The organism is Pseudomonas inefficax, assembly GCF_032164165.1.
In the GTDB taxonomy this organism is placed as follows: domain Bacteria; phylum Pseudomonadota; class Gammaproteobacteria; order Pseudomonadales; family Pseudomonadaceae; genus Aquipseudomonas; species Aquipseudomonas inefficax.
The window spans coordinates 4,519,704-4,635,046 of the sequence record NZ_CP134401.1 but is presented as its reverse complement, the minus strand read 5'-3'; the positions used below and the strand labels follow the sequence as shown (position 1 = coordinate 4,635,046).

Here is a 115,343-nt window from a genome sequence, read left to right as displayed (position 1 = left end):
GCCTTGGCGAACTGTACACCGAGCAGGATTTCGCCAAGGGCGTCACCCCGGCCGAAATCAGCCGCAGCTGCCAGCACATGCTCGATGACCTGCTGCAAGGCCGCGACGGCCAGCTGTTGGCCAATCCGCACTATCGCCTGAACATCCTGGTGGTGAAGAGCCATGGCCAGCTCGCCCACGACCATCGCGGCCGCCTGGGCCTCGGCCTGGGCGCGGTGATAGCCAGCAACCTGCTCGGCCGTTCGCGCCTGGCTCGGCACTTCGAGCGCATCATCCTGCACGACGGCCGCGCCACGCCGCCGCTCGATGCACTGACCGACTTCCCCTCGCGCTGCCTGCCGCTGGACCTGGCCAACCTCCGCCATGCCCTGCTCGCCTCGGGTTCCATCCCAATGGTCATGGCAGGTGTGAAAGACATCCCCGGCGCAGGTACGGGTACCTACCGCGACGGCGGCCTGCTCGACTACCACCTCGACCTGCCCTACCGCGGCGACGACCTGGTGCTGTACCCGCATTTCACCGACAAGGTCGTGCCAGGCTGGTTCGACAAGGCCCTGCCCTGGCGCAGGGGCGATGCCACACGCCTGCAGAATGTGCTGTTGATGACGCCTTCGCCGCAGTACCTGGCGGCCCTGCCCTACGGCAAGCTACCCGATCGCAACGATTTCAAGCGCTTCATGGGCGATGCGCCTGGCCGCAAGCGCTACTGGTACAAGGCCATTGCCGAGAGCCAGCGGCTGGGTGACGAGCTGTTGGAGCTGATCGCCACCGGGCGGTTGCACGAACGCCTGCAAGCCTTGTAGCGGCCATGCTGGTAGACTGCGCGCATTATCGATTCACACAGAGTCATGCCAGCGTGGAAATTTTCAAAGAGTTCACATTCGAATCGGCGCACCGCCTGCCCAACGTCCCTGCCGGGCACAAATGCGGCCGCCTGCACGGCCACTCGTTCAAGGTCGGCTTGCACCTGACCGGCCCGCTCGACCCGCATACCGGCTGGATCCGCGATTTCGCCGAGGTCAAGGCGATCTTCAAGCCAATCTACGAGCAGCTGGACCACAACTACCTGAACGATATCCCGGGCCTGGAAAACCCCACCAGCGAAGTGATCGCCAAGTGGATCTGGGACCAGGTCAAGCCGCTGATGCCGGAGCTGTCGAAGGTGCGCATCCACGAGACCTGCACCAGTGGCTGCGAGTACACTGGCGACTGACTGCGAACCAAGGGCGCTGCACGAGCGCCCTTTTCAGGCGCTAGCACCTGGCTGACACCTCTAGCACTTCCAGCTCGAGAGTACCTTCCCCTCCCAGCCATACCGTGTCCAGAGTGCGCTGACCCTGCGGGTAGACCATCTTCAGGTCCGGGCCACTGATATGTTTCAACTTCACCCCTTTGATGCGAGCTCCCCGTTGCAGTGATGCCGGGCTTACCCCGTCCAGGCGCCAGAGGAATGCCGGCTCGGCGCGATCTTTTTCCCATCGCCGAGCGAGGCTCAGGCTCCAGCCCCGCTCGTGCTTCAAGGTAAAGTTCAACCGTCGCCCCCGCGCATCGAGTGGCCAGATTTCATAAGCGTAAGCGCCATTCTCCTCATAGACGGCAAACCAGAAGCGCTGGCAGGCCGGGCGAGCCTCATCGCTGCGCCAATGGTCCTGCAGTACATCACCGAGCTCGACCTCCAGCGCTGCTCTGGGGTTCCACTCGTGGCCTTGATCGAATCGCGCCACCACCAGTCCGGCCTGCTCATCGCTGGCGGTGTCCGCTGCGCCAGACAACGCCTCGGGGCGCCACCAGGCGCGTGCGATAAAGCCGTACTCGGGCTTGAATTCATACTTGCTTGCGATTCGGCGCAAGCCCGAACCCCAGGCTACATCCCGGGCCTCATGCGCGAAGTCGAGGATTTCCAGTGCCATCAGGCCAAGCTGGCCATTCCGGGTATTGATCAGCCAGGCCTCCCGGTTCTCCAGGCGCCTGGCTTGCCGGCCATCAGCATCGAGCAGCAGCACATTGCAGATACGCGCGCCACGCTGGAGAGCCTTGGTACTCATGCCTTCGAGCGTCCACAGATGCGTCGGTGAGCTCAACCGGGCGCTGCCCGCTGCTGGTTCAACCTGATCCTTTATTCCTGCATAGCCCGACAACGGGCTGGGGTTGCTACGCACGATTCGGTTGAGTGGCTTCCAGGCCCTGTCATACGGCCTGATTTCGTAACCGAGCGTTGAAGTGTGCCGGTCAGAACCTTTCACGTAGGCACCAAACCAGAACAGCTCGCCGTAGACGTGCGCCGGGGTGGTAAAGTCCTCGGCTCCCAGTTGCAAAGGCCCCTGGCCAGCGGGCTCGGCCCGCAGGTAATTGTACCAGTGGTCGTTATGAATCGCGGCGCCGCCGGTGTGCAGCCACAGAGGGGCAAGCTTGTCGAGCGAATCATCCCATCGCGCCGGGTTGAGCAGATAGTCGGACAACTGCCACCAGCAACGTGCCAGGAAGGAAAACTCGGGATAATGAATGTAGTCGCTCATGATCGCTCACTTGTATGGAGGAAGTGAGCCGAACGCTATCGGTCGCAGCCGATGGAAGGCAGAAGGAAGGCCTTACAGCAGAGCCTGACCAAGAAACGCCGGAGCGATGTAGCGCTGGTAATGCGCCTCGGACAGCAGGAAAAACTCGCGGTCGATGGCATCGCGCAGCTGTGGCAAATCCCAATCGCGAAACTCCGGCAGCAGCACCATGCCATAGGCCTCCAGGTCGCGGATCATCCGCGCCCCGCGGGCAATCAGCTGGTACGCCCAGCAATACTCCGACTGCTGCTCGACAAAGCGGATGGAGCGCTGCTCCAGTTGCTGGCGCAGCAAGCCTTTGTCGAACACTTCCAGCTTGGCCATCATCACCTGCACCAGCAACTGCTCCAGGCGCAGCCACACCGCGCGCTTCTGCGCATCGTCGTAGCCGTTCCAGTTGATCACTTCGTGGTGGAAACGCTTGCAGCCACGGCACACCGTGTCTCCGTAAACCGTGGAGCACAGGCCGACGCAAGGGGTCTTGATGGACTTGTTGGACATGAAAAACAACAGCTTGGCGGTGGAACACGGGCTCATGTTAGCCCTTTGTCTAACCAGGGTCACTCGTTAAAGTCATCATCGCCGCCTTACTTTCGGGCTTTTTTTGCCGTAGAATCATCCGGCCTTTTCAAAGGCAACAATGTCCGTTGGAAGCTGTTTTCAAAGCGTCACGAGCACAGTTCATCCGGTAGAACGGCGTTGGCCCGGGCCATGCAACCCTCGCATGCCCGTGCCAGCCCTCATCAGCTCCCCGTTCTGCTGGCGTAAAACTTTGAAAGCAGCTTCTGTAAGGATTCTTTGCGACTCTGGCTGGGCGGCCCACAAAGCCGTGGCAGCGCATGGGTGCATCGAATGCTGGATGAGCGTCCCGGACCCCCTTTAGGGACCACTGATGAGGGAAATAACTGTGCTTGAAGCCTACCGCAAACACATCGAAGAGCGTGCCGCCCTGGGCATCGTGCCCCAGCCGCTGAACGCCGAACAAACTGCAGGCCTGGTCGAGCTGCTGAAAAACCCGCCGGCCGGCGAAGAAGCCTTCCTCGTAGACCTGATCACCAACCGCGTACCGCCAGGGGTCGACGAAGCTGCCTACGTCAAGGCCGCTTTCCTCTCCGCCGTCGCCAAGGGCGAAGCCAAGTCGCCTCTGATCGACCGCAAGCACGCCACCGAACTGCTGGGCACCATGCAGGGCGGCTACAACATCGAAACGCTGGTCGCGCTGCTGGATGACGCCGAACTGGGCGCCGTCGCGGCCGAACAGCTCAAGCACACCCTGCTGATGTTCGATGCCTTCCACGATGTGGCCGAAAAAGCCAAGGCCGGCAACGTTCACGCCAAGGCCGTGCTGGAGTCCTGGGCTGCCGGCGAGTGGTTCACCTCGCGTCCGGCCATCGCCGACAAGTACACCCTCACCGTGTTCAAGGTGCCTGGCGAAACCAACACCGACGACCTGTCCCCTGCCCCGGACGCCTGGTCGCGCCCTGACATCCCGCTGCACGCCCTGGCCATGCTGAAAATGGCCCGTGACGGCATCGAGCCGCAGCAGCCTGGTTCGGTCGGCCCGCTGGCCCAGATCGAAGCCGTCAAGGCCAAGGGCTTCCCGGTTGCCTACGTCGGTGACGTGGTCGGTACCGGTTCCTCGCGCAAATCCGCCACCAACTCGGTGCTGTGGTTCTTCGGCGACGACATCCCGTACGTACCGAACAAGCGCGCCGGTGGCTTCTGCTTCGGCACCAAGATCGCCCCGATCTTCTACAACACCATGGAAGACGCCGGCGCCCTGCCGATCGAATTCGACTGCACCAACCTGGCGATGGGCGACGTCATCGACGTTTACCCATACAAAGGTGAAGTACGCCGTCACGGCAGCGACGAACTGGTTACCAGCTTCACCCTGAAGACCGAAGTTCTGCTGGATGAAGTCCGCGCTGGCGGCCGTATCCCGCTGATCGTCGGCCGTGGCCTGACCGAAAAAGCCCGCGCCGAGCTGGGCCAGGGCCCATCGGACCTGTTCAAGAAACCAGAGCAGCCTGCCGACACCGGCAAGGGCTTCACCCTGGCGCAAAAAATGGTTGGTCGCGCTTGCGGCCTGCCTGAAGGCCAGGGCGTACGCCCAGGTGCCTACTGCGAGCCGAAGATGACCACTGTCGGTTCCCAGGACACCACTGGCCCGATGACCCGCGACGAGCTGAAGGACCTGGCATGCCTGGGCTTCTCCGCTGACCTGGTAATGCAGTCGTTCTGCCACACCGCGGCGTATCCGAAGCCGATCGACGTCACCACCCACCACACCCTGCCAGACTTCATACGCACCCGTGGCGGCGTGTCGCTGCGCCCGGGCGACGGCATCATCCACAGCTGGCTGAACCGCATGCTGATGCCTGACACCGTGGGCACCGGTGGCGACTCGCACACCCGCTTCCCGATCGGCATCTCGTTCCCGGCCGGTTCTGGCCTGGTAGCGTTCGCCGCTGCCACCGGCGTCATGCCGCTGGACATGCCAGAGTCGATCCTGGTGCGCTTCAAGGGCAAACTGCAACCAGGCATCACCCTGCGTGACCTGGTCCACGCCATCCCTTACTACGCCATCAAGCAAGGCCTGCTGACCGTCGAGAAGAAGGGCAAGAAAAACGCCTTCTCCGGCCGCATCCTGGAAATCGAAGGCCTGGACGAACTGACTGTCGAGCAAGCCTTCGAGCTGTCCGACGCCTCGGCCGAACGTTCCGCTGCCGGTTGCACCATCAAGCTGCCAGAGAAGGCCATCGCCGAGTACCTGCAGTCCAACATCACCCTGCTGCGCTGGATGATCGGCGAAGGCTACGGCGATGCCCGCACCCTGGAGCGCCGCGCCCAGGCCATGGAAGCCTGGCTGGCCAAGCCTGAGCTGCTGTCGGCCGACGCCGATGCCGAATACGCCGAAATCATCGAGATCGACCTGGCCGACGTCAAGGAGCCTGTGCTCTGCGCGCCGAACGACCCGGACGATGCCCGCCTGCTGTCTTCGGTACAGGGCGAGAAGATCGACGAAGTGTTCATCGGTTCGTGCATGACCAACATCGGCCACTTCCGCGCCGCCGGCAAGCTGCTGGACAAGGTCAAGGGCGGTATCCCGACCCGTCTGTGGCTGGCTCCGCCAACCAAGATGGACGCTCACCAGCTGACCGAAGAAGGCTACTACGGCATCTACGGCAAGGCCGGCGCGCGCATGGAAATGCCAGGCTGCTCGCTGTGCATGGGTAACCAGGCACGTGTGCAGACCGGTTCGACCGTGGTCTCCACCTCGACCCGTAACTTCCCGAACCGTCTGGGCGACGCCACCAACGTGTACCTGGCATCGGCCGAACTGGCTGCTGTCGCTTCGATCATCGGCAAGCTGCCGACCGTCGAAGAGTACATGCAGTACGCGAAGGACATCGACAGCATGGCTGCCGACGTTTACCGCTACCTGAGCTTCGACCAGATCGCCGAGTTCCGCGAAGCGGCAGCCAACGCCAAGATCCCGGTGGTTCAGGCGTAAGCTGAGTTGTAGGATGTAACAGGAAGCCCCGGCAGAGATGCCGGGGCTTTCTTGTTTGAACCTGTACCGGCCTCTTCGCGGCTAAAGCCGCTCCCACAGGGACCCCACAGTTTTCAAGGGCTGCGCAAGACCTTGTGGGAGCGGCTTTAGCCGCGAAGAAGCCAGCACTGGCAATCTCAGATCACGAACAGGTCGACGAACCTGTGCACCGCCATCCCCTCAAGCCTCTGCTGGTCCTTGCACACATCCACTATCTCCCTGCACCGCTGCCGCGCAAAGCGCGTCGCCAGGTTGTCCCTGAACTTCGCCTCCAGCAACGGTATGCCCTCCCCTCGCCGCCGGCGATGCCCGATCGGGTATTCCACCACCACCTGCTCGGTACTGCTGCCATCCTTGAAAAACACCTGCAATGCGTTGGCGATTGACCGCTTGTCCGGCTCCAGGTACTCACGGCTGAAGCGCGGGTCTTCCACCACCTCCATCTTCTCGCGCAGGCGGTCGATGCTTGGGTGGTTGGCATGGAAGGCGTCTTCGTAATGCTCGGCCACCAGATGACCGAAAATCAGCGGTACCGCCACCATGTATTGCAGACAATGATCGCGGTCGGCGGCGTTGGCCAGCGCGCCGCTTTTGGAAATGATACGGATCGCCGATTCCTGGGTGGTGATGACGATACGGTCAACCTCATGCAGGCGGTTACGCACCAGTGGATGCAAGGTTATCGCGGCCTCGCAGGCGGTCTGGGCGTGGAACTCGGCAGGGAAACTGACCTTGAACAGCACGTTTTCCATCACGTAGCTACCCAGGGCTTGCGGCAGGCGCAGCTCTTGCTGCTCGGATGGCTTGAGCGCAAGGTCCTTGTTGGTGTGGCTGAACAGCACATCGTAGAAGCCCCACTGCGGCGCAGTAAGCACGCCCGGCACGCCCATCTCGCCACGCAAGGCAATATCCGCCAGGCGCACGCCACGGCTGGAGGCATCACCGGCGGCCCACGATTTGCGCGAACCGGCGTTGGGCGCATGGCGGTAGGTACGCAGCGCCTGGCCATCGACGAAGGCGTGGGACAAGGCGCTCAGCATCTGCTCACGGTTGGCCCCCATCAGCCTGGCGCACACTGCAGTGGAGGCCACCTTGACCAGTATCACGTGGTCGAGGCCAACGCGGTTGAAGGCGTTTTCCAGCGCCAGCACGCCCTGGATCTCATGAGCCATGACCATGGCTTCGAGCACATCGCGCATCAGCAGTGGTGCTTCACCTGCGGCCACGCGCTTCTGCGACAGGTGATCGGCAACGGCCAGGATGCCGCCGAGGTTGTCCGAGGGGTGGGCCCATTCGGCGGCCAGCCAGGTATCGTTGTAGTCCAGCCAACGCACCGTGCAGCCGATGTCCCAGGCGGCCTTGACCGGGTCGAGGCGGTAGGCGGTGCCGGGCACGCGGGCGCCATTGGGCACGACGGTGCCTTCTACCTGGGGGCCGAGGAGTTTGGTGCATTCGGGGAAGCGCAGGGCCAGCAGGCCACAGCCAAGAGTGTCCATCAGGCAGTTGCGCGCGGTATCCAGGGCTTCGGCGGAGTCGACCCGGTACGTGAGGGCGTATTCGGCGAGGGTTTGCAGCACCCGGTCGTAGTCCGGGCGGGCATTGAGGTCTACGTTGGCGCTCATATCCAGCTCCCTTCAGAATTGCCGGGGCTGCTGTGCAGCCCTTCGCGGGCTCGCCCGCTCCCACAAGTACACCACAGCCTTCGGAATCTGTGATTACCTGTGGGAGCGGGCAAGCCAGCGAAGGGGCGCAAAGCGGCCCCAACGAACTAAAGCCGAGCGCCAGTGGTGCGTTAGAAGCTATCGCCAGGCACGCGAACCCAGCCCTCCATCAGCACGCGAGCACTGCGGCTCATGATTGCCTTGGTCACTGTCCATTCACCATTCACCTGACGCGCCTCGGCCCCAACCCGCAGGGTGCCCGAGGGGTGGCCGAAACGCACGGCGCTGCGCTCGCCCCCGCCTGCGGCGAGGTTGACCAGCGTGCCCGGAATGGCCGCCGCGGTACCGATGGCCACCGCGGCCGTACCCATCATTGCATGGTGCAGCTTGCCCATCGACAAGGCCCGTACCAGCAGGTCGATATCACCTGCCTGCACCACTTTGCCACTGGACGCAGTGTAGGTGCTCGGCGGCGCGACGAAAGCCACTTTCGGCGTGTGCTGACGCCCGGCAGCCTGGTCGACGTTGTCGATCAGGCCCATGCGTACGGCGCCATAAGCGCGAATCGTCTCGAAGCGCAGCAGCGCCTGCGGGTCGCCGTTGATGGCATCCTGCAGTTCGGTGCCGGTGTAGCCGATATCCGCCGCAATGACGAAGATGGTCGGAATACCGGCATTGATCAGGGTCGCCTTGAACGTACCGACACCCGGCACCTCGAGGTTATCGACCAGGTTACCGGTGGGGAACATCGCCCCGCCGTCGCCATCTTCGTCGGCCGCCGGGTCGAGAAACTCCAACTGCACCTCGGCGGCCGGGAAGGTCACCCCGTCCAGCTCGAAGTCGCCGGTTTCCTGCACTTCACCTTCAGTGATCGGCACATGGGCAATGATGGTCTTGCCGATGTTGGCCTGCCAGATGCGCACGGTGGCAATTCCGTTGCGCGGAATGCGCGCGGGGTCGACCAGGCCGCTGCTGATGGCGAACGAACCGACCGCGGCGGAGAGGTTGCCGCAATTACCGCTCCAGTCGACGAAGGCCTTGTCGATGCTGACCTGGCCGAACAGGTAGTCGACATCGTGATCGGGCTTGATGCTTTGCGACAGGATCACGGTCTTGCTAGTGCTCGAAGTGGCGCCGCCCATGCCGTCGATCTGCTTGCCATACGGGTCGGGGCTGCCGATCACCCGCAGCAGCAGTGCGTCACGGGCCGGGCCAGGGACTTGCGCCCGCTCGGGCAGGTCTTGCAGGCGGAAGAACACGCCTTTGCTGGTACCGCCACGGATGTAGGTGGCGGGGATTTTTATTTGCGGTACATGTGCCATGTTCAATTCCTGTCTTGCACAGCCCCTGTGGGAGCGCGCTGCTCTTGATTAGGCGCTCGCTTCGAGGAAGTCCTGGGCAAAGCGCTGCAGCACCCCACCAGCCTCGTAGATGGACACTTCCTCGGCGGTGTCCAGGCGGCAGGTCACCGGTACCTCCAGGCGCTCGCCGTTGGCGCGGGTCACCACCAGGGTCAGCGTCGCCCGTGGCGTACGCGCGCCCAGTACGTCATAGGTCTCGCTGCCATCCAGGCCGAGGGTCTTGCGGTCGGTGCCCGGCTTGAACTCCAGCGGCAGCACACCCATGCCCACCAGGTTGGTGCGGTGAATGCGCTCGAAGCCTTCAGCGACGATCGCCTCGACACCGGCCAGGCGCACCCCCTTGGCCGCCCAGTCGCGGGACGAGCCCTGGCCGTAGTCGGCGCCGGCGACGATGATCAGCGGCTGCTTGCGCTCCATGTAGGTCTCGATCGCCTCCCACATGCGGGTGACCTTGCCTTCCGGCTCGATACGCGCCAGCGAGCCCTGCTTCACGCTGCCGTCTTCCTTGCGCACCATTTCGTTGAACAGCTTGGGGTTGGCGAAGGTGGCGCGCTGGGCCGTCAGGTGGTCGCCACGGTGGGTAGCGTAGGAGTTGAAGTCCTCCTCCGGCAGGCCCATCTTGGCCAGGTATTCGCCGGCAGCACTGTCCAGCATGATGGCGTTGGACGGTGACAGGTGGTCGGTGGTGATGTTGTCCGGCAGCACTGCCAGCGGGCGCATGCCGCGCAGGGTACGTTCACCGGCCAAGGCGCCCTCCCAGTACGGCGGGCGGCGGATGTAGGTGCTCATCGGGCGCCAGTCGTACAACGGCGCCACCTTCGGCCCACGGTCTTCCTCGATGGCGAACATCGGGATGTACACCTTGCGGAACTGCTCCGGCTTGACCGCGGCACGCACCACGGCGTCGATCTCTTCGTCGCTGGGCCAGATGTCCTTGAGGCGGATTTCCTTGCCATCGACCACGCCCAGCACATCCTTCTCGATATCGAAGCGGATGGTACCGGCGATGGCGTAGGCCACCACCAGTGGCGGCGAAGCGAGGAAGGCCTGCTTGGCATACGGGTGGATACGCCCGTCGAAGTTGCGGTTGCCCGACAGCACGGCAGTGGCGTACAGGTCACGGTCGATGATCTCCTGCTGGATCACCGGGTCCAGGGCGCCGGACATACCGTTGCAGGTGGTGCAGGCAAAGGCGACGATGCCGAAGCCGAGCTGCTCCAGTTCCTTCTCCAGCCCCGCCTCTTCCAGGTACAGTTGCACGGCCTTGGAGCCAGGCGCCAGCGACGACTTGACCCACGGCTTGCGGGCCAGGCCCAGTTTGTTGGCATTGCGCGCCAGCAGGCCCGCGGCAATCACGTTGCGCGGGTTGCTGGTGTTGGTGCAGCTGGTGATGGCGGCAATGATCACCGCACCATCGGGCATCTGCCCCGGCACTTCTTCCCAGCTGCCGGCGATGCCTTTGGCCGCCAGGTCGCTGGTGGCGACGCGGGCATGCGGGTTGGACGGGCCGGCCATGTTGCGCACCACACTCGACAGATCGAAGCTCAAGGTGCGCTCGTAGACCGCGCCGCCCAGGCTGTCGGCCCACAGGCCGGTGGCTTTGGCATAGGTCTCCACCAGCTTGACCTGCTGCTCTTCGCGGCCGGTCAGGCGCAGGTAGTCGATGGTCTGCTGGTCGATGGCGAACATCGCCGCAGTGGCGCCATATTCCGGGGCCATGTTGGAGATGGTGGCGCGGTCGCCCAGGGTCAGGGCACGGGCACCTTCGCCGTGGAACTCCAGGTAGGCGCCGACGACTTTCTGCTTGCGCAGGAACTCGGTCAGGGCCAGCACCAGGTCAGTGGCAGTGATGTTCGGTGCCAGCTTGCCGGTCAGCTCGACACCGACGATTTCCGGCAGGCGCATCCACGATGCACGGCCAAGCATCACGTTCTCGGCTTCCAGGCCACCCACGCCAATGGCAATCACGCCCAGGGCGTCGACATGCGGGGTGTGGCTGTCGGTGCCGACGCAGGTGTCCGGGTAGGCCACGCCACGATCGTTGTGAATCACCGGCGACATCTTCTCCAGGTTGATCTGGTGCATGATGCCGTTGCCCGGCTGGATCACGTCGACGTTCTTGAACGCCTTCTTGGTCCAGTTGATGAAGTGGAAGCGGTCTTCGTTGCGGCGGTCTTCGATGGCGCGGTTCTTTTCGAAGGCCTGCGGGTCGAAGCCACCGCACTCGACGGCCAGCGAGTGGTCGACGATCAGCTGCACCGGCACCACAGGGTTGACCTGGGCCGGGTCGCCGCCCTTGTCGGCGATGGCGTCACGCAGGCCGGCAAGGTCGACCAGCGCGGTCTGGCCGAGAATGTCGTGGCACACCACGCGGGCCGGGAACCACGGGAAGTCGAGGTCGCGCTTGCGCTCGATCAGCTGGCCCAGCGACGCGTCGAGGGTAGCCGGATCGCAGCGGCGCACCAGGTTTTCGGCGAGTACCCGAGAGGTGTAAGGCAGGCCATCGTAGGCGCCGGGCTTGATGGCCTCGACCGCCGCGCGGGCATCGAAGTAGTCCAGGTCGGTGCCAGGCAGGTGCTTGCGGAATGCAGTGTTCATCATGGAATCAGGCTCGGTCACAGGATTCGGAAGGTTTCACCGCCCCCTGTGGGAGCGGGCGTGCCCGCGAATGCGTCAGCAGGTGCAAAGCGGTTGCCCCTACGGGCGCATTCGCGGGCACGCCCACTCCCACAGGGGAAACGGGTTGCCTCTCTATATCTATTCAGCGCTGTTCGATCGGCACGAACTGGCGCTGCTCGACGCCGACGTACTCGGCGCTCGGGCGGATGATGCGGTTGTTGGCGCGCTGTTCGAAGACGTGCGCCGCCCAGCCGGTCAGACGCGAGCAGACGAAGATCGGGGTGAACAGCTTGGTCGGGATGCCCATGAAGTGGTACGCCGAGGCATGGTAGAAGTCGGCGTTGGGGAACAGGCGTTTCTGCTCCCACATGGTCTTGTCGATGGCTTCGGAAACCGGGTACAGCACCTTGTCACCCACTTCGTCGGCGAGCTGTTTCGACCAGCCCTTGATCACCTCGTTGCGCGGGTCGGACTCTTTGTAGATGGCATGGCCAAAGCCCATGATCTTGTCCTTGCGTTCGAGCATGCACAGCAGCTCGGCAGTGGCTTCCTGCGGGCTCTGGAAGCGCTCGATCAGTTCCATCGCCGCTTCGTTGGCACCGCCGTGCAGCGGGCCGCGCAGCGAACCGATGGCAGCGGTAACGCAGGAATACAGGTCGGACAGGGTCGAGGCACAGACACGCGCGGTGAAGGTCGAGGCGTTGAATTCGTGCTCGGCGTAGAGGATCAGCGACACGTTCATGACCTTGACATGCAGCTCGCTCGGCTTCTTGCCGTGCAGCAGGTGCAGGAAGTGGCCACCGAGGGTGTCTTCGTCGCTGGTACAGTCGATACGCACGCCGTCGTGGGTGAAGCGGTACCAGTAGCACATCACCGCCGGGAACAGCGCCAGCAGGCGGTCGGTCTTGTCGCGCTGCTCATCGAAGGTCAGTTCGGGTTCGAGGGTACCAAGCACCGAGCAACCCGTGCGCATCACGTCCATCGGGTGGGCGTCACGCGGGATGCGCTCGAGCACTTCCTTCAGGGCTTGCGGCAGGTCACGCAGGCCCTTGAGCTTGCGCTTGTAGTCGGCCAGATCGGCTTTGCTCGGCAGCTCGCCGTACAGCAGCAGGTAGGCGACTTCTTCAAACTCGGCACCGGCGGCCAGGTCACGCACATCGTAACCCCGGTAGGTCAGCCCGGCACCGGCCTGGCCCACGGTCGACAACGCGGTCTGGCCGGCCACCTGGCCGCGCAGGCCTGCGCCACTGAGTACTTTTGCTTCGGCCATGGTGTTTCTCCTTTCTTGAACTTGTTATGGAAATCTTGCTGGCTAATCGGGTTTTCCTGTGCCGGCCTCTTCGCGGGTAAACCCGCTCCCACAGGTATGTGGGATCCCTGTGGGAGCGGGTTTACCCGCGAAGAGGCCGGCAGCGCCAACGAACGCCTTTAATCTTCAGCCTTTCTTCTGGGCAAACAGCGCATCGAGGCTCTGCTCGAAGGCGTGGTAACCAATGGCATCGTAGAGCTCCATGCGGGTCTGCATGGTGTCGATCACGTTCTTCTGCGTACCGTCACGGCGCAGCGCGGTGTACACGTTCTCGGCCGCCTTGTTCATGGCGCGGAACGCCGACAGCGGGTACAGCACCAGCGACACATCGACCGAGGCCAGCTCCTCGGTGGTGTACAGCGGCGTGGCGCCGAACTCGGTGATGTTGGCCAGGATCGGTGCCTTCACCCGGTCGGCGAAGGTCTTGTACATCTGCAGTTCGGTGATGGCTTCCGGGAAGATCATGTCGGCACCGGCCTCGACGCAGGCGGCGGCGCGGTCCAGGGCGGCGTTCAGGCCCTCGACGGCCAGGGCGTCGGTACGTGCCATGATCACGAAGCTGTCATCGGTACGGGCGTCGACTGCGGCCTTGATGCGGTCGATCATTTCCTGCTGGCTGACGATTTCCTTGTTCGGGCGGTGGCCGCAGCGCTTGGCGCCAACCTGGTCCTCGATATGGATGGCGGCAGCGCCGAACTTGCTCATCGAGCGCACGGTACGGGCAACGTTGAAGGCAGAAGCACCGAAACCGGTGTCGACATCCACCAGCAGCGGCAAGTCGCACACATCGGTGATGCGACGCACATCGGTGAGTACATCGTCCAGGCCGCTGATGCCCAGGTCCGGCAGGCCCAGCGAACCAGCGGCGACGCCGCCACCGGACAGGTAGATGGCCTTGAAGCCGGCGCGCTTGGCCAGCAGGGCATGGTTGGCGTTGATGGCGCCAACCACCTGCAGCGGATGTTCAGCGGCAACGGCGTCGCGGAAACGCTGACCGGGGGTGCTCTTCACAGTCATTTCTCACCTCGTGGGCTATTGTTGTAGGCGTCCAGATAGTGACGCTCGATATTGCGCTTGGACGCGCCGATGTGGCGGCGCATCAGGAGTTCGGCCAGCTCGCCGTCTCGGTCGGCGATGGCATCTAGAATGCGGTGGTGTTCGGCAAAGGCCTGACGCGGCCGGTTGGGCGTGGCCGAGAACTGGATGCGGTACATGCGCACCAGCTGGTACAGCTCGCCACACAGCATCTTGACCAAGGTCTGGTTACCGCTGCCCTGAATGATCCTGTAATGGAAGTCGTAGTCGCCTTCCTGCTGGTAATAGCCCAGGCCGGCCTGGAAAGCGGCATCGCGCTCGTGGGTGTCGAGCACCCGGCGCAGTTCGTCGATGTCGGCCTGGCTCATGCGTTCGGCGGCCAGGCGGCAGGCCATGCCTTCCAGCGATTCGCGAATTTCGTACAGCTCGATCAGTTCGGCGTGATTGAGCGAAACCACCCGCGCCCCCACATGCGGCACGCGCACCAGCAGACGCTGGCCTTCGAGGCGGTGGATGGCCTCGCGCAGCGGCCCGCGGCTGATGCCGTAGGTGCGCGCCAGCTCCGGCTCGGAAATCTTGCTGCCGGGGGCGATATCGCCCTTGACGATGGCCGCCTGGATGCGCCGGAAGACGTTTTCGGACAAGGTTTCCGTTTCGTCTGCCAGCCCCGGGCTGGGGGTGGATAGGTCTTGCATATTGTCGACACCTTGCAAATCTCTTTGCCAGAAATTAGCTAATTCGACCGTTGCAGTCAAAGACAAAATGAATATTGTCGACAATCGTCTAAGAACGAACTAACGCCTGCCCGATGCTGTCTGAACGCGCACCGCTGGCGTCAAGGCGCCGGCGTGATAGAATGCCGCGCCTCCGTTGGAGTATGGATAGCCTGTCTGTCATCCATTCATGCTGTTGACAGATGAACGAGGAAGCTTGCGCAGTCGCTGCCAGTCGCCTTGCCCTGAACACGGCCCTGAACATGGCTTTGAAAACAGCCCCGAACCTTGCACTGCACCGCGCCAGGAATATGAGACTTACACCCGCATTATTGCTGCTCTGCCTCACCCTGCTGCCGGCCCTTGGCCAGGCCGCAGGCAAGACCGTGTACGGTCTCAACGAATATGCACGCCTGGGCGACCTGGATCTTGAAGTGGCCGCCAAGCTCGACACCGGCGCCAAGACCGCCTCGCTCAGCGCCCGCGACATCAAGCGTTTCAAGCGCAACGGTGAAAGCTGGGTGCGCTTCTACCTGGCCATCGACGCCGCCCATTCGCACCCTATCGAACGCCCGCTGGCACGCGTAAGCAAGATCAAGCGCCGGGCCGGCGACTATGATGCTGAATCGGGCAAGGCCTACACCGCACGCCCGGTCATCGAACTTGAAATCTGCATGGGCCAGGCCGTGCGCACCATCGAAGTCAACCTCACCGACCGCAGCGCCTTCCAGTTCCCGCTGCTGATCGGCTCCGAGGCGCTCAAGCACTTCGACGCGCTGGTCGACCCAAGCCTTAAATACGCGGCCGGCAAACCTGCCTGTGCCACCGACGCTCCCAAAGCAGAGTAATCCCGATGCGCTCTCTTACCCTCCATCTGAAAGTCCTGATCACCGTGCTGGTGCTGTTGGGCGTGGCGGTCACGGCTTATCAGATCTTCGTACTCGGCATCCCGGTAACCGAGGATGAAACCGACGACCTGTGGAACATCGACGCCAAGGTCGAGTTCGTGGCCAGCACCAAGGACCCGGTCAAGGTGCAGATGTTCGTGCCACCGCTGAACCGCGACTACGTCAGCCTCAACGAGAGCTTCATCTCCAACAACTACGGGGTGAGCGTCAACCGTGCCGACGGCAACCGCAAGGTCACCTGGTCGGCCCGCCGCGCCAGCGGCAACCAGACCCTCTACTACCGCCTGGTACTGACCAAGCGCTACAGCAACGAGAAGACCACGGTCAAAGGCCCGACCTTCCGTGACAGCCTGGCAGTGGAAGGCCCCGAGAAGATCGCCGCCGAGGCCCTGATGGCGCCGATCCGCCAGCATTCGGCCGACGTCGAGACCTTCGTCAGCGAGACCATCAAGCGGGTCAACAACCTCAACGACGACAACGTCAAGCTGCTGCTGGCCGGCGACACCACGGCCATGAAGAAAGCCCAGGTCATCGACCTGCTGCTGTCGATCGCCCACGTACCGATGGAAAAGGTGCACACCATCCGCCTGGTCGCCGACACCCCGCAAACCCCGGAACTGTGGCTGCGCAGCTTCAACGGCAACGACTGGCTGTACTTCAACCCGGACACTGGCGAGCAGGGCCTGCCCAGCGATCGCTTGCTGTGGTGGACCGGTGACGACAACCTGATCACCGTCGATGGCGGCAAGAAGGCCAACGTTACCTTCAGCATGAACAACAGCGAGATGAACGCCATCCGCCTGGCCAAGCTGACCGACGAGAATACCGACGCCGACTTCCTCGAATATTCGCTGTACGGCCTGCCGCTGCAGACCCAGCAAACCTTCATGATCATGGTGATGATCCCGATCGGCGTGCTGGTGATCCTGGTGCTGCGCAACCTGATCGGCCTGCAGACCCTGGGTACCTTCACCCCGGTACTGATCGCCCTGGCCTTCCGCGAGACCCAGCTGGGCTTCGGCATCGTGCTGTTCACGGTCATCACCGCCCTGGGCCTGTCGCTGCGCTCGTACCTGGAACACCTGAAACTGCAGATGCTGCCACGCCTGTCGGTGGTACTGACCTTCGTCGTGGTACTGATTGCCGCCATCAGCCTGTTCAGCCACAAGCTGGGCCTGGAGCGCGGGCTGTCGGTAGCGCTGTTCCCGATGGTGATCCTGACCATGACCATCGAGCGCCTGTCCATTACCTGGGAAGAGCGTGGCGGCGGCCATGCCATGAAAGTGGCCATCGGCACCCTGTTCGCCGCTTCCCTGGCGCACCTGTTGATGATGGTGCCGGAGCTGGTGTACTTCGTGTTCACCTTCCCGGCCGTGCTGCTGATCCTGGTGGGCTTCATGCTGGCGATGGGTCGCTACCGCGGCTACCGCCTGACCGAGCTCGTGCGCTTCAAGGCATTCCTGAAGAAGGCTGACGCCTGATGTTTGGCCTGATCAAGACGTGGAAAGCCCTGGAGGCCCGGGGCATCATGGGTATCAACCGGCGCAACGCGGACTACGTGTTGAAGTACAACAAGCGCCACCTGTACCCGATCGTCGACGACAAGATCATCACCAAGGAGCGCGCCCTGGCGGCCGGTATCCATGTGCCGGAAATGTACGGCATCATCGAGACCGAGAAAGAGATCGACAAGCTCGACCAGATCATCGGCGGGCGCAGCGATTTCGTCATCAAGCCGGCGCAAGGCGCCGGCGGTGACGGCATCCTGGTGATCGCCGACCGCTTCGAGGACCGCTACCGCACGGTGTCGGGCAAGATCATCAGCCACGAGGAAATCGAGCACCAGATCTCGAGCATCCTCACCGGCCTGTACTCGCTGGGCGGCCATCGCGACCGTGCGCTGATCGAGTACCGGGTCACCCCCGACCAGATCTTCAAGAGCATCAGCTACGAAGGCGTGCCGGACATCCGCATCATCGTGCTGATGGGCTACCCGGTAATGGCCATGCTGCGCCTGCCGACCCGCCAGTCCGGCGGCAAGGCCAACCTGCACCAGGGCGCCATCGGCGTGGGTGTCGACCTGGCCACCGGCGTGACCCTGCGCGGCACCTGGCTGAATAACATCATCAGCAAGCACCCGGACACCACCAACGCGGTGGATGGCGTGCAACTGCCGAACTGGGACGGCTTCATGAAGCTGGCCGCCGGTTGCTACGAGCTGTGTGGCCTGGGTTACATCGGTGTCGACATGGTGCTGGATCAGGACAAGGGGCCGCTGATTCTCGAACTCAATGCCCGCCCTGGCCTGAACATCCAGATCGCCAACGACTGCGGCCTGACCCAGCGTACCCACGCCATCGAGGCGCACCTGGAAGCGCTGGCCAAGGATGGCATCAGCGAAGATGCCGAACAGCGCGTGCGTGTATCGCAAGGTTTGTTCGGGCACGTGCATCCGCGCTAGCAACCCGGGGGCCGCTTTGCGGCCCATTCGCGACACAAGGCCGCTCCCACAGGAGATCGCGCAATCCTGTGGGAGCGGCCTTGTGTCGCGATTGGGCTGCAGAGCAGCCCCAGATGCCAAACACAATGTTGAATGTCGCGCCCAGTGCTAGGCGCATTTCCTGCACAGGTCTACAATCGCCCTCCTCGCTTTTACATCGCCGTCCACACTGATGCCGACCTGTACGCTCCACCCCCTGCCCTACCAGCCCGACCCTGCCGCCTATTTCGCTCGCCTGCGCCAGGCCCCCGGCGCGATCCTGCTGGACAGCGCCCGCCCCGGCGCCGAGCGCGGGCGCTTCGACCTGCTCAGCGCCTGGCCGCTGCAACACCTGCAGGCACAGCCCGACGAAGATGGCCGCACCTTCCTCCAGCGCCTGCGCGCCGGCCTGGCCCAACTAGGCCATGCCCAGTTGCCCGCAGGCAGCGAGCTGCCGTTTGCTGGCGGCCTGATCGGCTATCTGAGCTATGACTTCGGCCGCCGGCTTGAACACCTGCCCAGCCAGGCTGTGGACGACCTTGGCCTGCCAGATGCGCAACTGGGCCTGTACGCCTGGGCACTGGTTACCGACCACCAGTGCGCGACCAGCCAACTGGTGTTCCACCCGAGCCTGCCGGGCAGCGAACGGGAACGCCTGATCGCCCTGTTCGAAGGTGTCGACAACGCGGAACGTGGCAGCTTCCAACTACTCGCGCCGATGGCCGGCGACCTTCAGCCCGAACAGTACAAGGCCGCCTTTGACCGGGTGCAGCGCTACATTCAGGCGGGCGATTGCTACCAGATCAACCTTACCCAGCGCTTCCGCGCGCCCTGCCAGGGCGACCCGTGGCACGCTTACCAGGCCCTGCGCAAAGCCTGCCCCACGCCCTTCTCCGGCTACCAGCAACTGGCCGACGGCAGCGCCCTGCTGAGCTTTTCGCCCGAGCGCTTCATCCGCGTCAGCCAGCGCCAGGTGGAAACCCGGCCGATCAAGGGCACCCGCCCGCGCGCCAGCAACCCGGCCGAAGACATGCGCAATGCCGAGGAGCTGCTGCATAGCCCCAAGGATCGCTCGGAAAACCTGATGATCGTCGACCTGCTGCGCAACGACCTGGGGCGTACCTGCGAGATTGGCTCGGTGAAGGTGCCGGAGCTGTTCAGCCTGGAGAGCTACCCCAATGTGCACCACCTGGTCAGCAGCATCACCGGCCAGCTGGCCAGCGACAAGGACGCCCTTGACCTGATCGGCGACAGCTTCCCCGGCGGTTCGATCACCGGCGCGCCGAAGATCCGCGCCATGCAGATCATCGACGAACTGGAGCCGGCGCGCCGGGCGCTGTACTGCGGCTCACTGCTCTACGTGGATGTGCGCGGCGAGATGGACAGCTCGATTGCCATTCGCAGCCTGCTGGTCAAGGGCGGACAGGTCAGCTGCTGGGGCGGCGGCGCGGTGGTGGCCGACTCCGAGTGGCAGGCCGAATATGAAGAGTCGATTGCCAAGGTGCGGGTGTTGATGGAGACCCTGCAAGGCTTGTGATCGGTGGCGCCTGCTTCGCGGGTAAACCCGCTCCCACAGGTTCTGTGCATATCCGAAGGGCTGCATCATACCTGTGGGAGCGGGTTTACCCGCGAAGCAGGCGCCACCGATATCGGCCCGTCTACCCCGCCATTTTTTGTTACCATCACCTCACTACGAGCGCACAGCGCCACAGCCAAGATGGAAACCGCCTGATGAGCCAACCCTTCGACGTCGCCGCCCTGGCCGCGACCTATGCCAACAAGTCCCCGCAAGACATCCTCAAGCTTGCCTTCGAGCACTTCGGTGATGACCTGTGGATCTCCTTCAGCGGCGCCGAGGATGTGGTGCTGGTGGACATGGCCTGGAAGCTGAACAAGCAGGTCAAGGTGTTCAGTCTCGACACCGGCCGCCTGCACCCGGAGACCTACCGGTTCATCGACCAGGTGCGCGAGCAGTACAACCTGCCGATCGAAATCCTCAGCCCCGACCGTGCCAAGCTCGACCCGTTCGTCAAGGAAAAGGGCCTGTTCAGTTTCTACAAGGACGGCCATGGCGAGTGCTGCGGCATCCGCAAGATCGAGCCGCTGCGTCGCAAGCTTGCCACCGTCAGCGCCTGGGCCACCGGTCAGCGCCGCGACCAGAGCCCGGGCACTCGCAGCCAGGTGGCGGCAGTGGAAATCGACAGCGCCTTCTCTACCCCCGAGCGCACCCTGTACAAGTTCAACCCGTTGGCGCAGATGAGCAGCGAAGAAGTGTGGGGTTATATCCGCATGCTGGAACTGCCGTACAACAGCCTGCACGAGCGCGGCTTCATCAGCATTGGCTGCGAGCCCTGCACCCGGCCGGTGTTGCCTAACCAGCATGAGCGTGAAGGGCGTTGGTGGTGGGAAGAGTCGACGCAGAAGGAATGCGGGTTGCACGCTGGCAACCTGATCAGCAAGGCATAAACGACTGGGGCCGTTGTGGGAGCGGGCTCACCCGCGAACACCGGCGAAGCCGGTGCCATACACCGCGTCGCCTTCTTCGCGGGTAAACCCGCTCCCACAGGGGCCGTGAGGCCCCCTATATTTCTGGATCAGTGCACCGGCAGTTCGACACCTTCGAACAGCTCTTCCAGCTCTTGCTTGTTATGGCATTGAATGGCCTTGGCCATCACTTCACGGGTCAGGTGCGGGGCGAACCTCTCGATGAAGTCGCACATGAAGCCGCGCAGGAAGGTGCCACGGCGGAAGCCGATCTTGGTGACGCTGGCTTCGAACAGCTCGCTGGCATCCAGTGCTACCAGGTCGCTGTCGAGCTTGGCGTCCACGGCCATGCCGGCGACGATACCCACGCCCAACCCCAGGCGTACATAAGTCTTGATGACGTCGGCGTCTGCCGCAGTGAACACCACTTTTGGCGTGAGGCCACGGTGGTTGAACGCCTCGTCCAGCTTCGAGCGCCCGGTGAACCCGAACACATAGGTGACGATCGGGTATTCAGCGACTGCTTCCAGGGTCAGCTTCGGCAGCTTGGCCAGTGGGTGACCTTGCGGCACCACCACGCAACGGTTCCACTTGTAGCACGGCATCATGATCAGGTCGCCGAACAGCTCCAGCGCCTCGGTGGCGATGGCAAAGTCGACGGTACCGTCCGCGGCCATTTCGGCAATCTGCATGGGCGAACCCTGGTGCATGTGCAAGGACACTTCAGGGTACTGCTTGATGAAGTTGCTGATCACCGGCGGCAAGGCGTAACGCGCCTGGGTGTGGGTGGTGGCGATGGACAGCGTGCCCTTCTTCTCGTTGGAGAACTCCTGGGCAATCTGCTTGATGCTTTCGACCTTGCGCAGGATTTCACCGGCGGTATTGATGATGCGCTCACCGGCCGGGGTAACGCGGGTCAGGTGCTTGCCGCTGCGGGCAAAGACTTCAACACCCAGCTCATCCTCGAGCAGGCGGATCTGCTTGCTGATACCTGGCTGGGAGGTATACAGGCTCTGCGCCGTCGCGGAGACGTTGAGGTCATGGTGCGCCACTTCCCAGATGTAGCGCAGTTGTTGAAGCTTCATAGGTTCCCCTCGGTTCAGCGATGAGTCCGCGGCAGCAGGCAGCGACGATATATAACTATATTAGTGGTTCTGGAAATAAATCTAGAACTATTTTGTTACATGCCACCCCGAAATGGCCTACGGCCATCTTCATGCTTTCCTACGCCCCAAATGCTGTGCCAGCGGCACCATGTACACCGGTACCGGCGACAGCTGCAGCAGCCTTACCGCCGTGCGCCCCAATGGCACATCCACGCCGGCGCCAGCACTGTGGCTGCCGAAAATCAGCAGGTCGACGCTCAGCCGCTGCGCCTGGTCGAGGATCACCTGCGCCGGGTCGCCCTGGCGTACCCGCACCGCCTTGATCACCGCCAGGTCGGCCTCCTCGCCCAGTTCGTCGCGAAAGTTTTCCAGTACACGCTGCTCGATATTGGCCATCACCGTGTTCACCCCCTGACTGTGCAACTGGTCGAGCGTCTGTTCATCGAGGTAGCTTTGCAGCAGAGATTCAGCGAACTGGCCCATGGGCTCTACCGCGTGGATCACATACAACTCGGCGCCGAACGTGCGTGCCAGCGCCAGCGCGTGTTGCATGACAAAAGGGGCGTAGACACCGAGGTCGGTGGCGTACAGCATGGAGTGGATCATTCGACCTCCTCGACTGCCGCTGCGGCAGGGCAAGCTTCAGCTTAGCAGCGCGCCGGACGCACGCTTTGCCGTCCGGCGCGCTGCCGACGCGGGCTGGAGAGCCGTGGCAGGACCAAAGCCACGCTCAGCGAGGCTGTGCACCTCGGTCGATGAAAGCCAGCGCCTGGTACAGCATCTCCATGCGCGGCAAGCGGCAGCCTGCCGCGCGCGCCTGCGCCAACGGCTCGGCATAGATGGCCTGCAGTTCCAGCGGGCGCTTGTGGACATGGTCGTGGTACATGCTGGGCCAATAGTCGGGCATGCGCTCGGTCACCTGGAACAGGTGCTCGGCATAGCCCTCGGGCAACACATGGCCACACGCCGCCGCACCCTGCACCACCTCGGCCATCAAGGCCTGGATCAGGGCGCGAGCATGGCTGTCGGCCATCAGCGGCGTGGTGCTGGCACCGAGCAACACCGACAGGCCGTTGTAGGGCACGTTCCACACCAGCTTCTGCCAGCGTGCCTGGGCCAGGTCGGGCATGGCCTGCGAGTCGATGCCCGCAGCCCGGAACAGCTCCGCGCCCTCATTGACCAGCTCGGCACCACCATCGTTGGCCGGCCCGCTGTGGTAGCCGAGGTTGACCGCGCCCAGGGCCTGGTGGCGGATCACGCCGGGCGCCTGGCGGTTGACGCAGATGAAACACAGGCCGCCGAGCAGGTGCATGTCGCTACGCAAGGCCGGGCGCAACTGCTCCTCCACGCCCAGGCCGTTCTGCAGCAGCACCACCTTGGCACCCGGTGCGGCCGCCTGCACGATCAGTGGCGCCAACTGGTCATTGCTGGTGGCCTTGGCCCCCACCAGCAGCCAGTCGCAGGGCGGCATGTCGGCGGCACTGGCATAGGCCTGCACCTTTATCTGCAAGTTGCCATGCACGGCACTGTCCAGGGTCAACCCCTGCTCGCGGACAACCTCGTACTCGCTGCGCAACAGAAAATGCACATCGAAGCCGGCTCGGGCCAGCATCAACCCATAGAAGCCGCCGATGGCGCCACTGCCGATGATGCCGATACGTGGTGTGTGCGGATGCATGCCGATCTCCAGGTATAAAGTCAGCCCTCTTTTTACACAGGTTGCGCAGCGCTGGGCAGCCCATGCATGGCAAACACCTGCCATCTCGGAAAAACCCCACACGGACTGGGCCCAGCCCATTGTCGCGCCACCTGTAACGCGCTAAGGTTCGGCTCCCCGCTGCGATTATTCTTGCTGCTGGGCCGCACGGGGATAGTTGGCGGCCGGCACCGTGACCTGACGAGTAACACGATGGCTGATTTACCGATCGATGACTTGAACGTTGCCTCCAACGAGACCCTGATCACCCCCGATCAGCTCAAGAAGGAAATCCCCCTCAGCGCCAAGGCCCTGCAGACCGTGACTGCCGGCCGTGAAGTGGTGCGCAATATTCTCGACGGCAAGGACCATCGCCTGTTCGTCGTGGTCGGCCCTTGCTCGATCCACGACATCAAGGCCGCCCACGAGTACGCCGAGCGCCTGAAGGTGCTGGCCGAGGAAGTGTCCGACACGCTGTACCTGGTCATGCGCGTGTATTTCGAAAAGCCGCGCACCACCGTCGGCTGGAAAGGCCTGATCAACGACCCGTACCTGGATGACTCGTTCAAGATCCAGGATGGCCTGCACATCGGCCGCAAGCTGCTGCTGGACCTGGCCGAAATGGGCCTGCCAACCGCCACCGAAGCGCTCGACCCGATTTCCCCGCAGTACCTGCAGGACCTGATCAGCTGGTCGGCCATCGGCGCCCGCACCACCGAATCGCAGACCCACCGCGAAATGGCCTCTGGCCTGTCCTCGGCGGTCGGCTTCAAGAACGGCACCGACGGCGGCCTGACCGTCGCCATCAACGCCCTGCAGTCGGTTTCCAAGCCGCACCGCTTCCTCGGCATCAACCAGGAAGGCGGTGTCTCGATCGTCACCACCAAGGGCAACCCGTACGGCCACGTGGTGCTGCGCGGTGGCAACGGCAAGCCGAACTACGACTCGGTCAGCGTCGCCCTCTGCGAGCAGGACCTGGCCAAGGCCAAGATCAAGGCCAACATCATGGTCGACTGCAGCCACGCCAACTCCAACAAGGACCCGGCCCTGCAACCGCTGGTGATGGAGAACGTCGCCAACCAGATCCTCGAAGGCAACCAGTCGATCATCGGCCTGATGGTGGAGAGCCACCTGAACTGGGGCTGCCAATCGATTCCGAAGAACCTGGACGAGCTGCAGTACGGCGTTTCGATCACCGATGCCTGCATCGACTGGTCGGCTACCGAGAAGACCCTGCGCAGCATGCGGGCCAAGCTGAAGGATGTGCTGCCGCAGCGTAAGCGCGGCTGATAAAAGAAAGCGGGGCCGCTTCGCGCCCCATCGCGACACAAGGCCGCTCCTACAGGAAATCGCATAACCCTGCAGGAGCGGCCTTGTGTCGCGATGGGGCGCGAAGCGGCCCCGCTTTTTTTCAGAATCAGACCTTGCTCGAATGCCGCTGCTGGCGCTCCATGTAGCGCTCCACGTACGAGCAGGACGGAATCACCGTGTAGCCCATCTGTTCAGCATACTCCAGGGCCCGTTCGGTCAGGGCAGCAGCAATCCCGCGGCCGCGCAGGGCGTTGGGTACGAAGGTGCGATAGATGTCCAGCGTCTGCTTGCCCAGGTCCATGTACGTCAGATAGGCACGATGACCGTCCACATTGGTCTCGAACTGATGACCGGCCTGGTCATGGTGGATGGTCAGCGCTTCGCTCATCACTACTCCTCGCAGGTCTTCTCGGCAGACCCATACCTTAACCGATGGTGGTTTATCCGGCACAGAATCCTCTACGCCACCTGTTGCCCCTTCGACCACTGGACGATTGCAATCGTTCGGATCCCCTGGCACTCACAAGATAGTAGGCGCCGCAGGCGGGATTGCTCAAGGTGGTGGCGGTTAAAAATGGCGAAAATGCAGCCAAGTGCCATTCTTGCCTGCCGGCCCGGCAGCCACCGGATGTACTAGGGCTTAAGACGCTGAAGGACAGTTAAAGTCACCCTTAGTTCAACAAAAAAGTTCCTGTACTACAGTCGCTTGCGAACCCTGTACGTTTTTTTCACAAGCGTGTCGCAAATCTTGTCGGAAAGGCGTCAAGCAACATTTTTTTTGCAGTTCTTGCGCTTAGTCAGTTTACTTACTACAAGTAATGGGTACTATGTACGCCGGCCAGTTTCTCTTTTCCGAGAGATGGCTATTTAATAGAAAGTCCTTGAAGGGGAACACGATGAACAACGTTCTGAAATTCTCTGCTCTGGCTCTGGCCGCAGTTCTGGCTACCGGTTGCAGCAGCGTATCCAAAGAAACCGAAGCTCGTCTGACTGCGACTGAAGACGCAGCAGCTCGCGCTCAAGCTCGTGCAGACGAAGCCTACCGTAAGGCTGACGACGCACTGGCAGCCGCTCAGAAGGCTCAGCAGACCGCTGACGAAGCCAACGAGCGCGCTCTGCGTATGCTGGACAAAGCCAGCCGCAAGTAATAATCCTCACGGATTGTTATGGAGCCGACCCACTTGTGGGTCGGCTTTTTTATTGCCTGCGCACAAGGCAAACGCGCCAGGCAGAAACGAAAAGGCCTGCACTAAGGCAGGCCCGGGTGTGTCGCAATTACCTTACTGCAGTTCGGGCGGAATGCTCGAAACCATCGGTGCGCCACCCTGGCTTTCAGTCGGCACGGCAATTTCCACCGGCATGCCATCTTCAGCGGCCACCACATCACGCACCATGTCCCAGTTCATGCGTAGGTTATTGGCCAGATCCTCACGCTTGAGCAAGGCGTTGATAACAGCAGTGTGTTTATCGACCACCGACGGATTACCCTGGTCGTCCAGCGGCGTGTGCGCCTCCAGATAGACCTTGCCGCCACTGATACCGAACTTGTAGGGCTCGTTGATGATGCGCACCGGCGTACCCACCGGGACCATCTTCGACAACTCCAGCACGTTGTTGTTGAGCATGCGGAAGCAACCGTGGCTGGTACGCATGCCAATGCCGAACTTCTTGTTCGAACCATGGATCAGGTAGCCCGGCACGCCGAGGGTGAACTTGAACGGCCCCAGCGGGTTGTCCGGGCCGGCCGGCACCACGCTCGGCAGGATGTCGCCGTCAGCCGCGTGCTCGGCACGGATCGACGCCGGCGGGGTCCAGGTCGGGTTCGGCGTCTTGGCGGTGATCTTGGTATTGGCGATCGGCGATCCCCAGCCCTCACGGCCGATCCCCAGCGGGAAGGTATGCACCACGTTTTGCCCTTTCGGGAAGTAGTACAGGCGGTACTCGGCCAGGTTGATGACGATGCCCTCACGCGGGCCAGGCGGCAGGATGTAGCGGGTCGGCAGGATGATCTCGGTGCCGGCACCTGGCAGCCACGGGTCCACCCCAGGGTTGGCGGCGATCATTTCCAGGTAGCCGAGGTCGTTGGCAGTGCCGATATCGGCGAACGTGTCCTCGTACTTTGCCTTGATAACCTGCACCTGGCCGATGATGTCTTCACCGGGTGGTGGCAGTGGCAGCTCCAGCGCAACAGCGGGGCCTGCTACCAGCAGGGCGGCCAGGGACAGGCTACGGGTGACGGCAGGAAAGCGCGGCAACATCCGGTAAATCCTTCGAAAGGTGGGTCAAGAGAATCGATTGTACACCCGCGCCGATGCAAGCGGGAGGCATTGGCGCCATGCAAGCGTTTCAGATGATGAAAGGCGCGGTGTTCAGCCGCCCTGCAGCTCCGGCCACACCGGGCGCATGCCGCGCCGCTGGGCATCGAGGATGGCGCGGCACAGGTCGCACAGGCGGCCGTCACGGTAGATCGAGCGCGGCACCCCCGACCAGCGTGGTTGCGCCGGCAGCAGACCACCGCACAGCGTGCGGTCGGCCGGTACGCCCAGCTCGAGCTGACGGGCCACGAGGTGAACGCGGATTTCCTGGCAGGCAAACAGGTCGAGCTGCTCATCAGGCTCGATCAGTTGGTAGGCATACAGGGACCAGGCAGGGCGCGGCATCGGTGGCACTCGAAACGGGGGGCGCAACATTAGCCGAAAGCCGGCGCCGTTTAAAGCGTCACAGCAAGGGTTTTATCGCTGGCCAGGCATTTTCCAGCAGGCGCTGCTGGGCGGCCTGAGCCGGGTGAATGCCATCCGCCTGCATCAACTCAGGCACGCCCCCTACCCCTTCGAGAAAGAACGGCACCAGCGGAACCTGTTTTTCTCTCGCCAGCTGTTCATACACCTGGGCGAAGGCGGTGGTGTAGCGCACGCCATAATTGGGTGGCAGACGCATGCCCAGCAGCACGACCTTGGCACCGGCCTTGCGCGAACTCTCGATCATCGAGGCAAGATTTTGTTGCAATTGCGCAGGCGGCTGCCCGCGCAGGCCATCATTGCCGCCCAGCTCCAGCACCACCAGGCTCGGCTTGTGCGCTGCAAGCAGCGCCGGCAGCCGCGCCTGGCCACCTGCACTGGTATCGCCACTGATCGATGCATTGACCACTTTGTCGTCGAAACCTTCATCCTTCAGGCGGGTCTGCAACAGGGAAACCCAGCCCTGGCGGGTATCCAGGCCAAAACCGGCGCTGATACTATCGCCGACAACCAGCAATGTTCCCGCCGCCGCGCTCTGGGCCAGGCAATACAGGGCCAGACCGGCACTCAACCACCACACTCGCATCGGATTCTCCATGGGCCCCAGCATTCTCGTTGCGCAGAACCTTAGCAAAGTGGTCCCCAGCGCGGAAGGTGACCTGACCATCCTGCACGCACTGTCCCTCGACTTGGCCCAGGGCGACAGCCTGGCCATCGTCGGCGCCTCGGGCTCGGGCAAGTCGACCCTGCTCGGCCTGCTTGCCGGCCTCGACCAGCCCAGTGCCGGCAAGGTCATCCTCGCTGGCCACGACCTGGGGCCGCTGGATGAAGACCAACGCGCGCGGGTGCGCGCCGAGCATGTGGGCTTCGTGTTCCAGTCGTTCCAGCTGCTCGACAGCCTCAACGCCCTGGAAAACGTCATGCTGCCGCTGGAGCTGGACGGCCGCCGCGATGCCCGCGAACACGCGCGCACCCTGCTCGAACGGGTCGGTCTGGGCAAGCGCCTGAGCCACACCCCGCGCCAGCTTTCGGGCGGCGAACAGCAACGGGTAGCCATCGCCCGCGCCTTCGCCGCGCAACCGGCAGTGCTGTTCGCCGACGAACCCACCGGCAATCTCGACAGCCACACCGGCGAGCGCATCAGCGACCTGCTGTTCGAACTGAACAAGGAGCGCGGCACCACCCTGGTGCTGGTTACCCATGACGAACGCCTGGCCCGGCGCTGCCGTCGCCAGATCCGCCTGGATGCGGGCCGCCTGGTGGCCCCGGTGGAGGCCTGATGACCCACATGCCGCTGTCCCGCCTGTGCGGCCTGGCCCTGCGCCAGCTGCTGCGCGACATTCGCGCCAGCGAAGTGCGCGTGCTGTTCTTCGCCCTGCTGGTGGCAGTGGCGGCGAGTACTGCCATCGGTTATTTCGGTGCCCGCCTCAACGGCGCCATGCAACTGCGCGCCAGCGAGTTCCTCGGTGCCGACCTGGTGCTGCAGGGCAGCGCCCCGGCCCGCGACCAGCAGATCGAGGCTGGCAAGGCGCTCGGCCTGCGCCACGCCCAGGTGGTCGAGTTCACCAGCGTGGTCGGCGGCGACAACGGCATCCAGCTGTCCAGCGTCAAGGCTACCGATGGTGCCTACCCGCTGCGCGGGCAAGTGCGTAGCGCCGCGGCGCCGTATGGCGCAGAAACCCCGGGAGGCGGCCCGGCACCTGGGGAAGCATGGGTTGAACCACGCCTGCTGGCGGCGCTGGGGCTGAAGGTTGGCGACAGCATCGATGTGGGCATGAAGACGCTGCGAATGAGCCGCGTGCTGACCTACGAACCGGACCGCGCCAACAATTTCTACAGCCTTACCCCACGGGTAATGATGAACCTGGCCGACCTGCATGCCACCGGCGTGATCCAGCCGGGCAGCCGGGTCACCTACCGCGACCTGTGGCGCGGCGATGCCGAAACGTTGGCCCGGTACCGCGAGGCACTGAAAAAGGACCTGGCCGCCAACCAGCGCCTGCGCGACACCCGCGATGGCAACCAGCAGGTCGGCGGCGCACTGGGCAAGGCCGAGCGCTACCTGAACATGGCCAGCCTGGTAGCAGTGCTGCTGGCAGGCGTCGCCGTGGCCCTGTCGGCCAGCCGCTATGCCGCACGCCGCCTGGACGCCAGCGCCCTGCTGCGCTGCCTCGGCCTTTCGCGCCGCCAGGCACTGGGCTTGTACTGCCTGCAATTGGCCATGCTTGGCCTGGTCGCCGCGCTGGCCGGCGCCCTGCTCGGCTGGCTGGCCCAACTGGGCCTGTTCCGCCTGCTGCATGGCCTGCTGCCAAGCGTAGTACCTGCAGGCGGCATCGTCCCGGCAATGGCCGGTATCGCTACCGGGCTGGTGGCCCTGGCTGGTTTCGCCCTGCCGCCAATCGCGGCGCTGGGCCAGGTGCCACCGCTGCGCGTGCTACGCCGCGACCTGCTGCCGATACCGCCCAGCAGCTGGCTGGTGTACGGCGCGGCCCTGTTCGCCCTGGGCTTGATCATGTGGCGCCTTAGCCTCGACCTGCTGCTCACCTTCGCCCTGCTCGGTGGTGGCCTGGTCGCCGCGCTGCTGCTCGGTGGCCTGCTGCTGCTCGGTTTGCGCAGCCTGCGCCAATTGCTGGCCGGGGCCCCTCTGACCTGGCGCCTGGGGCTGGGCCAACTGCTGCGCCACCCCATGGCCGCTGCCGGCCAGGCTCTGGCCTTTGGCCTGATCCTGCTGGCCATGGCCCTCGTCGCGCTGCTGCGCGCGGAACTGCTCGACACCTGGCAAGCGCAGTTGCCCAAGGATGCACCCAACCATTTCGCCCTGAACATCCTGCCGGATGACCGTGAGCCCTTCGCCCGACACCTGCAGCAGGTCAACGCCACCTCGGCGCCGCTTTACCCGGTAACACCTGGCCGCCTGGTGCGTATCAACGAGCAACCGGTGCAGCAGGTGGTCAGCAAGGACTCGGCAGGCGAACGCGCCGTGCAGCGCGACCTCAGCCTGACCTGGGCGGCCGAACTGCCCGAAGGCAACGCCCTGGCGAGCGGCAACTGGTGGCAGGCATTGCCCGCCGAAGATGAAACCCCCGGTGTGTCGGTAGAGGCGGAACTGGCCAGCAGCCTGAAGCTGCAACTGGGCGACCTGCTGACCTTCGATATCGGCGGCCAGCAGCGCCAGGCCCGGGTCAGCAGCCTGCGCAGCGTGCACTGGGACAGCTTCCAGCCGAACTTCTACATGATATTCCAACCCGGCACGCTGCAGGGGTTGCCGACCACCTACCTGACCAGCTTCTATCTGGCACCGGGCCATGACCTGGATGTGGTGGCGCTGTCACGCGCATTCCCGGCGGTGACCATCCTGCAGGTGGACGCCTTGCTCGATCAGCTGCGCAGCATCCTCGCCCAGGTCACCCTGGCAGTGGAGTATGTGTTGCTGTTCGTGCTGGCAGCCGGGCTGGCGGTGTTGTTCGCTGGTTTGCAGGCGACGCTGGACGAGCGCATTCGCCAGGGTGCCTTGCTACGTGCGTTGGGCGCGGCGCGGCCATTGCTGGTCAAGGCACGGCGGATCGAGTTCGGCTTGCTGGGGGCGGCCAGCGGCTTGCTGGCGGCGGTCGGGTGCGAGCTGATTACCTTGGTGCTGTACCGCTATGCCTTCGACCTGCAATGGAGCCCGCATGTGTGGTTGCTGGTGTTGCCGCTGGCAGGGGCGCTGTTGGTGGGTGGTGCGGGGGTGCTGGGAACGCGGCGGGCGTTGAATGCCAGCCCGTTGTCGGTTTTACGCGAGAGTTGATGACAGCCTGTGCCGGCCTCTTCGCGGGTAAACCCGCTCCCACAGGTTCGCCACAGTACTTGAAACCTGTGTTGGACCTGTGGGAGCGGGTTTACCCGCGAAGAGGCCAGCACAGGCAACATCAACTCACTGGCCGTATGTGATGCTGTTCACATACCAGGTCGCTTCACCGGTAGGCGTGTGCACCACCACCTCGTCACCCTCCTCCTTCTTCAGCAGGGCACGAGCCATGGGCGAGTCGATCGAGATGTAGTCATTGCGCCCATAGATCTCGTCATAACCGACAATGCGAAACTTCATCGTCTCGCCCTCATCGTTCTCGATCTCCACCCAGGCCCCGAAAAACACCTTGCCCTCCTGCTGCGGCGAGTAGGCCACTACCTTTACATCCTCAAGGCGCTTGCGCAGGTAACGCACCCGACGGTCGATCTCGCGCAGCAGCTTCTTGTTGTACTGGTAGTCGGCGTTCTCGCTGCGGTCGCCCAGCGATGCCGCCCAGGTAACCTTCTGGGTAATTTCCGGGCGGTACACTCGCCACAGGTGGTCCAGCTCTTTCTTCAGCGCCTCATGGCCTTCCGTGGTGATGATGTTGGTACTCAACAGCGCGCTCCTCAGCGGCGGGTAATCAGGCCCTGGCGCGCGATACGGGTGAGGTGGCCGATGATTTCGGCGGCCTCGTCCGGTGCCGGAGCCTGGATCACGGCCAGGTCGAAACGGTCATTGCCATACTGCGCGAGGTGGCAGCCGGTATCGGCGAACTGGATCAGAAATGCACGCGCCTGGCCCTTGCGCCGGGACAGGCCTTCGAGGTGACGCAAAAGCGTGGGTTGATGCTGGCCGCCGAGCAGGATGCGCGGTGTGCGGGACGCCTGGCTGGCAGGCAAGGGGCTCAAACAGACACTGGTACGTGGGCAACTCATGGAGCTTCTCTCCGCCTCGCGAAACCCGCTGGGCAGCGGTGGGAGGCGTCACCGAACCAGCGCTTTAGCGGTATTTCGGATGACCCGGGGGGGGCTTCCTGCGCCCCGCAAGTAGCTGTTTAAATCGGCGCAGGCGGTATGCTAGAGCTACAAGCGCCAAGATACAAGCCTCAAGCCGAAAGTGATCGGCCTGAGGCTTGTATCTTGGCGTTCGTGGTGTATCAGCGAGCGATCAGGCGGTCCAGCGAGAAGCGGCCAGCGCCTTCAATCAGCACCGCGACGGTACCGGCCAGCAGGGCCAGGCCGAACTCGTAACCGTTGTTGGACATGAACAGGCCATTGCCGATGTGCACCGAGAAGATGGCCACCACCAGGGTCACTGCCAGCACCAGGGCTGCGGGACGGGCCAGCAGGCCGATCACCAGGGCCAGGCCACCGAAGAACTCGGCACTACCGGACAGCAGCGCCATCAGGTAACCCGGGGCCAGGCCGATGCTCTCCATCCACTGGCCGGTGCCTTCCAGGCCATAGCCACCGAACATGCCGAACAGTTTTTGCGCACCGTGCGCGATGAAGATGATGCCGACCAAGATACGGATGACGCTCAGGCCAGCACCGGCGCGGGTAGAGAACAGAGCGTTGAGGGTAGCGTTGTTCATGTCGAAGACTCCTTGAAGCGGGAAAGTTGTGTTGGGATGGGCGTCATCATAATCGATTCAATAGATATGAAAATCGCAAAAAACCCAACACAACAATCGACAAAATCGATTTGTCAGCGCTTCGCCACACGCTCCAGCGCAGCACGCTCCCGATTGAACGCTACAAAGTACTTGTTGACGCTATTGACGAAGTTGACGGGCCCCATGCCCACCTGCTCCATGGCGATGCGTTCGGTCTGGAAGAACCACTGGTCGCCATTCAGCCCGCGCCGCCGCGCTTCGGCGCGCATGGCCTGGACCCGTTCGGGGCCCAGGTTGTAGGCCGCCAGCACGAAAGCCATGCGCTCGCGTTCGTTGATTTTGGCGCTGGCAAAGAATTTGCGCCGGATCAGTGCCAGGTAGCGGGCACTGGCCTGGACATTGCCATCCACCGTGGCGGTGTTGCTCACCCCCACGCGCTGCGCCGCCGATGGGGTGATCTGCATCAGGCCATGGGCCCCGCCGGTGCCGCGCGCTGCCGGGTTGAGCGTCGATTCCTTGAAGGCCAGCGCGGCCAGGTTGAGCCAGTCGATCTGCTGCGCCTCGCCGTGCTTCTGCAGCACGGCACGCAGCGCGGTCAGGCGCTGGCGATTCTTGCTGACCAGCGGGTCGTGCACCCGGTACTGGCGGCGGTAGATGCGCTCGAACGCGGCGTCCTGGTTGTCCGGCGCGCGGTAGCCCTGCAGAAAGCGATCGACCGTGGCCAGCAACTGCGGCGCATCGTGCCCAACATACCAACGCATGGCTTGCGGCGCCCCCAGCTGCACGCGGCTGTCCAGGCGCAGGCGCGGCATCACCCGGGCCCAGCGCCGGGCGATCGGCTGCTCGACCATGGTCAGGTGATAGATGCCGGCCTGGACCATTTCCAGCACGTCCTCCACCGCCAGGGTCGAGTCGACCCACTCAACCTTGATCGGCGCGCGCTTGCGCAGCGCCAGCTGTTGGTTGACCTGCTGGATCAACGGGCCGGCGGCACTGGCGCTGGTCAGGGCCACGGTACGCCCGGACAGCTGCTCGACATGGCTGAAGCTGCGCTCGCCCTTGCGCCCCACCAGCAGCAACTGCACCCGGTCGAGCACCGGTGCGCTGCTGCTGACCCCGCGCACTACAGCGGGGTCGAGCAGCTCGCCCGGCGCGGCCAGGTCACCCTCGCCACGGGCCAAGGCGCCCAGCAGCTGCTCCTTGGCCCGGGGGATCAGCTTGAGCTGAATCTCCTGGCCGTCGGCGGCGCGGGCATTGAGATAATGTTCCAGGGCACGCAGGCGATAGTATTCGATGCCGACCGGCTCACCCTTGACCTCACCGGAGCTGTTGCGGCTCTGGTTGACCAGCACCCGCAACACCTGGCTGGTGCGAATCTGTTGCAGGTCACGGACCTTGGTCGGCGCAATGTTCTGCTGCGGGCCCGGCGCGCGTGCGTGGGCAGGCCCGGTCAAGGTCAGCCCAAGCGTCAGCAGGAAAATGAGCCAGCATCGCTGCATGCGAAACGTGTCCGTGGTCGGTGGGCGGCATCCATGGGGTTGCATCGCCAGGAGAGAAATGACGGCAAAAGACCATGGCAACAGCATGAAGTTCTTGGTTTTTTCAGAAAAACACGGTTTTTGCTATGCTGGCCGCCCCGCGGCACGAGGTAGCACCATGCAACTGATCGATATCGGCGTCAACCTGACCAACAGCAGTTTCCACGACCAGCAGGCGGCAATCGTCGAGCGCGCCCTCGAAGCCGGGGTCATGCAGATGGTGCTCACGGGCACCAGCCTGGCGGTCAGCGAACAGGCGCTGGAGCTTTGCCAGCAACTGGATGCCAGCGGCGCGCACCTGTTCGCCACGGCAGGCGTGCACCCTCACGATGCCAAGGCCTGGGATGCCGGCAGCGAGTGCCAGTTGCGCCAGCTGTTGAGTGACCCACGGGTACGCGCCGTGGGTGAATGCGGCCTGGATTTCAACCGCGACTTCTCCCCTCGCCCACTCCAGGAAAAAGCCCTGGAGGCACAGCTGGCGCTGGCTGCCGAGCTGCGCCTGCCGGTGTTCCTGCACGAACGCGACGCCAGCGAACGCCTGCTGGCGATCCTCAAGGATTACCGCGACCACCTGACCGGAGCAGTAGTGCACTGCTTCACCGGCGAACGCGATGCGCTGTTCGCCTACCTGGACATGGACTTGCACATCGGTATTACCGGCTGGATCTGCGACGAACGCCGTGGCACCCACCTGCACCCGCTGGTGGGCAACATTGCCGAGGGGCGGCTGATGCTGGAGAGCGATGCGCCTTACCTGCTGCCGCGCAGCCTGCGGCCCAAGCCTAAGAACGGGCGCAACGAACCGGCGTTCCTGCCGGAGGTGTTGCGCGAAGTGGCCTTGCACCGGGGTGAATCGGCCGAGCATACGGCGGCGCATACCACAGCGACGGCGCGGGCGTTTTTCCAACTCCCCTGAACCTGTAGGGGCACTATCGCCGGCAAGCCAGCTCCCACATCGATCGCATCGACTTCAAGCCATGTGCAGTACCTGTGGGAGCTGGCTTGCCGGCGATGAGGCCTGTACAGGCAGTACAAATTAGTTGTCCCAAGAAAACCTATTACAGGCGCAGGAATTTTCTTGATACATATCAAGAAAGGCCATGGCTTGCGCAGGCACAATGATGGCACCTTGCCAATATTGTTTCCGCTCAACTCAGAGAAGACCTGCCCATGGGTGCCTGGCTTAGCAATGTTTCCCTGAAGTACAAGTTCTGGGCCGTCAACGCGGTGGCCTTTGTCACGACCTTGCTGCTGGTGCTCTATGCCGTACACCTGGAGCAGCGCGCACGCGCCGAGGCCGCGCAGGCCCAGGCAGCTGCACAGGCACAACTGCTGGCTGCATGGCCGGCCGGCCAGCCGCTGCCCCGCCCGGCCAACGTCATCAGCTGGACCGCCGGGCAAACGCCCACCTTCGCGGGCGAACCCCTCGAAGCCCTGCGCGATGCCCAAGGCTGGGTCGAGCTGCCCGCCGCCCGGCTCTTGGGCGACAACCCGCTACAGGGCGCGCAGGTACTGCGCAACGGCGATCAGCAAATGGCCGTGCTGGCCCAGTCGCCAAGCCTGCGCCAGGTGTTCTTCGACCGCTTCAGCAACTACGCGGTATGTGTACTGATCCTGATGCTGGCCATGCTCGGCGCCTCGCAGCTGCTGATCCGCTTTCTGCTCAGCCAGCTCAACACCCTCAAGGACGTGATGCTGCACGTGGAAAAAACCGGCGACCTTTCGGCCCGAGTGCCGCTGGCCTGTGGCGACGAGGTCGGCCAGATGGCCGGGGCCTTCAATGCCATGCAGGCGACCTACCACCGCGTGGTCAGTACCGTCGCCCACACCGCTGCGCAACTGGACTCCGGCGCCGCTCGCCTGGCCGCGAGCATGAGCGATGTGCGCCACGGCATGCTCGGCCAGCAGAGCGAGACCGACCAGGCCGCTACCGCCATCAACGAAATGTCGGCTACGGTGCACCACATCGCCCAGCATGCTGGCGCCACCCGTGATCTGTCACAAACAGCCGACACCTTGGCCGGTAGCGGCCAGGAGGTGGTCAGCCGAGTGCAGGACTCGATTTCCGGATTGTCCAGCGGCGTGCAGCAAACTGCCGAGATGATTCGCCAACTGGCCGAAGACAGCCAGAAGATCAATGGCGTGGTCAGTGTGATCCACAGCATCGCCGAGCAGACCAACCTGCTGGCCCTCAATGCCGCCATCGAAGCAGCGCGCGCCGGCGACCTGGGCCGCGGCTTTGCCGTGGTGGCCGATGAAGTGCGCAACCTGGCCAAGCGTGTGCAAACCTCCACCGACGAGATCACCACCATGGTCTCGGCCCTGCAGTCGGGCACCCGCGATGCAGTGGAGTTCATGCAGGAAAGCTCGTACAAGGCCGACGACTGCGTCAGGCAGGCCCAGGAAGCCGGCGAAGCACTGGCCGAGATCACGGGTGCCGTGGCACAGATGCGCGAAAGCAATACCCAGATTGCCGTGGCTGCCGAGCAGCAAAGCCAGGTGGCCGAGGAAATGAATCGCGCCGTGGTGAGCATTCGCGATGTCACCGAACAGACCGTGCAACAGACCGTGGGCTCCGCGACCACCAGCAGCGAACTGGCAACCCTGGCCGGTGAACTGAACAAGGCCATTGGCCAGCTCAAGCTATAGTCACCATAGCCAGCCTCGATTGGCTCCCGCCTGGGGGGCGCACTAAGCTTTGGGCATGACCGAGAGGAAATGCCCATGAGCAAACGCCTGCCCAACCTGCCCGCCTGGCAATGGCGCGGCTACCACCACAACCACCGCCACCCGGCCAACCTGGTGCTGCACCTGATCGCCGTGCCGTTGTTCATCCTTGGCGCGTTGCTGATTCTGTCCGGGCTGTTCGGCCTGGATCTGGGCCAGATTGCCGTTGGCATCATTGCCTTGATCGCTGGCCTGGGCCTGCAGCGCCAGGGCCATCGCCTGGAAGCAGAGCAACCCGAGCCCTTCGCCAACCGCAAGGATGCTGTGCAACGCCTGCTGACCGAGCAATTCATCACCTTTCCGCGCTTCTTGCTGAGCGGGGCCTGGTGGAAGGCCTGGCGGGAACGACACAAGCATCGGCATTGATGCTATTGGGGCTGCTCTGCAGCCCAATCGCGACGCAAGGCCGCTCCCACATGATCGCGCATCTCCTGAGATTCACGCGATCCTGTGGGAGCGGCCTTGTGTCGCGATAGGAGCGCAACGCGCTCCCGGGCTCGGTCAGGCAAACACGGTAACCGTCTGCCGGCTCAAGGCCAGCAATTCGCCCTGGGCCGTCCTCAACGCGGCGGCGGCATGCCCGTAACCATCCCGCGCATGTTCGGTTTCCACACAATAACGGCACCAGTCCAGGGTCGACAGCTGCGCCGTGGGCTGCATGAATTCGATGGTCCAGGTCAAGGTGCTGCCGGCAGCAGGCTGCTTGAGAAACGGCATCAGGCTCGGTGGCCAGGCATCGACCAACGCCAGCAGGTGCGCCTCGTTGACCGGCTCTTCTGCCACTCCGCGCAAACGTACCCAACCGCCCATCTGGCGCGACTGATTGCCACTGAACGGCAACCCGCCCACCGCCCAGCGCAAGGCGACATGCTGCATGAACTCCGGGGTAACGCCTTTGATATGGGGTAGCTCGGGAGCGGCGTCTTCGAGCGCTTTCATTTCCGCCGCCGGCAACGCCGGCACATCGACCACCGACGGCCGCCCTGCACCGAAATTGCCCTGCACCAGGGTCACCACCTGGCCGCCCTGAACGGCACGGCCCAGCAAGGTGCTGACAGCCTTGCCTTCACGCAGCACCTCAACGTCGAAGCGGATTGGCACATCCGCCGCGGCCGGCGCCACAAAGCTGATGGCCAATGAACGCACGGGGCGGCCATCGGAGATTTTCTGGCGCATGGCTTCATAAACCATGGCCGCCATCAGCCCGCCAAAGGCAGCGCGCCCCTGGGCCCAGCTTGGCGGGATGCTCACAGCATCGGGGTTGGCCCGCACGGCGTCGAGCAGTTGGTTGAAATTCATTGGCCGGCTCCTGCCTGCAGCGAAAAAGGTCTGCCCATCCTAGCCAGCAAACCCTTGCCGATCAGCCCGCATATCGGTCATTTTTCGGGCTTTCGCCGCGCCAACGCCTGCTGCAGTGCATCCAGCGTTACATCCGAATGGCGCTCGGCCTCGTGCAATTCCTGCTCCCAGGCGGCCTTGCATGGTGCCAGGTCGGCATGGTCGCGAGCCTGCAGCAGCCATTGCAGGCGATCATGCCAGTCACCCAGGTCGCCCTGAGCCTGCTTCAACAAGCGCCGCAACTGTTTGCCCGCATGGTCGAGCTGCGGATAAGCCTCATCGCCATAACGCGCTCGCTTGATCAACAAACGCAGGCGGTGGCGGTCGTGGGCCGGGTCCTGCAGTGCTTTGTGCAACTTGCGCCACTGTTTGACCAGGCGTTTGTCGATACGCTTTTCCAGCCCCTTGACCAGCCCTTCGCGGCCGGCTGCCCGCAGGAACAGCGGAAACGCGTCGACAATCGCCAGCACCCGGGTCAGCTGCGGGCTGGCGGCAACACTGGCGAAGGTCCTGTCACGCCCTTCCAGACGCCGCTGCCCGGCCTCGGCAAAACCACGCCCGATCAGTTCGGCCGCCAGCACCTCACGGTCACGTAACGGCGTGGTGAGGGTACCCAACGACCTGGCGGCGTCCTCCAGCTGCTCCACCCCCGGTAACCCACGCAGTGGCCGCAGCAGGCTGCGCAGGCGCCGCAGGGTGGTGCGCAGGTCATGCAAGGCCTCGCTGTCCGTATCGGCAGCCAGGCGCTCGCGACAGGCCAGCAGGCGCACGTGCAAGGCCACTATCTGGGCAACCACATGATCGAGCATGGCAGACATTGAAAGACGCTCCTTGGTCAGCGCCCGGCGCGAGACTCACGAATGTAGAAACGGGCCTTTTCGGCTTTTCTGGTACAACTTTCATAACCTTCGAACTGCTGCTGGGTCTTGGCCCCGGTCAGCAGCGACAAGGCCTTGGAGTAGCTCACGGCACCGGCAAAGCCTTCGGCCTTGGCCAGGTCCAGCTCCTTCCAGGCGGCATCCAGTTGGGTCGCGCAACTCTCGCGGTAGGCCGTCTTGCCCGCGCAGCCAGCGAGGGCCAAGGCAATCAGTGGAAGGCAGATCCAGGCTTTCATTAGTAATACCTCAATGGAAAAAAACATTGGCTGTTCGACGCCCTGGCAGCTGAAAAGTGCCCTGCCCAGCCGGCTTGGCCCAGCCAGTTTTATTACAGTAGCTCAGCGCGATGCACATTGAAGCACAGGTGGCGATGGGTGCATTGTAGGACCATGGTTGCACTGGCCGGGGAATGTTCATGAGCAAACGCGTGGCACTGGTACTGGGATCGGGTGGAGCCCGGGGGTATGCACACATCGGAGTGATCGAGGAGATCGAGCGCCGCGGCTACGACATTGCCTGCATCGCCGGCTGCTCCATGGGCGCGGTGATCGGCGGCATCTATGCCGCCGGCAAGCTGGAAGAGTACCGCAACTGGATCGAGAGCCTCGACTACCTGGATGTGTTGCGCCTGGTCGATGTCAGTTTTCGTCTCGGCGCAATTCGCGGCGACAAGGTGTTCGGGCAAATCCGCAAGATCGTCGGCGAGATCAACATCGAGCAATTGCGCATCCCCTACACAGCGGTTGCAGCCGACCTCACCAACCAACAGGAGATCTGGTTCCAGGAGGGCTGCCTGCACCAGGCCATGCGTGCCTCGGCAGCCATCCCGAGCCTGTTCACCCCGGTGATGCAAGGCAACCGCATGCTGGTCGACGGCGGCATCCTCAACCCGCTACCGATCGTGCCGGTGGTGTCCAGCCACTGCGACCTGATCATCGCGGTCAATCTCAACGCCACCAACCAGAAGCAGTACCAGTTACCGGTGATCGAGCGCCCGGCGGCGTTCAAGATGCGTTTCGATGCACTGCTCAGCTCGCTGGGCTCGCGCTTGCCGTTCCGGCGCAAGCCGGCGGAGGAGCTGATCCGCATCGAGCAGGAAATCGTCGCCGAAGGGCTGGCGCCGCCGAGCCCGTGGCTGGCCGATGCCGCCGACCCGGAGGGCCAGCAACCGGCGGCGGCGCCGGAGCGCGAGGGCGCGCCGAAGTCGGCGACCGGCTCGTTCATCATCGACAACGTGGGGCCCGCTTCACTGCTGGACCTGATCAACCAGAGCTTCGAGGTCATGCAGACCTCGTTGGCGCAATACAAGATTGCCGGCTATCCACCGGATGTGCTGATCAACGTGCCCAAACGGGTGTGCCGGTTTTTCGAGTTCTACAAGGCGCCGGAGCTGATTGCCCTGGGGCGGGAGATTGCGCGGGATACGCTGGATAGCTATGAAGGGGTGAAGCGCTAGGCCTTGTGCTGCTTGTGCTGGCCTCTTCGCGGGTAAACCCGCTGCCACAGGTTCACCACAGTACATGAAACCTGTGTTGAACCTGTGGGAGCGGGTTTACCCGGAAGAGGCCGGCACAGACAACAGAAACGAAACAGGCCGCACTGGGCGGCCTGTTCGTTCATGCTTCCATCACCTTAGTAACGGGTGATGTCCGCCTTGGCTTCCAGCTGCTTGCGGTACGCCGCGAAGTCCTGCTGGCCAGCACGCGACGCGAGGTAGCGGCGAATTTGCTGCTTCTCTTCGTCGGTGGCAGCAGCGCCTTCGTTGACACCTTTGAGCTGCAGTACCACCAGGCTACCGTCACGCAGCACGACGCTGCCATAAACCGGCTTGTCCTTGGCTTGCGGCTTGCCCAGGCGGAACAGCGCCTGCAGCTCGGCCGGGTCGATACCGTCCTCGCCGCGGGTAACTGCTTCATAGGCCTTCCAGCCCTGCCCTTCGTGCACACTGCCCGCTGCGATGGAACCGTCACGCAGGCCGGCAATCAGCTTGTCCGCCTTGGCCTTGAGCTCGGCTGTCGCCTTCTCCTTGGCCAGGTGCTCGCTGATGTTCCTGGCCACGGCTTCCAGCGGCAGCTGCTCAGGCTTGCGGTGCTCCTTGACGCGCAGCACCACGGTGGTTTCCGGATCGAGCTCGATGGCGGTGCTGTTGGCACCCTCCTCCAGCACTTCTTCGGAGAATGCGGCCTGCACAACCGAACGGTTGGCAGTGATGCCTTCACCACCCTCGCGGCCGAAGGCTGCGGAGGTTTGCACCTTCAGGTTCAGGTCCTGGGCCGGCTGGGCCAGGTCGGAAGCCTCGTAGGCGGCATCCTGCAGCTGCTTGCTGGCATCTACGTAACGCTGCTCGACCAGCGGGATCTTCAAGTCACGGGTCAGCTTGTCCTTCAGGCTGGCGAAGCTCGGCACTTCCGGCGCCTGCACGCCCAGCAGCTTGATCAGGTGGTAGCCGAACTCGGTGCGCACTGGCGCCGAGACCTGGCCATCCTGCAACTTGTACAGTGCATCTTCGAACGCCGGGTCGTAAACGCCCGGGCCGGCAAAGCCAAGGTCACCGCCGCTGTTGGCCGAACCCGGGTCCTGGGAGAACTCCTTGGCCAGCGCGGCAAAGTCTTCACCCTTGGCCAGACGCTGCTGGATCTCTTCGGCGCGGGCCTTGGCCTGGGCGTCGGTGACCTTGTCGTTGACCTCGATGAGGATGTGCGCGGCATGGCGCTGCTCGGCGAGGTTGGCGATTTCCTTCTCGTACTGGGCCTTGAGCTCTTCGTCGGTCACCTTGACCTGATCGAAGAACGCCGCCTTCTTCAGTTCGATGTAGTCGATCACTACCTGGTCTGGCGACATGAACTCCTTGGCGTGCTTGTCGTAATGCGCCTTGACCTCTTCATCGCTGACCTTGACCGCGGCCGGGTCGGCCTTGAAGGTCAGGGAAGCGAAGTCGCGGGTCTGCTTCTCGAGGCGGGCAAAGGCATCGACCTGCTGGTCGGTGACGAAGCTGCTGCCGGCCAGGCCGGTGCGCAGTTGGCCGATGAGCATTTCTTCGGCGAGCATGTCGCGGAACTGCATGCGGCCATAGCCCATCTGGCGAATGACCTGGTCGAAACGGTCCGCACTGAACTTGCCGTCCACCTGGAACTCCGGCGTCTGCAGGATCACCTGATCCAGCGCGGTCTCGGAGAAGGCGAACTTGGCATCTTCGGCACCCTGCAGCAGCAGCTTGCGGCTGATCAGGCCCTTCAGTGCCTCTTCGCGCAGCAATTTGTCATCCAGCAGCGCCGGGTCGAAATCCTTGCCCAACTGTTGCATCAGCTGACGGCGCTGCATGTCGGCCGCCTGGCTCAGCTCGTTCTGGCTGATGGTCTGGCCGTTCACCTTGGCGGCGTCCTGGCTATGGGTGGCGGCCTGGAAAATGGCTTCGAAGCCGGTCAACGCCATCAACACGACGATAAGGCCGATGATGGTCTTGGCAATCCAACCTTGTGAATTGTCCCTGATATTTTGCAGCATGCGTCCCCCAGAAACGGCTGTACCACTGCGTCGACAACCGCGGAGCGTGGGTAGAAACCTGATAAAAGAAAGGCGCATCCGAGGATGCGCCTTTGCTTAGCAAACGTGTCAGGCGGGAACGTTTGCGCCCCGCCGTCACCGTACTCGGACCTGGCCAGGGCCGGGTCCGGCTGAAAGACGACTTAGTTGACGGCGTCTTTCAGGCCTTTGCCGGCCTTGAAACCTGGAACCTTGGCGGCTTCGATCTTGATCGCCTTGCCGGTTTGCGGGTTGCGGCCGGTGCGCTCTGCGCGCTCCTTGACCGAGAAGGTACCGAAGCCAACCAGTACCACATCGTCACCTTGCTTCAGGGCGCCGGTGACGGATTCGATGACTGCGTCCAGCGCACGGCCGGCTACAGCTTTCGGGATGTCAGCAGATGCGGCGATAGCGTCAATCAGTTCCGACTTGTTCACTCTAAGTCCCCTTATTCTCTATTGAGTTTGTTTCTAAGTATGTAATGAAAAGCTTATGAAACGTGCGCTGGGTGGCCTGATGACAATAGCGTGCCGCTTTATAGCAAGGCCCCGAAAAAACTGTCAAGGAAAGCCCCCCAGCAAAAAACTACTAGTGCGTGCTGATTCTTTCCTTAGCATCGCCGTCGCGCTTTTCATCTTTCGCGACAATCTCCGGAGCCACATCTGGCAAGGGCTCCGGGGCGTATTGCAGCGCAATTTGCAGGACTTCGTCAATCCATTTGACCGGTTTGATCTGCAGATCCTGTTTGATATTTTCCGGAATCTCCTTCAGATCGCGAACATTCTCCTCGGGAATGATCACCGTCTTGATCCCGCCACGGTGTGCCGCCAGCAGTTTTTCCTTCAGCCCGCCAATCGCCAGCACCTGGCCACGCAGGGTGATTTCGCCGGTCATGGCCACATCGGCACGTACCGGAATCTGCGTCAGCGCCGACACCAGCGCAGTGCACATGCCGATACCGGCACTTGGGCCGTCCTTCGGCGTGGCGCCTTCAGGCATGTGGATATGCACGTCATGCTTCTCGTGGAAGTCGGCGGCGATACCCAGGCTGCGGGCACGGCTGCGCACCACGGTCTGCGCGGCGGTGATCGACTCGACCATGACGTCGCCCAGCGAGCCGGTCTTGATCAGTTGGCCCTTGCCGGGGATGACCACGGCTTCGATGGTCAGCAGTTCGCCGCCCACCTGGGTCCAGGCCAGGCCGGTAACCTGGCCGATCTGGTCCTGCTGCTCGGCCAGGCCGTAGCGGAACTTGCGCACGCCCAGCAGGTGTTCCAGCTGCTCGCTGGCCACCTTGACCTTGACCTGCTTCTGCCCGGTATGTTCCTTGACCACCTTGCGGCAGACCTTGGCAATTTGCCGCTCCAGGCCACGCACACCGGCTTCGCGGGTGTAGTAGCGGATGATGTCGCGGATCGCCGAAACGTCGACCTCCAGCTCTTCCTTCTTCAGGCCGTTGGCCTTGACCTGCTTGGGCACCAGGTACTTGACGGCGATGTTGATCTTCTCGTCTTCGGTGTAACCCGGCAGGCGGATGACTTCCATCCGGTCGAGCAATGCCGGCGGGATGTTCATCGAGTTCGAGGTGCACAGGAACATCACGTCCGAGAGGTCGTAGTCGACCTCCAGGTAGTGGTCGTTGAAGTTGTGGTTCTGCTCCGGGTCGAGCACTTCGAGCAGTGCCGAGGCCGGGTCGCCACGCATGTCGCTGCCCATCTTGTCGATTTCGTCCAGCAGGAACAGCGGGTTGCGCACCCCTACCTTGGTCATCTTCTGGATCAGGCGGCCAGGCATGGAACCGATGTAGGTACGGCGGTGGCCACGGATCTCGGCCTCGTCACGCACACCACCCAGGGCCATGCGCACGAACTTGCGGTTGGTGGCAGCGGCGATCGACTCGGCCAGCGAGGTCTTGCCGACGCCAGGCGGGCCGACCAGGCACAGTACCGGGCCGCGGATCTTCTTGACGCGCTTTTGCACGGCAAGGTATTCGAGGATGCGTTCCTTGACCTCTTCCAGGCCATAGTGGTCGGCATCGAGGATTTCCTCGGCCTTGGCCAGGTCCAGGCGCACCTTGCTCTGGGCCTTCCACGGCACCTGCACCAGCCAGTCAAGGTAGGAGCGCACCACAGTGGCCTCGGCCGACATCGGCGACATCTGCTTGAGCTTGTTCAGCTCGGCCTGGGCCTTGGCCAGTGCGTCCTTGGGCAAGCCAGCAGCTTCGATGCGCTTTTTCAGCTCTTCGACTTCGTTGTGGCCTTCGTCGCCGTCACCGAGTTCTTTCTGAATGGCCTTCATCTGCTCATTCAGGTAGTACTCGCGCTGACTGCGCTCCATCTGCTTCTTGACCCGACCGCGGATACGCTTTTCGACCTGCAGCAGGTCGATTTCGGCATCCAGCAGCGCCAATACGTGCTCGACACGGGTCGGCAGGTCGACGATTTCGAGGATTTCCTGCTTCTGCTCGATTTTCAGCGCCATGTGCGCGGCCATGGTGTCGACCAGGCGCCCCGGCTCTTCGATGCTGTTCAGCGACGACAGCACTTCGGCAGGGACTTTCTTGCCCAGCTGCACGTACTGCTCGAACTGCGACAGCAGCGTGCGCACGAACACTTCCGACTCGCGCTCGGCGGCGTCGACTTCATCGATCAGCGAAACTTCGGCACGGATGTGCCCTTCCACTTCGCTGAAACGCTCCACGGCGCCGCGCTGCTCGCCCTCGACCAGCACCTTGACGGTACCATCGGGCAGTTTCAGCAATTGCAATACGGTGGCAACGGTACCGACGCGGTACAGGGCGTCTTCGCCCGGGTCATCGTCGGCCGGGTTTTTCTGGGCCAGCAGGAGAATCTGCTTTTCGCCCGTCATCGCCGCCTCGAGGGCTTCGATGGACTTTTCGCGCCCCACGAACAGCGGGATGACCATGTGCGGGTAAACAACGACATCGCGCAATGGCAAAAGAGGCAAGTCGAGGGTGGTCTTCATGATTTCGCCTCTACAGCGGCCTTATGGCCGGAAACCGGTGGAAATGATGCTTGGACCTAATGTGGGGGCACGCTTGGGAAATTACAAGCGCTAGCGCAGGAAAAGCAGAAAGGGGCCCGTAGGCCCCTTCTTGCTTGCAACCGTCAACCGGCCATTGCCTGGATCAGGCGTCCGGCGCGGCCTTGGCTTGCGGCTCGCTGTTCTCGTAGATCATCAGCGGCTGCGAGGTGCCATCGATGACGCTCTCGTCGATCACCACCTTGCTGACATCCTTCTTCGAAGGAATCTCGTACATGGTGTCGAGCAGCACGCCCTCGAGGATCGAACGCAGGCCACGGGCGCCGGTCTTGCGCTCCAGGGCTTTGCGTGCCACGGCCTTGAGCGCATCGCTGCGGAACTCGAGGTCGACGCTTTCCATCTCGAACAGCTTGGCATACTGCTTGGTCAGGGCGTTCTTCGGCTCGGTGAGGATCTGCATCAGCGCAGCCTCGTCCAGCTCGTCGAGAGTTGCCAGTACCGGCAGGCGACCGACGAATTCCGGGATCAGGCCAAACTTGACCAGATCGTCCGGCTCGACCTCACGCAGGGACTCGCCAACCTTCTTGCCCTCTTCCTTGCTGCGTACTTCGGCGCCAAAACCGATGCCACCCTTGGTGGAGCGGTTCTGGATGACCTTTTCCAGGCCCGAGAAGGCGCCACCGCAGATGAACAGGATGTTGCGGGTATCGACCTGCAGGAATTCCTGTTGCGGGTGCTTGCGGCCGCCCTGCGGCGGAACCGAAGCCACGGTGCCTTCGATCAGCTTCAGCAGAGCCTGCTGCACGCCCTCGCCCGAGACGTCACGGGTGATGGACGGGTTGTCCGACTTGCGCGAGATCTTGTCGATCTCGTCGATGTAGACGATGCCCATCTGGGCCTTTTCCACATCGTAGTCGCACTTCTGCAACAGCTTCTGGATGATGTTCTCGACGTCCTCACCCACGTAACCGGCTTCGGTCAGGGTGGTGGCGTCAGCAATGGTGAACGGTACGTTCAACAGGCGTGCAAGGGTTTCGGCGAGCAGGGTCTTGCCCGAGCCGGTCGGCCCGATGAGCAGGATGTTGCTCTTGCCGAGTTCGACTTCATCACCCTTCTTGTCACGCTGGTTCAGGCGCTTGTAGTGGTTGTACACCGCTACGGCAAGCACCTTCTTCGCGCGTTCCTGGCCAATGACGTACTGGTCCAGGATACCGCTGATTTCTTTCGGCGAAGGCAATTTGTGCGCGCTGCTCTCGGCCTGGGCTTCCTGCACCTCCTCACGGATGATGTCGTTGCACAGGTCGACGCACTCGTCGCAGATAAATACCGAGGGCCCGGCAATCAGTTTGCGCACTTCGTGCTGGCTTTTGCCGCAGAAGGAGCAATAAAGCAATTTGCCGCTGTCCTCGCCGTTACGGGTGTCAGTCATTCGATCGATCCAATCCGGTAGGCTTGCAACACAAGATGAAGGCAATTGCGGGCTTTTTCAAGTCCGCAGGTAGGCGCTTTCCGCGCCCACCTGCTCTGGCACCCCGGTTCAGGAGGCCAGTTGCCGCTTGTCGTAGACCGAGTCGATCAGGCCGTACTCGGCCGCGCGCGAGGCGCTCATGAAGTTGTCACGTTCGGTGTCGCGCTTGATGGTCTCGAGATCCTGGCCGGTGTGGTAAGCCAGCAGCTCGTTCAGGCGGGCCTTGATATTGAGGATTTCCTGGGCGTGGATCTCGATATCGGTGGCCTGACCCTGGAAACCGCCCAGCGGCTGGTGGATCATCACGCGCGAGTTCGGCAGGCAGTGACGCTTGCCCTTGGCACCTGCAGCCAGCAGGAAGGCGCCCATGCTGCAGGCCTGGCCGATGCAGATGGTCGAGACGTCCGGCTTGATGAACTGCATGGTGTCGTAGATCGACATGCCGGCGGTGACGGAACCGCCCGGCGAGTTGATGTACAGATGGATATCCTTGTCCGGGTTTTCCGCCTCAAGGAACAGCAGTTGCGCGACGACGAGGTTGGCCATGTAGTCCTCTACCGGGCCAACCAGGAAGATCACACGCTCCTTCAACAGGCGCGAGTAGATGTCGTAAGCGCGTTCGCCACGGGCGGACTGCTCGATAACCATCGGGACCAGGCCGCCTGCGGCCTGGATGTCAGAGCTCTGCTGAATATAAGAATTGCGGGACATGTCCTGCGCTCACTCCCAAATAGTCATGGCTTGAATACGCACAAGCCAGCTCGAAGGCTGGCTTGTGGGGGTTTCCTACGAGAGAAGCCCGTTACTCAGCGGCGGCTGGAGCCTGTGCTGGTTTAACGGCATCTTCGTACGAGACCGACTTGTCGGTCACAGTCGCTTTCTGCAGAACAGTATCTACAACTTGTTCTTCCAGCACAACCGAACGGACTTCGTTCAGTTGCTGGTCGTTCTTGTAGTACCAGGCGATGACCTGCTCAGGCTCCTGGTAAGCCGAAGCCATTTCTTCGATCATTTCGCGAACCTTGCCTTCGTCCGGCTTCAGTTCGAACTGTTTGACCACTTCGGCCACGATCAGGCCCAGGACCACACGGCGCTTGGCTTGCTCTTCGAACAGCTCGGCTGGCAGTTGCTCTGGCTTGATGTTGCCACCGAACTGCTGAACAGCCTGCACGCGCAGACGGTTGACTTCGTTTTCCAGCAGGGCTTTCGGCACTTCGATCGGGTTGGCTGCCAGCAGACCATCCATTACCTGGTTCTTCACCTTGGCCTTGATGGCCTGGCGCAGTTCACGCTCCATGTTCTTGCGAACTTCGGTGCGGAAGCCTTCCAGAGTGGTTTCCTTGATGCCGAACTGGGCGAAGAATTCTTCGTTCAGCTCTGGCAGCACAGGGGCGGCAACGCTGTTGACGGTGATGGTGAACTCGGCGGCTTTGCCAGCCAGGTCCAGGTTCTGGTAGTCCTCAGGGAAGGTCACGTTAACAACGCGCTCTTCACCAGCCTTGGCGCCAACCAGGCCGTCTTCGAAGCCTGGGATCATGCGGCCGGAGCCCAGCACCAGCTGAGTGCCCTTGGCCGAACCACCGGCGAACACTTCACCGTCGACCTTGCCGACGAAGTCGATGTTGACCTGGTCGTCGTTCTGCGCGGCGCGCTCGACGGCCTCGAAGCGGGTGTTCTGCTTGCGCAGCACTTCCAGCATGTTGTCCAGGTCGGCGTCAGCCACTTCGGCGCTCAGGCGCTCGACGCTGATCGACTCGAGGCCGCCAACGGTGAACTCCGGGAACACTTCGAAGATGGCGACGAATTCCAGGTCCTTGCCCTTTTCGAAGGACTTCGGCTCTACCGCAGGGGCGCCAGCCGGGTTCAGCTTCTGCTCGACGATGGCTTCGTAGAAGGAAGCCTGGACCAGGTCACCGAAAGCCTCTTGACGGGCATCGGCTTCGAAACGCTGACGGATCACGCTCATCGGCACTTTGCCTGGGCGGAAGCCGGCAACCTTGGCGCGCTTGGCAGTCTGCTGCAGACGCTTGTTGACTTCGTTCTCGACGCGCTCGGCCGGAACGGCGATGGTCATGCGGCGCTCGAGAGCGGAAGTGTTTTCAACAGAAACTTGCATGGATATTCCTCGTTGCACAGACGTTAGCCGGCGTTTGCCCGACTCCAGAATCAAGGGCAAGCATTCTAGTGAGTCGCGCAGCAGAAGTCACCCCACTCGGGACGACGGGAAACCACGCCGGTCGATTAACTTTCAAGGCCCGCATGACATAGCACCGAGCCTGCTTCAATGGGGGCCGCACGACGCCCGGGGCGACCTGCAGCCGAAATACCTTGTCAAACAACTGCCACGAACGAATTCGCTTCCTTTAGTCAGGATCGATTTCGTTGAACTGGCAGTACTCCTCCCACTCCATCCCCAGCGCCTCGGCTACCTCGCGGTGCGTCTCCAGGCGCATGGCCTGCAGTTGCTCGGGGGTTTCGGCGATCAGTTGCAGGGCCAACTCCCAAGGCTGGATACCCTGCTCCTCGGCCGCATCCTCGAACGCCCACTCGATCTGCTGGGCCTGCTCGCGCGCATCCAGGTCGCGGATCTCCTCGAGCAACTGCGGATTGGCCTCGGCAAAGCGCTGTAGCGCCAGGGCCTGACGGGCTTCTTTTGCGATCATCGGGTTGTTCCTCTGCCGGCCAGCTGGGCCGGTGTTTCAACCGGCTGAAATCTAACAGCTTTTATTGGGGTGCCACCAGAGGATTGCAAGGGGGAATTGCGTCGCGGACGCTAAGTTCCTGGCGTGGGCCTTGTGGCGCCTTGGAGATCGAGCGCCGCCCGCGCGGCGCTTCGCGGGTATTCGCCTTGACACTTTCTGCGCCTGTGAGGTCGAGCGCCGCCCGCGCGGCGCTTCGCGGGACAAGCCCGCTCCCACATTTGTTGCAACGTGGCCATGCCTGTGGGAGAGGCGTTGCCAGTCTTGGTGCAAGGCTTGAGACCAGTGAGGCGGCAGCAGTGCCAACCCAGAAATACAGCCACCCCACCAAGGCTGACAACCATGGCCTGACAAGTTCGGCACGTTGCAACAAATGTGGGAGCGGGCTTGCCCCGCGAAGCGCCGCGCGGGCGGCGCTCGATCCCACAGGCGCCAGAACACCCAAGACATGCACACCGCAGCCACACAAGCCCAAAACAAAAAGGCGCCCGATCTCACGACCAAGGCGCCTTTCAAAATATGGGGTGGACGATGGGAATCGAACCCACGACAACTGGAATCACAATCCAGCGCTCTACCAACTGAGCTACGCCCACCATATTGCGGTCTTGCGATACAGCTTTTACAGAAGCATGGTGCGGACGAAGAGACTCGAACTCTTACAGCTTGCGCCGCTGGAACCTAAATCCAGTGTGTCTACCAATTTCACCACGTCCGCGTAACGCTTAAAACAAAGGCGCCAGATGCTATCGAGGCGCCTTTGAAGAATATGGGGTGGACGATGGGAATCGAACCCACGACAACTGGAATCACAATCCAGCGCTCTACCAACTGAGCTACGCCCACCATATTGCATTACAACTACCTGCTTGCCAAAGCTGCCTAATGGCGCACCCGGCAGGACTCGAACCTGCGACCATCCGCTTAGAAGGCGGATGCTCTATCCAGCTGAGCTACGGGCGCTTAAGCTTGAAGCCTAACCGAACGAGACCTTAACAGGTAACTGTTAAACCACTCATTCTGCCCGACTTAGCCAACCAGTGCTAGGCTGTGCCCGACAAGTGCGGCGAATCTTATAGGCGAGCCTGAAAGTCGTCAACACCTTTCTCAAAAAAATTTAAATTATTTAAGGGCTTAGGGGATTTGCCCGACCACCCGCCTTTGCCCTTGGCCCGTGTCGTGCGAGAATACGCCCTCTTTAATTGTTTCCTTCTCGATGGTTAATCACGCGTCTATGACTGCACACCTAATCGATGGCAAGGCGATCGCCGCCAGCCTGCGCCAGCAGATCGCTCAACGTGTCGTGGAGCGTCGCCAGCAAGGCCTGCGTACGCCGGGCCTGGCGGTGATCCTGGTCGGCACCGACCCCGCCTCCCAAGTCTATGTCTCGCACAAGCGCAAGGACTGCGAAGAGGTCGGCTTCATTTCGCAGGCGTTCGACCTGCCCAGCGAAACCACGCAGCAGGCCCTGACCGAGCTGATCGACCGCCTCAATGACGATCCGGCCGTCGACGGTATCCTGCTGCAACTGCCGCTGCCGGCGCACCTGGACGCCTCGCTGCTGCTCGAGCGCATCCGCCCGGACAAGGACGTGGACGGCTTCCACCCATACAACATCGGCCGCCTGGCCCAGCGTATCCCGCTGCTGCGCCCGTGCACGCCGAAGGGCATCATGACCCTGCTGGAAAGCACAGGCCAGGACCTGTACGGCATGAACGCGGTCATCGTCGGCGCCTCCAACATCGTTGGCCGCCCGATGGCCATGGAGCTGCTGCTGGCCGGCTGCACCGTGACCGTCTGCCACCGCTTCACCAAGGACCTCGCCGGCCATGTCGGCCGCGCCGACCTGGTGGTAGTGGCCGCAGGCAAGCCAGGCCTGGTCAAGGGTGAGTGGATCAAGGAAGGTGCCATCGTCATTGACGTGGGCATCAACCGCCAGGAAGACGGCAAGCTTGTCGGCGACGTGGTCTACGAGACTGCCCTGCCGCGCGCCGGCTGGATCACGCCGGTGCCGGGCGGCGTCGGGCCGATGACCCGGGCGTGCCTGCTGGAAAACACGCTGTATGCGGCCGAAGAGCTGCACAAGTAATACCGCGTGACATGAAAACGGCACCTCTGGCAGGTGCCGTTTTTTTGCCTGTGATTTATTTATTGGCTTTGCCGGCCTCTTCGCGGGTAAACCCGCTCCCACAGGGTGCGCGCCGCCCCAGAAGATGGCGATCTCTCTGTGGGAGCGGGTTTACCCGCGAAGAAGCCAGCGAAGGTCTTCAGCCGATCACTTCCTGGCCGCCTCCCACGACTTCAGCAGCTCGCTGTAGCTGACCGTCTCGCCCTTGGGCTTTTCGTTGGCCAGTTTCGGCTTCGGCGCACCGGGCTGGTCGAACCAGTACTGGGCGTCCTTCTCCGGGTTCAGCTTCGGTGCACAGGTCGCCTGGGCGTTGGAGCGCTGCAAGCGTTCCATCATCCGGTCCTGGTCGCGGGCCAGGCCGTCCAGGGCTTCCTGCGGTGTCTTCTCGCCGCTGGCCACTTCGGCGATGTGGCTCCACCACAACTGCGCCAACCGCGGGTAGTCCGGCACGTTGGTACCGGTTGGCGTCCACTGTACCCGCGCCGGGCTGCGATAGAACTCCACCAGCCCGCCCAGCTTGGGCGCCAGCTCGGTCATGGCCTGGGAGTTGATGTCCGACTCACGAATTGGCGTGAGGCCGACGATGGTCTTTTTCAGCGACACGGTCTTGGAGGTGACGAACTGGGCGTACAGCCAGGCAGCCAGGCGTTGCTTCTCGGGGGTGGACTTGAAGAAGGTCCACGAACCGGTGTCCTGGTAGCCCAACTTCATCCCCTCCTCCCAGTACGGCCCCTTCGGCGAAGGCGCCATGCGCCACTTCGGCGTGCCATCGGCATTGACCACTGGCAAACCCGGCTTGGTCATGTCGGCGGTAAACGCGGTGTACCAGAAGATCTGCTGGGCGATGTTGCCCTGGGCCGGCACCGGGCCGGCTTCGGAGAAGGTCATGCCCTGGGCTTCCTTGGGCGCATAGGCTCGCATCCAGTCCACGTACTTCTGCGTGGCATACACGGCAGCCGGGCCGTTGGTGTCGCCGCCACGGGTCACGCTGGAGCCCACCGGGTGGCAGTCCTCCACGCGAATGCCCCATTCGTCCACAGGCAAGCCATTGGGCAAACCTTTGTCGCCGCCACCGGCCATGGAGAACCAGGCATCGGTGAAGCGCCAGCCCAGCGACGGGTCTTTCTTGCCGTAATCCATGTGGCCATAGACGCGTTTGCCGTCGATTTCCTTGACGTCTTCGGTAAAGAACTTGGCGATGTCCTCGTAGGCTGACCAGTTCACCGGCACACCCAGCTCGTAGCCGTACTTCTCCTTGAACCTGGCCTTCAGTTCAGGCCGCTCGAACCAGTCGGCGCGGAACCAGTACAGGTTGGCGAACTGCTGGTCGGGCAACTGGTAAACCTTGCCGTCCGGCGCGGTGGTGAAGGAAATGCCGATGAAGTCCTTCAGGTCCAGGGTCGGCGAGGTGTAGGCCTTGCCTTCGTTGGCCATCAGGTCGGTGATCGATTCCACCTTGCCGTAGCGAAAGTGCGTGCCGATCAGGTCGGAGTCGTTGACCCAGCCGTCATAGATGTTCTTGTCCGACTGCATCTGTGTCTGCAGCTTTTCCACCACGTCGCCTTCCTGCAGCAGGTCGTGGGTCAGCTGGATACCGGTGATCTCGCTGAAGGCCTTGGCCAGCACCTTGGACTCGTATTCATGGGTGGTGATGGTTTCCGACACCACGTTGATCTTCATGCCACGGAACGGCTCGGCAGCCTTGATGAACCACTTCAACTCGGCCAGCTGCTGCTCAGGAGTGAGGGTCGAAGGCTTGAACTCACTGCCGAGCCACTTCTTTGCCGCGTCCTCGTACTGGTCGGCCCAGGCCGTGCCCTGCGCACTGGCCAGTACCAGCAACGCGGCCAGGGTCAAATGTCGCCTGTTGTACTTGTTGTCGAACATTGTGATCTCCCGTTTCAGTTATCCCACAGGGCCGCTCGCTCAGCCCAAGCGCAGCACCACCACCAGCCACGCCAGCGACAGCAGCGAGGCCACCCACAATGGCCACTCGCTGACGCCAACCACCAGCAAATGCAGGTAGGCGCTGGCCAGCAGGCCGATGAACAAGCGGTCGCCACGGCTGGTGACCAGCGGCAGGAAACCGCGTCGCTCCACGCAGGGGCGGCGCAGTTCGAGCAGGGTCATGCCCAGCAGCAGCACACCAACGGCGGCGAAGAACAGCGCCGTCGGCAAGGTCCAGGCCATCCACTCCATGCCTTGCCCTCCTCACACCCGGCCGAGGGCGAAGCCCTTGGCCACATGGTTGCGCACGAACCAGATCACCAGCATGCCCGGCAGGATGGTCAGTACCCCTGCCGCCGCCAGTACTCCCCAATCGATGCCCGAGGCCGACACGGTACGGGTCATCACCGCGGCGATCGGCTTGGCGTTCACCGAGGTCAGGGTGCGCGCCAGCAGCAGCTCGACCCAGGAGAACATGAAGCAGAAAAACGCCGTCACGCCGATGCCGGAGCCAATCAGCGGGACGAAGATCTTCACGAAGAAGCGCGGAAAGCTGTAGCCGTCGATGTAGGCCGTTTCGTCGATTTCCTTCGGCACACCAGACATGAACCCCTCGAGGATCCACACCGCCAGCGGCACGTTGAACAGGCAGTGCGCCAGGGCTACGGCGATATGGGTGTCGAACAGGCCGATCGACGAATACAGCTGGAAGAACGGCAGCAGGAACACCGCCGGTGGCGCCATGCGGTTGGTCAGCAACCAGAAGAACAGGTGCCGGTCACCGAGGAAGCGGTAACGCGAGAAGGCATATGCCGCTGGCAGCGCCACCAGCAGCGAAATCAGCGTGTTCAGGCACACGTAGTACAGCGAATTGATGTAGCCGCTGTACCAGCTGGCATCGGTGAAGATCACCCGGTAGTTGTCGAGGGTGAACGCCTGCGGCCACAGGGTCAGGCCACCGAGGATCTCGGTGTTGCTCTTGAACGACATGTTCAGCAGCCAGTAGATCGGCACCAGCAGGAAGAAGAAGTACAGCAGCAGGGCCAGCGATTTGCGCGTGCTCATGGCCTAGTCCTTGTCGGCATGGGTCATGGCTGTGTAGAACAGCCACGAAACCAGCAGGATGATCAGGAAGTACACCAGCGAGAATGCCGCCGCCGGGCCCAGGTCGAACTGCCCCACAGCCATGCGCGTGAGGGTCTGGCTGAGGAAGGTGGTGGCGTTGCCGGGCCCGCCACCGGTCAGCACGAAGGGCTCGGTGTAGATCATGAAGCTGTCCATGAAGCGCAGCATCACCGCGATCAGCAGCACGTTCTTCAGCTTGGGCAACTGGATATGGCGGAACACCGCCCAGCCCGAGGCGCGGTCGATGCGCGCAGCCTGGTAATACACGTCGGGGATGGCGCGCAGCCCCGAATAACAGAGCAACGCCACCAGCGATGTCCAGTGCCACACGTCCATCACCAGCACGGTCAGCCAAGCGTCGAACGGGTCGCCGGCGTAGTTGTAGCTGACCCCGAGACTGGCCAGGGTGGCGCCGAGCAGGCCGATGTCGGCCCGGCCGAAAATCTGCCAGATGGTGCCGACCACGTTCCACGGGATCAGCAGCGGGATGGCCATGACGATCAGGCAAACCGAGGCCATGCGCCCCTTGGTCGGCATGGTCAGGGCAATGGCGATGCCCAGCGGGATCTCGATCAGCAGCACGCAGGCGGAATAGATGAACTGGCGCAGCAGCGCATCGTGCAGTGCCGGGTCGCGCAGCACCTGGCGGTACCAGTCGGCGCCGACGAAGTAGCGGTTGGTCTGGTCGAAGATGTCCTGCACCGAGTAGTTGACCACCGTCATCATCGGCACCACCGCACTGAATGCCACCAGCAGGAACACCGGCAGCACCAGCCACCAGGCCTTGTTGTTCGGCACCTTGTTCATGGCCCGGCCTCCAGCAGCTCATCGTCCAGGTACAGCATCAGCCACTGCGCCGGCAGGCTGACCCAGGCCTGGGCCACCGGCAGCGGGCGGTCCTCGCCCAGGCGTGCCTTGAGTGCGACACCGCCCAGTTCGAGGGTGACGATGCGGTAGGTGCCCAGGTCCTCGACGTCCAGCACCCGGGCCGGGTAAGCGTCATCGAACGGGCTGTCCCACAGCTGCACGAATTCCGGGCGGATGCCTACCTGCAGGCGTCCACCGCCTGTGGCCGCCAGGCGCTCTCGCAGGTGCTCCCGCAGTTGCCCAGGCAGCACCAGGTGAATATCGCCGAACGCCACCCCGTCCGCTTCGGCGCGTACCTCGATCAGGTTCATCCCCGGGCTGCCGATGAAGTAACCGACGAAGGTATGCCGCGGTCGCTCGAACAGTTCGCGCGGGGTGCCGAACTGGACGATGCGCCCGCCGTGCATCACCGCAATCTTGTCGGCGAACGTCGAGGCCTCCAATTGGTCGTGGGTGACGTAGATCATGGTGATGTTGAACTGCTCGTGGATCTGCTTGAGCTTGCGCCGCAGCTTCCACTTCAGGTGCGGGTCGATCACCGTCAGCGGCTCGTCGAAGAGGATCGCCGAGACGTCATCGCGCACCAGGCCACGGCCCATGGAGACCTTCTGCTTTTCGTCGGCACTGAGGTTGCGCGCCTTCTTGCGCAGCACGGCCGACAGGTCGAGTACCTCGGCAATCTCCTCCACCCGGGCCTGCACCCGGGCTTCGTCCAGCCCCTGGTTGCGCAAGGGAAAGGCCAGGTTGTCGAACACCGTCATGGTGTCGTACACCACCGGAAACTGGAACACCTGGGCGATGTTGCGGGCCTGCGGTGACAACTGGTTGACCGGTTTGCCGTCGAACAGCACCTCGCCGTGGGATGGTGTCAGCAGCCCGGAGATGATGTTGAGCAAGGTCGACTTGCCGCAGCCGGACGGCCCGAGCAAGGCGTAGGCACCGCCCTGCTCCCACACATGCTCCAGTGCGTGCAGGGCATAGTCCGCCTCGCTGGCGGGCTGGCGGTTGTAGCTGTGCGCCAGTTGGCGCAGGCGGATCTCGGCCATCACCCTCTCCTTGCCTGGCGCAGCCCCGGGGCCTGCACCAGCGCCCCGGCACTGTCGAACACGAACAGCTTGTGGGTGGGGATGAACACGCGGATCGGCGTGTCCACCTGGTATTCGTGCACCCCTGGCAGGTGCAGGATCATGCGCCAGTGTTCGTTGCGCACATGCAGGAAGGTCTCTGAACCACTGATCTCGGCCAGTTCCACCAGCACCGCCAGCTCCAGGTCGTCGTCGTGGGCCGGCACCAGGCTGATGTGGCTGGGCCGCACGCCAAAGCGGTAGTCACCCTCGGCAAGCGGCTGCAAGTCGGCATTGCGGGCAAAGTGCACGGCCTGAGCCAGGCTCACGTCATTGCCGCTGATACGGCCAGGCACCAGGTTGATCGGTGGCTCGGAAAACAGCTCGGCAGCCAGCACGCTGCATGGGCGCTGGTAGACCTCGGCAGTAGGCCCGCTCTGGACGATACGGCCCTCATGCACGAGGGTGGTGGTGCCGCCCAGAGCCAGCGCCTCGTTGGGCTCGGTGGTGGCATACACGGCAATGCAGTGGCGCGCCGCGAACAGCTCGCGCAGCTCCTGGCGCAGGCCCTCGCGCAGCTTGTAGTCGAGGTTGACCAGAGGCTCGTCGAACAGGATCAGCGAGGCATCCTTGACCAGCGCCCGGGCCATCGCCGTGCGTTGCTGCTGGCCACCGGACAGCTCCAGCGGCAGGCGCTGCAGGTAGTGTTCGATACGCAGCATTTCGGCAGTTTCCTGAACCCGCCGGCGAATCTGCGGCTCGGCCATGCGTGCCTGGCGCAGCGGTGACGCAATATTCTCGTACACGCTGAGAGTCGGGTAATTGATGAACTGCTGATACACCATCGACACATTGCGCTGGCGCACCGGCATGCCCGTCACATCCTGGCCATCCATCAGCACCCGCCCCCGGTCCGGGCGGTCGAGCCCGGCCATCAGGCGCATCAGGCTGGTCTTGCCGGCCAGGGTGCGACCCAGCAGCACGTTGAACGAGCCGGGTTCGAAACGCAGTGAGGCATCGACGATCCAGGCCTGGTTGTCGACGCTGCGGCTGACCTGTTCCAGCACCAGGGACATGGCGTGGCCTTCTTGTGGTTTTTGTCTGCCGGGCACAGCCAGTTTCGTGCCAGTTGCGCCGCGACCGTCTGGCCCGGGGCCTTGCTGGCAACACCGGCCAATCGCAGGTTCACAAGTGAACACAAGCACTGAACAACTGAACACTTGCCGGTTTGACATTGAACAACCGTGCACGACACTGAACAGCGGTCGGCCCCATGACAACAATCACACAGGACAGGCCCATGGCCGCATCCGCTTCGCCCCATGCCCAACTGATCCAGGCCTCCTGGGCCCGCTGCCGCGACCACGGCCTGCAACCCCAGCACGCCCCGGACTTCGACTGCCTGACCCGCGCCGAGCTGAACGCCCTGCTGGAGCAGCGCCAGGCCCTGCTACGCCTGACCCGCGAAGCGGTGCTGCCGCAATATGCGCACCTGCTGGGCAATGCCAGCTACCTGGTGATGCTGGCCGATGCCAGCGGCTGCCTGCTCGACAGCTGGGGCTCGCGGCGTTTCATCGAGCCGCGCCAGCAGCACGGCTTCAGCGCCGGCGCCCACTGGCACGAGCGCGGTGTCGGTACCAATGCGCTGGGCACCGCGCTGGTCTGCGCCGAGGCGATCCATGTGGGTCAGGACGAGCACTTCCTGCGCCAGAACCGCTATATGTCCAGCGCCGCCGCGCCGTTGTTCGATGCCGAGCGGCAGCTGGTCGGGGTGCTCGATGTGGCCAGCGACGGCTACCTGCCCGCCAGCCAGACCCTGGGCCTGGTACGCATGATGGGCCAGAGCCTGGAGAACCGCCTGATCCTCGCCGAGCATGCCGGCCAGCACGCGCAACTGATCTTCAACAGCGCCTCCGACAACCTCGACAGCCCCTGGGCCGGTCTGCTGGTGTTCGATGAGCACGGGCGGGTTCTGGCCGCCAATCACCGGGCCGACACCCTGCTTGGGGGCAACCCGCTGCAGCAGAACATCGCGCAACTGTTCCAGTTGCCTCTGCAACAGCTGCTTGGCCATCCCCAGCAACAGCCCTTCGCCCTGCAAGCCATCGGGCGCAACCGCTTTCATTGCCAGTGGCAGCTGCCGCGCGAAGCCCCCGGCCGCCCCGCCGCCAGCAGCGCCGAGCCACGCCTGGAGAAGGCCTTGGCGCAGGCCGGCCTGCTGCTGGAAAAGGACATTCCGGTACTGGTGCAGGGTGAAACCGGCGTAGGCAAGGAGGTATTCGTCGAGACCCTGCACCGGGCCAGCAGCCGCGCCAGCCAGCCGCTGATCGCCGTCAACTGCGCGGCGATCCCGGCCGAGCTGGTGGAGTCGGAGCTGTTTGGCTACGACAAGGGCGCGTTCACCGGTGCCCACCAGAAGGGCAACCCGGGGCTGATCCGCAAGGCCCACCACGGCATCCTGTTCCTCGACGAAATCGGCGACATGCCGTTACCCACCCAGGCCCGCCTGTTGCGCGTGCTGCAGACGCGCAGTATCCAGCCATTGGGCAGCGGCGAACCGGTGGCGGTGGATATCCGCGTGGTGTCGGCAAGCAACCGCGACTTGACCGAAGAAGTGCGCGCCGGGCGTTTTCGCCAGGACCTGTTTTACCGCATCGCCGGGCTGGCAGTGGTGTTGCCGCCGCTGCGCGAGCGCAGTGACCGACGGCAGCTGATCGAGCAAGTGCATGCGCGCTACCGCGACCCCGGGCAACCAGTTCGGCTGCCTGCGGCTGTTATCGAGCTGCTCGATCGGCACCCCTGGCCGGGGAACATGCGTGAACTGGTGAGTGTGCTGCAGGTGGCGCTGGCCTTGGCGGGCAATGGGCCTGTCGGCCTGGAACACCTGCCTGCGGGTTTTCTCGCCGAGGCGCAGGTGCCTTTGCCGGTCGCGACCGAAGAGGCGGACCTGCACACGCTGGTGGAGCAAGCCAACGGCAACCTCTCGGCGGTGGCGCGCGGGCTCGGGATCAGCCGCACCACGCTGTACAAGCGGCTGCGTGAGCGATGATTGCCTTGGCCTGCGCTGGCCTCATCGCCGGCAAGCCAGCTCTCATAGAACTGCACATAAGTCATTGAATTAGCAGGGACCTTGTGGGAGCGGCTTTAGCCGCGAACACCGGCGCAGCCGGTGCCATGCACCGCGTTGGATTCTTCGCGGCTAAAGCCGCTCCCACAGGGTACGAGGATCGCTTGCGAATTCAGTTATCTGTGCGACAGCGCGGCCCATAGCGCTGGGCTATCTCCTACAGCGCGCTCTCAAGGCCGGTGATATCCCTGTGGAAGCCGGCTTGCCGGCGATAGGGCCGGCCCAGGCAGCCACAGCCGATTCGGCTGCCAGCGCAGCGTAATCAGCCAAAGCCGCTGCTGCCACAGCCCATTACAGCCAGCTTTACCTCCCCTTCCGCCGCACAATGAAACCAGAGCCCACTCTGGAAGCGTCGCCGCAGGGAGACCCCTCATGACCCGCTATATCGATGTGCAAGACCTGGCCCGCCTGGTCAACCGCAAAGGCCTGCCCACCTGCCTGCTGGAAATGGCCGACTACATCCGCCAGGACTACCTACGCTGGCATGCCTTCGAAAAATGCGCCCGGGTGGCCAACCATTCAGCGGACGGCGTGATCGAGCTGATGCCAATCTCGGACGCCAGCCGCTACGCCTTCAAGTACGTCAACGGCCACCCGAAGAACACTCGCCATGGCCTGCCCACGGTGATGGCCTTCGGCGCCCTGGCGAGCGTCGATACCGGTGCACCGTTGCTGCTCAGCGAAATGACCCTGACCACCGCCATCCGCACTGCGGCCACCTCGGCCCTGGCCGCCCGCTACCTGGCGCGCGCAGACAGTCGCAGCATGGCGTTGATCGGCAATGGCTCGCAGAGCGAGTTCCAGGCCATCGCCTTCAATGCCCTGCTGGGCATCGATGAAATCCGCCTGTACGACATCGACCCGGCCGCCTCGGCCAAACTGGTCGCCAACCTGGCCAACCGCCCCGGGCTCAAGCTGAGCATCGCCAGCTCCGTGGCCGAAGCGGTGCGCGGCGCCGATATCGTCACCACGGTTACCGCCGACAAGGCCTGCGCCACCATCCTTACCCCGGAGATGATCGAGCCAGGCATGCACCTGAATGCCGTGGGCGGTGACTGCCCGGGCAAGACCGAGCTGCACCGGGCGATCGTCGAGCGGGCCCGGGTGATCGTCGAGTACGAGCCGCAGAGCCGGGTGGAAGGCGAGATCCAGCAGATGCCGGCGGACTCGCCAGTGACCGAGTTCTGGCGGGTGGTTGCCGGAGAGGCCAAAGGGCGTGAGAGCGCCGAACAAGTGACGCTGTTCGACTCGGTAGGGTTTGCCCTGGAGGATTATTCGGCGTTGCGCTACGTGCTGGATACGGCGCAAGCGCTGGATATCGGCACAGACATCGGGCTGGTGCCGGTGCTGGAGGATCCGAAGGATTTGTATGGGTTGTTGCAGCCGCGGGTGGTGGAATTGCGGGCGGTGCCCAAGGCTGGTTCTGTCTGCGCCTGATAGACATTGGGGCTGCTGCGCAGCCCATCGCGACACAAGGCCGCTCCTACACAAGGACCGCATATCCCTTGTAGGAGCGGCCTTGTGTCGCGATGGGCCGCGCAGCGGCCCCCTTTACCGCCTAACCTGTCCAATGCCCTCTTCCGAACGAAGCCCAAGCGCATGGACACCAAGGACGCCAACGCCCACCCCCTCGACCGCATCGACGAAGCGATCATCGACATCCTGCGCCACGACGGCCGCATCACCTTCGAGAAACTTTCCAGCCTCGTCCACCTCACCCCGCGCCCCTGCCTGGAGCGTGTACGCAAGCTGGAGCGCCGTGGCGTGATCCGCGGTTACGGGGCGATCATCGACCTGCAGAAGGTCGCGCCCGGGGTGTCGCTGCTGGTGCTGGTCGCCCTGTCCAACCAAAGTGGACGGGCCGCGCAGAAGGCCTTCGAAGCCACTCTGCGCAACTGCCCGCAAGTGCACGAATGCCAGCTGATCAGCGGCCACTTCGACTACAGCCTGCGCCTGCGCTGCCGCGACATGGAGCACTACCGGCTGCTCAGCGAAAGCTGGATGAACGACGACACCCTGCACATCGACAAGCTGGTGGCACATCCGGTGCTGGCCGAGGTCCAGTCAATGGCCCGCTGATTGCAACAGTGTCCCAGGCGCTGGCCAAACCCTGCTCTGGTTCACGTGTAGTCATTCACGGCACGCACCGAACTAGAGCCTGACAGGCCGGAACGCCCCACAACTGGTCAGACCGGTAAGGCCGAAAACCCTTGCAATGTCAGATTTTTCGCGCTTTCATGGCTTCGCGCTGAACAAACCGGTAAGACCACAATAATTAAGTCCTGCGCTCTTTCGCCCCGTGCGGCTACCGAAGCAAGGACACCGATCAGAGATCCCTCCCATGCTCAAATGGTGCTCGCGTTCGATCTTCCTTCAAGTCGTGCTCGGCCTTGCCCTCGGCATCGCCTGCGGTCTCAGCTTCCCCGACCTCTCCCTGCAACTCAAACCCCTTGGCGACGGCTTCATCAAGCTGATCAAGATGCTCATCGGCCTGATCGTGTTCTGCGTGGTGGTCAGCGGTATCTCGGGTGCCGGCGACCTGAAGAAGGTCGGGCGCATCGGCCTGAAGTCGGTGATCTACTTCGAAGTGCTGACTACCCTGGCGCTGGTGATCGGCCTGGTGTTCGCCTTCACCAGCGGCATCGGCAGCGGCGCCAACATCCACCTGGACCAGCTGTCCAGCGCCGACGCCAGCAGCCTGGCAGAGCGTGGCCAGCATATCCACGGTGCCACGGCATTCTTCATGGACCTGATCCCCACCTCGGTGATCGGCGCCTTTGCCGACAACAACATCCTCCAGGTGCTGCTGTTCTCGGTACTGTTCGGCAGCGCGCTGAACCTGGTGGGCGACTCGGCAGCCGGCATCTCGCGGCTGATCAACGAACTGAGCCACGTGATCTTCCGCATCATGGGCATGATCGTGCGCCTGGCACCGATCGGCGTGTTCGGCGCCATCGCCTTCACCACCAGCAAGTACGGCCTGGAATCGCTGCAACACCTGGGCGGGCTGGTGGCGCTGTTCTACCTGACCTGTGCCGGCTTCGTACTGATCGTACTGGGCACGGTCATGCGCCTGTCGGGCCTGAAGCTGCTGCCACTGATCAAGTACCTGCGTGAAGAGCTGACCATCGTGCTGGGCACCGCCTCGTCCGACGCCGTACTGCCACAGATCATGCGCAAGCTGGAGCACCTGGGTATCGGCAGCTCCACCGTCGGCCTGGTGATCCCCACCGGCTATTCGTTCAACCTCGATGGATTCTCCATCTATCTGACCCTGGCCATCGTGTTCATTGCCAACGCCACCGGCACGCCACTGGCGATGACCGACCTGCTGACCATCCTGCTGGTGTCGCTGGTGACTTCCAAGGGTGCTCATGGCATCCCAGGCTCGGCGCTGGTGATCCTCGCCGCTACCCTGACCGCCGTGCCAGCGATCCCGGTGGTCGGCCTGGTACTGGTACTGGCGGTGGACTGGTTCATGGGCATCGGCCGGGCGCTGACCAACCTGATCGGCAACTGCGTGGCCACCGTGGCCATTGCCCGCTGGGAGAAGGACATCGACCTGGAACGTGCGCACAACGTGCTCGATGGCAAGCCCGGCTTCGCGCCCACGCCACGCAAGCAGCCCAACCCTCATCAACAGGAATTCTGAGCGAACGTGGCCGGCACTGATGCCGGCCCTTCCAGGAGCGAACCGTGATCAGCTCATCGACCGTCGTCAACTCAGTGGTGGAAAAACTGCGCCAGGCCCTGGCCCGAGGCCAATGGCGTACCGGCGACATGCTGCCAGGCCAGCGCGAACTGGCCGAACAACTGGGCATCAGCCGCCCCAGCCTGCGCGAAGCGGTGACTGTGCTGGAAACCCTGGGCCTGGTGCGCTCGCTACCGGGCAAGGGCGTACTGGTACTGGATGCCGATGCCGCCGCGCAGGAACCGGGCCTGGACACCAGCACCGCAGCCAGCCTGGCCGACGTACTGGAGCTGCGCTACACCCTTGAGCCCTTCATCGTCGGCCTGGTGGCGCAGTCGGCCAACAGCCAGGACATCGGCCAGTTGCGCCTGACCCTTATGGACATGCGTGAAGCGCTGGAGGCCGATGACAGCGAAGCCGGCGTCAGGGCCTACATCGCCTTCCATGAAGCGCTGTTCGCCCTGACCACCAATCCGATCTTCCAGAGCGTGGTGCAACAGACCGGCAATGCCCTCAAGCAGAGCGCCGACATGCTGCGCAATTCGCCAGAGCACCTGGCCGCGCGGCTGAAGGAAAACGAAGCGGTGGTGCGCGCCATACGTGAGCGCAGCAGCGCCCAGGCCAGTGCCCAGATGCGCCAGCACATCCTGGCCGAAGGGTTGCGCATGGGCATCCCGCTGAACATCCCGGAAGAACACCCGCATCCATGACCCCAGGAGAGCGACCATGAACGCCGCCCCTCACTTGCCGGCCCTGCTCGCGGCCGGCGAAACCCGCCTGTCGGCCGAGCAGATCTACCCGCGGCTGTTCGATGCCATCCTCGAACAGCGCCTGCCACCTGGCAGCCTGTTGCCCGAACAGGCACTGGGCCATGCCTTTGGTGTCAGCCGTACAGTGATCCGCCGCGTACTCGGGCGCCTGTCCGACCAGCAGGTTGTGGTGCAACGCCCCAGCCACACTGCGCATCTGGCCGCGCCCGACCCGGAGCAGGCACGCCAGGTACTCAGCGCCCGGCGCCTGACCGAAACCACGCTGATCACCCTGGCTGCGCAACGCGCCCGGCCGGCGCAGATTCGCCAGCTGCGACAACTGGTGGAGCGCGAGCGCCAGCACCATGAAAACGGCGAGCGTTGTGCAGCGATCCGCCTGGGTGGCGAGTTTCACCTGAAACTGGCGCAGGTGGCCGCCAATGCGCCACTGGCGCGGTTTCTCAATGGCCTGGTGCCGATGACCTCGCTGATCATCGCCCGCTACGAGTCGCCATGCTGCGATCACTGCGCGTGGCAGGAACATGCGGCGATCATCGATGCCGTGGAGCACGGCGATGCCGAGGCGGCGCTGGGGCTGATGCACAAGCACCTCGACCGCCTGGAAGAAAAGCTCGACCTGGAATGACCCATGCTCTTTCTGGTGAACGCGATCCTTGTGGGACCGCGTTCACGCAGAAATCTGCGTTGATCCTGAACGGCCGATAGGCTGCACGGCAGCCCATCACTCCCCACCCTATACTCCGAGAACCATCCCAGCCTCTACCAGGGAGGCGGTTGCGTGAGCATTCGAGCCCTGCTGCTGTGCCTGCTGCTGGCCCTGGCCGGCTGCGCAGGCAAGCCCCCACCTGTGCCGCCACCACCGGTGGTGCTCACCCCCGCCGCCTGGCAACGCATCGACCAGGAACTGATCGAAGCCTCGGTCGGCGCCGGCAGCTCGGCCAACGACTATGCGCGGCGCTCCATGCGGGTGTGGAAGGAACAGGTACAGCAGCGCACCGAAAGCGACTTCATCCCCTGGTTTACCGGCTACTGGACCCAGCAGTGGCTGACCCTCAAGGTGGCCTGGTACAAGATCGACAGCGGTGAAGGCCGGGAGCCGGCGGAAAAGCGCCTGGCGCTGTACCTGCAGGAGCAGTACCACAAGCGGGTGATCGAACCGGTGGCCGAGCAGATCAACCCCGAAGGCATCCGCGACCGTGCCAGCGAGCTGTACTTGCAGCTGCTCGGCCAGCAGCTGCCAGCGATCATCAGCCGCTACAACGCGCCCCCCGAGCAGTTCAGCCAGCGCCTCAACCGCATTCCCGCCATCGCCCTGGGGCCGCCGGATGCGCGCAATGCCAGCCTGTACCAACTGCTGCGGGCCAAGTCGCTGGCCCAGCAACCGGCGTGGCAAGCCATGCGCCAGCACCTGCAGGCCAGCAAAGGCCCCGGAAAAACCGATGTCGGGCTGAACTCGGTGGCCAACCAGGCCAGCGAAAAGCTCGGCGCCACCCTGGCACCGCGCGGCATCGCCAGTGCCGTGGCGTCGGCGGTGGGCAAGGTGGCGGGGGCGATGATTTCGATTGCGGCGGCTGGCTACGGGATGATGACCCATGACCGCGAACACCCGCAGATGGTCGAGCAGTTGCGGGTGATCCTCAACGTGGCGCTGAACCAGGAGTGGCAGGAACTGATGGAGAATCGCCAGAGCGGGGCCATGTCGGGGGTGTACTACCTGTCGGGGCAGGTCGAGGACAGCTTGCTGGCCAGTGCACCGAGGCCGACGGAGCAACCGGTCGAGCAGCAGGTGAAGCAGCAGGAGCCTTTGATCATTCGCCTGGCGCCCTAGTGGTTGATTGTTCCGACCTCTTCGCGGGTAAACCCGCTCCCACAGGGTCGTTCACAGCATTCAAAGCCTGTGATATCCCTGTGGGAGCGGGTTCACCCGCGAAGAGGCCGCCACAGGTAACGTGTCAGGCCGTAGCCAACGCAGAGCTGGGCAAGCCAAAGATCCGGTCGAACGCCCAGTTGTAGGCAAAGGTGTAGCACGGCACCAGCACGATGAACGCCATGTCCACCAGCAACGCCTCCAGCAATGTCATGTCCAGCCACCATGCAATTAGTGGGATCAAATACACCACCAGGGTCAGCTGGAAGCCGATGGCATGCGCTACCCGCCGTGCCACACTGCGCCCGCGCTTGACCTGGCGGCTCTCCCACCGCTCGAACAGGGTGTTGTAGATCAGGTTCCAGAGCATGGCGATGGTGGTGATCATCACCGCCAGAGGCCCGGTATGCGACGCCTGGGTATCCGACAGGTAGGCCAGCCCGAGGGTCGACATGCACAGCCCGATCAGTTCATAGAAAGTCACGTAGACCAATTTGCGTTTGATTCCCTGCACCCGGGATTACCTCCAATGACAAAGCGATGGGGCGCGATCATGCTTCATCGTGCTTGACAGCAAAAGTCAGCAGCTGTCAGATCGACTGACAGGAGGCTGCCATGAACTTTTCCAGCGACAATATCCAACTGTTTCTCGCCGTGCTCGACCGCGGTTCGTTTTCCGCCGCCGCGCGCGCTCTGCAGCGGGTGCCTTCGGCCGTGAGCATGGCCATCGGCAACCTCGAGGCCGAACTGGGCTACAGCCTGTTCGAGCGTGGCCCACGGGAAGTTCGCCCGACTGCCCAGGCCATGGCGCTGGAACCCCATGCCCGGTTGATCGCCGAGCAACTGGGGCTGCTGCAGGTGCATGCCCTGGAGCTGTCCCAAGGGCTGGAGAGCAGCCTGACGCTGGCCGTGGTGCCGGACATCGACCACCGCCCGTTGCTGGCGGCCATCGCACGCCTGGGTGAGCAGCACCCGCTGCTGGACATCGCCCTGCTCAGCGCCCCGCAGGAAGAGGCCGTGCACTTGCTGGACAGCGGCCGCGCCGACCTCTGCGTGGCCTTTGCCGGGCTGCAGGTCGATGCCCGTCGCGGCTTCCAGCACATCGGCATGGAGTCGCTGGTGGCCACCTTGTCCCCCACCCACCCGGCCTTGCGCGAGGGGCGAATCCACTACCTGGAAGACCTGACCCGGGTGCGCCAGATCCTGGTGCGCAGCCGTGACCTGCCGCTGGCCGACCCACGCCCGTTGATAGGCGCCACGCACTGGTCAACCGACAGCTTCGACCTCGCCCTGCAGATGGTGGAGGCCGGCCTGGGCTGGGGCGACCTGCCGTTGTCGCGGGTCGCGCCGCTGCTGGCCAGCGGGCGCCTGGTGCGCCTGGATTTTCGCAACACCCGCAACGAGCTGCAGTTGCCGGTACACATCTTCTGGCGCAAGCAACAACCGCTGCAGCAGGCTGCACGCCTGTTGATCGAGCAGTTGTGTAGCCAGTGACTACCGTCTGTCGAAACGACCGTAAGAAATTTCTGTAAGCACTTCAATCTTTTACCCCTTGAGCCGATATCCCGAACGATAGGTTGCGCAATGCGTCATGAGCGCACTGCGCCCTCCCCTCATTGGCTCAAGGTCTCGAAACATGAACCTGAAATTTCGCCACAAGATCCTGCTCAGCGCCTGCGGCGTCGTGGTCCTGGCATTTGCCCTGTTCACGCTCTACAACGACTACCTGCAACGCAACACCATCCGCCAGAACATCGAAGCTTCGGTGCAGCAGTCCGGCGCGTTGACCGCCAGCAGCGTGCAGAACTGGATGAGCGGGCGCATCCTGGTCCTGGAAAACCTGGCCCAGGACATCGCCCAGCAAGGCGCCGGCGATACCCTGGCCGGGCTGATCGAGCAGCCGTCCTACACGCGTAATTTCCTGTTCACCTACCTGGGCCAGGCCAACGGTGTGTTCACCCAGCGCCCCGATACGCAGATGCCCGACGGTTACGACCCACGTCAGCGCCCGTGGTACGGCGCCGCGGCCAGCGCCGGGCAGACCGTGCTGACCGCCCCGTACCAGGGTGCTGTCGGCGGCCTGATGGTAACCATCGCCACGCCAGTGAAAAGCAAGGGCAATGGCGAGCTGATCGGTGTGGTCGGCGGCGACGTCACCCTCGATACCCTGGTCGAGATCATCAACTCGGTCGATTTCGGCGGCATCGGCCACGCCTTCCTGGCCGACAGCAATGGCCAGGTGATCGTCAGCCCCGACAAAGACCAGGTAATGAAGAACCTCAAGGACATCTACCCCGGCAGCAACCTGCAAGTCGCCGCCGGCATGCAGGATGTCACCCTCAATGGCCAGGACCGCATCATCTCCTTCGCCCCGGTGGCCGGCCTGCCTTCGGCACAGTGGTACATCGGCCTGTCGATCGACAAGGACAAGGCCTACGCCGCGCTCAGCCAGTTCCGCACCTCGGCGATCATCGCCATGCTGATCGCCGTGGCTGCCATCGCCGGCCTGCTCGGCCTGCTGATCCCGGTGCTGATGAGCCCGCTGACCACCATGGGCCGCGCCATGCGCGACATCGCCGAGGGCGAAGGTGACCTTACCCGCCGCCTGACCGTGCAGAACAAGGACGAGTTCGGCGAACTGGCCACTTCGTTCAACCGCTTCGTCGAGCGCATTCATGCCTCGATCAGCGAAGTGTCCTCTGCAACCCGCCTGGTGCACGACCTGTCGGAGAAGGTGGTCAACGCCTCCAATGCGTCGATCATCGGTTCCGAAGAGCAAAGCATGCGCACCAACAGCGTGGCCGCAGCAATCAACGAACTGGGGGCCGCCACCCAGGAAATCGCCCGCAACGCCGCCGATGCCTCGCAGCATGCCAGCGGAGCCAGCGAACAGGCCCACGGTGGCCGTGAAGTGGTCGAAGAAGCGATCAGCGCCATGACCGCCCTGTCGCAGCGCATCAGCGAATCTTGCGCGCAAATCGAAACGCTCAACGCCAGCACTGACGAGATCGGCAAGATTCTCGACGTGATCAAGGGCATCTCGCAGCAGACCAACCTGCTGGCGCTGAACGCCGCCATCGAAGCGGCCCGTGCCGGTGAGGCCGGCCGTGGCTTTGCCGTGGTGGCAGACGAGGTACGCAACCTGGCGCACCGCACACAGGAATCGGCCGAAGAAATCCACCGCATGATCACCAGCCTGCAGGTGGGCTCGCGCGAAGCGGTGCACACCATGAATACCAGTCAGGTTTCCAGCGAACAGACCGTGCAGGTGGCCAACCAGGCAGGCGAACGCCTGGCCAGCGTGACCCAGCGCATTGGCGAGATCGATGGCATGAACCAGTCGGTGGCTACCGCTACCGAAGAGCAGACCGCCGTGGTCGAGAGCCTCAACCTGGACATCACCCAGATCAACGCCCTGAACCAGCAAGGGGTGGAGAACCTCAACGAGACCCTGCGCCATTGCGACCAACTGGCCCAGCAGGCCGGGCGACTGAAGCAGCTGGTAGGCAGCTTCAGGATCTGATGGCCAGGGGGGCGCTCTGCGCCCCAATCGCGACGCAAGGCCGCTCCCACAGGTGCCATGCGATCCTTGTGGGAGCGGCCTTGTGTCGCGATAGGGCTGCGCAGCAGCCCCCTACGCCACCGCCGCTTTAACCACTTTACCCCGCCGCACCCAGGCCAGCAGCACCGCCGCCATCAGCACGAAGCCCAGGTAGCCGAACAGCGGGTACACCTCACCCACCAGGCTGATGAACCCCACCAGGCTGCAGCCGAACGCCACCACTCCGGTCACCACCGAACCCCAGCGAAACTTCGCCGTACCCGCCGGCATCAGCCGCGAGAGGAACGAGAACAACGTACCCACCGCTGTGTTGACGATCATGCCGAAGATGATCAGGCACATCACCAGCCCCAGCAGTGGCGATACTTCGTTGGCGATCGACAGCATCGGCATCGGCAAGTCAGCCACGCTGTCCAGGCGCGACAACAGCCCGGCACTCATCACCAGCATCAGCCCACCCAGTGCTGCACCACCGAGCAGCCCACCCCATACCGCGGTTCTCTCGCCCTTGGCCGAGCCGCCCAGGATGGCCAGGATCGGCGCGCCGGCAACGATGTTGTACGACACGTACAGGAACGCCCCCAGCAGCCAGTGACGGGTGCCCGCCTGTTGCTGGCTGGCCAGCTGGTCGAGCTGGGCGAAGCTCTGCTGCCGGCTGAACACGGCGTACAGCGCAATCGCCGAGGCCACCAGGATCAGTAAGGGTGTGATGGCACCGATGGCAAGGATCACCTTGCGCACGTCCAGGCACACGATACCCACCACCACCAGCGTCACCAGCACGCTGCCGGTCAGCGCCGGGATGCCGAACTGCTGCTCCAGCAAGGCACCACCACCTGCCAGCATGACCACGGTGACGGCAAACATGAAAAAGGTGATCAGCCAGTCGACGAACAGGCCCAGGTGACGGCCGCAGATGGCCTGGATCACATCCTTGTGCGAAGTGGCCTGCAGGCGATTGCCCAGCCCGGCCAGGGCCATACCGAGGAAGGTGAACAGGGCTGCGCTTACCAGTGCACCGACCAGCCCCCACACACCGAAATCGACAAAGAACAGCAACAGTTCCCGGCCCGAAGCGAACCCCGCCCCCACGATCACGCCGACAAACGCGCCGGCTATCTTCAGCTGCTCTTGCATGTGAACCTCTGGATTTATTGTTGTTTTGCTTTTTGGCGGGCAAGTCAGACCGCCGCTCCTACAGGTAATCCACTGTCCTTGAATGCAGCGCTGGCCTGTGGGAGCGGGTTCACCCGCGAAGAAGGTACCGCGCTGCATGGCACCGGCTACGCCGGTGTTCGCGGGTAAACCCGCTCCCACAGGGCCAAGCAATCTTCCTGGTTTTGCGCAAGACAGTTGTTCATGCGCAGATTTCTGCCCGCTCAGGCTTCGCCGACAAACGCCTGCACTTCGATCTCCACATCCACCCCCAGCGCCAATGCCGAGGCCACGGTCGAGCGCACCGGCAGCGCTGCGCCGAAGAACTCCTTGTACACCTCGTTGAAGCCGGCGAAGTGGCTCATGTCCGACAGCCACACCGTGGCCTTGACCACCTGGTCGAAGCGCGCGCCGCAGGCCGCCAGGCTTTCGCCGATGCGTTCGCAGGCGGCGCGGGTCTGGGCCTGGATGTCACCGCGCACCACTTCGCCGCCAGCACTCATCGGCACCTGGCCGGACAGGAACAGGAAGCCGCCGGCTTTCACCGCACGGGAGAACGGGAACGGCAGGCTGCTGGGGAAACGCTGGATATCATTGCTCATGGAATGCTCCTTTCAGGATTGCTGGAAACGGGCCGGGGACAGGCGCTCGGGCACCACCCCCTGGCTGACAAGGCCAGGACACAGCGGCTGGCCCAGCAGCAGGTCGGCGGCCAGGCGCGAGGCGCCCGCCGCCGACTGGATGCCATAGCCACCTTGTGCCGCCAGCCAGAAGAACGCTGGCGCGTGCGCATCGAAACCGATCACCAGGTCGCCATCGGCGACGAACGAGCGCAGCCCGGCCCAGGTGTGGCTTGGCCGGCGGATCACCAGGGTGGTCATGGCTTCGATGTTGTAGATGCCCAAAGCCACGTCGAGCTCCTCGGGCGCGGCGTCCTGGGGTTCGACCGGGTCGGCATTGGCCGGCGAACCCAGCAGCTGGCCGGCATCGGGTTTGAAGTAGAAGCTTTCGTCCACGCCGATTACCGCCGGCCAGTGGGCGAAGTCCTGGTCTGACGGGCCGGGGAAAGTGAAGGCACTGCGCCGGCAGGGTTGCAGGCCGATACGCGCCACCCCGCACTGCTCGGCCACACGGTCGGCCCAGGCGCCAGCGGCATTGACCAACTGGCGTGCCTGCACGCGGCTACCATCGCCCAATTCCACCTGCCACAGGTCATCCAGGTACCACGCCTGGATCAGCTCGGCGTTGCAGCGCAGTTCGCCGCCAGCGGCGCGGTATCCACGCAAGAAGCCCTGGTGCAGGGCATGCACGTCCAGGTCCATGGCACCCGCTTCGAGCACCGCGCCGGCCAGGTTCTCGCCACGCAGGCTCGGCACCAAGGCCAGGGCGGCGTCGCGGTCGAGCAGGCTGACCTCGGTGCCATTGGCCAGGTTCTGCGCATGGGTCTGCTCGAGCAGCGCCCGCTGTTCCAGGCTGGCGACGTACAGGCAGCCGCGCGGTTCCAGCAGCGGGTGCTCGCAGAACCCTTGCGGTGGTGCTTCGTAGAAGGCCCGGCTGGCGCGGGTAAGCGCCTGGATCTGCGGGGTGCCGTAGGCCTCCATGAACATGGCTGCCGAACGCCCGGTGGAATGGTAGCCAGGCTGCGCCTCGCGCTCGAGCAGCAGCACCTTCTGCCGGCCGGCCAGGCGATAACCCAGGGATGCACCGGCAATGCCGGCGCCGATGATCAGGGTGTCGTAGATCGGGGTCATGCACGCTCCTGCCAGCAAATTATCATTTATGAGAATTCTAATATATGAGAATTTACGAATACGCAAGGGTCCAAGGTAAGATGCCCGACCAACGCCGCATACCGAGACCCCGAATGCCCGCTGCCCTACCCCTGCTGGACCGTGCCGTAGTCGGCCAGCGCCTGCGCCAGGTGCGCAAGGCGCGCCAGATGACCCTCAAGCAATTGTCCGAAGCCAGTGGCGTACCGCTGTCCACCCTGTCGAAGATGGAGCTGGCGCAGGTGTCGGTCAGCTATGAAAAACTCGCCGCCGCCGCCCGGGCGCTGAATGTCGATATTGCCCAGTTATTGCGCGCCAGCGGCACGGTCACGGCGCCAGTGCCGGTGACGGTGGTGGTCGATTCGCTGCCAGCGGCGGCGGGTTACTCGACCGGCACCTATGACTATCACCCGCTCGCCGGCGACTTCCCCGAAAGGCGCATGACACCCGCCTATGCCCGCATCATTGCCCGTGAACGCGGCCAGTTCGACGATTTTATCCGCCACCCCGGGCAAGAGTTCGCGTTGGTGCTCAGCGGTCGCGTTCGTATCGAGTTCGAAACCGGCGAAGCAGTGAGCATCGGGCCGCAGGAGACGGCGTATTTCGACAGCCAGGTGGGGCATATCTACCTGTCGGAAAGTGACGATGGCGCAGATGCGCATGTGATGGTGGTGATGACTGATCGTTGACAGGCTTTCATGAGAGCAACTGCCTAGCTGAAAATCTGAAAACTGGCGAGATCCCCTGTGGGAGCGGGTTTACCCGCGAACACGGGCGAAGCCCGTGCCATCCACCGCAGCGCCTGCTTCGCGGGTAAACCCGCTCCCACAGGGAACCTCTGCAACCCCTGACCCGGTTATAACCTAATAACGAACAAGTCTATTTGGCTATAAAAAAATCTATATGCTGGCTGCATCCGATAACGGGCAAAGTTGGGCAGTCGAGTAGCGTATGGATGTAGGTTCTTTCGGTTTCACCATTGCGGGCCTGGTCGTGGGCTTTATCGTCGGCATGACCGGCGTCGGTGGCGGCTCGCTGATGACCCCGATCCTGTTGTGGTTTGGTATCAGCCCGGCAACGGCCGTCGGCACCGACCTGCTCTATGCCGCCATCACCAAGGCCAGTGGCGTCTGGGTGCATGCGCGCAACAAGAACGTCGACTGGAAGATCACCGGCCTGCTCAGCCTGGGCAGCGTGCCCGCGGCGGCGCTGACCCTGTGGTTCCTCAGCACCCTGCACACCGACACCTCGGCGCTGAACGCCATCATCAAGCAAGGCCTGGCGGTGGTTCTGATCCTGACCGCGCTGGCCATCCTGTTCAAATCGCGCCTGCAGGCCTTCGCCAGCCGCCATGCCGGTGACCACTACCACCTCAGCGACCGCAGCCTGAACACCCTTACCGTGCTCACCGGCGTGGTGCTGGGGGTGATGGTCACCCTCACCTCCATCGGCGCCGGCGCACTGGGTACCGTGGCGTTGTTCCTGCTGTACCCGTTCCTGGTCACCCGCCGCCTGGTCGGTACCGAAATCGCCCACGCCGTGCCACTTACCCTGGTGGCGGGCCTGGGCCATGCCGGCATGGGCAACATGGACTGGTCGCTGCTGGGCTACCTGCTGCTGGGCTCGCTGCCAGGCATCTACCTGGGCAGCCACCTCACCGGGCGGATTTCCGACCGCGTGCTGCGTCCTTGCCTGGCGGCGATGCTGCTGCTGATCGGCTACAAGCTGGCGTTCTGACCTTCAGCCAAGGCGCAGGCGCCACTGCCCGGTAAAGCTCAGCTCCAGGCGCGACAGCGGCAACACGTCGACCCGCTGACTGGCGCTCATCGGGCAGCCAAGTACGTGCACCAGCGCGGCGCGCACGACCATCGGGTGGGTAATCGCCACCCATTCACCCGGCCTGTCGAAGGCTGCCAGCCAGGCGGCGATGCGCTGGCAAAGCACGGCGAACGACTCGCCGCCGTGCACATCACTGGCCGGGGCCTGCAGCCATTCGGCCATCGCCTGCGGTTGCTCGGCCTGCAATTGCTTCAGCGTCAGCCCTTGCCAACGCCCCAGGTCGCAATCGGCCAAGGCCGGCTCGACCTGCACCGGCCCCGAAAACCACGCCGCCGTCTCGCAGGCTCGCCGCTCTGGTGCAGTCAGCACCCGCACACCGAAAAGGTCGGCGAAAGGCTGCTGGCCCAACGGCAGGATGCCATCGTCGGCACGGTGCAGGCGCCCGCTCTTCTGGGCCTGGGTAAGGGCGTGGCAGATCAGGGTCAGGCGGACGGCTTTCACCGGGTTTCTCTCGCGGCGGGTTGGGGCGCATGGTTTAACATGCCTTGGCACTTTTTGCCGCAACAACATGGCACCGGCTGCGCCGGTGTTCGCGGGCACGCCCGCTCCCACAGGGATAGCGCATGGTTTGAGGTCGATGCGCTCGAATGGGCCGCACAGCGGCCCGTTGGATCAGAAGTTGATGTTCAGCGCAGCGAACACCGCCCTGCCCGGCTGGTTATAGGTATTGGCGCCCGAAGTACTGGCATTGCCACCACGCAGGATCTGTTTGTCGAACACGTTGTTCACCCCCACCCGTACGTCGTAGTTGGCGTTGAACTTGTACCCGGCGCTCACATCCATCAGGCCGTAGGCTTCCACGTCCTGTTGCGCGGCCTTGTCGTAGTCTTGCTGGGTGCGGTCATTGAAGGTCGGCGACTTCTGCTTGCCGAAGTAGGTCGCTGCCACCTGGAATGACAGCTTGTCGGTGGCGCGCCAGTCGAGGGTGGTGTTGACGGTGTATTCCGGTATCACCGACAGCGGTTCGCCGGTCTCGCGATTGTCGTTGTCGAGCATCCAGGTCAGGTTGGTGTTCCAGTCCAGGGCCGGGGTCAACTCGATGAACAGGTTGCCTTCGATACCTTCCACCCGCGCCTTGCCGGCGTTGTCCCACTGGGTCACGCGGCTGCCGGTGCCGATGGCGTACAGCACATCGGTATCACCGACGATCTTGTTCTTGTAGTCGTTGCGAAAGTACGTGGCACTGGTGCGCCAGGTGCCACGGTCGTACAGCAGGCCGATTTCCTTGTTGACGCTGATCTCGGGCTTGAGGTCGGCGTTGCCCTGCAGGTAGCAGCCACCGTTGTTGGTCTGCTGCACGCTGCAACCATTGCCGCGGCTGTACAGCAGGTAGTTGGGGTTGGACTGGTACAGGTTCGGGACCTTGTAGGCGCGCGCGATGCCGCCTTTGACCGACAGTGCTTCGGTCAGCTGGTGCGACAGGTTCAGGCTGGGGCTGAAATTGTCGCCGAAGGTTTCGTGGTGGTCGAAACGCAGGCCCGGGGTAATGGTGGTATCGCCGACAATGATGTTGTCCTCGACGAACAGTGCATAGCTGCGAGCGGTCATCTTCGAACTGCTACGGTCGAAACCGACAAGCCCGTCATTACCCGTGGGGTCCGAACTTTGCGGGCGCAGCGAGCCCTGGTCATTGAGCGTTTCGTACAGGTACTCGCCGCCCAGGGTCAGTACATGCTCGGTACTGCCCATGGCGAATGGCAGGTTCACTTCGCTGCTCAGGCGTGTGTTGCGCAGGCGCGACATGGCGGCGCCTTCGGCATTGGGGGCGCCTTCGGTGCGGCCTGCCAGGCCTTCGTTGAGGCGCCAGTTGCGCACGTATTCGTAGGCCAGCACGGTCTTGCTGGTCCCCCAGGTGAAATCGCCCAGGTGGGTCAGGTCGTAGGTACTGCGCTGCATCACATTGGTTTCGTGGCCGTACAGGCTGGACACGAATTCGACGTCACCACCGCCGTTGCTGTTCATGGTGTCGCCGGCAAAGATATTGCCCTGGCGGCTATAGCCGGCACTGGCCTCGAGGCGGTGCTCGTCGTTCAGCTTCCAGCTCAGCAAGCCATTGATGTCCTTGTTGCGCACGCCTTCGCGGCCCGCCACCAGCGCACTGGTGGCATGCCCTGCGTTGATGTCCAGGTCGTCGGCATCGGTCTTGGCCAGGCCGCCGTACAGGCGCAAGCCGAGGTTGTCGGTCAGGCCGCCGCCGAGGTTGAAGTTGGCCCGGCGGCTGGCGCCCTCGGCGCTGTCTTCCGGCAGCTGGGTATACAGGCTGACGCTGCCCTTGAGTTCGTCGGTGGGCCGCTTGGTGATGATGTTGACCACCCCGCCCATGGCGCCAGAACCGTAACGTGCGGCCGCCGGGCCACGCAGGATCTCGATGCGCTCGACCGCTTCGGCCGGTACCCAGTTGGTTTCACCGCGGGTATCGCGGTCGCCGTTCCAGCCATAGCGCACGGCGTTGCGTGCGCTGGATGGCTTGCCGTCGATGAGGATCAGGGTATTTTCCGGGCCCATGCCGCGCAGGTCGATCTGCCGGTTGTTGCCACGTGCGCCGCTGGCGCTGTTGCCGGTCAGGTTGACCCCGGGCTCGCGGCGGATGATGTCGGACAGGTCATTGGCCGGCGGATGGCGCTTGATGTCTTCGGCGGTGATGATCGACGTACCCAGGGCCTGGCGTGCCTCGCGCTCGGCGGTAACCAGGGTGTCCTGGATCACCAATGCGTTGTCGGCGACCGGCATCTCCAGCACCTCACCCGTGCGCTGCTCTTCGGCCTGGGCCACGGTGGCCACCATGGCCGGTGACGCCAGCGCGACGAACGCCAGGGCCAGGCTGTTGGGTGAAGTCTTGCACTGCATGGGTACATCTCCTGCGATTCATGAGCGAAACGGCACATCCCTGTCGGAAACCGGGAGCCCTCGCCCACCGGCCTCGCAAACACAGTTTGGTGGCCAACAGGGATGGTAAATATAGAGATTCGCAAATGAGTTTAAATCTTATTTACGAAGTTTACATATTTGTAACGGAACTTTGCTGACACGATGGAGCTGCCGATGCTGCGGTGCAGTCCGGCTACCAGCGCTTTCATACAGCTGCCGATTTGCATCCTGCGTGAGGGCTCCTAAAGTTTCGATCGTAGCCCCTCTGCCGAGCCTCCTGATGCGCAGCCATGAAGAAAGCCACGCCACGAACGCCACCAGGTCCCTGTCGAAGATCCCTCGCAGTGTCTGGGCGCTGGGCTTCGTATCGATGTTCATGGACATTTCCTCGGAAATGATTCACGCCCTGCTGCCGCTGTACATGGTCACCGTGCTTGGCACCTCGGTAGTGGCGGTGGGCTTTATCGAAGGCATCGCCGAGGCGACCGCCTCGATCACCAAGGTGTTTTCCGGCGCCCTCAGCGACCGGCTGGGCAAACGCAAGCTGCTCACGGTGCTTGGCTACGGCCTGGGGGCGTTGACCAAGCCGGTGTTCCCCATGGCCTCCGGGCTGGAGTGGCTGACCGTGGCACGCTTCGTCGACCGGGTCGGCAAAGGCATTCGTGGGGCGCCGCGCGACGCGCTGGTGGCCGACGTTACGCCTGCTGAACTGCGTGGTGCAGCCTTCGGCCTGCGCCAGGCGCTGGATACCGTGGGCGCCTTCCTGGGGCCGTTGCTGGCGATCGTGCTGATGTGGCTTACGGCGAGCCATTTTCAGACGGTTTTCTGGGTGGCGGTGATCCCGGCGTTCGTAGCGGTATACATCCTCATCGCCTTCGTGCGCGAACCTGAAACGCCAGCCAGCACCCGGCCAGTGCGCTCACCGTTGGCGCTGCATGAGCTGGCCCGCCTGGGCCCGGCCTACTGGCGGTTGATCGGCCTGGCCACGCTGTTTACCCTCGCCCGCTTCAGCGAGGCGTTTCTGCTGCTGCGCGCCCAGGACATGGGCCTGGCGCCGCTGTGGGCGCCGGCGGTGCTGGTGCTCATGGCCTTGGCCTATTCGCTGTCGGCCTACCCCGCCGGGGTACTGTCGGACCGCGTAGGCCGCCGCGGCGTGCTGATGACCGGGCTGGGGCTGCTGGTTACCGCCGACCTGCTGCTGGCCCTGCTCCCGGGCTGGAGCGGCCTGGCCTTGGGGGTGGCGGCCTGGGGGCTGCACCTGGGCTTCAGCCAGGGCGTGTTTGCCGCCATGATTGCCGACAGCGCCCCCGCCGACCTGCGCGGTACAGCCTTCGGCCTGTTCAACCTGCTGACCGGGGTGGCGCTGCTGGCGGCCAGCGTGGTCGCCGGGCTGCTGTGGGACGGGGTCGGCTTCAAGGCGACATTCCTGCTTGGCGCAGCGTGCGCCGGCAGCACTTTGGTCGGGGTCGCATTGCTCAGGCCAGGGCCGATCACCGGCAAGCCGAACTAGGCCAGCACTGGCTGCTGCTCCAGTAGCGACCAGCCACCATGCCCATCCACCTCCAGCCGATGGGTATGGAAACCTGCCAGCGTGCTGCGGTGCCCGACACTGACCAGCAACGCCGCCGGCATTTCCGTGCGCAACAGCGAATACAGGGCATGCTCGAGCCCTTCGTCCATGGCCGAGGTGGACTCGTCGAGGAACACCACCTGTGGCCGGTTGAACAGCACCCGGGCAAATGCCAGGCGCTGCTGCTCGCCGACCGAGAGAATGTGTGACCAGTCACAGCTGACGTCCAATCGCTCGGCCAGGTGGGCCAGGTTGACCTGGCACAAGGCCTGTTGCATCCGCGACTCATCCTCAGGCTTGCCGGCCGCTGGGTAGGCGATAACGGCGCGCAGGTCACCCAGCGGCAGGTAGGGCCGCTGCGACAGGAACAGCGCCTGGTGGCCCAGCGGCCGCCTGACCTCACCCTCGGCGTACGGCCAGAGGCCCGCCAGCGCACGCAACAGCGTGGTTTTGCCGCTGCCCGACGGCCCCTTGATCAACAGCGCCTGGCCGGCATGCAGGTCAAGGTCCAGGTTGGCGATAAGGGCATGCCCGTCCGGGCGCAGCACCTGCAGACGGCTTATCGCCAAGGCATGCTCCTGGTCCTCGGTGATGACGCGCGGCAAAGCACTCGCCTGCTCGTTGGCATCGAGGAAGCCGGTCAGACGGTCGAGGGTAGCCCGGTACTGGGCAAACGCATCATATGACTCGCGGAAGAACGACAGCGAATCCTGCACCTGGCCAAAGGCCTGGGAGGTCTGCATGACATCACCCAGCTTGATCGCCCCGCTGAAGAAGCGCGGTGCCTGGAGAATGAACGGGAACACTACCGCTACCTGGCTCACGCCCAGGTTGAAACCACTGAATTTCAGGTTCCGGAACACCAGCGCCCAGGCATTGACGATCAAGGCACCAAAGCGGCCCAGCAAGGTTCCCCGCTCGACCTGCGCGCCCTGGTAGAAAGCGATGTTCTCGGCGTTCTCGCGCAGGCGCATCAGCGCGTAACGGAAGTTGGCAGTGAGCTTTTCGTTGAGGAAGTTCAGGCGGATCAGCGGTCGCCCGAGACGGAAGGCGATCCAGGTGGCGACGATGACATACAGGTACACGGCAAACACCATCGCCCGGGGAATTTCCACACCGGCAACAGCCAGCGGCGCCGACAGCCCCCAGAGGATGCCGGTAAATGCCACCAGCGAAACCAGCGCACTGACCGCGCCCAAGGCAAGGGTCACCGAATTGCTGACAAAGGCGTTGACGTCCAGTTCGATACGTTGGTCGGGGTTGTCTACGGGCTGGGCGAGGAACTGGCCACGGTAGTAGGCATCGCCGTGCATCCAGTCCTCGGTCAGGCGCTCGGTCAGCCAGACCCGCCACTGGATGCTGAACGCCTGGCTTACATAGAAGGTGAATAGCGAACGCAGCACATGGATTGTGGCCAACACCGCGAAAACGCCGAGCAGGTACCAGAAGGCAGTTTGGTCAAGGCCCTGCAAGGCGCTATAGAAGCCGTTGTACCAGAACGAGAACAGCACGTTCAGGCGCACGGAGAATAGCGTCAGTACCAGCAGCAGGGCGAACACCAGCAACGGCCGCCAACTGCGCCTGAAACTGAAATAGGGCCCGGCAAGCTGCCAGAACTGGCTGCCCCAACGCGTATAACGTACGGCCAGTGCGGCGGCTGCCGTGAAGCAGACAAGGGTGATGAACGAGGCGATTGCCAGCCAGCTCAGGCTCTCTTGCAGCGCCTGGTGCCAGTTCATTTCCATGATGGGTATCCGTGCTGAGTATTTCCGCGAGCGTAGCATCGACCTGTGATTCGTCAGGCATAAATGACGCACATTTCATGATTGCTTTTGAGAGCTACGCGGGCCCCTGTGGAAGCGGCTTTAGCCGCGAAGCAGGCAGCGCGGTGGATGGCACCGGCTTTGCCGGTGTTCGCGGGTGAACCCGCTCCCACAGAGAAGGGTTGTGCCGGCCCGGGACTTCCGGGCCAGAAAGACAAAACCCCTACCTGCATGAGCAGATAGGGGTTTTGCGAAATGAATCTTGACGATGACCTACTCTCACATGGGGAAACCCCACACTACCATCGGCGATGCATCGTTTCACTGCTGAGTTCGGGATGGGATCAGGTGGTTCCAATGCTCTATGGTCGTCAAGAAATTCTGTTGCCAGAATGTCCAGATGGACAGCCCAGCGAATTCGGATATGCGATATTTGTGGTGCTTTGTGAACAGTGCGAACTTTCGGTTCGTTTCGTCTTCACCACCACAATCTGCGTAGCAGATTGCTTGGGTGTTATATGGTCAAGCCTCACGGGCAATTAGTATTGGTTAGCTCAACGCCTCACAGCGCTTACACACCCAACCTATCAACGTCGTAGTCTTCGACGGCCCTTTAGGGGATTCAAGATCCCAGTGAGATCTCATCTTGAGGCAAGTTTCCCGCTTAGATGCTTTCAGCGGTTATCTCTTCCGAACATAGCTACCCGGCAATGCCACTGGCGTGACAACCGGAACACCAGAGGTTCGTCCACTCCGGTCCTCTCGTACTAGGAGCAGCCCCTCTCAAATCTCAAACGTCCACGGCAGATAGGGACCGAACTGTCTCACGACGTTCTAAACCCAGCTCGCGTACCACTTTAAATGGCGAACAGCCATACCCTTGGGACCGGCTTCAGCCCCAGGATGTGATGAGCCGACATCGAGGTGCCAAACACCGCCGTCGATATGAACTCTTGGGCGGTATCAGCCTGTTATCCCCGGAGTACCTTTTATCCGTTGAGCGATGGCCCTTCCATACAGAACCACCGGATCACTAAGACCTACTTTCGTACCTGCTCGACGTGTTTGTCTCGCAGTCAAGCGCGCTTTTGCCTTTATACTCTACGACCGATTTCCGACCGGTCTGAGCGCACCTTCGTACTCCTCCGTTACTCTTTGGGAGGAGACCGCCCCAGTCAAACTACCCACCATACACTGTCCTCGATCCGGATAACGGACCTGAGTTAGAACCTCAAAGTTGCCAGGGTGGTATTTCAAGGATGGCTCCATGAGAACTGGCGTCCCCACTTCAAAGCCTCCCACCTATCCTACACAAGCAAATTCAAAGTCCAGTGCAAAGCTATAGTAAAGGTTCACGGGGTCTTTCCGTCTAGCCGCGGATACACTGCATCTTCACAGCGATTTCAATTTCACTGAGTCTCGGGTGGAGACAGCGCCGCCATCGTTACGCCATTCGTGCAGGTCGGAACTTACCCGACAAGGAATTTCGCTACCTTAGGACCGTTATAGTTACGGCCGCCGTTTACCGGGGCTTCGATCAAGAGCTTCGCTTGCGCTAACCCCATCAATTAACCTTCCGGCACCGGGCAGGCGTCACACCCTATACGTCCACTTTCGTGTTTGCAGAGTGCTGTGTTTTTAATAAACAGTCGCAGCGGCCTGGTATCTTCGACCGGCATGGGCTTACGGAGCAAGTCCTTCACCCTCGCCGGCGCACCTTCTCCCGAAGTTACGGTGCCATTTTGCCTAGTTCCTTCACCCGAGTTCTCTCAAGCGCCTTGGTATTCTCTACCTAACCACCTGTGTCGGTTTGGGGTACGGTTCCCAGTTATCTGAAGCTTAGGAGCTTTTCTTGGAAGCATGGTATCAACCACTTCGTCGCCTAACGGCAACTCGTCATCAGCTCTCGGCCTTGAAATCCCGGATTTGCCTAAGATTTCAGCCTACCACCTTAAACCTGGACAACCAACGCCAGGCTGGCCTAACCTTCTCCGTCCCTCCATCGCAATAACTGGAAGTACAGGAATATTAACCTGTTTTCCATCGACTACGCTTTTCAGCCTCGCCTTAGGGACCGACTAACCCTGCGTCGATTAACGTTGCGCAGGAAACCTTGGTCTTTCGGCGTGCGAGTTTTTCACTCGCATTGTCGTTACTCATGTCAGCATTCGCACTTCTGATACCTCCAGCAAGCTTCTCAACTCACCTTCACAGGCTTACAGAACGCTCCTCTACCGCGTCATCGTAAGATGACACCCGTAGCTTCGGTGCATGGTTTGAGCCCCGTTACATCTTCCGCGCAGGCCGACTCGACTAGTGAGCTATTACGCTTTCTTTAAAGGGTGGCTGCTTCTAAGCCAACCTCCTAGCTGTCTAAGCCTTCCCACATCGTTTCCCACTTAACCATGACTTTGGGACCTTAGCTGACGGTCTGGGTTGTTTCCCTTTTCACGACGGACGTTAGCACCCGCCGTGTGTCTCCCATGCTCGGCACTTCCAGGTATTCGGAGTTTGCATCGGTTTGGTAAGTCGGGATGACCCCCTAGCCGAAACAGTGCTCTACCCCCTGGAGTGATACATGAGGCGCTACCTAAATAGCTTTCGAGGAGAACCAGCTATCTCCGAGCTTGATTAGCCTTTCACTCCGATCCACAGGTCATCCGCTAACTTTTCAACGGTAGTCGGTTCGGTCCTCCAGTCAGTGTTACCTAACCTTCAACCTGCCCATGGATAGATCGCCCGGTTTCGGGTCTATACCCAGCGACTAAACGCCCTATTAAGACTCGCTTTCGCTACGCCTCCCCTATTCGGTTAAGCTCGCCACTGAATATAAGTCGCTGACCCATTATACAAAAGGTACGCAGTCACCTAACAAAGTAGGCTCCCACTGCTTGTACGCATACGGTTTCAGGTTCTATTTCACTCCCCTCTCCGGGGTTCTTTTCGCCTTTCCCTCACGGTACTGGTTCACTATCGGTCAGTCAGTAGTATTTAGCCTTGGAGGATGGTCCCCCCATATTCAGACAAAGTTTCTCGTGCTCCGTCCTACTCGATTTCATTGACAAGAGATTTTCGTGTACGGGGCTATCACCCACTATGGCCGCACTTTCCAGAGCGTTCCACTAATCTCAAATCAACTTAAGGGCTGGTCCCCGTTCGCTCGCCACTACTAAGGGAATCTCGGTTGATTTCTTTTCCTCAGGGTACTTAGATGTTTCAGTTCCCCTGGTTCGCCTCTTGCACCTATGTATTCAGTACAAGATACTCAGCTTATGCTGAGTGGGTTCCCCCATTCAGAGATCTCTGGATCACAGTCTGTTTGCCGACTCCCCAAAGCTTATCGCAGGCTACCACGTCTTTCATCGCCTCTGACTGCCAAGGCATCCACCGTATGCGCTTCTTCACTTGACCATATAACCCCAAGCAATCTGGTTATACTGTGAAGACGACATTCGCCGAAAATTCGCATGTTGCTCTTTCGAGCAGAACTCACAAATTTTACCTTAGCCTGATTAACCAGCAGTGAAACTGGCTATCAGTCTATATCTATCACATATCCGAATTTTTAAAGAACGATCTGACAAAAGTCAGAAATCAACATTCGATCTGAATGCTCATTTCTAAGTTCTGACAAGTTACTGTGTACTGCGGAAGTGGTGGAGCCAAGCGGGATCGAACCGCTGACCTCCTGCGTGCAAGGCAGGCGCTCTCCCAGCTGAGCTATGGCCCCGTATTCTACGGCTGAACCATGTAATGGTAGGTCTGGGCAGATTTGAACTGCCGACCTCACCCTTATCAGGGGTGCGCTCTAACCAACTGAGCTACAGACCTATAACAGGGTCGCGTTACAGCATCGTCTTTTACAATGAATCAAGCAATTCGTGTGGGAGCTCATCAGCAGGCTGATGTCGTCGATTAAGGAGGTGATCCAGCCGCAGGTTCCCCTACGGCTACCTTGTTACGACTTCACCCCAGTCATGAATCACACCGTGGTAACCGTCCTCCCGAAGGTTAGACTAGCTACTTCTGGTGCAACCCACTCCCATGGTGTGACGGGCGGTGTGTACAAGGCCCGGGAACGTATTCACCGCGACATTCTGATTCGCGATTACTAGCGATTCCGACTTCACGCAGTCGAGTTGCAGACTGCGATCCGGACTACGATCGGTTTTGTGAGATTAGCTCCACCTCGCGGCTTGGCAACCCTCTGTACCGACCATTGTAGCACGTGTGTAGCCCAGGCCGTAAGGGCCATGATGACTTGACGTCATCCCCACCTTCCTCCGGTTTGTCACCGGCAGTCTCCTTAGAGTGCCCACCATAATGTGCTGGTAACTAAGGACAAGGGTTGCGCTCGTTACGGGACTTAACCCAACATCTCACGACACGAGCTGACGACAGCCATGCAGCACCTGTGTCAGAGTTCCCGAAGGCACCAATCCATCTCTGGAAAGTTCTCTGCATGTCAAGGCCTGGTAAGGTTCTTCGCGTTGCTTCGAATTAAACCACATGCTCCACCGCTTGTGCGGGCCCCCGTCAATTCATTTGAGTTTTAACCTTGCGGCCGTACTCCCCAGGCGGTCAACTTAATGCGTTAGCTGCGCCACTAAAATCTCAAGGATTCCAACGGCTAGTTGACATCGTTTACGGCGTGGACTAACAGGGTATCTAATCCTGTTTGCTCCCCACGCTTTCGCACCTCAGTGTCAGTATCAGTCCAGGTGGTCGCCTTCGCCACTGGTGTTCCTTCCTATATCTACGCATTTCACCGCTACACAGGAAATTCCACCACCCTCTACCGTACTCTAGCTCGCCAGTTTTGGATGCAGTTCCCAGGTTGAGCCCGGGGCTTTCACATCCAACTTAACGAACCACCTACGCGCGCTTTACGCCCAGTAATTCCGATTAACGCTTGCACCCTCTGTATTACCGCGGCTGCTGGCACAGAGTTAGCCGGTGCTTATTCTGTCGGTAACGTCAAAACAGCAAGGTATTAGCTTACTGCCCTTCCTCCCAACTTAAAGTGCTTTACAATCCGAAGACCTTCTTCACACACGCGGCATGGCTGGATCAGGCTTTCGCCCATTGTCCAATATTCCCCACTGCTGCCTCCCGTAGGAGTCTGGACCGTGTCTCAGTTCCAGTGTGACTGATCATCCTCTCAGACCAGTTACGGATCGTCGCCTTGGTGAGCCATTACCCCACCAACTAGCTAATCCGACCTAGGCTCATCTGATAGCGCAAGGCCCGAAGGTCCCCTGCTTTCTCCCGTAGGACGTATGCGGTATTAGCGTTCCTTTCGAAACGTTGTCCCCCACTACCAGGCAGATTCCTAGGCATTACTCACCCGTCCGCCGCTGAATCAAGGAGCAAGCTCCCGTCATCCGCTCGACTTGCATGTGTTAGGCCTGCCGCCAGCGTTCAATCTGAGCCATGATCAAACTCTTCAGTTCAATACTGCTTGGGTTTTTAAGAAACCCTAAACTTGGCTCAGCAATCTCAAATGACTATGTGATTTCTCGCATGGTCACTTGTGATGCTGATAATCTTTTTGACTATCAGTCCATACTCACAAGCACCCACACGAATTGCTTGATTCGATTTGTTAAAGAGCGTTTGGTTAAGAGCTTTTCGTCTCAACCGAGGCGCGCATTCTACGCCTTCCTCATTTGCTGTCAAGCGTTTATTTTGAAGTTTTTTGCGAGAAACTCGTTTAGCTTCAAACACTTGACTCAACAGGGTGGCTGGCTTCGCTTCGCTACCGCGTTGGAGTGGTGCGCATTATAGGGCGGCTTTTCAGGAGGTCAACCTTTGATTTCAATAATTTAGGTTTTTTTTGAAAAGACTGCGTCAGGGCCGCTTGGTGCTCGCCGCAAGCCCCGCAGCGCCTGTGAGATCGAGCGCCGCCCCCGCGGCGCTCGATCTCACAGGCACCGAAAGTACAACGCCATGCACCTTGCCCCCCACCCTCATAATTGCGCACTATATTGCTCACCCCACCCCGCTCAAGGATCGCCGCGCAGAAATGAACACCCAACCCCGCAGCCTGGCCGCTACCTTCTTCCCGATCGGCTTGCTGCTCATCGCCATGGCATCGATACAGTCCGGTGCCTCACTGGCCAAAAGCATGTTCCCCATCATCGGTGCCCAAGGCACCACCACCCTGCGCCTGATCTTCGCCAGCATCATCATGCTGCTGATACTGCGCCCGTGGCGTGTGCGCATGACCCGCAATACCCTGCGCAACGTCATAATCTACGGCATGGCGCTGGGCGGCATGAACTTCCTCTTCTATATGGCTCTGCAAACGGTACCCATCGGCATCGCCGTGGCACTGGAGTTCACCGGCCCGCTGGCCGTGGCGATCTTTTCCTCGCGTCGGCCGATCGACTTCCTGTGGATTGCCCTGGCCATCGTCGGCCTGTTGTTGCTGCTGCCGGCCGGCCATGGCGGGCAGGCTCTCGACCCGGTCGGCGCAGCCTATGCCCTGGGCGCGGGCGTGTGTTGGGCGCTGTACATCCTGTTCGGGCAGCGTGCCGGGGCCGAGCATGGAATCCAGAGCGCCGCGCTGGGTGTTGTGGTCGCCGCGCTGTTCGTTGCTCCCATCGGTATCGCCCACGCTGGCAGCGCATTGCTCACACCCGCCGTGATCCCCATGGCGCTGGGCGTCGCGGTGCTGTCGACCGCCCTGCCCTACAGCCTGGAAATGGTTGCCCTCACGCGCATCCCGGCACGCACTTTCGGCACCCTCATGAGCATCGAACCAGCATTTGGCGCACTGTCCGGCTTGCTGTTCCTGGGGGAGGTACTGACGTTTACCCAGTGGCTGGCTATTCTGGCGATCATTACCGCATCGGTCGGCACCACCCTGTCCATGCGCAAGGAGCCCAGCCCGGCTGTCGCAGCAGACTGATATGAGAAATATTTTCATTTGAGACAGGATTAGTGATTGTAGCGACCCGTCTCGCTGATTAAGCTGTCACAGAATCATCATCTTTACGCTATCTACTGGACCGAACACGGACGCTGGGGAATTTTCAGGACGAACCGAAGCGATAACGACGGGGTCAGACAACTGATCCGCCCCGCATTTAAGGACAGGAATGAAACGTATTTTGCTCATCCTGGCCATCTTGGCTATTGCTGGATGTGCCGCCACGGCCAAGACTGAGGTCAAAAGGGGCAAGAAGGGCCTGCATATCAATTGTTCCGGCCTGTCTTCCTCGTGGGACAACTGCTACAGCAAGGCCGCTAGCTCCTGCAGCACGCGCGGCTATCGGGTCGTTGCACGCTCGGGCGATAGCGATGAAGAACCCGGTGACTACTTGTTCGGTATCAACCCGGCGGGTTATACCAGCCGCAGCATGATCGTCATCTGCAAGTAGAAGAAAGGGCAGCTTTCAAGCTGCCCTTTTCATTTACCTCACAAGGGCGCGGTACGCGCCTCCAGCCAGGCCAGCGCGTCACCCTTGAGCAAGGGCGCCAGGCGCTCGCGCACACTGGCGTGATAACCGTTCAACCAGTCCCGCTCCTCCCTGGTCAGCAGCTCGGGCACCAGGCAGCGGGTGTCGATCGGGCACAGCGTCAGGGTTTCGAATTTCAGGAAGTCGCCGAAGGCGCTCTTGCCGGCCTCGCGGTTGACCACCAGGTTCTCGATGCGCACACCCCACTGCCCAGGGCGGTATGTACCCGGCTCGATCGAGCTGATCATGCCCACCTGCATCGCGGTCTGCGGTGTGGGCGCGGCCTGGTAGGCAATTACTTGCGGCCCCTCGTGCACATTCATGAAGTAACCCACCCCATGCCCGGTGCCGTGGCCATAATCTACCTGGTCAGCCCAGATCGGCGCGCGGGCAATGGCGTCGAGCAATGGCGACAGCACGCCTCGCGGGAAGGTAGCGCGCGACAAGGCGATCATGCCTTTGAGCACACGCGTGCAATCCTGCTTCTGTGCAAGGCTCGGGTTGCCCACCGGCACCATGCGGGTGATGTCGGTGGTACCGCCCAGGTACTGCCCGCCCGAATCGATCAGCAGCAGGCCATCGCCCTCGATGACCGCATGCGACTGCTCGGTGGCACGGTAATGCGGCATCGCGCCATTGCCATTGAAGGCGGCAATGGTAGAAAAACTCAACGACACGAAGCCCGGGCGGCGGGCACGCGCGGCACTCAATTGCTCGTCGACCGTCAGCTCGGTTACCAGCTGACGACCGAGGTTGGCCTCGAGCCAGGCGAAGAACTCGCACAAGGCCGCACCATCCTGCTCCATTACCTGGCGGATGTGCACCAGCTCGTCATCACTCTTGCACGACTTGCTCAGGGTGCTGGGGTTGAGCCCCTCGACCAGTTCCACCTCGGCCGGCAGGTTATCCAGCAGGCCGCAGGTGACCCGGGCCGGGTCGACCAGCAACCGGCTGCCGGCAGGTATGGCGGCAAGGGCCTTGCCTGCTTCGGTGTAGTCGCGCACTTCGATGCCGTCGACCGCCAGCACCTGGCACAGATGGTCATCGAGCTTGTCCTGGCCAACGAACAGAATGGCCTGCTGCTGGCTGATCAGGGCAAAGGCCACGAACACCGGATTATAGGACACATCGCTGCCGCGCAGATTGAACAGCCATGCGATGTCATCCAGGGTGGCGATGAAATGCCAGTCGGCCCCCTTGGCCTGCACGCTCTGGCGCAACTGCGCCAGTTTTTCCGCACGGCTCACCGTGGCGTGCGGCGGCAAATGCTGGTAGACCGGGTTGCCTGGCAGCGCCGGGCGCCCTTCCCAGACCTGGCCCAGCAGGTCCTTGTCAGTCACCAGGCGCGCCCCACGCGCCTTCAGCCGGTCGCCGAGCTGGCGCGCCGAAGCCAGGGCCATGACCGCACCATCTACCGCCACGCTGCCATTGAGCTGAACGTGATCGCCCAGCCATTCCAGCGCGCCAGGCTTGCCCGGCAACAGCTTCATCAGCTCGATGCCACTGCCTGCCAACTCGTGCTCCGCCTGTTCCCAGTAGCGGCTATCGACCCACAACCCGGCAAAATCAGCCGTGACCACCAGCGTGCCGACCGAGCCGTGGAAACCCGACAGCCACTGGCGCCCTTGCCAGTAACCGGGCAGGTATTCGGAAAGATGGGGGTCGGCCGAGGGTACCAGCAAGGCATCGATGCCCTCTGCGGCCATGGCCTGGCGTACCTGTGCCAGGCGCTGCGGCACGCTTTGCCCAAGGATGGTCTGAACGTTCATGCGCTCTCCTGCGGCTACATCACGGTTTATCCAATGCGTCGATAATGGAACAGCCGCCGAAGCCCTGCAATCTTGGCGACCGACACACGGCATGCATTGCCCGCCACGCCCTGCGCATACCGGACATTTCCTCCAGAAGGGTCAGGACCACCGATCAAGTTTCGCTGAACTTCCTCAAAGCACCGGCTTCACACTCAGTACATTCATTGCACACAGGCAGATGACCATGCCCAATGCCGGCGCCCCTAAAAGCGGCGTGGTGCTGCTCGACACCCGCGCGCACACCCCCGACCACGAGCATGCCGTACACCTGAAGCTTGCCGATGGCCTGGCCCGCCTGCTGGGCTGCGCGCACGTGCAACCCAGCCAGCCGCCAAGCGCCACCGATGGCTACTATTACCTGCCCACCGAAACCCTGGTCGATGCCAGGCGCCATGCCGCCTTGGGTATCTGCAGCGAACAGGACCTGTTCGGCGGCCTGGTCGCACACCCATACATGGCAACCAAGGCGATTTCCCACCCGCTGCCGGCAGGGGCCAGTTTCCCGCCGGGCTGGACCGATGCCTTCGCCCGGCAAGCCAGCGACGCCCTGCTGCGCGGCTACACCGTGTTCAGCAAGGCCGATGCGCGCAGCGCCGCACAGCTGTTGCTGGCGGACGGCCCGTTGCGAATCAAGCCGGTACTGGCCTGTGCAGGCCGTGGACAGCAGGTCATCAACACGGCGGATGAGCTGGAACCGCTACTGACCGGCATGAATGACCAGGACCTTGCGCTATGGGGGTTGGTGCTCGAGGAAGACCTGAGCGAAGTGCAAACCTTCAGCGTCGGCCAGGTACGCGTCGCCGGCCTGACCTGCAGCTATCACGGCACCCAGCAACTGACTCGCGACCATCAGGGCACGGAAGTGTATGGCGGCTCCGACCTGGTAGTGGTGCGCGGTGACTACCAGGCACTGCTGCAACTGCCCCTGGACGAGCCGCTGCGCCTGGCCATAAACCAGGCGATGGCTTACGAACAGGCCGCCGAGCAGCACTTCCCCGGCTTCATCGCCTCACGGCGCAACTACGACATCGCCCGCGGCGTGACCCCCCAAGGCCACCTGCGCAGCGGCGTACTCGAACAATCCTGGCGTCTGGGCGGTGCCAGCAGTGCCGAGCTGCTGGCTTTGCAGGCGTTCGCCGACGACCCGGCACTGCAACGGGTGCGTGCCTCTACCCATGAAGTGTTCGGCACTCCCGAACTGCCCGCTGACGCCACCCTCTTCTACCAAGGAAACGACAGTGAACTCGGACAACTCAGCAAATTTGCGCGGATTCGCGAACATGACCATTCAGAGTGAAACCGTTGAACTGCAGGTCGAGGATGACAGCATCGTCGGCACCCTGGTCAGCCCCGGCAGCAAGATGCCGGGCATTCTCTTCGTCCACGGCTGGGGCGGCAGCCAGCAGCGCGACCTGGCCCGCGCCCGGCAGATCACCGGGCTGGGCTGCGTGTGCATGACCTTCGATCTGCGCGGCCACGAAAAAACCGAAAGCCAACGGCTGACGGTCACCCGCGAACAGAACCTGACCGACCTGCTGGTGGCCTACGACCGGCTGGTAAGTCACCCGGCCGTCGATTCCAGTGCCATCGCCATCATCGGCAGCAGCTATGGCGGCTACCTGGCCACCCTGCTGACCCGCGAACGGCCGGTCAAATGGCTGGCCCTGCGAGTACCCGCCATGTACTGGGACGACGAATGGAACCTCCCCAAGCAAACCCTCGACCGGCAACGGCTGAACGCCTACCGCCAGCGACCGCTCGGGCCGTCGGACAACCGCGCGCTGGCAGCCTGTGCCGAATTCGGTGGTGATGTACTGCTGGTGGAGTCCGAGCAGGACGACTACGTGCCGCACAGCACACTGATGAGCTACCGCTCGGCATTCGTCAGTGCCCATTCGCTCACCCACCGCATTGTCGACGGTGCCGACCACGCATTGTCCAGCGAAGAAAGCCAGAAAGCCTACAGTTCGATCCTGGCGGCATGGGTCAGCGAAATGGTCGTTGGCGCCCGCCTGGACCGCTACCCGCACTACGCGCCCTGGTATGCCTGAGGCTCACCCACCTGGCAATGCAGGCCGCCATCGGCGCCGCGCACCAGGCTGCGCAGGGTCTGATAGGCAGCAAAGTTGACGCCACGGGCCTGGTGCTGGCCAAGCAGTTCGAGAAAAGGTTCCCCGACGAAATACGCCGCCGCCGCTGCCCACGCCTGGCGGGACTGCCATTGCAGGTACTGCAGCACCCTCCTGCCGTCGTCGCTGGCCTGGATACTGACACCCTGCAGCCCTTCGCAATGCACGGCCAACGCTTCACTGCGTACTACCAGCGCCTGGGCCAACGCCTGCTGGAACCTGCCGGGCACTTCATATTCGATCATCTGGGTAAACCACAGAGCTTGAGTTGTTGCCGTCATGAACGTTCTCCTGCTGACGGACGCGTACAGCGCAATGCCGAGCAGGGTAAAACCTCAAGTTATGTCAAGGTCAAGCGGTTTTCCGCAACGGGAACACCCGGTACGCCCTAACCGGATACGGCGAAGCGCCGCCGGTAATCACTCGGGGTCAGGCCAGTGATGCGCTGAAATACCTTGCGAAACGCTCCCGGGTCCTGGTAACCGACGCCCCAGGCGATCTGCTCGACATTGCGCCGGGTGAACTCCAGCAAGCGACACGCCCGCCCCACCCTCACCTGCTGGCAGTACTCGGTTGGCCGCAGCCCCGTGGCAGCACGAAAACGCCGCAGGAAGGTGCGTTCCTCCAGCCCCGCGCAGGCGGCCATGCCGGCCAGGTCGGCATCCTGCCCTCCGTTGCCCTGCAACCAGTGCTGTACTTTCAGCACCGCCTCATCGCCATGATCCAGGCGTGGATTGAACACTGCACCGGGCAGCGGCGCCGTGACCGGGTCGACCGCAAGATAGCGGGCAGTTTCCCGCGCCACCGTCGCCCCCATGAAGCGCTCAAGCAAGCGCAAGCCCAGGTCGGTCCAGGCCATCAGCCCGGCCGAGGTGACAATGTCGCCATCGTCCAGCAACGGTTGCTGGGCCTCGACCCGCACCTTGGGGAAACGCTGGGCAAGCGAATGCACGTAGTTCCAGTGGGTACAGGCCGGGCGCCCGTCGAGCAGGCCACTGGCGGCGATGAAGAACACCCCGATGCACACCGATGCCAGTACCGTGCCGTGCCCGTGCAACTGGCACAACGTCGCGCGATGGCGTTCAAGCAGCTCACCTTGTGGTGCCGACTCCAGGCTCGGCGGAATGATCAGCACCCGCAGATCGGATACGGCGACGGGCGGGCTTTCAGGGGCAGGCTGCAATTGCCCCGCCTCGTCCGCCTGCCAGAAGCTGATACGCACCGATGGCAACTCGACGGCCCCAAGTTCCGCAGCCACCCGGTTGGCCACCAGGAACAGGTCGGCCAAGCCATGCACGGCGGCACGCTGCGCGCCTGGGTACAGCAGCAGGCCGATGTCCAGGCTGGCGTGGTTGTCAGTTTTTGCCCGCATAGTGTCGTTCGCGCCAATCCTCAGGTCCGTGCGCACAGCCTATAACTAACGTCATCCAACGACTACTGCCACAGGAGGCAGCATGAGCAAGCAGGCGCTGATCATCATCGATATCCAGAACGACTACTTCCCGGGCGGCAAATGGACCCTCGATGGGGCCGACCAGGCGGCGGACAATGCTGCCCGTCTGCTGGCAGCGGCACGTCAACGGGGCGACCTGGTGGTGCATGTACGGCATGAGTTCGACAGTGCCGATGCGCCGTTCTTCGCGCCAGGCTCGCAGGGTGCGGCCATCCACGCCAAGGTCGAGCCCAGGGCCGGTGAGCCCGTAGTGCTAAAGCACAAGGTGAACGCCTTCCTCGGTACCGACCTTGAGAATACGCTGGACCGGCATGGTGTCGAGGCCCTGACCATCGTCGGCAGCATGAGCCACATGTGTATCGACGCCGCCACCCGGGCCGCAGCCGATCTGGGTTACGAGGTGACCGTGGCGCACGACGCCTGTGCCACGCTGCCACTGGAGTTCGATGGCAAGCGGGTGCCGGCGGCACAGGTACATGATTCGGCGATGGCGGCGTTGGCGTTTGCCTATGCCAAGGTGGTGAAGACCGATGAATTGCTGGATCGCTGATCAGGCTTGAGGTCTGGCGGCGCTTTGCGCCCCATCGCGACGCAAGGCCGCTCCTACAGGGGGTACGCGATCTCCTGTAGGAGCGGCCTTGCGTCGCGATGGGCTGCGCAGCAGCCCCAAAACCTGCTACCTCAAATAACCACATTGCGCACAAATCGCACCGCCACCGCCCCATCGTTGCGATAGGCATACCGGCAATTGCTGGGAAACACCTGGAACTGCCCGACCTGCAGACGATGCTCGACCCCTTCGATAATCAGCGTCAGTTGCCCTTGCGCCACATAGATCTGCTCGCTCCAGCCCTCGGCATCAGCCTCGCTGAAATAGCACTCGCCCGGTGCCAGCGTCCATTCCCACAGCTCCACCTCGCGCCGCGCCACACTGCTGCCCAGCAGCACCGCCCGGCTCTGCGGATGCTCGCCGGCCCAGGCCAACTCTTCGATGCGCCCGGGGTCACGCTGGTCAGGTGCCTGGATCAGGGTACTGAAAGCCACGCCCAAGGCTTCGGCAATCAGGTCGAGGGTAGTCAGGCTGACATTCTTCTCGCCCGCCTCGATCGCCACCAGCATGCGCCGGCTGACACCGGAGCGCTCCGCCAGCGCCGTCTGGCTCATGCCCGCGGCGTTACGCAGGCCGCGTACATTGAGGCTGACATGTTGCAGCACCGATGCCCGGTGCGAGGAATCTTTGTGCACTATATTGCTCACTGGTCGGTATTGCGCAGTATACTGCCCATTTTGCGGCGATTGTGCGCCGCCCCCTCCGAGTGCGCAAGACCATGACCCAGCCCAGCAGCAAACCGGCCCCTGCCATTACCTTTCGCCTGAGCAAGGCCGAACTGGTGCTGGTGTTCATCACCATGCTGTGGGGCGGCACCTTTCTGCTGGTGCACAACGTGATGACCGTCAGCGGCCCGATGTTCTTCGTCGGCCTGCGCTTCGCCGCAGCCGCGCTGTTCGTCGGGGTGGTCTCGGCGCGAGCACTGCCTGGGCTGACCTTCACCGAACTGAAGGCCGGCATGCTGATCGGTGTGTCGATCATGCTCGGCTACGGCTTGCAGACCATGGGCCTGCAAACCATCAGCAGCAGCCAGTCGGCGTTCATCACCGCGCTGTACGTGCCATTCGTGCCGCTGTTGCAGTGGCTGGTGCTGGGCCGGCGGCCCGGCCTGATGCCCAGCATCGGCATCTGCCTGGCGTTCATCGGCCTGATGCTGCTGGCCGGGCCGGAAGGGGGCAGCCTGCACTTCAGCGAAGGTGAACTGGTAACCCTGGTCAGCGCCGTGGCCATTGCCGGCGAAATCATCCTGATCAGCCGCTACGCCGGCCAGGTCGATGTGCGCCGGGTCACCGTGGTTCAGTTGGCGACCGCCTCGCTGCTGGCGTTCCTGATGATCGTGCCGACTCAGGAGCGCATACCTGACTTTTCCTGGCTGTTGCTGGCCAGTGCCGTGGGCCTGGGCGCCATGAGCGCGGTGATCCAGGTGGCAATGAACTGGGCGCAGAAGTCGGTCTCGCCCACCCGCGCCACCCTCATCTATGCCGGCGAACCGGTATGGGCCGGAATCGTCGGGCGCATCGCCGGTGAGCGCCTGCCGGGCGTGGCACTGCTCGGCGGCCTGCTGATCGTGATCGCGGTGGTGGTAAGCGAACTCAAGGTGCGCCGCCCGCGCGAGGTGGTCGAAGCGCGGGAAGTGCAGGATGAAGGCGAACGCCAGGCTGGCCTGTAAAGCCGTCAACTGCGGCTATGCTTTGTAAGAATCTGTTATAAAAAAACAGCTTGTCACAGCCTGTTTGTAGGATTCTGCGACAGCTTGCGTGTTGGTGATCATCCCCTCGGCACGTATGATTCTTTGCAAACTTCTCCAGAATAGGCCGCTATGTCTTTGATAGTGCTATTGCTTCTGCCGTTCGTGGGCAGTTGCCTGGCAGCCGTGCTGCCGCACAACGCACGTAACGCGGAGTCCATTCTCGCTGGGCTCGTGGCCCTGGTCGGCACTGTCCAGGTAGCACTGCTGTACCCTCAGGTCGCCCACGGTGGCGTGATTCGCGAAGAGTTCCTCTGGCTGCCCAGCCTGGGGCTGAACCTGGTGCTGCGCATGGACGGCTTCGCCTGGCTGTTCTCGCTGCTGGTGCTGGGCATCGGTACGCTGGTGTCGCTGTATGCCCGCTACTACATGTCACCGCAAGACCCGGTGCCGCGCTTCTTCGCCTTCTTCCTCGCCTTCATGGGCGCCATGCTCGGCCTGGTGATCTCCGGCAACCTGATCCAGCTGGTGTTCTTCTGGGAACTCACCAGCCTGTTCTCCTTCCTGCTGATCGGCTACTGGCACCACCGTGCCGACGCCCGCCGCGGCGCCTATATGGCGCTGATGGTCACTGGCGCGGGCGGCTTGTGCCTGCTGGTGGGTGCCCTGCTGCTCGGCCATGTGGTCGGCAGCTACGACCTGGACAAGGTCCTGGCTGCCGGCAACACCATTCGCCAGCATGCGCTGTACCCGGTGCTGCTGCCGCTGATCCTCATCGGCGCCCTTAGCAAGAGTGCACAATTCCCCTTCCAGTTCTGGCTGCCCCATGCCATGGCAGCGCCCACCCCGGTATCGGCTTATCTGCACTCGGCGACCATGGTCAAGGCCGGGGTATTCCTGCTGGCGCGCTTGTGGCCGGTGCTGTCGGGCAGCGAGGAGTGGTTCTGGATCGTCGGCGGTGCCGGTGCCCTCACTCTGCTGCTCGGCGCCTTCGCCGCCATGTTCCAGAACGACCTCAAGGGTCTGCTGGCGTACTCGACCATCAGCCACCTGGGCCTGATTACCCTGCTGCTGGGCCTGAACAGCCCGCTGGCCGCGGTCGCAGCGGTATTCCACATTCTCAACCACGCCACCTTCAAGGCCTCGTTGTTCATGGCCGCCGGCATCATCGATCACGAAAGCGGCACCCGTGACATCCGCCGCCTCAGCGGTTTGATACGCCTGGTGCCATACACCGCCACCCTGGCCATGGTGGCCAGCGCCTCGATGGCCGGCGTGCCGTTGATGAACGGTTTCCTGTCCAAGGAAATGTTCTTTGCCGAAACGGTGTTCATCAGCTCCAGCGCCTGGGTCGAGGCCACGCTGCCGGTAATCGCCACCCTGGCCGGCACCTTCAGCGTGGCCTATGCCCTGCGTTTCACCGTCGATGTGTTCTTCGGCCCCACTGCGCAGGACCTCCCGCACACCCCGCACGAACCGCCACGCTGGATGCGTGCGCCGGTCGAACTGCTGGTGCTCACCTGCCTGGTGGTGGGCATCTTCCCTGCCCAGTCGGTCGGCCCGCTGCTGGCCGCTGCCGCCCTGCCTGTGGTAGGCGGCACCCTGCCGGAATACAGCCTGGCCATCTGGCATGGCTGGAACGCGCCGCTGGTCATGAGCCTGGTGGCCATGAGCGGCGGTATCGTGCTGTACCTGTTGCTGCGCAAGCAGCTGCGCCTGGGCCGCTTCCCCTACCCGCCGGTGATCGAGCGTTTCAACGGCAAGCGCCTGTTCGAGTACGGTCAGGTGCAGCTGATGCTGCTGGCGCGGCGTATCGAGCGCCTGCTCACCAGCCGCCGCCTGCAGTCGCAGCTGTTCATGCTGGTGCTCGCCGCGTTCCTCGCCGGCCTCACGCCCATGCTCTACAGCGGCCTGAGCTGGGGCGATCGGCCGAAGATTCCAGGTTCGGGCGTGTTCGTCGCGCTGTGGCTGATTGCCATCGCCTGCGCCATCGGCGCCGCCTACCAGGCCAAGTACCACCGTTTGGCAGCGTTGATCATGGTCAGCGTCTGCGGCCTGATGACCTGCATCACCTTCGTCTGGTTCTCCGCGCCCGACCTGGCCCTGACTCAGCTGGTAGTGGAAGTGGTCACCACCGTGCTGATCCTCCTCGGTCTGCGCTGGCTGCCGCGGCGGATCGAAGGCGTATCGCCGCTGCCGGGCAGCCTGGAGCGTGCACGCATGCGTCGCCTGCGCGACCTGCTGCTGGCGGTGCTGGTAGGTGGCGGCATGGCCGTGCTGTCCTATGCCATGCTGACCCGACCGACGCCGAACGACATTTCCTCGTTCTACCTGAGCCGGGCACTGCCCCAGGGCGGTGGCACCAACGTGGTCAATGTCATGCTGGTCGACTTCCGTGGTTTCGATACCCTTGGTGAAATCACCGTGCTGGTGGCCGTGGCGCTGACCGTGTTCGCCCTGCTGCGGCGCTTCCGCCCACCGAAGGAAAGCATGCAACTGCCGGCGCAGCAGCGTCAGCTGGCACCCGATGTGGTCACCGACCTGATCAATCCGCGGCATGCCACCGACACCGCACTGGGTTTCATGATGGTGCCCGCTGTGCTGGTGCGCCTGCTGCTGCCGATCGCCCTGCTGGTGTCGATGTACCTGTTCATGCGTGGCCACAACCAGCCCGGTGGCGGCTTTGTCGCCGGCCTGGTGATGTCGGTGGCATTCATCCTGCAGTACATGGTGGCCGGCACCCAGTGGGTCGAGGCGCAGATGAGCCTGCGCCCGCTGCGCTGGATGGGCACCGGACTGCTGTGCGCAACCCTGACCGGCACCGGCGCGATGCTGCTGGGCTACCCGTTCCTCACTACCCATACCGCCCACCTGCACCTGCCGTTGCTCGGTGATGTGCACGTGGCCAGCGCGCTGTTCTTCGATGTCGGTGTGTTCACCGTGGTGGTCGGCTCGACCCTGCTGATCCTCACTGCCCTGGCGCACCAGTCGGTGCGCGCCTACCGCCCGGGCAACCCGGCGAAAACCAGCCAAGCAGGAGCCGCCTGATGGAAGAAGTGATTGCAGTTGCCATCGGCGTGCTGGCCGCCTCGGGGGTATGGCTGATCCTGCGCCCGCGAACTTACCAGGTGATCATGGGCCTGTGCCTGCTGTCGTACGGGGTCAACCTGTTCATCTTCAGCATGGGCAGCCTGTTCATTGGCAAAGAACCGATCATCAAGGACGGCGTGCCCCAAGACCTGCTGCACTACACCGACCCGCTGCCGCAGGCCCTGGTGCTCACCGCCATCGTCATCAGCTTCGCCATGACCGCGCTGTTCCTGGTGGTGTTGCTGGCCTCGCGCGGCCTGACCGGTACCGACCACGTGGATGGCCGGGAGCGTGACGAATGAGTGGCATGAGCCAGTTGATCATCGCGCCCATCCTGCTGCCACTGGTGACCGCGGCAGTGATGTTGCTGCTGGGCGAGAAACACCGGCAGACAAAAGCCCGGCTGAACCTCCTGTCGACTTTCGCCGGCCTGGGCATCGCGGTCAGCCTGTTATTGTGGGTGCGCACCCAGGGCCAGGCGGAATCCATCGGTGTCTACCTGCCGGGCAACTGGCCGGCGCCGTTCGGCATCGTGCTGGTGGTCGACCACCTGTCGGCCCTGCTGCTGACGCTCACCGGGATCATTGCCTTCAGTGCCCTGCTGTTTGCCCGCGCTCGCTGGGATAGTGCGGGGGCCAGCTTCCACGCGCTGTTCCAGATCCAGCTGATGGGCTTGTACGGCGCCTTCCTCACTGCCGACCTGTTCAACCTGTTCGTGTTCTTCGAGGTGCTGCTGGCGGCTTCCTATGGCCTGCTGCTGCACGGCTCGGGCCGCGCCCGGGTGCGAGCCGGCCTGCACTACATTGCCATCAACCTGTTCGCCTCGTCGCTGTTCCTGATCGGCGCCGCGATGCTGTATGGCGTGACCGGAACCCTGAACATGGCCGACCTGGCCCTGAAGATTCCGCTGGTGCCAGAGGCCGACCGTGGCCTGCTGCACGCTGGCGCGGCGATCCTGGCCATGGCGTTCCTGGTCAAGGCCGGCATCTGGCCGCTGAACTTCTGGCTGGTGCCGGCCTATGCCTCGGCCAGCGCGCCGGTGGCTGCGCTGTTCGCCATCATGACCAAGGTCGGCCTGTATGCCGTACTGCGCCTGTGGACACTGCTGTTCTCCGGGCAGGCCGGGGCCTCGGCGCACTTCGGTGGTGAATGGCTGGTATACGGTGGCCTGGTCACCCTGGCGGTGGCGGCGGTGTCGATCCTGGCCGCGCAGCGCCTGGAGCGCATGGCCGCCCTCAGCATCCTGGTTTCGGCCGGCACCCTGCTCGGCGCCGTCGGTTTCGCTCAATCGGCGCTGACCGGCGCGGCGTTGTTCTACCTGGTCAACTCGACCCTGGCGCTGTGCGCGCTGTTCCTGCTCGCCGAACTGGTCGAGCGTTCGCGCTCGGCCAACGAAGCACCGCTGGACGACGAAGAAGACGCCATGCCGCCACCGCTGGAATCACTGCACCCACCCAAGGGCATCAACCTCGACGACGAACAGAAGGTGGTGATCGGCCAGATCATTCCGTGGACCATGGCCTTCCTCGGCCTCAGCTTCATCGCCTGCGCCCTGCTGATCATCGGCATGCCGCCGCTGTCGGGCTTTGTCGGCAAGCTCAACCTGATCAGCGCGCTGTTCAACCCGCAAGGGCTGGGTGTGCCTGCCGAGCAGCCGCTGGGGGCGGCAGGCTGGGGCCTGGTGGCGTTGCTGATCCTGTCTGGCATGGCCTCGCTGATCGCCTTCGGCCGTGTCGGCATCCAGCGCTTCTGGAAGCCTGAGGAACGCCCTTCGCCGGTGCTGCGCCGCTATGAATGCCTGCCCATCGTTATCCTGCTCGGCCTGTGCATCATCCTCAGCTTCAAGGCCGAGCCACTGCTGCGCTACACCCAGGACACCGCTGCCGGCCTGCAGGCCCCCGACGCCTATATCGAAGCCGTGATGGCCGCGCGGCCGATTCCTGGCCCCACCTCGCTTGACGTACAGGTGCAGCCATGAATCGACTGTTCCCCGCACCGCTCTTATCGGTTTCGCTGTTCGCACTGTGGCTGTTGCTGAACCTCTCGGTCAGCCCCGGCAATCTGTCGCTGGCTGCCGCGCTCGGCGTGCTGGCGCCTCTGTTGATGGCGCCACTGCGCCCGCAGCATGCCCATGTGCGACGGCCGCTGGCGATCGCCCGGCTGATTGGCCGGGTCGGTATCGATGTGATCATGTCCAACCTGCTGGTTGCCCGTGGCGTGCTGCGCGCCGGCAAGCAGCCGCCACGCTCTGCGTTCGTGCACATCCCGCTGGCCCTGCGCGACCCGCATGGCCTGGCAGCGTTGTCGATGATTACCACGGTGGTGCCCGGCACGGTCTGGTCCGAACTGGCGCTGGACCGCAGCGTGTTGCTGCTGCATGTGTTCGACCTGGATGACGAGGCGGCCTTCATCCAGCACTTCAAGGACACCTACGAACGCCCGCTTATGGAGATTTTCCAATGACAGGCCTGCTCGCCAATGCTGTCCTCGCCAGCCTGTTCATCTTTGCCCTGGCCATGGCCCTGGCACTTATCCGGCTGTTCCGCGGCCCGTCCGCCCAGGACCGGGTGCTGGCGCTGGACTACCTGTACATCCTGGCCATGCTGACCATGCTGGTACTGGGAATCCGTTATGCCAGTGACACCTACTTCGAAGGTGCCCTGCTGATTGCGCTGTTCGGTTTCGTTGGCTCGTTTGCCCTGGCCAAGTTCCTGCTGCGCGGTGAGGTGATCGAATGACTGAAAACCTGCAACTCCCCTTCTGGCTGGAGCTGGTCACTTCCGCACTGCTGCTGACCGGCAGCCTTTTCGCCCTGATCGGCGCCGTGGGCCTGTTGCGGCTGAAGGACTACTTTCAGCGCATGCACCCACCGGCACTGGCCTCGACCATTGGCGCCTGGTGCGTGGCACTGGCTTCGATCATCTACTTTTCCTGGCTCAAGGAAGCCCCGGTGTTGCACGCCTGGCTGATTCCGATCCTGCTGTCGATCACCGTACCGGTGACCACATTGTTGCTGGCCCGGGCAGCACTGTTCCGCAAGCGCATGGCGAAAGAGCCGGTACCTGAAGAAGTCAGCAGCGGCCGCGATCGAGGCAACTGACAGATCGCGGCCTCACCCTTGGGCAAGGCGCTGCAACTCGCGCCGGACCATGGCCACATAAGGCGGCGGGCCAAGGCGATATAATTCGCCTGCCACCCAGGTCAACCAGGCGCCTTGCAGTTCATCGCGCCTGGCCAGCAAACGCTCGGCCTCGGCCAGGGCATCCGCCAGGTGCTGCCGATGGAACTCGGCACGCGTGGCGGGCACCTCGTCACTGTGGGTCATTCACTGGCCTTGAAGGTGGTCAGCTCACCTTTGCGCCATTTGGCAACCTTTCCGGTCACCGCCTTGAGCAACTTGCCCAGGCCTTCCTGCACTTGCTGCTGCGCAGCGAACACCAGCATCACACCGTGGCCTTCACGGAACACGATGCCTTCGCCTTCGGGCACCGACACGAAGGCATAGTCGCCCACGCCATATACGTTCAGCTTGATTTCACGAAAGCGCATTTCCAGTTTGCCGCCTTCACGGCTGGGCAGTACCGCGGCGCGAAAGTGGTCGCCGACCTTCAGTTCCAAACGTTGCTTGTCATCGACGACCAATGCGCTTTCGGTGTCGATTTCGGCCATGTACAGGCCTTCGGGACTCTGTTCGGTGACATAGACAAAGCGGCCCTGAAACAACTGGGCCAATTTACCGCGCAAGTCGCCCAGGGCGAACAACGCATGGGTATCAAGAGTGCTGACTGCCAATGAAGTAATCCTCAACCGGTTACAACCCGCCCTCACCCAAAGCTCGGTGAGGCACGGTCATTTCTTATCGATAGGCGAAAGAATAATAAAGCGATATGCGAAATGTCTGTGCCCGCTGGCGCTGCAGCGTGCAGGAATCTTTACTCTGGCTTGCCAGATCTGGCCTCGAATACAGGCTTTCGGCATATTCCCAATTCGGGAAGCGTAATGTCTGACAACAAAACCGCCAGAAAAGATGCGGCAGGCAATGCCAGAGCGCACGTGAGAACGGGCCCTGCAATCCATCAGCGCATTACTGGGGGAAGAATATGCACGAAAACACCGAAATTCGTCGAGAGGTAAAGTACATTTCTTACAGGGAACGCCCTGAACAACCCTGCTCACTCGCCGACAGCACTCACGGCGCTCAGGCAGCCAAGCCCTTCTTCAACTGCTGCTGCCAGGCCGCCTGGCACTCCAGCGCCTCTTCACGGGTGGCGAATGCGGTGCCACGGCGTTCGCCATTGACCAGCACTACCCAGCAGTTGCGCACACCCAGCGCCCGTAGTGCGGCAGGCACACCCGAACCAATCATCACGGCTACATCGACCCGGCTATTCATCATTCCCTCCGGAATTTAATTAGCACCCTAACGATAGAGCCATGATACGCCTGCTTACGGCGCGGAAACAGCGCATCCCGGTATAGCAGTGTTACGTACGGGGCAACAAAACCGCAGCCGACAAGAAACGCAAAAAGCCCCAGGGATCGCTCCGTGGGGCTTGGCACACCGCGCGTGGTTACACCTGGCGCTGGTGGCGGTCGAGCTGCTCGTGGCGCTCCTGGGCTTCGATGCAGTACTTGGTGGTCGGGCTGATCAGCAGACGCTTCAGGCCGATAGGCTCACCACTGTCATCGCACCAGCCGAAGCTTTCGTCGGCAATACGGTCCAGGGCCATTTCCAGCTGCGGCAGCAGGCGCTGGTCGCGGTCGATGGCATTCACCAGCCAGCTACGCTCCTCTTCGACCGAAGCCACGTCGGCAGGGTCCGACGGGGTGTCCAGGCCTTCGATGGTGGCACGGCTCAGCTCGATGCGTTCATGGGTTTCGACTTTCATCGCCTGCAGCAGGCCAGCGAAGAAAGCCAGCTGGTCAGCGTTCATGTAGTCATCGGCCGACATGGCCAGCAACTGTTCCTTGGTCATCGATTTCTCTATGAAAAAATGTGCATTTGGGCGATTCCCGGTGCCGCCGACGCCTTGGCATCGGCAGCGGAATTCTTCAAGCGCCAACCGGCACTCTTTTACAGGGGGCGGCAGTCTAAGGCGCCGCGTCGCGTGGAGCAACTGCAATTGGGTGGGAATTTGCTTTCGGCGCTCGGAATCCGCTGGTCGGTGCAAAGAAGATGCTTGGTAGGGGCCGTGGAGTATGGCGGGGAATTGGGTCAGGGCCGCCAGGTGCATGTCTGGAGATTGGGTTAGGGCTATCAGGTGTTTGCCATGACATTTTCAGTGCCTGTGAGATCGAGCGCCGCCCGCGCGGCGCTTCGCGGGGCAAGCCCGCTCCCACATTTGTTGCAACGTGGCCATGTCTGTTAGGCCATGGTTGTCAGCCTTGTTGGTCTGACTCAATTTCTCGGTTGGCGCTGCTGCCGCCTCACCAGTTTCAAGACGTGCTCCAAGGCAGGCAACCATGGCCTGGCAGGTTCGGCACGTTGCAACAAATGTGGGAGCGGGCTTGCCCCGCGAAGCGCCGCGCGGGCGGCGCTCGATCTCACAGGCGCCGGACCTCTAAAGGCATGCCCCAAAGGCCCAACGCAAATCCACAACCAGAATCAGCGATCCTTGAACTGCGCCTCGCGCTTGGCAATGAACGCAGCCATACCCTCTTTCTGATCTTCGGTAGCAAACGCCGCATGGAACACCCGCCGCTCGAAGCGCACACCCTCGCTAAGGGTGACTTCGAACGCACGGTTGACGCTCTCCTTGACCATCATGCTCACCGGAATCGACTTGCTGGCGATGGTCGCAGCCACCTTCAACGCCTCTTCCACCAGCTCCGCCTGTGGCACGATGCGCGCCACCAGCCCGGCACGCTCAGCTTCCTCAGCCCCCATCAGGCGACCGGTCAGGCACAATTCCATGGCCTTGGCCTTGCCCACCGCGCGGGTCAGGCGCTGGGTGCCGCCCATCCCCGGCAGCACGCCCAGGTTGATCTCTGGCTGACCAAACTTGGCGTTATCCGCCGCCAGGATGAAGTCACACATCATCGCCAACTCGCAGCCACCGCCCAAGGCAAAACCGGACACCGCGGCAATGATCGGCTTGCGCCGGTTGGCAATGCGGTCGGCATCGCTGAACAGGTCGTCAACGTAGATTTGCGGGTATTGCAGCTCGGCCATTTCCTTGATGTCGGCGCCAGCGGCAAAGGCCTTGGCGGAACCGGTCAGCACCACGCAGCCGATGTTCGGATCGCGCTCGAGCTGGTCCAGCGCCTGGTTGATCTCGCCGACGATCTGCGCGTTCAACGCGTTCAGCGCCTGCGGGCGGTTGAGGGTGATCAGGCCGACCTTGCCGTGGATGTCCAACAGGATGGTTTCGAATGCCATGCAGTCTGCTCCTTCAAAGATTGCGCGCAATGACCATGCGCTGAATGTCGCTGGTGCCTTCGTAGATCTGGCAAACCCGAACGTCGCGGTAGATGCGCTCCAGCGGGAAGTCACTCAGATAGCCATAACCGCCCAGTGTCTGCAAGGCGTCCGAACAGACCTTTTCGGCCATTTCCGAGGCAAACAGCTTGGCCATCGACGCTTCAACCAGCGCCGGGCGCCCGGCATCGCGCAGCGCGGCGGCATGCAGCACCATTTGCCGGGCCACGGCAATCTTCGTCGCCATGTCGGCCAGGCGGAAGGCCACCGCCTGGTGCTCGATCAGCGCCTTGCCAAAGCTCTGCCGCTCGTTGGCGTAGTCACGCGCCACCTCGAACGCCGCGCGGGCCATGCCCACCGCCTGCGAGGCGATGCCGATACGGCCGCCTTCGAGGTTGGCCAGGGCGATCTTGTAGCCCTCGCCTTCGGCACCCAGGCGGTTGGCCACCGGCACGCGCACATTGTCGAATACGATCTGGCAGGTGTCGGAGGCGTGCTGGCCGAGCTTGTCCTCGACCCGCGCCACTTGGTAGCCCGGCGAATCGGTGGGCACGATGAAGGCGCTAATGCCGCGCTTGCCGGCGTCCGGGTCGGTCACGGCGAACACGATCACCACCCCGGCATTCTGCCCGGAGGTGATGAACTGCTTGCTGCCATTGAGCACGTAGTGGTCGCCATCCAGACGTGCACGGGTCTTCAAGCTGCTGGCGTCAGAGCCGGCCTGTGGTTCGGTCAGGGCAAAGGCACCGAGCATCGCGCCGCTGGCCAGCGGGGTGAGGAACTGCTCTTTCTGCTGCTCGCTGCCAAAGCGCAGGATCGGCACACAGCCCACCGAGTTGTGCACGCTCATGATGGTCGAGCAGGCGCCGTCACCCGCGGCAATTTCCTCCAGGGCCATGGCATAGGCCACGTAGCCGGTGTCGCTGCCGCCCCACTGCTCCGGCACCAGCATGCCGAACAGGCCCAGCTCGGCCATCTCCTCGATGGCCTCCTTCGGGAAGCGGTGTTCCTTGTCCCATTGTTCGGCAAACGGCTTCAGGCGCTCCTGAGCAAAGGCGCGAACCGCGTCGGCGATCTGTTGTTGCTCGTCAGTTACCAGCATGGTTCACCTCAGTACAGGCATTCGACAGCCATGGCAGTGGCCTCGCCGCCGCCAATGCAGATGGCCGCCACACCACGGCGCAGGTTGTTCTGGCGCAGGGCCGACAGCAGGGTCACCAGGATGCGCGCGCCGGAAGCGCCGATCGGGTGGCCGAGGGCGCAGGCGCCGCCATGGATATTGACCTTGTCATGCGGCAGGTCGAGGTGCTTCATGGCCGCCAGGGTGACCACGGCGAAGGCCTCGTTGATCTCGAACAGGTCGACCTCGGCCAGGTCCCAGCCAGTGCGTTTCATCAGTTTGTCGATGGCACCGATCGGTGCGGTCGGGAACAGTGCCGGGGTGTCGGCAAAGGCGGCATGGCCGTGGATCACCGCCAGCGGCTTGAGGCCGCGCTTGTCGGCTTCGGCACGGCGCATCAGCACCAGCGCCGCAGCGCCGTCGGAAATCGAGCTGGAGTTGGCGGCGGTCACCGTGCCGCCTTCGCGGAAGGCCGGCTTGAGCTGCGGGATTTTGTCCAGGCGTGCCTTGGGCGGCTGTTCGTCGTCCTTGATGACGCGTTTCTCTTTGCCTTCGGTGACCTCGACCGGCACGATCTCGGCAGCAAAGCGACCGCTCTTGATAGCGTCCTGGGCGCGGGTCAGCGAGGCGATGGCGAACTGGTCCTGGGCTTCGCGGCTGAAGGCATTGGCCTGGGCGCAGTCTTCGGCAAAGGTGCCCATCAGGCGACCTTTGTCGTAGGCGTCTTCCAGGCCATCCATGAACATGTGGTCGATGATCCTGCCGTGGCCCATGCGGTAGCCGCCACGGGCCTTGTCCAGCAGGTAGGGCGCATTGGTCATGCTTTCCATGCCACCAGCCACCACCACATCAGCGGTGCCGGCCAGCAGCAGGTCATGGGCCATGATTGCCGCCTGCATGCCCGAACCGCACATCTTGTTCAGGGTGGTACAGGTGGTGTGCTTGTCCAGGCCGGCGCCCAGCGCGGCCTGGCGCGCCGGTGCCTGGCCCTGGCCGGCCGGCAGCACGCAGCCGAACAGCACCTGCTCGACACTGGCAGCATCGATGCCGGCGCGCTCCACGGCACCACGGATGGCGGCGCTGCCCAGCTGCGGCGCAGTCAGGCTCTTGAGGTCGCCCTGCAGGCCGCCCATGGGCGTGCGCACGGCGCTTACGATAACGATCGGGTCATTGGCGAGGGTCATGTTCGCTCTCCTTACTTGGCAGCCATGCGCAGTGCACCGTCGAGGCGGATCACCTCGCCGTTGAGCATGCTGTTCTCGATGATGTGGCGGGCCAGCGCGGCATATTCCTGCGGGCGGCCCAGGCGCGGCGGGAACGGCACGCCGGCGGCCAGCGAGGCGCGTACTTCCTCGGTCATGCCGGCCATCATCGGCGTTTCGAAGATGCCCGGGGCGATGGTCATCACACGGATGCCGAAGCGCGCCAGTTCGCGGGCGGTCGGCAGGGTCAGGCTGGCGATGGCGCCCTTGGAAGCCGCGTAGGCGGCCTGGCCAATCTGCCCGTCATAGGCGGCGATGGAGGCGGTGTTGATGATCACCCCGCGCTCGCCGCCATCGTCGGCCGGCCCTTCGGCCATGGCCGCAGCGGCCAGGCGCAGCAGGTTGAAGCTGCCGATCAGGTTGACGTTGATGACCTTGGCAAAGCTGGCCAGGCCATGCGGGCCCTGCTTGCCCAGCACTTTTTCGGCACCGACGATACCGGCACAGTTGACCAGCCCGTGCAGGCTGCCAAAGGCGTTGACAGCCGCATCCACTGCCGCGTGGGCGGCCTGCTCGTCGCTGATGTCGGCCACCGCGAAGCGGGCATTGTCGCCCAGCTCGCGTGCCTTGGCTTCGACGGCCTGGGCATTGAGGTCGACCAGCATGACCTTGGCGCCGGCCTCGACCAGCATCTGTGCGGTAGCAGCACCCAGCCCGGAGGCAGCGCCGCTGACGATGAAGTGTTTGTTGGCTATTTGCATGATCGGTTTCCTTTCAGGCGCTGGCAGGGGTGGCCTGTTGCGCTTGTTGTTTGGCGACTTCCTGGTTGCGCAGGATGAAGCGTTGCAGCTTGCCGCTCGGGGTCTTGGGCAGCTCGCTGACGAATTCGATTTCCCTTGGGTAGGCATGGGCGTACAGGCGCTGGCGTACGTGCTGGCGCAAAGCCTCTTCAAGCTCGGCGCTGCCCTGGTAACCGCTGGCCAATACCACGAAGGCCTTGATCAGCTCGGTGCGCTCCGGGTCCGGTTTGCCAATCACCGCCGCTTCGATCACCGCCGGGTGCTCGATCAGTGCGCTTTCCACATCGAACGGGCCGACCCGGTAGCCGGAGGTGGTGATCACATCGTCGCTGCGGCCGACGAAGCTGATGCTGCCGTCCTGGTTCAGTTCGACGGTGTCGCCGCTGAGGTAGTACTTGCCGACGAAGGCTTTGGTCGGCAGGCCGTGGTAACCCGCGAACCAGCACAACGGCGACTGCTCGCGGTCGACCGCGAGGATGCCCGGCTGGCCGGCAGGCAGTTCGTTGCCCTGCTCGTCCAGCACCACGATGCGGTGGCCGGGGATGGCGAAACCGGCCGAGCCCAGGTGTACCGGGTGCTGCAGGCCATGGTGGTTGCACAGCACCATGCCCAGTTCGGTCTGCCCGTAGTGGTCGTGGATGGTCACGCCCAGTTCGTCGGCGAACCAGCGGATCACTTCCGGGTTGAGCGGTTCGCCGGCACTGCTGACCACCCGCAGGCGGCCCTTGATCGGTGCCGCAAAGTCATCCCCGGCGGCAATCAGCAGGCGGTACGCGGTGGGCGAGCCGGCCAGGTTGGTGATGCCCAGCTTGTCGATCACCCGCGCGCAGCTTTCAACGCTGAACGGGCCATCGTAGAACGTGGTGGCATGGCCCAGCGAAAGCGGGCCGGTGACCGCGTAATACAGGCCATAGGCCCAGCCCGGGTCGGCCAGGTTCCAGAAGTTGTCCTCGGGGCGCAGGTCGATGGCATCGCGCATGTAGCCCTGGAACGCGACGATGGCACGCAGCGGCACTTCCAGCGGTTTGGCCGGGCCGGTGGTGCCGGAGGTGAACATCAGCAGGAACGGGTCGTTGCCCGAGCGCATGACCGGCTCGCATTGGTCTGCGGCATTGTCCAGGCACTGCTGGAAGTCCAGCTCGCCACTGCGGGCATTGACGGTGATGATGGTCGGGCAGGCGTGCACATCGTCCAGCTTGGCGCGGTTGTGGCTGTCGGTGACGACCACGCGGGCGTGGGACTGCTCAAGGCGATGTTCGATGGCCTTGGGGCCGAACGCGGTAAACAGTGGCTGGTACACCGCCCCGAGACGCCAGGTGGCGAGGATGGTGACCAGCAGCTCGGGAGTACGCGGCATCAGTCCGGCGACCCGGTCGCCGGCGCCTACGCCATGCTCCCTGAGCACCGTGGCGAACCGCGCAGCCTGGTCCTTGAGCTGATCGAAGCTGTATCGTGCGCTGTTGCCATCACGGTCTTCCCAGACCAGCGCCAGCTTGCCGGTACCGGCGTGGCGGTCGCAGCATTCGACACAGGCATTGAGGGCTTCAAGGCTACCCTGCAGCGCCGCCGCAACAGCCTGGTCATGGTCAAACGTACGAGCGGCCTGAGCGTAGTCGCGCATCGTCGAACTCCTGGTTTGTTGTTTTTGTTAACCATCGGTTCGACGATATTCGCGCTGCCCGGGCGCGGCGACAATGGCCAAAGCTGTCAATATGGATGACCGGTTTGGCCGTTTGGGCGCGTCAGACCGGCCGCGCCAGCGCTTCTCTGGTCAGGCGCAAGTTCAGCGCGGCAAGCGCCCGTGCGCGGGCTTGCTGAAGGTTTCGCGCCTGCTGCAGATAGCCAGGGTCACCCAGCGCGGCGGCAGCACTGCGCTGCGCCTGCCCTTGTGCTTCCACAGCCTGCCATTGTTCGAGGAAGTCGTCCTCGACCGCGCTGTAGAGCGATGGATGAAGTGCCCGCAAGGACTTGATCCAGAACCCGAGCTTGCTGATGAATGCAGGTCGCTCCTCGCTGGCTTCAGCTGTAAGCACCGAAACATAGGCCGCGTCCAGGTCTGCCGGGCTAACCTCGACCATGTGCGCAAAATAGGTGCTGGTGGGCTGACCGAGCAGATTGAGACGCTGCGCCAGCCCCACCCGATAAGCCAGGCTGACCTCCACCTCCTCCTCGTCGTGCTCACCTTGCTCCCAGCGGCCATCTGCATACCTTGCGTCCATGTTCGCGCGGGCGAGCTTTTCGACCTGGTCCAAGCGGAACAGGCGCCGAGCGAGCATCAGGCGTTCCTTGGCAGTTGCGCCGGGTTCACCGTTGTGGGTGAACTCGGCCACATGCATACCCACCTCCAACTGACTGAAACAATGCGCTACGCTGTCGGCACAAGTACGCGGGTCGGCCGCCAAGTCGAACAGGTCCCTGCGCACCCGGGCATCGCCCTTGGCTGCTGCCACCACCCTCCATACCCTTCGCCCGGTCTCCTGCGGCGCTGCCCTGAAATCGGCGCTTTCCACCAATTCGTCGAGCAGCCCGAAAAATGCATCGCTGTCCGCTTCGATGCGCAGCGCATCCCACAGCGCTTCATGGGCTTGACGCTGGTTGTCATCGAGCGTGCCCAGCCAGGTGTTCTTCGATACGACGGGCTCCAGCTCGACCAGCGTCGGCTGGCCGGGGTGCGCAGGGTTGCGCAGTTGGTCCATCACTTGCTCCGACAATGGGTTGCCAGACAGGATAAGCAGCTGGCGCCGCGGCACTGGTGAATCGATGAGTGCTTGCGGCAGGTCGGTGATCTGGTTGTTACGCATGTCGACATAGGTCAGCTGTTCACAAAGCTCTAGCCCTTCGGGCATTGCCGTCAGGCCAACGCGGCGCAGGCTCAGGGTTTCCAGGCTATGTAGAGCTCCCAACTGCAGAGTCACCGCGCCCAACGGGTTATCGCTGAGCTCGAGGCTGCGCAGTTCGCCGAGGCCAGCCAGCACCGCCGCCTGGTCCTCGTCCAGGCGAATCTGATTACCGGCAAGGTTCAGCTCGCGCAGCTGGCCGAGGTTCTCCAAGCAGGCAGGCAGTGCATGCAGATCGTTGTAGGCAAGGTTGAGTACCTGCACATTGGGGAAGAACGACAGGAAATCCTCAGGCAGCGCCGGCAGGCGCAGGTTGACCAACACCAACTGGTCGATGTGGCCAAAATCCGTGCCGGCGGGCAATTCGGGCAGCTCGCCCAGAGGAATGGAGATCAGAGAAACGTTTGCCTGCCTGCCGCCCTGCGGCCGGGCCGCCAAACGGAAGGTCTCCATTCGCCACGCCCGCTGAAATTCGATGCTGGCTTGCAGGCGATGATCACGCACATGTCTATTGGCATGCCGCGCCCAGGCATTGAGGCGCTGGGACAGCTGATCGTATTCCAGCTCCAGCCGCAGTACCGAGCTGAACGGTGACGCGCTGTGCTGGTAAAGCAAATCGATGTAATGCTCGGCCTGCACTTCATTCAAGCTCGGATAAAGCGCGAGGATCCTGCGGCGTAACACGCACTCAGGCGAGTCCAGGCACGACAGCACCGGGCCGAGCGGGTAGCCGGCGCGGCCATCGCCGAGCCGCTGGAAGGTGGCGCCAAGCGGCCTGGCTTCACGCCAGCCTAACAAGGCCAGCTGTTCCTTGGGTTCAGATGGCAGCCAGGCCTGTATCTGCGCGCGGATGCGCTGCGGCGCATCGTCACCCAGCCAGCCCAGCCGACGGCAGTAGGCAGGGGAAAGGCAGGCCGCGAGCACTTCGAACAAGCCTTGCGGCTGCGCGACATCCAGGTCGCTGCGCCTGCCAGCGTCGTCATACAGCTCGAAGCGCCCCGCTGACCAGACCATGTGCAGCCTTTGCGGCGGCTTGCCAAATGCCGGCAGCAAGCGCTCGAGTACCGGGCTGCTGGACGAGCGCTCATGCAGCACCAGGTCGGTCTGGTCGGCAGCGAGCCCCTGACGTTGCAACAGACGAAATACCAAAGTAACGGCATCATGGCTGTAGCTGTCACGCAAACACAATGCCTCGCGCAGGCGGGTCAGCCGAGCACGCTGCTGCTGCAGCCGCGCCTGTTGAGCCAATACCAGCGGCAGGCGCGAACTGCTCTGCATGCTTGCTCGCATTTCGCTGGTGGCCGTTCTGAGGATATCCGACGCATAGGCTTTGGGCAGTTGCGGGAAATGGCGAGCGAACAACGGCCACAACGGCTCTTCGCGCAGGTATCGCTCAGCAAAATGATCCAGCATGGCAGGGCGCAGTTGGCCGGCCTGGTCGCTCGCGGCATCCACTGGCGCACCCAGTTTCTGGCTACACCAGTTGAGCCGATCGGCAAAGGCCGCGCCTTCAGCCGAACCGTCAAAAAAGGCTTGGTTCTGAGTATGCACCGCGAACCGCTCGAGGGTGTCGCGCAGCGTCACCGGTAACGGTCGGGATTCGACCACCAGCCGACGCAACCCCGCCTCGTCTGTGCCCGCAACCAGCAGTATCTGCGCCACCTGCTCGGCTGACAGGGTTCTGGCCGCCGGCCACAGGCGTGTGAGCAAGTACGCGCTCCCTTGCCATTGCTGTGGCCGGTCCAGGCTCAGCCACCAGCCGCGTTCGCCATTACTGCGCAGCAGCGGGCCGAATGCTTGCGGGCCATCCGGGTGCAGCAAGCGCCACGCGCCCTTGCTGTCCTGATACACGCCGTAAAATTTCCCATCGTTGTGCCACCATAATTCACCGGCACCGCTGAACAGCCCGTCGTGGCGTTCAGTCATCTCAACATCAGGGTCTGCTTGTCGATACGGCGCCAGATCGGACAACCAGAGTTTCTCCTGCCCCTGCTCAGTGATAACGGGTTCGAGCGTCTCGACAAAAACGCTACGCGCCGTGTAGGCCGCCACGGACGCCACCCCAAGCGTTGCAACCGCGCCAGCCACCTCCAGCAAATGCTGCAAGGCTTCGTGCTGGTGACCTTGGGACCAGTCGCTGACGCCTTCGTACACATGCCCCAACACTTGCCTGGCCATGTCTGCCAACAGCAAGGTGCCCACCACAGGCACGAACAAACCGGCCAGGGTCAGCAGACCGATGCCGGCGTTTTTCAGTGCGGTCAGGCGCACCGCAGCCGCTTGGCTATCCACGCGAGCCGAGGGAACCGCCACAAACATCGCGTCGTTCTTGATACGACGCGCCTGCCAGCGGGCCATATCGATGAACCACTTACCATCGGTTTTCGACCGGCCAGGCTGCAAGTCTGGCTGGGCATCACTCAAGCGCACAGCCAACAAAGCCTGGAAACCCGCCCGATCATGCAAAGCGATGCGCTGCAGCAAAGCATGCTGAAATGCCACTTGCGCCAGCTCACGGACCAGAGCTTGCTTGACAGCGCCCCAATCCGCAAAACGACGTAACGACGCTGACGCCGCGCCGGGGAGGTAAATGATCACGCCTTTGAGACGATCAGGCGGCCCCACCGGGAAATCGCTCTGCCGCCGGATCGGCTCGCGCAACTCGAAGGCCAGGGCGCCGTCGACCCGTTTTCCCAGAACCTTTAACGCCCCGGTGTCAACGACCAGCCCCTCGGCATGGAATGCTGGCTTGTCTTGGCAAATCAAGCTTAACGCCATGCCATCGGCACTGTTGAGCTGCCCTTTCAGGCAGGCCAGCTCGATGGCGAGTGCCAGCTCCTGGCGTTTGTCTTGCGCCAGCGCATCGACGAAGGCTGGGCCCAGTACCCGGGCAAGATGCGCCTGGTAAGCGGCCCCGACATCGACTTCCCGGCAGACGGCGACCAGATCATCGATTCGGTCGGTCAATATGACGGGCGCTTGCTGGCCCGCAGCCTGTGGCCCGAGCACTGCGGTCTGGTTGGCGAAAGACTCGCCTGCAGTAAAATTTTGCAGCAGTTTTTGCAGCAACGGCTGCTGGACGAAACGTGTTTCGAAGTCTGGCGGAAGCAAACCCGGAATGGGCTCGAATGGCCGCTGGCTGACATGAATGCGCGCTTCTCGCCAGACGGCGGTATCCAGCTCGATCACCTGCCCCAGCCGGCTTGCAATGGCTGGTTGAAGCAGACCTTTCGCGAATTCCCCAAGCGGTTGCAACTGGCCGCTATAACGGGCCATCTGCTTCTGGCTTTGCAAATGCGCAGTCACACAGTCATGCAAGCGCCTGACTTGTTGCGCACTGGCTTTGGCAAGCCACTCGGGCAAATGACTGGCAATGAAGCCATTGCCAGGGTAAGAGGAGGCGCGGAGCGCCTTTGCGGGACACATAGGCAGAGCCCTGTCTGGTTGAAGGGCCATCACCATGATCAGCCAGCCTCGGTACAGACAGCAGGAACGCTTGCCTCTGGGCAGCAACCATCTC

The 115,343-nt window shown here is 62.9% G+C and carries 97 protein-coding genes, 6 tRNA genes, 3 rRNA genes and 1 pseudogene (1 of these 107 only partly in view); 42 read left to right on the top strand and 65 right to left on the bottom strand.

The window, feature by feature from the left end; all coding sequences use genetic code 11:
* Both RIN61_RS20975 and queD read left to right on the top strand, forming a co-directional pair.
* Positions 1–803, top strand: partial view of a patatin-like phospholipase domain-containing protein gene (locus RIN61_RS20975; protein WP_313853823.1) — the 3' portion only. Its footprint begins 277 nt before the window's first position; only the last 803 of its 1,080 coding nucleotides appear in the window; the start codon falls outside the window, past its left edge; its stop codon occupies positions 801–803.
* A gap of 53 nt (positions 804–856) precedes the next feature.
* On the top strand, positions 857–1,213 hold the full coding sequence (queD, locus tag RIN61_RS20970; RefSeq protein ID WP_112252437.1) for a 6-carboxytetrahydropterin synthase QueD: 357 nt from the start codon (positions 857–859) through the stop codon (positions 1,211–1,213).
* Positions 1,214–1,253: 40 nt separating this feature from the next.
* Here the strand turns inward: queD and RIN61_RS20965 are convergent, their stop codons facing one another.
* Both RIN61_RS20965 and RIN61_RS20960 read right to left on the bottom strand, forming a co-directional pair.
* On the bottom strand, positions 1,254–2,516 hold the full coding sequence (locus tag RIN61_RS20965) for a hypothetical protein (RefSeq protein WP_112252333.1): 1,263 nt from the start codon (positions 2,514–2,516) through the stop codon (positions 1,254–1,256).
* A 72-nt stretch (positions 2,517–2,588) separates the two neighbouring features.
* A complete protein-coding gene (locus tag RIN61_RS20960) occupies positions 2,589–3,056 on the bottom strand; it encodes a DUF1289 domain-containing protein (protein WP_181457344.1) in 468 nt (155 codons plus the stop codon).
* Positions 3,057–3,462: 406 nt separating this feature from the next.
* Here RIN61_RS20960 and acnB point away from each other — a divergent pair, with 406 nt between their 5' ends.
* Positions 3,463–6,072: a bifunctional aconitate hydratase 2/2-methylisocitrate dehydratase gene (acnB, locus tag RIN61_RS20955; protein ID WP_112252331.1), complete on the top strand. Its 2,610-nt coding sequence runs from the start codon at positions 3,463–3,465 to the stop codon at positions 6,070–6,072.
* A 176-nt stretch (positions 6,073–6,248) separates the two neighbouring features.
* On the opposite strand, the gene prpD is transcribed toward acnB, so the two are convergent.
* The 6 genes from prpD to RIN61_RS20925 form a co-directional block, all read right to left on the bottom strand.
* Positions 6,249–7,733 (bottom strand): 2-methylcitrate dehydratase, encoded by a 1,485-nt coding sequence (gene prpD / locus RIN61_RS20950; protein WP_207877528.1) that lies wholly within the window; start codon positions 7,731–7,733, stop codon positions 6,249–6,251.
* A 170-nt stretch (positions 7,734–7,903) separates the two neighbouring features.
* Positions 7,904–9,094, bottom strand: coding sequence for a 2-methylaconitate cis-trans isomerase PrpF (gene prpF / locus RIN61_RS20945; RefSeq protein ID WP_112252329.1), 1,191 nt, complete (start codon positions 9,092–9,094; stop codon positions 7,904–7,906).
* A 48-nt stretch (positions 9,095–9,142) separates the two neighbouring features.
* Complete coding sequence (acnD, locus tag RIN61_RS20940; protein ID WP_112252436.1) at positions 9,143–11,731, bottom strand: Fe/S-dependent 2-methylisocitrate dehydratase AcnD; 2,589 nt, start codon at positions 11,729–11,731, stop codon at positions 9,143–9,145.
* 163 nt (positions 11,732–11,894) lie between these two features.
* Positions 11,895–13,022, bottom strand: a complete 1,128-nt coding sequence (gene prpC / locus RIN61_RS20935; protein WP_112252328.1) for a bifunctional 2-methylcitrate synthase/citrate synthase — start codon at positions 13,020–13,022, stop codon at positions 11,895–11,897.
* A 165-nt stretch (positions 13,023–13,187) separates the two neighbouring features.
* Positions 13,188–14,078 (bottom strand): methylisocitrate lyase, encoded by an 891-nt coding sequence (prpB, locus tag RIN61_RS20930; RefSeq protein ID WP_112252326.1) that lies wholly within the window; start codon positions 14,076–14,078, stop codon positions 13,188–13,190.
* Positions 14,075–14,791, bottom strand: coding sequence for a GntR family transcriptional regulator (locus RIN61_RS20925; protein WP_112252325.1), 717 nt, complete (start codon positions 14,789–14,791; stop codon positions 14,075–14,077). The genes prpB and RIN61_RS20925 overlap by 4 nt, the downstream gene beginning before the upstream one ends.
* A gap of 329 nt (positions 14,792–15,120) precedes the next feature.
* On the opposite strand from RIN61_RS20925, the gene rloA reads away from it, so the two are divergent.
* The 5 genes from rloA (at position 15,121) to RIN61_RS20900 (ending at position 20,662) form a co-directional block, all read left to right on the top strand.
* Entirely contained in the window at positions 15,121–15,657 is a 537-nt protein-coding gene (gene rloA, locus RIN61_RS20920) for a retropepsin-like aspartic peptidase RloA (protein ID WP_046615736.1), read from the top strand.
* Positions 15,658–15,662: 5 nt separating this feature from the next.
* Positions 15,663–17,198 carry an osmotic stress tolerance membrane protein RloB gene (gene rloB, locus RIN61_RS20915; RefSeq protein WP_112252324.1) on the top strand — a complete coding sequence of 512 codons (1,536 nt, stop codon included), beginning with the start codon at positions 15,663–15,665 and terminating at the stop codon, positions 17,196–17,198.
* The gene (locus tag RIN61_RS20910; RefSeq protein WP_112252323.1) at positions 17,198–18,178 is read left to right on the top strand and encodes an alpha-L-glutamate ligase-like protein; all 981 of its coding nucleotides are present in this window, start codon (positions 17,198–17,200) and stop codon (positions 18,176–18,178) included. The genes rloB and RIN61_RS20910 overlap by 1 nt, the downstream gene beginning before the upstream one ends.
* A 211-nt stretch (positions 18,179–18,389) precedes the next feature.
* Positions 18,390–19,733 carry an aminodeoxychorismate synthase component I gene (gene pabB / locus RIN61_RS20905; protein WP_112252322.1) on the top strand — a complete coding sequence of 448 codons (1,344 nt, stop codon included), beginning with the start codon at positions 18,390–18,392 and terminating at the stop codon, positions 19,731–19,733.
* Between the two features lie 194 nt (positions 19,734–19,927).
* On the top strand, positions 19,928–20,662 hold the full coding sequence (locus RIN61_RS20900; RefSeq protein ID WP_085624684.1) for a phosphoadenylyl-sulfate reductase: 735 nt from the start codon (positions 19,928–19,930) through the stop codon (positions 20,660–20,662).
* Positions 20,663–20,790: 128 nt separating this feature from the next.
* On the opposite strand, the gene cysB is transcribed toward RIN61_RS20900, so the two are convergent.
* The 3 genes from cysB to RIN61_RS20885 form a co-directional block, all read right to left on the bottom strand.
* Positions 20,791–21,765: an HTH-type transcriptional regulator CysB gene (cysB, locus tag RIN61_RS20895; protein ID WP_207877535.1), complete on the bottom strand. Its 975-nt coding sequence runs from the start codon at positions 21,763–21,765 to the stop codon at positions 20,791–20,793.
* Between the two features lie 129 nt (positions 21,766–21,894).
* Entirely contained in the window at positions 21,895–22,392 is a 498-nt protein-coding gene (locus tag RIN61_RS20890; RefSeq protein ID WP_015269711.1) for a universal stress protein, read from the bottom strand.
* A gap of 124 nt (positions 22,393–22,516) precedes the next feature.
* The gene (locus RIN61_RS20885) at positions 22,517–23,464 is read right to left on the bottom strand and encodes a putative 2-dehydropantoate 2-reductase (RefSeq protein WP_112252320.1); all 948 of its coding nucleotides are present in this window, start codon (positions 23,462–23,464) and stop codon (positions 22,517–22,519) included.
* 231 nt (positions 23,465–23,695) lie between these two features.
* Between RIN61_RS20885 and RIN61_RS20880 the strand changes: the two genes are divergently transcribed.
* Positions 23,696–24,772 (top strand): 3-deoxy-7-phosphoheptulonate synthase, encoded by a 1,077-nt coding sequence (locus tag RIN61_RS20880; protein WP_013971901.1) that lies wholly within the window; start codon positions 23,696–23,698, stop codon positions 24,770–24,772.
* Positions 24,773–24,899: 127 nt separating this feature from the next.
* Here the strand turns inward: RIN61_RS20880 and RIN61_RS20875 are convergent, their stop codons facing one another.
* Positions 24,900–25,181 (bottom strand): GNAT family N-acetyltransferase, encoded by a 282-nt coding sequence (locus RIN61_RS20875; RefSeq protein ID WP_025338432.1) that lies wholly within the window; start codon positions 25,179–25,181, stop codon positions 24,900–24,902.
* A 508-nt stretch (positions 25,182–25,689) separates the two neighbouring features.
* Between RIN61_RS20875 and oprI the strand changes: the two genes are divergently transcribed.
* Positions 25,690–25,941, top strand: a complete 252-nt coding sequence (gene oprI, locus RIN61_RS20870) for an outer membrane lipoprotei OprI (protein WP_003259780.1) — start codon at positions 25,690–25,692, stop codon at positions 25,939–25,941.
* A gap of 132 nt (positions 25,942–26,073) precedes the next feature.
* On the opposite strand, the gene RIN61_RS20865 is transcribed toward oprI, so the two are convergent.
* From RIN61_RS20865 to RIN61_RS20855, 3 genes are all read right to left on the bottom strand, one after another.
* Positions 26,074–27,051 (bottom strand): L,D-transpeptidase family protein, encoded by a 978-nt coding sequence (locus RIN61_RS20865; RefSeq protein ID WP_112252319.1) that lies wholly within the window; start codon positions 27,049–27,051, stop codon positions 26,074–26,076.
* A 111-nt stretch (positions 27,052–27,162) separates the two neighbouring features.
* Entirely contained in the window at positions 27,163–27,453 is a 291-nt protein-coding gene (locus tag RIN61_RS20860; RefSeq protein WP_013971899.1) for a hypothetical protein, read from the bottom strand.
* Between the two features lie 58 nt (positions 27,454–27,511).
* Entirely contained in the window at positions 27,512–28,117 is a 606-nt protein-coding gene (locus RIN61_RS20855) for an arylesterase (RefSeq protein WP_112252318.1), read from the bottom strand.
* 10 nt (positions 28,118–28,127) lie between these two features.
* Between RIN61_RS20855 and RIN61_RS20850 the strand changes: the two genes are divergently transcribed.
* Both RIN61_RS20850 and RIN61_RS20845 read left to right on the top strand, forming a co-directional pair.
* Positions 28,128–28,811, top strand: coding sequence for an ABC transporter ATP-binding protein (locus tag RIN61_RS20850; protein WP_016714756.1), 684 nt, complete (start codon positions 28,128–28,130; stop codon positions 28,809–28,811).
* Positions 28,811–31,318, top strand: coding sequence for an ABC transporter permease (locus tag RIN61_RS20845; protein WP_313853805.1), 2,508 nt, complete (start codon positions 28,811–28,813; stop codon positions 31,316–31,318). Before RIN61_RS20850 ends, RIN61_RS20845 begins: the two co-directional genes overlap by 1 nt.
* 126 nt (positions 31,319–31,444) lie before the next feature.
* Here the strand turns inward: RIN61_RS20845 and greB are convergent, their stop codons facing one another.
* The 4 genes from greB to RIN61_RS20825 all read right to left on the bottom strand — a co-directional run bounded on the left by greB (position 31,445) and on the right by RIN61_RS20825 (position 34,417).
* Positions 31,445–31,918 carry a transcription elongation factor GreB gene (gene greB, locus RIN61_RS20840; RefSeq protein WP_063914016.1) on the bottom strand — a complete coding sequence of 158 codons (474 nt, stop codon included), beginning with the start codon at positions 31,916–31,918 and terminating at the stop codon, positions 31,445–31,447.
* A gap of 11 nt (positions 31,919–31,929) precedes the next feature.
* Positions 31,930–32,238 (bottom strand): hypothetical protein, encoded by a 309-nt coding sequence (locus RIN61_RS20835; protein WP_025338428.1) that lies wholly within the window; start codon positions 32,236–32,238, stop codon positions 31,930–31,932.
* Between the two features lie 221 nt (positions 32,239–32,459).
* Positions 32,460–32,897, bottom strand: coding sequence for a DoxX family protein (locus RIN61_RS20830; protein ID WP_085663149.1), 438 nt, complete (start codon positions 32,895–32,897; stop codon positions 32,460–32,462).
* Between the two features lie 113 nt (positions 32,898–33,010).
* Complete coding sequence (locus RIN61_RS20825; protein ID WP_112252316.1) at positions 33,011–34,417, bottom strand: MltF family protein; 1,407 nt, start codon at positions 34,415–34,417, stop codon at positions 33,011–33,013.
* A gap of 157 nt (positions 34,418–34,574) precedes the next feature.
* On the opposite strand from RIN61_RS20825, the gene RIN61_RS20820 reads away from it, so the two are divergent.
* The 3 genes from RIN61_RS20820 to RIN61_RS20810 all read left to right on the top strand — a co-directional run bounded on the left by RIN61_RS20820 (position 34,575) and on the right by RIN61_RS20810 (position 37,549).
* Positions 34,575–35,372: a TatD family hydrolase gene (locus tag RIN61_RS20820; RefSeq protein ID WP_112252435.1), complete on the top strand. Its 798-nt coding sequence runs from the start codon at positions 34,575–34,577 to the stop codon at positions 35,370–35,372.
* 254 nt (positions 35,373–35,626) lie between these two features.
* Positions 35,627–37,105 carry a methyl-accepting chemotaxis protein gene (locus RIN61_RS20815; protein ID WP_207877541.1) on the top strand — a complete coding sequence of 493 codons (1,479 nt, stop codon included), beginning with the start codon at positions 35,627–35,629 and terminating at the stop codon, positions 37,103–37,105.
* A gap of 75 nt (positions 37,106–37,180) precedes the next feature.
* Positions 37,181–37,549 (top strand): Mpo1-like protein, encoded by a 369-nt coding sequence (locus RIN61_RS20810; protein ID WP_085600188.1) that lies wholly within the window; start codon positions 37,181–37,183, stop codon positions 37,547–37,549.
* Between the two features lie 135 nt (positions 37,550–37,684).
* On the opposite strand, the gene RIN61_RS20805 is transcribed toward RIN61_RS20810, so the two are convergent.
* The 3 genes from RIN61_RS20805 to RIN61_RS20795 form a co-directional block, all read right to left on the bottom strand.
* Positions 37,685–38,482, bottom strand: coding sequence for an acyl-CoA thioesterase (locus RIN61_RS20805; RefSeq protein ID WP_112252314.1), 798 nt, complete (start codon positions 38,480–38,482; stop codon positions 37,685–37,687).
* A 77-nt stretch (positions 38,483–38,559) separates the two neighbouring features.
* A complete protein-coding gene (locus RIN61_RS20800; protein ID WP_112252313.1) occupies positions 38,560–39,339 on the bottom strand; it encodes a CHAD domain-containing protein in 780 nt (259 codons plus the stop codon).
* A gap of 17 nt (positions 39,340–39,356) precedes the next feature.
* Entirely contained in the window at positions 39,357–39,635 is a 279-nt protein-coding gene (locus RIN61_RS20795; protein WP_003259403.1) for a hypothetical protein, read from the bottom strand.
* Positions 39,636–39,814: 179 nt separating this feature from the next.
* Between RIN61_RS20795 and RIN61_RS20790 the strand changes: the two genes are divergently transcribed.
* Positions 39,815–40,855 (top strand): patatin-like phospholipase family protein, encoded by a 1,041-nt coding sequence (locus RIN61_RS20790; RefSeq protein WP_112252434.1) that lies wholly within the window; start codon positions 39,815–39,817, stop codon positions 40,853–40,855.
* A 176-nt stretch (positions 40,856–41,031) separates the two neighbouring features.
* Here RIN61_RS20790 and RIN61_RS20785 read toward each other — a convergent pair whose 3' ends face one another.
* From RIN61_RS20785 to RIN61_RS20735, 11 genes are all read right to left on the bottom strand, one after another.
* On the bottom strand, positions 41,032–42,903 hold the full coding sequence (locus RIN61_RS20785) for a SurA N-terminal domain-containing protein (protein WP_313853796.1): 1,872 nt from the start codon (positions 42,901–42,903) through the stop codon (positions 41,032–41,034).
* 182 nt (positions 42,904–43,085) lie between these two features.
* Positions 43,086–43,358, bottom strand: a complete 273-nt coding sequence (gene hupB, locus RIN61_RS20780; protein WP_003250246.1) for a nucleoid-associated protein HU-beta — start codon at positions 43,356–43,358, stop codon at positions 43,086–43,088.
* 151 nt (positions 43,359–43,509) lie between these two features.
* Positions 43,510–45,906, bottom strand: a complete 2,397-nt coding sequence (lon, locus tag RIN61_RS20775; protein WP_087501118.1) for an endopeptidase La — start codon at positions 45,904–45,906, stop codon at positions 43,510–43,512.
* A 163-nt stretch (positions 45,907–46,069) separates the two neighbouring features.
* Complete coding sequence (gene clpX, locus RIN61_RS20770; RefSeq protein ID WP_025338419.1) at positions 46,070–47,353, bottom strand: ATP-dependent Clp protease ATP-binding subunit ClpX; 1,284 nt, start codon at positions 47,351–47,353, stop codon at positions 46,070–46,072.
* 108 nt (positions 47,354–47,461) lie between these two features.
* Positions 47,462–48,103 (bottom strand): ATP-dependent Clp endopeptidase proteolytic subunit ClpP, encoded by a 642-nt coding sequence (clpP, locus tag RIN61_RS20765; RefSeq protein WP_003259400.1) that lies wholly within the window; start codon positions 48,101–48,103, stop codon positions 47,462–47,464.
* A gap of 91 nt (positions 48,104–48,194) precedes the next feature.
* Positions 48,195–49,508 (bottom strand): trigger factor, encoded by a 1,314-nt coding sequence (tig, locus tag RIN61_RS20760; RefSeq protein ID WP_112252312.1) that lies wholly within the window; start codon positions 49,506–49,508, stop codon positions 48,195–48,197.
* 247 nt (positions 49,509–49,755) lie between these two features.
* Positions 49,756–50,055, bottom strand: a complete 300-nt coding sequence (locus tag RIN61_RS20755; RefSeq protein ID WP_207877548.1) for a DUF6388 family protein — start codon at positions 50,053–50,055, stop codon at positions 49,756–49,758.
* Between the two features lie 556 nt (positions 50,056–50,611).
* Positions 50,612–50,687: transfer RNA gene (locus tag RIN61_RS20750), tRNA-His, on the bottom strand.
* Between the two features lie 37 nt (positions 50,688–50,724).
* Positions 50,725–50,809, bottom strand: a tRNA-Leu gene (locus RIN61_RS20745).
* A gap of 52 nt (positions 50,810–50,861) precedes the next feature.
* Positions 50,862–50,937: transfer RNA gene (locus tag RIN61_RS20740), tRNA-His, on the bottom strand.
* Positions 50,938–50,977: 40 nt separating this feature from the next.
* Positions 50,978–51,054 (bottom strand) — tRNA-Arg (locus RIN61_RS20735).
* Between the two features lie 271 nt (positions 51,055–51,325).
* Between RIN61_RS20735 and folD the strand changes: the two genes are divergently transcribed.
* Positions 51,326–52,180 carry a bifunctional methylenetetrahydrofolate dehydrogenase/methenyltetrahydrofolate cyclohydrolase FolD gene (gene folD / locus RIN61_RS20730; protein ID WP_013971879.1) on the top strand — a complete coding sequence of 285 codons (855 nt, stop codon included), beginning with the start codon at positions 51,326–51,328 and terminating at the stop codon, positions 52,178–52,180.
* 186 nt (positions 52,181–52,366) lie between these two features.
* Here the strand turns inward: folD and RIN61_RS20725 are convergent, their stop codons facing one another.
* From RIN61_RS20725 to RIN61_RS20700, 6 genes are read right to left on the bottom strand one after another with little or no spacing between them, the layout of a single operon-like run.
* Positions 52,367–54,106 (bottom strand): ABC transporter substrate-binding protein, encoded by a 1,740-nt coding sequence (locus RIN61_RS20725; protein WP_112252310.1) that lies wholly within the window; start codon positions 54,104–54,106, stop codon positions 52,367–52,369.
* Between the two features lie 39 nt (positions 54,107–54,145).
* A complete protein-coding gene (locus RIN61_RS20720) occupies positions 54,146–54,418 on the bottom strand; it encodes a DUF2160 domain-containing protein (protein ID WP_112252309.1) in 273 nt (90 codons plus the stop codon).
* Between the two features lie 12 nt (positions 54,419–54,430).
* The gene (locus RIN61_RS20715; RefSeq protein ID WP_112252308.1) at positions 54,431–55,231 is read right to left on the bottom strand and encodes a carbohydrate ABC transporter permease; all 801 of its coding nucleotides are present in this window, start codon (positions 55,229–55,231) and stop codon (positions 54,431–54,433) included.
* Positions 55,232–55,234: 3 nt separating this feature from the next.
* Positions 55,235–56,098 carry a carbohydrate ABC transporter permease gene (locus tag RIN61_RS20710; RefSeq protein WP_133970997.1) on the bottom strand — a complete coding sequence of 288 codons (864 nt, stop codon included), beginning with the start codon at positions 56,096–56,098 and terminating at the stop codon, positions 55,235–55,237.
* Entirely contained in the window at positions 56,095–57,204 is a 1,110-nt protein-coding gene (locus RIN61_RS20705; RefSeq protein ID WP_112252306.1) for an ABC transporter ATP-binding protein, read from the bottom strand. Before RIN61_RS20705 ends, RIN61_RS20710 begins: the two co-directional genes overlap by 4 nt.
* Complete coding sequence (locus tag RIN61_RS20700; RefSeq protein ID WP_207877552.1) at positions 57,204–58,298, bottom strand: ABC transporter ATP-binding protein; 1,095 nt, start codon at positions 58,296–58,298, stop codon at positions 57,204–57,206. Before RIN61_RS20700 ends, RIN61_RS20705 begins: the two co-directional genes overlap by 1 nt.
* A gap of 224 nt (positions 58,299–58,522) precedes the next feature.
* On the opposite strand from RIN61_RS20700, the gene RIN61_RS20695 reads away from it, so the two are divergent.
* The 7 genes from RIN61_RS20695 (at position 58,523) to RIN61_RS20665 (ending at position 66,638) form a co-directional block, all read left to right on the top strand.
* A complete protein-coding gene (locus tag RIN61_RS20695; protein ID WP_207877554.1) occupies positions 58,523–60,271 on the top strand; it encodes a sigma-54-dependent Fis family transcriptional regulator in 1,749 nt (582 codons plus the stop codon).
* Positions 60,272–60,721: 450 nt separating this feature from the next.
* Positions 60,722–61,786, top strand: a complete 1,065-nt coding sequence (locus tag RIN61_RS20690; RefSeq protein ID WP_313853780.1) for an ornithine cyclodeaminase — start codon at positions 60,722–60,724, stop codon at positions 61,784–61,786.
* A 162-nt stretch (positions 61,787–61,948) separates the two neighbouring features.
* A complete protein-coding gene (locus RIN61_RS20685; protein ID WP_112252302.1) occupies positions 61,949–62,428 on the top strand; it encodes an Lrp/AsnC family transcriptional regulator in 480 nt (159 codons plus the stop codon).
* A gap of 262 nt (positions 62,429–62,690) precedes the next feature.
* Positions 62,691–64,001, top strand: a complete 1,311-nt coding sequence (locus tag RIN61_RS20680) for a C4-dicarboxylate transporter DctA (protein ID WP_003260726.1) — start codon at positions 62,691–62,693, stop codon at positions 63,999–64,001.
* A gap of 44 nt (positions 64,002–64,045) precedes the next feature.
* Positions 64,046–64,750, top strand: coding sequence for a FadR/GntR family transcriptional regulator (locus tag RIN61_RS20675; RefSeq protein ID WP_112252301.1), 705 nt, complete (start codon positions 64,046–64,048; stop codon positions 64,748–64,750).
* Between the two features lie 16 nt (positions 64,751–64,766).
* A complete protein-coding gene (locus tag RIN61_RS20670) occupies positions 64,767–65,435 on the top strand; it encodes a GntR family transcriptional regulator (RefSeq protein WP_313853776.1) in 669 nt (222 codons plus the stop codon).
* Between the two features lie 153 nt (positions 65,436–65,588).
* Positions 65,589–66,638: a hypothetical protein gene (locus tag RIN61_RS20665; RefSeq protein ID WP_313853774.1), complete on the top strand. Its 1,050-nt coding sequence runs from the start codon at positions 65,589–65,591 to the stop codon at positions 66,636–66,638.
* Positions 66,639–66,762: 124 nt separating this feature from the next.
* On the opposite strand, the gene RIN61_RS20660 is transcribed toward RIN61_RS20665, so the two are convergent.
* Positions 66,763–67,191 carry a PACE efflux transporter gene (locus RIN61_RS20660; RefSeq protein ID WP_112252297.1) on the bottom strand — a complete coding sequence of 143 codons (429 nt, stop codon included), beginning with the start codon at positions 67,189–67,191 and terminating at the stop codon, positions 66,763–66,765.
* Positions 67,192–67,292: 101 nt separating this feature from the next.
* Here RIN61_RS20660 and RIN61_RS20655 point away from each other — a divergent pair, with 101 nt between their 5' ends.
* The 3 genes and pseudogenes from RIN61_RS20655 (at position 67,293) to RIN61_RS26850 (ending at position 70,200) form a co-directional block, all read left to right on the top strand.
* Complete coding sequence (locus RIN61_RS20655; protein WP_313853771.1) at positions 67,293–68,171, top strand: LysR family transcriptional regulator; 879 nt, start codon at positions 67,293–67,295, stop codon at positions 68,169–68,171.
* A gap of 97 nt (positions 68,172–68,268) precedes the next feature.
* Positions 68,269–69,345, top strand: a pseudogene (gene mcpA / locus RIN61_RS26855) (methyl-accepting chemotaxis protein McpA); the annotation flags it as partial.
* 114 nt (positions 69,346–69,459) lie between these two features.
* Positions 69,460–70,200, top strand: a complete 741-nt coding sequence (locus RIN61_RS26850) for a methyl-accepting chemotaxis protein (RefSeq protein ID WP_370290711.1) — start codon at positions 69,460–69,462, stop codon at positions 70,198–70,200.
* A gap of 111 nt (positions 70,201–70,311) precedes the next feature.
* Here RIN61_RS26850 and RIN61_RS20645 read toward each other — a convergent pair whose 3' ends face one another.
* The 3 genes from RIN61_RS20645 to RIN61_RS20635 form a co-directional block, all read right to left on the bottom strand.
* Positions 70,312–71,376: a YkvI family membrane protein gene (locus tag RIN61_RS20645; protein WP_112252294.1), complete on the bottom strand. Its 1,065-nt coding sequence runs from the start codon at positions 71,374–71,376 to the stop codon at positions 70,312–70,314.
* Between the two features lie 242 nt (positions 71,377–71,618).
* Positions 71,619–71,996, bottom strand: coding sequence for a RidA family protein (locus RIN61_RS20640; RefSeq protein ID WP_252379428.1), 378 nt, complete (start codon positions 71,994–71,996; stop codon positions 71,619–71,621).
* Between the two features lie 12 nt (positions 71,997–72,008).
* Positions 72,009–73,145 (bottom strand): NAD(P)/FAD-dependent oxidoreductase, encoded by a 1,137-nt coding sequence (locus tag RIN61_RS20635; RefSeq protein ID WP_215521226.1) that lies wholly within the window; start codon positions 73,143–73,145, stop codon positions 72,009–72,011.
* 113 nt (positions 73,146–73,258) lie between these two features.
* Here RIN61_RS20635 and RIN61_RS20630 point away from each other — a divergent pair, with 113 nt between their 5' ends.
* Both RIN61_RS20630 and RIN61_RS20625 read left to right on the top strand, forming a co-directional pair.
* Complete coding sequence (locus RIN61_RS20630) at positions 73,259–73,852, top strand: helix-turn-helix domain-containing protein (RefSeq protein ID WP_112252292.1); 594 nt, start codon at positions 73,259–73,261, stop codon at positions 73,850–73,852.
* A gap of 262 nt (positions 73,853–74,114) precedes the next feature.
* Positions 74,115–74,900, top strand: coding sequence for a sulfite exporter TauE/SafE family protein (locus tag RIN61_RS20625; RefSeq protein ID WP_112252290.1), 786 nt, complete (start codon positions 74,115–74,117; stop codon positions 74,898–74,900).
* 3 nt (positions 74,901–74,903) lie between these two features.
* On the opposite strand, the gene RIN61_RS20620 is transcribed toward RIN61_RS20625, so the two are convergent.
* A complete protein-coding gene (locus RIN61_RS20620; protein ID WP_207877564.1) occupies positions 74,904–75,443 on the bottom strand; it encodes a histidine phosphatase family protein in 540 nt (179 codons plus the stop codon).
* A 171-nt stretch (positions 75,444–75,614) separates the two neighbouring features.
* Positions 75,615–77,849, bottom strand: a complete 2,235-nt coding sequence (locus tag RIN61_RS20615; protein ID WP_313853765.1) for a TonB-dependent siderophore receptor — start codon at positions 77,847–77,849, stop codon at positions 75,615–75,617.
* Positions 77,850–78,150: 301 nt separating this feature from the next.
* Between RIN61_RS20615 and RIN61_RS20610 the strand changes: the two genes are divergently transcribed.
* Positions 78,151–79,380 (top strand): MFS transporter, encoded by a 1,230-nt coding sequence (locus RIN61_RS20610; protein WP_112252287.1) that lies wholly within the window; start codon positions 78,151–78,153, stop codon positions 79,378–79,380.
* Here RIN61_RS20610 and RIN61_RS20605 read toward each other — a convergent pair.
* The 6 genes from RIN61_RS20605 to RIN61_RS20580 all read right to left on the bottom strand — a co-directional run bounded on the left by RIN61_RS20605 (position 79,377) and on the right by RIN61_RS20580 (position 86,656).
* On the bottom strand, positions 79,377–81,185 hold the full coding sequence (locus RIN61_RS20605) for an ABC transporter ATP-binding protein/permease (RefSeq protein ID WP_313853762.1): 1,809 nt from the start codon (positions 81,183–81,185) through the stop codon (positions 79,377–79,379). The genes RIN61_RS20610 and RIN61_RS20605 overlap by 4 nt on opposite strands.
* A 278-nt stretch (positions 81,186–81,463) precedes the next feature.
* Positions 81,464–81,579, bottom strand: a 5S ribosomal RNA gene (gene rrf / locus RIN61_RS20600).
* Between the two features lie 142 nt (positions 81,580–81,721).
* A 23S ribosomal RNA gene (locus RIN61_RS20595) occupies positions 81,722–84,614 on the bottom strand.
* A gap of 243 nt (positions 84,615–84,857) precedes the next feature.
* Positions 84,858–84,933: transfer RNA gene (locus RIN61_RS20590), tRNA-Ala, on the bottom strand.
* A gap of 24 nt (positions 84,934–84,957) precedes the next feature.
* A tRNA-Ile gene (locus RIN61_RS20585) sits at positions 84,958–85,034 on the bottom strand.
* 85 nt (positions 85,035–85,119) lie between these two features.
* Positions 85,120–86,656 (bottom strand): 16S ribosomal RNA (locus tag RIN61_RS20580).
* Together the 16S, 23S and 5S rRNA genes with 2 tRNA genes alongside form the textbook arrangement of a ribosomal RNA operon.
* A gap of 572 nt (positions 86,657–87,228) precedes the next feature.
* Between RIN61_RS20580 and rhtA the strand changes: the two genes are divergently transcribed.
* Together rhtA and RIN61_RS20570 are read left to right on the top strand one after the other, a co-directional pair.
* Positions 87,229–88,116, top strand: a complete 888-nt coding sequence (rhtA, locus tag RIN61_RS20575) for a threonine/homoserine exporter RhtA (RefSeq protein WP_112253260.1) — start codon at positions 87,229–87,231, stop codon at positions 88,114–88,116.
* A 190-nt stretch (positions 88,117–88,306) separates the two neighbouring features.
* On the top strand, positions 88,307–88,588 hold the full coding sequence (locus RIN61_RS20570) for a hypothetical protein (protein WP_112253261.1): 282 nt from the start codon (positions 88,307–88,309) through the stop codon (positions 88,586–88,588).
* A 38-nt stretch (positions 88,589–88,626) separates the two neighbouring features.
* Here the strand turns inward: RIN61_RS20570 and RIN61_RS20565 are convergent, their stop codons facing one another.
* Positions 88,627–90,435: an aminopeptidase P family protein gene (locus RIN61_RS20565; RefSeq protein ID WP_207878151.1), complete on the bottom strand. Its 1,809-nt coding sequence runs from the start codon at positions 90,433–90,435 to the stop codon at positions 88,627–88,629.
* Positions 90,436–90,655: 220 nt separating this feature from the next.
* Here RIN61_RS20565 and RIN61_RS20560 point away from each other — a divergent pair, with 220 nt between their 5' ends.
* Both RIN61_RS20560 and RIN61_RS20555 read left to right on the top strand, forming a co-directional pair.
* Positions 90,656–91,774, top strand: a complete 1,119-nt coding sequence (locus RIN61_RS20560) for a DUF3182 family protein (RefSeq protein ID WP_112253263.1) — start codon at positions 90,656–90,658, stop codon at positions 91,772–91,774.
* Positions 91,758–92,528 (top strand): alpha/beta hydrolase family protein, encoded by a 771-nt coding sequence (locus tag RIN61_RS20555; RefSeq protein ID WP_207878153.1) that lies wholly within the window; start codon positions 91,758–91,760, stop codon positions 92,526–92,528. Before RIN61_RS20560 ends, RIN61_RS20555 begins: the two co-directional genes overlap by 17 nt.
* Here RIN61_RS20555 and RIN61_RS20550 read toward each other — a convergent pair.
* Both RIN61_RS20550 and RIN61_RS20545 read right to left on the bottom strand, forming a co-directional pair.
* Positions 92,507–92,887: an antibiotic biosynthesis monooxygenase gene (locus RIN61_RS20550; RefSeq protein ID WP_215521174.1), complete on the bottom strand. Its 381-nt coding sequence runs from the start codon at positions 92,885–92,887 to the stop codon at positions 92,507–92,509. The two genes, RIN61_RS20555 and RIN61_RS20550, sit on opposite strands and share 22 nt — an antisense overlap.
* Before the next feature lie 107 nt (positions 92,888–92,994).
* The gene (locus tag RIN61_RS20545) at positions 92,995–93,978 is read right to left on the bottom strand and encodes a GlxA family transcriptional regulator (protein WP_112253266.1); all 984 of its coding nucleotides are present in this window, start codon (positions 93,976–93,978) and stop codon (positions 92,995–92,997) included.
* Between the two features lie 82 nt (positions 93,979–94,060).
* On the opposite strand from RIN61_RS20545, the gene RIN61_RS20540 reads away from it, so the two are divergent.
* Positions 94,061–94,609: a cysteine hydrolase family protein gene (locus tag RIN61_RS20540; protein WP_112253267.1), complete on the top strand. Its 549-nt coding sequence runs from the start codon at positions 94,061–94,063 to the stop codon at positions 94,607–94,609.
* 131 nt (positions 94,610–94,740) lie between these two features.
* On the opposite strand, the gene RIN61_RS20535 is transcribed toward RIN61_RS20540, so the two are convergent.
* Positions 94,741–95,304 (bottom strand): helix-turn-helix domain-containing protein, encoded by a 564-nt coding sequence (locus RIN61_RS20535; RefSeq protein WP_112253268.1) that lies wholly within the window; start codon positions 95,302–95,304, stop codon positions 94,741–94,743.
* 83 nt (positions 95,305–95,387) lie between these two features.
* Between RIN61_RS20535 and RIN61_RS20530 the strand changes: the two genes are divergently transcribed.
* The 7 genes from RIN61_RS20530 (at position 95,388) to RIN61_RS20500 (ending at position 102,546) form a co-directional block, all read left to right on the top strand.
* A complete protein-coding gene (locus RIN61_RS20530) occupies positions 95,388–96,338 on the top strand; it encodes a DMT family transporter (RefSeq protein WP_112253269.1) in 951 nt (316 codons plus the stop codon).
* Between the two features lie 150 nt (positions 96,339–96,488).
* The gene (locus tag RIN61_RS20525) at positions 96,489–99,404 is read left to right on the top strand and encodes a monovalent cation/H+ antiporter subunit A (RefSeq protein ID WP_207878155.1); all 2,916 of its coding nucleotides are present in this window, start codon (positions 96,489–96,491) and stop codon (positions 99,402–99,404) included.
* The gene (locus RIN61_RS20520) at positions 99,404–99,748 is read left to right on the top strand and encodes a Na+/H+ antiporter subunit C (protein ID WP_013971840.1); all 345 of its coding nucleotides are present in this window, start codon (positions 99,404–99,406) and stop codon (positions 99,746–99,748) included. The genes RIN61_RS20525 and RIN61_RS20520 overlap by 1 nt, the downstream gene beginning before the upstream one ends.
* Complete coding sequence (locus RIN61_RS20515; protein ID WP_112253271.1) at positions 99,745–101,424, top strand: monovalent cation/H+ antiporter subunit D; 1,680 nt, start codon at positions 99,745–99,747, stop codon at positions 101,422–101,424. Before RIN61_RS20520 ends, RIN61_RS20515 begins: the two co-directional genes overlap by 4 nt.
* On the top strand, positions 101,421–101,909 hold the full coding sequence (locus RIN61_RS20510; protein ID WP_112253272.1) for a Na+/H+ antiporter subunit E: 489 nt from the start codon (positions 101,421–101,423) through the stop codon (positions 101,907–101,909). Before RIN61_RS20515 ends, RIN61_RS20510 begins: the two co-directional genes overlap by 4 nt.
* Entirely contained in the window at positions 101,906–102,184 is a 279-nt protein-coding gene (locus RIN61_RS20505; RefSeq protein ID WP_003259015.1) for a K+/H+ antiporter subunit F, read from the top strand. The genes RIN61_RS20510 and RIN61_RS20505 overlap by 4 nt, the downstream gene beginning before the upstream one ends.
* The gene (locus tag RIN61_RS20500) at positions 102,181–102,546 is read left to right on the top strand and encodes a Na+/H+ antiporter subunit G (RefSeq protein ID WP_112253273.1); all 366 of its coding nucleotides are present in this window, start codon (positions 102,181–102,183) and stop codon (positions 102,544–102,546) included. Before RIN61_RS20505 ends, RIN61_RS20500 begins: the two co-directional genes overlap by 4 nt.
* Before the next feature lie 12 nt (positions 102,547–102,558).
* Here the strand turns inward: RIN61_RS20500 and RIN61_RS20495 are convergent, their stop codons facing one another.
* From RIN61_RS20495 to RIN61_RS20450, 10 genes are all read right to left on the bottom strand, one after another.
* Entirely contained in the window at positions 102,559–102,771 is a 213-nt protein-coding gene (locus RIN61_RS20495; RefSeq protein WP_313853749.1) for a hypothetical protein, read from the bottom strand.
* Positions 102,768–103,238 (bottom strand): hypothetical protein, encoded by a 471-nt coding sequence (locus RIN61_RS20490; RefSeq protein WP_003259020.1) that lies wholly within the window; start codon positions 103,236–103,238, stop codon positions 102,768–102,770. Before RIN61_RS20490 ends, RIN61_RS20495 begins: the two co-directional genes overlap by 4 nt.
* A gap of 406 nt (positions 103,239–103,644) precedes the next feature.
* Entirely contained in the window at positions 103,645–103,839 is a 195-nt protein-coding gene (locus tag RIN61_RS20485) for a hypothetical protein (protein WP_112253275.1), read from the bottom strand.
* 178 nt (positions 103,840–104,017) lie between these two features.
* Positions 104,018–104,422: a TraR/DksA family transcriptional regulator gene (locus RIN61_RS20480; RefSeq protein WP_003259022.1), complete on the bottom strand. Its 405-nt coding sequence runs from the start codon at positions 104,420–104,422 to the stop codon at positions 104,018–104,020.
* 629 nt (positions 104,423–105,051) lie between these two features.
* Positions 105,052–105,825: an enoyl-CoA hydratase gene (locus RIN61_RS20475; protein ID WP_050704987.1), complete on the bottom strand. Its 774-nt coding sequence runs from the start codon at positions 105,823–105,825 to the stop codon at positions 105,052–105,054.
* Positions 105,826–105,838: 13 nt separating this feature from the next.
* Entirely contained in the window at positions 105,839–106,966 is a 1,128-nt protein-coding gene (locus RIN61_RS20470) for an acyl-CoA dehydrogenase (RefSeq protein ID WP_025338375.1), read from the bottom strand.
* A gap of 8 nt (positions 106,967–106,974) precedes the next feature.
* A complete protein-coding gene (locus RIN61_RS20465) occupies positions 106,975–108,168 on the bottom strand; it encodes an acetyl-CoA C-acyltransferase (protein ID WP_313853742.1) in 1,194 nt (397 codons plus the stop codon).
* 11 nt (positions 108,169–108,179) lie between these two features.
* Positions 108,180–108,947 carry an SDR family NAD(P)-dependent oxidoreductase gene (locus RIN61_RS20460; protein ID WP_252379123.1) on the bottom strand — a complete coding sequence of 256 codons (768 nt, stop codon included), beginning with the start codon at positions 108,945–108,947 and terminating at the stop codon, positions 108,180–108,182.
* Between the two features lie 13 nt (positions 108,948–108,960).
* Positions 108,961–110,607, bottom strand: a complete 1,647-nt coding sequence (locus RIN61_RS20455) for an acyl-CoA synthetase (RefSeq protein WP_313853739.1) — start codon at positions 110,605–110,607, stop codon at positions 108,961–108,963.
* A 121-nt stretch (positions 110,608–110,728) separates the two neighbouring features.
* Positions 110,729–115,285 carry an NEL-type E3 ubiquitin ligase domain-containing protein gene (locus RIN61_RS20450; protein ID WP_313853737.1) on the bottom strand — a complete coding sequence of 1,519 codons (4,557 nt, stop codon included), beginning with the start codon at positions 115,283–115,285 and terminating at the stop codon, positions 110,729–110,731.
* Positions 115,286–115,343 lie beyond the last annotated feature (58 nt).

Coding starts and splice junctions, on each gene's coding strand:
- RIN61_RS20805 (WP_112252314.1), bottom strand. CDS start 38,482: ATGAATTTCAACCAACTGCTCGACGCCGTGCGGGCCAACCCCGATGCT.
- RIN61_RS20705 (WP_112252306.1), bottom strand. CDS start 57,204: ATGGCCGAGATCCGCCTGCGCCAACTGGCGCACAGCTACAACCGCCAG.
- RIN61_RS20965 (WP_112252333.1), bottom strand. CDS start 2,516: ATGAGCGACTACATTCATTATCCCGAGTTTTCCTTCCTGGCACGTTGC.
- RIN61_RS20610 (WP_112252287.1), top strand. CDS start 78,151: ATGCGCAGCCATGAAGAAAGCCACGCCACGAACGCCACCAGGTCCCTG.
- RIN61_RS20865 (WP_112252319.1), bottom strand. CDS start 27,051: ATGTTGCCGCGCTTTCCTGCCGTCACCCGTAGCCTGTCCCTGGCCGCC.
- RIN61_RS20810 (WP_085600188.1), top strand. CDS start 37,181: ATGAGCAAACGCCTGCCCAACCTGCCCGCCTGGCAATGGCGCGGCTAC.
- pabB (WP_112252322.1), top strand. CDS start 18,390: ATGCCGACCTGTACGCTCCACCCCCTGCCCTACCAGCCCGACCCTGCC.
- RIN61_RS26850 (WP_370290711.1), top strand. CDS start 69,460: ATGCGCACCAACAGCGTGGCCGCAGCAATCAACGAACTGGGGGCCGCC.
- RIN61_RS20695 (WP_207877554.1), top strand. CDS start 58,523: ATGGCCGCATCCGCTTCGCCCCATGCCCAACTGATCCAGGCCTCCTGG.
- prpD (WP_207877528.1), bottom strand. CDS start 7,733: ATGAGCGCCAACGTAGACCTCAATGCCCGCCCGGACTACGACCGGGTG.
- RIN61_RS20635 (WP_215521226.1), bottom strand. CDS start 73,145: ATGACCCCGATCTACGACACCCTGATCATCGGCGCCGGCATTGCCGGT.
- RIN61_RS20850 (WP_016714756.1), top strand. CDS start 28,128: ATGGGCCCCAGCATTCTCGTTGCGCAGAACCTTAGCAAAGTGGTCCCC.
- RIN61_RS20495 (WP_313853749.1), bottom strand. CDS start 102,771: ATGACCCACAGTGACGAGGTGCCCGCCACGCGTGCCGAGTTCCATCGG.
- folD (WP_013971879.1), top strand. CDS start 51,326: ATGACTGCACACCTAATCGATGGCAAGGCGATCGCCGCCAGCCTGCGC.
- RIN61_RS20900 (WP_085624684.1), top strand. CDS start 19,928: ATGAGCCAACCCTTCGACGTCGCCGCCCTGGCCGCGACCTATGCCAAC.
- RIN61_RS20860 (WP_013971899.1), bottom strand. CDS start 27,453: ATGCCGCGCCCTGCCTGGTCCCTGTATGCCTACCAACTGATCGAGCCT.
- RIN61_RS20510 (WP_112253272.1), top strand. CDS start 101,421: ATGAATCGACTGTTCCCCGCACCGCTCTTATCGGTTTCGCTGTTCGCA.
- RIN61_RS20560 (WP_112253263.1), top strand. CDS start 90,656: ATGACCATGCCCAATGCCGGCGCCCCTAAAAGCGGCGTGGTGCTGCTC.
- tig (WP_112252312.1), bottom strand. CDS start 49,508: ATGCAAGTTTCTGTTGAAAACACTTCCGCTCTCGAGCGCCGCATGACC.
- RIN61_RS20790 (WP_112252434.1), top strand. CDS start 39,815: ATGAGCAAACGCGTGGCACTGGTACTGGGATCGGGTGGAGCCCGGGGG.
- RIN61_RS20855 (WP_112252318.1), bottom strand. CDS start 28,117: ATGCGAGTGTGGTGGTTGAGTGCCGGTCTGGCCCTGTATTGCCTGGCC.
- lon (WP_087501118.1), bottom strand. CDS start 45,906: ATGAAGACCACCCTCGACTTGCCTCTTTTGCCATTGCGCGATGTCGTT.
- RIN61_RS20890 (WP_015269711.1), bottom strand. CDS start 22,392: ATGATCCACTCCATGCTGTACGCCACCGACCTCGGTGTCTACGCCCCT.
- cysB (WP_207877535.1), bottom strand. CDS start 21,765: ATGAAGCTTCAACAACTGCGCTACATCTGGGAAGTGGCGCACCATGAC.
- prpC (WP_112252328.1), bottom strand. CDS start 13,022: ATGGCCGAAGCAAAAGTACTCAGTGGCGCAGGCCTGCGCGGCCAGGTG.
- RIN61_RS20725 (WP_112252310.1), bottom strand. CDS start 54,106: ATGTTCGACAACAAGTACAACAGGCGACATTTGACCCTGGCCGCGTTG.
- prpF (WP_112252329.1), bottom strand. CDS start 9,094: ATGGCACATGTACCGCAAATAAAAATCCCCGCCACCTACATCCGTGGC.
- RIN61_RS20540 (WP_112253267.1), top strand. CDS start 94,061: ATGAGCAAGCAGGCGCTGATCATCATCGATATCCAGAACGACTACTTC.
- RIN61_RS20455 (WP_313853739.1), bottom strand. CDS start 110,607: ATGCGCGACTACGCTCAGGCCGCTCGTACGTTTGACCATGACCAGGCT.
- RIN61_RS20465 (WP_313853742.1), bottom strand. CDS start 108,168: ATGACCCTCGCCAATGACCCGATCGTTATCGTAAGCGCCGTGCGCACG.
- RIN61_RS20755 (WP_207877548.1), bottom strand. CDS start 50,055: ATGATCGCAAAAGAAGCCCGTCAGGCCCTGGCGCTACAGCGCTTTGCC.
- RIN61_RS20450 (WP_313853737.1), bottom strand. CDS start 115,285: ATGGTGATGGCCCTTCAACCAGACAGGGCTCTGCCTATGTGTCCCGCA.
- RIN61_RS20820 (WP_112252435.1), top strand. CDS start 34,575: ATGCAACTGATCGATATCGGCGTCAACCTGACCAACAGCAGTTTCCAC.
- RIN61_RS20525 (WP_207878155.1), top strand. CDS start 96,489: ATGTCTTTGATAGTGCTATTGCTTCTGCCGTTCGTGGGCAGTTGCCTG.
- RIN61_RS20530 (WP_112253269.1), top strand. CDS start 95,388: ATGACCCAGCCCAGCAGCAAACCGGCCCCTGCCATTACCTTTCGCCTG.
- RIN61_RS20715 (WP_112252308.1), bottom strand. CDS start 55,231: ATGAGCACGCGCAAATCGCTGGCCCTGCTGCTGTACTTCTTCTTCCTG.
- clpP (WP_003259400.1), bottom strand. CDS start 48,103: ATGTCCCGCAATTCTTATATTCAGCAGAGCTCTGACATCCAGGCCGCA.
- RIN61_RS20565 (WP_207878151.1), bottom strand. CDS start 90,435: ATGAACGTTCAGACCATCCTTGGGCAAAGCGTGCCGCAGCGCCTGGCA.
- RIN61_RS20570 (WP_112253261.1), top strand. CDS start 88,307: ATGAAACGTATTTTGCTCATCCTGGCCATCTTGGCTATTGCTGGATGT.
- RIN61_RS20825 (WP_112252316.1), bottom strand. CDS start 34,417: ATGCAGCGATGCTGGCTCATTTTCCTGCTGACGCTTGGGCTGACCTTG.
- RIN61_RS20485 (WP_112253275.1), bottom strand. CDS start 103,839: ATGAATAGCCGGGTCGATGTAGCCGTGATGATTGGTTCGGGTGTGCCT.
- RIN61_RS20645 (WP_112252294.1), bottom strand. CDS start 71,376: ATGCAAGAGCAGCTGAAGATAGCCGGCGCGTTTGTCGGCGTGATCGTG.
- prpB (WP_112252326.1), bottom strand. CDS start 14,078: ATGACTGTGAAGAGCACCCCCGGTCAGCGTTTCCGCGACGCCGTTGCC.
- RIN61_RS20640 (WP_252379428.1), bottom strand. CDS start 71,996: ATGAGCAATGATATCCAGCGTTTCCCCAGCAGCCTGCCGTTCCCGTTC.
- rloB (WP_112252324.1), top strand. CDS start 15,663: ATGCGCTCTCTTACCCTCCATCTGAAAGTCCTGATCACCGTGCTGGTG.
- rloA (WP_046615736.1), top strand. CDS start 15,121: ATGAGACTTACACCCGCATTATTGCTGCTCTGCCTCACCCTGCTGCCG.
- RIN61_RS20460 (WP_252379123.1), bottom strand. CDS start 108,947: ATGCAAATAGCCAACAAACACTTCATCGTCAGCGGCGCTGCCTCCGGG.
- RIN61_RS20615 (WP_313853765.1), bottom strand. CDS start 77,849: ATGCAGTGCAAGACTTCACCCAACAGCCTGGCCCTGGCGTTCGTCGCG.
- RIN61_RS20910 (WP_112252323.1), top strand. CDS start 17,198: ATGTTTGGCCTGATCAAGACGTGGAAAGCCCTGGAGGCCCGGGGCATC.
- rhtA (WP_112253260.1), top strand. CDS start 87,229: ATGAACACCCAACCCCGCAGCCTGGCCGCTACCTTCTTCCCGATCGGC.
- RIN61_RS20875 (WP_025338432.1), bottom strand. CDS start 25,181: ATGAGCGAAGCGCTGACCATCCACCATGACCAGGCCGGTCATCAGTTC.
- RIN61_RS20925 (WP_112252325.1), bottom strand. CDS start 14,791: ATGCAAGACCTATCCACCCCCAGCCCGGGGCTGGCAGACGAAACGGAA.
- RIN61_RS20960 (WP_181457344.1), bottom strand. CDS start 3,056: ATGTCCAACAAGTCCATCAAGACCCCTTGCGTCGGCCTGTGCTCCACG.
- RIN61_RS20630 (WP_112252292.1), top strand. CDS start 73,259: ATGCCCGCTGCCCTACCCCTGCTGGACCGTGCCGTAGTCGGCCAGCGC.
- RIN61_RS20815 (WP_207877541.1), top strand. CDS start 35,627: ATGGGTGCCTGGCTTAGCAATGTTTCCCTGAAGTACAAGTTCTGGGCC.
- RIN61_RS20680 (WP_003260726.1), top strand. CDS start 62,691: ATGCTCAAATGGTGCTCGCGTTCGATCTTCCTTCAAGTCGTGCTCGGC.
- RIN61_RS20880 (WP_013971901.1), top strand. CDS start 23,696: ATGGCTGATTTACCGATCGATGACTTGAACGTTGCCTCCAACGAGACC.
- RIN61_RS20555 (WP_207878153.1), top strand. CDS start 91,758: ATGACCATTCAGAGTGAAACCGTTGAACTGCAGGTCGAGGATGACAGC.
- RIN61_RS20800 (WP_112252313.1), bottom strand. CDS start 39,339: ATGTCTGCCATGCTCGATCATGTGGTTGCCCAGATAGTGGCCTTGCAC.
- RIN61_RS20475 (WP_050704987.1), bottom strand. CDS start 105,825: ATGGCATTCGAAACCATCCTGTTGGACATCCACGGCAAGGTCGGCCTG.
- RIN61_RS20470 (WP_025338375.1), bottom strand. CDS start 106,966: ATGCTGGTAACTGACGAGCAACAACAGATCGCCGACGCGGTTCGCGCC.
- RIN61_RS20480 (WP_003259022.1), bottom strand. CDS start 104,422: ATGACCAAGGAACAGTTGCTGGCCATGTCGGCCGATGACTACATGAAC.
- acnD (WP_112252436.1), bottom strand. CDS start 11,731: ATGAACACTGCATTCCGCAAGCACCTGCCTGGCACCGACCTGGACTAC.
- RIN61_RS20625 (WP_112252290.1), top strand. CDS start 74,115: ATGGATGTAGGTTCTTTCGGTTTCACCATTGCGGGCCTGGTCGTGGGC.
- RIN61_RS20845 (WP_313853805.1), top strand. CDS start 28,811: ATGACCCACATGCCGCTGTCCCGCCTGTGCGGCCTGGCCCTGCGCCAG.
- RIN61_RS20685 (WP_112252302.1), top strand. CDS start 61,949: ATGGACACCAAGGACGCCAACGCCCACCCCCTCGACCGCATCGACGAA.
- RIN61_RS20710 (WP_133970997.1), bottom strand. CDS start 56,098: ATGAACAAGGTGCCGAACAACAAGGCCTGGTGGCTGGTGCTGCCGGTG.
- RIN61_RS20670 (WP_313853776.1), top strand. CDS start 64,767: ATGAACGCCGCCCCTCACTTGCCGGCCCTGCTCGCGGCCGGCGAAACC.
- RIN61_RS20515 (WP_112253271.1), top strand. CDS start 99,745: ATGAGTGGCATGAGCCAGTTGATCATCGCGCCCATCCTGCTGCCACTG.
- RIN61_RS20885 (WP_112252320.1), bottom strand. CDS start 23,464: ATGCATCCGCACACACCACGTATCGGCATCATCGGCAGTGGCGCCATC.
- RIN61_RS20690 (WP_313853780.1), top strand. CDS start 60,722: ATGACCCGCTATATCGATGTGCAAGACCTGGCCCGCCTGGTCAACCGC.
- RIN61_RS20520 (WP_013971840.1), top strand. CDS start 99,404: ATGGAAGAAGTGATTGCAGTTGCCATCGGCGTGCTGGCCGCCTCGGGG.
- RIN61_RS20720 (WP_112252309.1), bottom strand. CDS start 54,418: ATGGAGTGGATGGCCTGGACCTTGCCGACGGCGCTGTTCTTCGCCGCC.
- oprI (WP_003259780.1), top strand. CDS start 25,690: ATGAACAACGTTCTGAAATTCTCTGCTCTGGCTCTGGCCGCAGTTCTG.
- RIN61_RS20550 (WP_215521174.1), bottom strand. CDS start 92,887: ATGACGGCAACAACTCAAGCTCTGTGGTTTACCCAGATGATCGAATAT.
- RIN61_RS20830 (WP_085663149.1), bottom strand. CDS start 32,897: ATGAACAACGCTACCCTCAACGCTCTGTTCTCTACCCGCGCCGGTGCT.
- RIN61_RS20605 (WP_313853762.1), bottom strand. CDS start 81,185: ATGGAAATGAACTGGCACCAGGCGCTGCAAGAGAGCCTGAGCTGGCTG.
- RIN61_RS20785 (WP_313853796.1), bottom strand. CDS start 42,903: ATGCTGCAAAATATCAGGGACAATTCACAAGGTTGGATTGCCAAGACC.
- RIN61_RS20500 (WP_112253273.1), top strand. CDS start 102,181: ATGACTGAAAACCTGCAACTCCCCTTCTGGCTGGAGCTGGTCACTTCC.
- RIN61_RS20505 (WP_003259015.1), top strand. CDS start 101,906: ATGACAGGCCTGCTCGCCAATGCTGTCCTCGCCAGCCTGTTCATCTTT.
- RIN61_RS20795 (WP_003259403.1), bottom strand. CDS start 39,635: ATGAAAGCCTGGATCTGCCTTCCACTGATTGCCTTGGCCCTCGCTGGC.
- RIN61_RS20700 (WP_207877552.1), bottom strand. CDS start 58,298: ATGTCCCTGGTGCTGGAACAGGTCAGCCGCAGCGTCGACAACCAGGCC.
- RIN61_RS20655 (WP_313853771.1), top strand. CDS start 67,293: ATGAACTTTTCCAGCGACAATATCCAACTGTTTCTCGCCGTGCTCGAC.
- clpX (WP_025338419.1), bottom strand. CDS start 47,353: ATGACTGACACCCGTAACGGCGAGGACAGCGGCAAATTGCTTTATTGC.
- RIN61_RS20835 (WP_025338428.1), bottom strand. CDS start 32,238: ATGAGTTGCCCACGTACCAGTGTCTGTTTGAGCCCCTTGCCTGCCAGC.
- RIN61_RS20545 (WP_112253266.1), bottom strand. CDS start 93,978: ATGCGGGCAAAAACTGACAACCACGCCAGCCTGGACATCGGCCTGCTG.